The 113122-nt window shown below is 72.1% G+C and carries 97 protein-coding genes and 6 pseudogenes (1 of these 103 cut by a window edge); 56 read left to right on the top strand and 47 right to left on the bottom strand.

Going from position 1 to position 113122, the window contains the following annotated elements:
- The 6 genes and pseudogenes from murJ to ACIP8W_RS21835 form a co-directional block, all read left to right on the top strand.
- A protein-coding gene (gene murJ / locus ACIP8W_RS21860; RefSeq protein ID WP_402204233.1) for a murein biosynthesis integral membrane protein MurJ crosses the window boundary here: on the top strand, positions 1-913 show its 3' portion. It extends 764 nt beyond the left edge of the window; 913 of the gene's 1677 nt are visible here — the last part of the coding sequence; the start codon falls outside the window, past its left edge; it ends in the stop codon at positions 911-913.
- Positions 914-1498: 585 nt separating this feature from the next.
- Positions 1499-1900 carry a hypothetical protein gene (locus ACIP8W_RS21855; RefSeq protein ID WP_402204231.1) on the top strand — a complete coding sequence of 134 codons (402 nt, stop codon included), beginning with the start codon at positions 1499-1501 and terminating at the stop codon, positions 1898-1900.
- A 79-nt stretch (positions 1901-1979) separates the two neighbouring features.
- Positions 1980-2183 (top strand): antitoxin, encoded by a 204-nt coding sequence (locus ACIP8W_RS21850; protein WP_401957125.1) that lies wholly within the window; start codon positions 1980-1982, stop codon positions 2181-2183.
- 221 nt (positions 2184-2404) lie between these two features.
- Positions 2405-2950: a DoxX family membrane protein gene (locus ACIP8W_RS21845; protein WP_401957127.1), complete on the top strand. Its 546-nt coding sequence runs from the start codon at positions 2405-2407 to the stop codon at positions 2948-2950.
- Positions 2951-3050: 100 nt separating this feature from the next.
- The gene (panD, locus tag ACIP8W_RS21840) at positions 3051-3482 is read left to right on the top strand and encodes an aspartate 1-decarboxylase (protein WP_401957130.1); all 432 of its coding nucleotides are present in this window, start codon (positions 3051-3053) and stop codon (positions 3480-3482) included.
- A gap of 17 nt (positions 3483-3499) precedes the next feature.
- Positions 3500-3637, top strand: a pseudogene (locus ACIP8W_RS21835) (arylsulfatase); the annotation flags it as partial.
- A gap of 288 nt (positions 3638-3925) precedes the next feature.
- Here the strand turns inward: ACIP8W_RS21835 and gndA are convergent.
- Positions 3926-5365 (bottom strand): NADP-dependent phosphogluconate dehydrogenase, encoded by a 1440-nt coding sequence (gene gndA / locus ACIP8W_RS21830; RefSeq protein ID WP_401957133.1) that lies wholly within the window; start codon positions 5363-5365, stop codon positions 3926-3928.
- Positions 5366-6002: 637 nt separating this feature from the next.
- Here gndA and ACIP8W_RS21825 point away from each other — a divergent pair.
- Positions 6003-7181: a peptidoglycan DD-metalloendopeptidase family protein gene (locus ACIP8W_RS21825; RefSeq protein ID WP_401957135.1), complete on the top strand. Its 1179-nt coding sequence runs from the start codon at positions 6003-6005 to the stop codon at positions 7179-7181.
- Here the strand turns inward: ACIP8W_RS21825 and ACIP8W_RS21820 are convergent.
- A complete protein-coding gene (locus tag ACIP8W_RS21820) occupies positions 7062-8189 on the bottom strand; it encodes a DMT family transporter (RefSeq protein WP_401957136.1) in 1128 nt (375 codons plus the stop codon). The genes ACIP8W_RS21825 and ACIP8W_RS21820 overlap by 120 nt on opposite strands.
- A gap of 282 nt (positions 8190-8471) precedes the next feature.
- Between ACIP8W_RS21820 and ACIP8W_RS21815 the strand changes: the two genes are divergently transcribed.
- The 7 genes from ACIP8W_RS21815 (at position 8472) to ACIP8W_RS21785 (ending at position 17003) form a co-directional block, all read left to right on the top strand.
- Positions 8472-9392, top strand: coding sequence for an NADP-dependent oxidoreductase (locus ACIP8W_RS21815; RefSeq protein WP_401957138.1), 921 nt, complete (start codon positions 8472-8474; stop codon positions 9390-9392).
- A 191-nt stretch (positions 9393-9583) separates the two neighbouring features.
- Positions 9584-10276 carry a GNAT family N-acetyltransferase gene (locus ACIP8W_RS21810; RefSeq protein ID WP_401957168.1) on the top strand — a complete coding sequence of 231 codons (693 nt, stop codon included), beginning with the start codon at positions 9584-9586 and terminating at the stop codon, positions 10274-10276.
- A gap of 146 nt (positions 10277-10422) precedes the next feature.
- Positions 10423-11913: an SDR family NAD(P)-dependent oxidoreductase gene (locus tag ACIP8W_RS21805; protein ID WP_401957140.1), complete on the top strand. Its 1491-nt coding sequence runs from the start codon at positions 10423-10425 to the stop codon at positions 11911-11913.
- A 254-nt stretch (positions 11914-12167) separates the two neighbouring features.
- Positions 12168-12338, top strand: a complete 171-nt coding sequence (locus ACIP8W_RS21800) for a hypothetical protein (RefSeq protein ID WP_401957142.1) — start codon at positions 12168-12170, stop codon at positions 12336-12338.
- A 96-nt stretch (positions 12339-12434) separates the two neighbouring features.
- Positions 12435-13694 (top strand): EfeM/EfeO family lipoprotein, encoded by a 1260-nt coding sequence (locus ACIP8W_RS21795; protein ID WP_402204227.1) that lies wholly within the window; start codon positions 12435-12437, stop codon positions 13692-13694.
- Positions 13691-14956, top strand: a complete 1266-nt coding sequence (gene efeB / locus ACIP8W_RS21790; RefSeq protein ID WP_402204225.1) for an iron uptake transporter deferrochelatase/peroxidase subunit — start codon at positions 13691-13693, stop codon at positions 14954-14956. The genes ACIP8W_RS21795 and efeB overlap by 4 nt, the downstream gene beginning before the upstream one ends.
- A 178-nt stretch (positions 14957-15134) precedes the next feature.
- Positions 15135-17003: a phospholipase C gene (locus tag ACIP8W_RS21785; RefSeq protein ID WP_402204223.1), complete on the top strand. Its 1869-nt coding sequence runs from the start codon at positions 15135-15137 to the stop codon at positions 17001-17003.
- Between the two features lie 35 nt (positions 17004-17038).
- Here ACIP8W_RS21785 and ACIP8W_RS21780 read toward each other — a convergent pair whose 3' ends face one another.
- Together ACIP8W_RS21780 and ACIP8W_RS21775 are read right to left on the bottom strand one after the other, a co-directional pair.
- Positions 17039-17590 carry a DUF1990 family protein gene (locus tag ACIP8W_RS21780; RefSeq protein ID WP_401957149.1) on the bottom strand — a complete coding sequence of 184 codons (552 nt, stop codon included), beginning with the start codon at positions 17588-17590 and terminating at the stop codon, positions 17039-17041.
- Positions 17587-18432, bottom strand: coding sequence for a YndJ family protein (locus ACIP8W_RS21775; protein WP_401957150.1), 846 nt, complete (start codon positions 18430-18432; stop codon positions 17587-17589). The genes ACIP8W_RS21780 and ACIP8W_RS21775 overlap by 4 nt, the downstream gene beginning before the upstream one ends.
- 162 nt (positions 18433-18594) lie before the next feature.
- On the opposite strand from ACIP8W_RS21775, the gene ACIP8W_RS21770 reads away from it, so the two are divergent.
- Together ACIP8W_RS21770 and ACIP8W_RS21765 are read left to right on the top strand one after the other, a co-directional pair.
- A complete protein-coding gene (locus tag ACIP8W_RS21770) occupies positions 18595-19812 on the top strand; it encodes a DUF6777 domain-containing protein (protein ID WP_402204221.1) in 1218 nt (405 codons plus the stop codon).
- Positions 19813-19894: 82 nt separating this feature from the next.
- On the top strand, positions 19895-21967 hold the full coding sequence (locus ACIP8W_RS21765; RefSeq protein ID WP_401957152.1) for a SpoIIE family protein phosphatase: 2073 nt from the start codon (positions 19895-19897) through the stop codon (positions 21965-21967).
- 106 nt (positions 21968-22073) lie between these two features.
- On the opposite strand, the gene ACIP8W_RS21760 is transcribed toward ACIP8W_RS21765, so the two are convergent.
- A complete protein-coding gene (locus ACIP8W_RS21760) occupies positions 22074-22793 on the bottom strand; it encodes an alpha/beta fold hydrolase (RefSeq protein ID WP_401957154.1) in 720 nt (239 codons plus the stop codon).
- Positions 22794-22903: 110 nt separating this feature from the next.
- Here ACIP8W_RS21760 and ACIP8W_RS21755 point away from each other — a divergent pair, with 110 nt between their 5' ends.
- Complete coding sequence (locus ACIP8W_RS21755; RefSeq protein WP_401957157.1) at positions 22904-23779, top strand: Fpg/Nei family DNA glycosylase; 876 nt, start codon at positions 22904-22906, stop codon at positions 23777-23779.
- Between the two features lie 45 nt (positions 23780-23824).
- Here ACIP8W_RS21755 and ACIP8W_RS21750 read toward each other — a convergent pair whose 3' ends face one another.
- Positions 23825-24532 (bottom strand): zf-HC2 domain-containing protein, encoded by a 708-nt coding sequence (locus ACIP8W_RS21750; protein ID WP_401957158.1) that lies wholly within the window; start codon positions 24530-24532, stop codon positions 23825-23827.
- A 204-nt stretch (positions 24533-24736) separates the two neighbouring features.
- Here ACIP8W_RS21750 and ACIP8W_RS21745 point away from each other — a divergent pair, with 204 nt between their 5' ends.
- The 4 genes from ACIP8W_RS21745 to ACIP8W_RS21730 are packed head-to-tail and all read left to right on the top strand — an operon-like array spanning position 24737 to position 28550.
- The gene (locus ACIP8W_RS21745; RefSeq protein ID WP_401957161.1) at positions 24737-25480 is read left to right on the top strand and encodes a LytR/AlgR family response regulator transcription factor; all 744 of its coding nucleotides are present in this window, start codon (positions 24737-24739) and stop codon (positions 25478-25480) included.
- Positions 25481-25537: 57 nt separating this feature from the next.
- Positions 25538-25900: a hypothetical protein gene (locus ACIP8W_RS21740; RefSeq protein ID WP_401955781.1), complete on the top strand. Its 363-nt coding sequence runs from the start codon at positions 25538-25540 to the stop codon at positions 25898-25900.
- Entirely contained in the window at positions 25897-27363 is a 1467-nt protein-coding gene (locus ACIP8W_RS21735) for a cation acetate symporter (protein ID WP_402204217.1), read from the top strand. Before ACIP8W_RS21740 ends, ACIP8W_RS21735 begins: the two co-directional genes overlap by 4 nt.
- Entirely contained in the window at positions 27360-28550 is a 1191-nt protein-coding gene (locus tag ACIP8W_RS21730) for a sensor histidine kinase (protein WP_401955783.1), read from the top strand. Before ACIP8W_RS21735 ends, ACIP8W_RS21730 begins: the two co-directional genes overlap by 4 nt.
- A gap of 99 nt (positions 28551-28649) precedes the next feature.
- Here ACIP8W_RS21730 and ACIP8W_RS21725 read toward each other — a convergent pair whose 3' ends face one another.
- Entirely contained in the window at positions 28650-29168 is a 519-nt protein-coding gene (locus tag ACIP8W_RS21725) for a hypothetical protein (RefSeq protein WP_401955784.1), read from the bottom strand.
- Between the two features lie 138 nt (positions 29169-29306).
- Between ACIP8W_RS21725 and ACIP8W_RS21720 the strand changes: the two genes are divergently transcribed.
- Positions 29307-29507 carry a zf-HC2 domain-containing protein gene (locus tag ACIP8W_RS21720; RefSeq protein ID WP_402153039.1) on the top strand — a complete coding sequence of 67 codons (201 nt, stop codon included), beginning with the start codon at positions 29307-29309 and terminating at the stop codon, positions 29505-29507.
- On the opposite strand, the gene ACIP8W_RS21715 is transcribed toward ACIP8W_RS21720, so the two are convergent.
- Positions 29444-30040 (bottom strand): sigma-70 family RNA polymerase sigma factor, encoded by a 597-nt coding sequence (locus tag ACIP8W_RS21715; protein WP_401955786.1) that lies wholly within the window; start codon positions 30038-30040, stop codon positions 29444-29446. The two genes, ACIP8W_RS21720 and ACIP8W_RS21715, sit on opposite strands and share 64 nt — an antisense overlap.
- 279 nt (positions 30041-30319) lie before the next feature.
- Between ACIP8W_RS21715 and ACIP8W_RS21710 the strand changes: the two genes are divergently transcribed.
- On the top strand, positions 30320-31510 hold the full coding sequence (locus ACIP8W_RS21710; RefSeq protein ID WP_401955787.1) for a CapA family protein: 1191 nt from the start codon (positions 30320-30322) through the stop codon (positions 31508-31510).
- An 18-nt stretch (positions 31511-31528) separates the two neighbouring features.
- On the opposite strand, the gene ACIP8W_RS21705 is transcribed toward ACIP8W_RS21710, so the two are convergent.
- Complete coding sequence (locus ACIP8W_RS21705; RefSeq protein ID WP_402153035.1) at positions 31529-32068, bottom strand: universal stress protein; 540 nt, start codon at positions 32066-32068, stop codon at positions 31529-31531.
- 97 nt (positions 32069-32165) lie between these two features.
- On the opposite strand from ACIP8W_RS21705, the gene ACIP8W_RS21700 reads away from it, so the two are divergent.
- The gene (locus ACIP8W_RS21700; protein WP_401955789.1) at positions 32166-33044 is read left to right on the top strand and encodes a polysaccharide deacetylase family protein; all 879 of its coding nucleotides are present in this window, start codon (positions 32166-32168) and stop codon (positions 33042-33044) included.
- Positions 33045-33071: 27 nt separating this feature from the next.
- Here the strand turns inward: ACIP8W_RS21700 and ACIP8W_RS21695 are convergent, their stop codons facing one another.
- Complete coding sequence (locus ACIP8W_RS21695; protein ID WP_401955790.1) at positions 33072-33731, bottom strand: class F sortase; 660 nt, start codon at positions 33729-33731, stop codon at positions 33072-33074.
- Positions 33732-34042: 311 nt separating this feature from the next.
- Between ACIP8W_RS21695 and ACIP8W_RS21690 the strand changes: the two genes are divergently transcribed.
- Entirely contained in the window at positions 34043-34528 is a 486-nt protein-coding gene (locus ACIP8W_RS21690; RefSeq protein WP_401955791.1) for a hypothetical protein, read from the top strand.
- 135 nt (positions 34529-34663) lie between these two features.
- Here ACIP8W_RS21690 and ACIP8W_RS21685 read toward each other — a convergent pair whose 3' ends face one another.
- Together ACIP8W_RS21685 and ACIP8W_RS21680 are read right to left on the bottom strand one after the other, a co-directional pair.
- Complete coding sequence (locus ACIP8W_RS21685; protein WP_401955792.1) at positions 34664-35179, bottom strand: hypothetical protein; 516 nt, start codon at positions 35177-35179, stop codon at positions 34664-34666.
- Positions 35180-35354: 175 nt separating this feature from the next.
- Positions 35355-36119 (bottom strand): hypothetical protein, encoded by a 765-nt coding sequence (locus ACIP8W_RS21680; RefSeq protein WP_401955793.1) that lies wholly within the window; start codon positions 36117-36119, stop codon positions 35355-35357.
- Positions 36120-36275: 156 nt separating this feature from the next.
- Between ACIP8W_RS21680 and ACIP8W_RS21675 the strand changes: the two genes are divergently transcribed.
- From ACIP8W_RS21675 to ACIP8W_RS21630, 10 genes and pseudogenes are all read left to right on the top strand, one after another.
- Positions 36276-36713, top strand: a complete 438-nt coding sequence (locus ACIP8W_RS21675) for a hypothetical protein (RefSeq protein ID WP_402204213.1) — start codon at positions 36276-36278, stop codon at positions 36711-36713.
- 297 nt (positions 36714-37010) lie between these two features.
- Positions 37011-38000 carry an SCO0930 family lipoprotein gene (locus ACIP8W_RS21670; protein WP_401955796.1) on the top strand — a complete coding sequence of 330 codons (990 nt, stop codon included), beginning with the start codon at positions 37011-37013 and terminating at the stop codon, positions 37998-38000.
- 228 nt (positions 38001-38228) lie between these two features.
- On the top strand, positions 38229-39041 hold the full coding sequence (locus ACIP8W_RS21665) for an SAM-dependent methyltransferase (RefSeq protein ID WP_401955797.1): 813 nt from the start codon (positions 38229-38231) through the stop codon (positions 39039-39041).
- Entirely contained in the window at positions 39038-41206 is a 2169-nt protein-coding gene (locus ACIP8W_RS21660; protein WP_402204211.1) for a putative bifunctional diguanylate cyclase/phosphodiesterase, read from the top strand. Before ACIP8W_RS21665 ends, ACIP8W_RS21660 begins: the two co-directional genes overlap by 4 nt.
- Positions 41207-41555: 349 nt before the next feature.
- A complete protein-coding gene (locus ACIP8W_RS21655; protein WP_401955799.1) occupies positions 41556-43067 on the top strand; it encodes an ABC transporter substrate-binding protein in 1512 nt (503 codons plus the stop codon).
- 37 nt (positions 43068-43104) lie between these two features.
- Positions 43105-44046: an ABC transporter permease gene (locus tag ACIP8W_RS21650; protein ID WP_402150530.1), complete on the top strand. Its 942-nt coding sequence runs from the start codon at positions 43105-43107 to the stop codon at positions 44044-44046.
- A complete protein-coding gene (locus ACIP8W_RS21645; RefSeq protein WP_401955801.1) occupies positions 44043-45896 on the top strand; it encodes a dipeptide/oligopeptide/nickel ABC transporter permease/ATP-binding protein in 1854 nt (617 codons plus the stop codon). The genes ACIP8W_RS21650 and ACIP8W_RS21645 overlap by 4 nt, the downstream gene beginning before the upstream one ends.
- On the top strand, positions 45893-46747 hold the full coding sequence (locus ACIP8W_RS21640; protein ID WP_402204208.1) for an ATP-binding cassette domain-containing protein: 855 nt from the start codon (positions 45893-45895) through the stop codon (positions 46745-46747). Before ACIP8W_RS21645 ends, ACIP8W_RS21640 begins: the two co-directional genes overlap by 4 nt.
- A gap of 82 nt (positions 46748-46829) precedes the next feature.
- Positions 46830-47000 (top strand): 50S ribosomal protein L32, encoded by a 171-nt coding sequence (rpmF, locus tag ACIP8W_RS21635; RefSeq protein ID WP_401955803.1) that lies wholly within the window; start codon positions 46830-46832, stop codon positions 46998-47000.
- A 31-nt stretch (positions 47001-47031) separates the two neighbouring features.
- Positions 47032-47257: pseudogene (locus ACIP8W_RS21630) on the top strand (GTP-binding protein); the annotation flags it as partial.
- A gap of 241 nt (positions 47258-47498) precedes the next feature.
- Here the strand turns inward: ACIP8W_RS21630 and ACIP8W_RS21625 are convergent.
- The 5 genes from ACIP8W_RS21625 to egtA form a co-directional block, all read right to left on the bottom strand.
- Positions 47499-47717, bottom strand: coding sequence for a dodecin (locus ACIP8W_RS21625; RefSeq protein WP_401955804.1), 219 nt, complete (start codon positions 47715-47717; stop codon positions 47499-47501).
- A 195-nt stretch (positions 47718-47912) separates the two neighbouring features.
- On the bottom strand, positions 47913-48884 hold the full coding sequence (egtD, locus tag ACIP8W_RS21620; protein ID WP_401955805.1) for an L-histidine N(alpha)-methyltransferase: 972 nt from the start codon (positions 48882-48884) through the stop codon (positions 47913-47915).
- On the bottom strand, positions 48881-49645 hold the full coding sequence (egtC, locus tag ACIP8W_RS21615; protein ID WP_401955806.1) for an ergothioneine biosynthesis protein EgtC: 765 nt from the start codon (positions 49643-49645) through the stop codon (positions 48881-48883). The genes egtD and egtC overlap by 4 nt, the downstream gene beginning before the upstream one ends.
- The gene (gene egtB / locus ACIP8W_RS21610) at positions 49645-51006 is read right to left on the bottom strand and encodes an ergothioneine biosynthesis protein EgtB (RefSeq protein ID WP_401955807.1); all 1362 of its coding nucleotides are present in this window, start codon (positions 51004-51006) and stop codon (positions 49645-49647) included. The genes egtC and egtB overlap by 1 nt, the downstream gene beginning before the upstream one ends.
- The gene (egtA, locus tag ACIP8W_RS21605) at positions 51003-52337 is read right to left on the bottom strand and encodes an ergothioneine biosynthesis glutamate--cysteine ligase EgtA (protein ID WP_402150538.1); all 1335 of its coding nucleotides are present in this window, start codon (positions 52335-52337) and stop codon (positions 51003-51005) included. The genes egtB and egtA overlap by 4 nt, the downstream gene beginning before the upstream one ends.
- Before the next feature lie 175 nt (positions 52338-52512).
- Between egtA and ACIP8W_RS21600 the strand changes: the two genes are divergently transcribed.
- Positions 52513-53355, top strand: a complete 843-nt coding sequence (locus tag ACIP8W_RS21600) for a TIGR02452 family protein (RefSeq protein ID WP_402204205.1) — start codon at positions 52513-52515, stop codon at positions 53353-53355.
- 88 nt (positions 53356-53443) lie between these two features.
- On the opposite strand, the gene ACIP8W_RS21595 is transcribed toward ACIP8W_RS21600, so the two are convergent.
- A complete protein-coding gene (locus ACIP8W_RS21595) occupies positions 53444-53932 on the bottom strand; it encodes a type II toxin-antitoxin system PemK/MazF family toxin (RefSeq protein WP_402204203.1) in 489 nt (162 codons plus the stop codon).
- A 106-nt stretch (positions 53933-54038) separates the two neighbouring features.
- On the opposite strand from ACIP8W_RS21595, the gene ACIP8W_RS21590 reads away from it, so the two are divergent.
- The gene (locus ACIP8W_RS21590; protein WP_401955811.1) at positions 54039-54302 is read left to right on the top strand and encodes a hypothetical protein; all 264 of its coding nucleotides are present in this window, start codon (positions 54039-54041) and stop codon (positions 54300-54302) included.
- 18 nt (positions 54303-54320) lie between these two features.
- Here ACIP8W_RS21590 and trxA read toward each other — a convergent pair whose 3' ends face one another.
- Positions 54321-54698 (bottom strand): thioredoxin, encoded by a 378-nt coding sequence (trxA, locus tag ACIP8W_RS21585; protein ID WP_402204200.1) that lies wholly within the window; start codon positions 54696-54698, stop codon positions 54321-54323.
- A gap of 133 nt (positions 54699-54831) precedes the next feature.
- On the opposite strand from trxA, the gene ACIP8W_RS21580 reads away from it, so the two are divergent.
- Positions 54832-56286, top strand: a complete 1455-nt coding sequence (locus tag ACIP8W_RS21580; RefSeq protein WP_402150549.1) for a dihydrolipoyl dehydrogenase family protein — start codon at positions 54832-54834, stop codon at positions 56284-56286.
- Positions 56287-56483: 197 nt separating this feature from the next.
- Here ACIP8W_RS21580 and ACIP8W_RS21575 read toward each other — a convergent pair whose 3' ends face one another.
- On the bottom strand, positions 56484-56693 hold the full coding sequence (locus ACIP8W_RS21575) for an antitoxin (RefSeq protein ID WP_401955814.1): 210 nt from the start codon (positions 56691-56693) through the stop codon (positions 56484-56486).
- A gap of 43 nt (positions 56694-56736) precedes the next feature.
- A pseudogene (locus ACIP8W_RS21570) lies at positions 56737-57847 on the bottom strand (MFS transporter).
- Between ACIP8W_RS21570 and ACIP8W_RS21565 the strand changes: the two are divergent.
- The 3 genes and pseudogenes from ACIP8W_RS21565 to ACIP8W_RS21555 form a co-directional block, all read left to right on the top strand.
- Positions 57836-57955: pseudogene (locus ACIP8W_RS21565) on the top strand (transcriptional regulator); the annotation flags it as partial. The pseudogenes ACIP8W_RS21570 and ACIP8W_RS21565 sit on opposite strands and share 12 nt — an antisense overlap.
- A gap of 74 nt (positions 57956-58029) precedes the next feature.
- Positions 58030-70269, top strand: coding sequence for an amino acid adenylation domain-containing protein (locus ACIP8W_RS21560; RefSeq protein WP_402204198.1), 12240 nt, complete (start codon positions 58030-58032; stop codon positions 70267-70269).
- 102 nt (positions 70270-70371) lie between these two features.
- Complete coding sequence (locus ACIP8W_RS21555; protein WP_402204196.1) at positions 70372-72321, top strand: cellulase family glycosylhydrolase; 1950 nt, start codon at positions 70372-70374, stop codon at positions 72319-72321.
- Between the two features lie 76 nt (positions 72322-72397).
- Here the strand turns inward: ACIP8W_RS21555 and ACIP8W_RS21550 are convergent, their stop codons facing one another.
- Positions 72398-72772, bottom strand: coding sequence for a DUF488 domain-containing protein (locus tag ACIP8W_RS21550; protein WP_402204194.1), 375 nt, complete (start codon positions 72770-72772; stop codon positions 72398-72400).
- 236 nt (positions 72773-73008) lie between these two features.
- On the opposite strand from ACIP8W_RS21550, the gene ACIP8W_RS21545 reads away from it, so the two are divergent.
- The 5 genes from ACIP8W_RS21545 to ACIP8W_RS21525 all read left to right on the top strand — a co-directional run bounded on the left by ACIP8W_RS21545 (position 73009) and on the right by ACIP8W_RS21525 (position 78663).
- Positions 73009-73713, top strand: coding sequence for a FadR/GntR family transcriptional regulator (locus tag ACIP8W_RS21545; protein ID WP_401955819.1), 705 nt, complete (start codon positions 73009-73011; stop codon positions 73711-73713).
- Between the two features lie 169 nt (positions 73714-73882).
- Positions 73883-75310, top strand: coding sequence for a four-carbon acid sugar kinase family protein (locus ACIP8W_RS21540; protein ID WP_401955820.1), 1428 nt, complete (start codon positions 73883-73885; stop codon positions 75308-75310).
- Positions 75307-76158, top strand: a complete 852-nt coding sequence (locus tag ACIP8W_RS21535) for a class II fructose-bisphosphate aldolase (protein ID WP_402204192.1) — start codon at positions 75307-75309, stop codon at positions 76156-76158. The genes ACIP8W_RS21540 and ACIP8W_RS21535 overlap by 4 nt, the downstream gene beginning before the upstream one ends.
- Before the next feature lie 193 nt (positions 76159-76351).
- Complete coding sequence (locus ACIP8W_RS21530) at positions 76352-77275, top strand: NAD(P)-dependent oxidoreductase (RefSeq protein WP_402204190.1); 924 nt, start codon at positions 76352-76354, stop codon at positions 77273-77275.
- Positions 77272-78663: a GntP family transporter gene (locus ACIP8W_RS21525; RefSeq protein WP_401955823.1), complete on the top strand. Its 1392-nt coding sequence runs from the start codon at positions 77272-77274 to the stop codon at positions 78661-78663. The genes ACIP8W_RS21530 and ACIP8W_RS21525 overlap by 4 nt, the downstream gene beginning before the upstream one ends.
- Before the next feature lie 145 nt (positions 78664-78808).
- Here the strand turns inward: ACIP8W_RS21525 and ACIP8W_RS21520 are convergent, their stop codons facing one another.
- Positions 78809-79294, bottom strand: a complete 486-nt coding sequence (locus ACIP8W_RS21520) for a hypothetical protein (RefSeq protein WP_402204188.1) — start codon at positions 79292-79294, stop codon at positions 78809-78811.
- 232 nt (positions 79295-79526) lie between these two features.
- Between ACIP8W_RS21520 and ACIP8W_RS21515 the strand changes: the two genes are divergently transcribed.
- Positions 79527-80882: an LCP family protein gene (locus ACIP8W_RS21515; protein ID WP_401955825.1), complete on the top strand. Its 1356-nt coding sequence runs from the start codon at positions 79527-79529 to the stop codon at positions 80880-80882.
- A 4-nt stretch (positions 80883-80886) separates the two neighbouring features.
- Here ACIP8W_RS21515 and ACIP8W_RS21510 read toward each other — a convergent pair whose 3' ends face one another.
- From ACIP8W_RS21510 to ACIP8W_RS21460, 11 genes are all read right to left on the bottom strand, one after another.
- On the bottom strand, positions 80887-82005 hold the full coding sequence (locus ACIP8W_RS21510; RefSeq protein ID WP_402204186.1) for a serine hydrolase domain-containing protein: 1119 nt from the start codon (positions 82003-82005) through the stop codon (positions 80887-80889).
- Positions 82002-82928, bottom strand: a complete 927-nt coding sequence (locus ACIP8W_RS21505) for a DUF6895 family protein (protein ID WP_401955827.1) — start codon at positions 82926-82928, stop codon at positions 82002-82004. The genes ACIP8W_RS21510 and ACIP8W_RS21505 overlap by 4 nt, the downstream gene beginning before the upstream one ends.
- 60 nt (positions 82929-82988) lie before the next feature.
- Positions 82989-83633, bottom strand: coding sequence for a hypothetical protein (locus ACIP8W_RS21500; protein WP_402204184.1), 645 nt, complete (start codon positions 83631-83633; stop codon positions 82989-82991).
- Between the two features lie 92 nt (positions 83634-83725).
- Positions 83726-83914 (bottom strand): hypothetical protein, encoded by a 189-nt coding sequence (locus tag ACIP8W_RS21495; RefSeq protein ID WP_401955829.1) that lies wholly within the window; start codon positions 83912-83914, stop codon positions 83726-83728.
- Positions 83915-84074: 160 nt separating this feature from the next.
- Positions 84075-86012 carry an APC family permease gene (locus tag ACIP8W_RS21490; protein WP_402204272.1) on the bottom strand — a complete coding sequence of 646 codons (1938 nt, stop codon included), beginning with the start codon at positions 86010-86012 and terminating at the stop codon, positions 84075-84077.
- A 493-nt stretch (positions 86013-86505) separates the two neighbouring features.
- A complete protein-coding gene (locus ACIP8W_RS21485) occupies positions 86506-86676 on the bottom strand; it encodes a hypothetical protein (protein WP_401955830.1) in 171 nt (56 codons plus the stop codon).
- A gap of 177 nt (positions 86677-86853) precedes the next feature.
- The gene (locus tag ACIP8W_RS21480) at positions 86854-87846 is read right to left on the bottom strand and encodes an ABC transporter substrate-binding protein (RefSeq protein ID WP_401955831.1); all 993 of its coding nucleotides are present in this window, start codon (positions 87844-87846) and stop codon (positions 86854-86856) included.
- Between the two features lie 95 nt (positions 87847-87941).
- Positions 87942-88715 (bottom strand): amino acid ABC transporter ATP-binding protein, encoded by a 774-nt coding sequence (locus ACIP8W_RS21475; RefSeq protein WP_401955832.1) that lies wholly within the window; start codon positions 88713-88715, stop codon positions 87942-87944.
- Positions 88712-89872, bottom strand: a complete 1161-nt coding sequence (locus ACIP8W_RS21470) for an amino acid ABC transporter permease (RefSeq protein ID WP_402204181.1) — start codon at positions 89870-89872, stop codon at positions 88712-88714. Before ACIP8W_RS21470 ends, ACIP8W_RS21475 begins: the two co-directional genes overlap by 4 nt.
- 52 nt (positions 89873-89924) lie before the next feature.
- The gene (locus ACIP8W_RS21465) at positions 89925-90467 is read right to left on the bottom strand and encodes a GNAT family N-acetyltransferase (protein WP_402152616.1); all 543 of its coding nucleotides are present in this window, start codon (positions 90465-90467) and stop codon (positions 89925-89927) included.
- Positions 90464-91597, bottom strand: a complete 1134-nt coding sequence (locus tag ACIP8W_RS21460) for an LLM class flavin-dependent oxidoreductase (protein WP_401955835.1) — start codon at positions 91595-91597, stop codon at positions 90464-90466. Before ACIP8W_RS21460 ends, ACIP8W_RS21465 begins: the two co-directional genes overlap by 4 nt.
- 510 nt (positions 91598-92107) lie before the next feature.
- Here ACIP8W_RS21460 and ACIP8W_RS21455 point away from each other — a divergent pair.
- Positions 92108-92476: a hypothetical protein gene (locus ACIP8W_RS21455; protein ID WP_401955836.1), complete on the top strand. Its 369-nt coding sequence runs from the start codon at positions 92108-92110 to the stop codon at positions 92474-92476.
- 243 nt (positions 92477-92719) lie between these two features.
- Entirely contained in the window at positions 92720-93163 is a 444-nt protein-coding gene (locus ACIP8W_RS21450; protein ID WP_401955837.1) for an ATP-binding protein, read from the top strand.
- 106 nt (positions 93164-93269) lie between these two features.
- Here ACIP8W_RS21450 and ACIP8W_RS21445 read toward each other — a convergent pair whose 3' ends face one another.
- Both ACIP8W_RS21445 and ACIP8W_RS21440 read right to left on the bottom strand, forming a co-directional pair.
- Positions 93270-93719 carry a DUF5709 domain-containing protein gene (locus tag ACIP8W_RS21445; protein WP_402204270.1) on the bottom strand — a complete coding sequence of 150 codons (450 nt, stop codon included), beginning with the start codon at positions 93717-93719 and terminating at the stop codon, positions 93270-93272.
- Between the two features lie 179 nt (positions 93720-93898).
- Entirely contained in the window at positions 93899-94264 is a 366-nt protein-coding gene (locus ACIP8W_RS21440) for a tetratricopeptide repeat protein (protein ID WP_401955838.1), read from the bottom strand.
- Positions 94265-94379: 115 nt separating this feature from the next.
- Between ACIP8W_RS21440 and ACIP8W_RS21435 the strand changes: the two genes are divergently transcribed.
- Positions 94380-95345 (top strand): pirin family protein, encoded by a 966-nt coding sequence (locus ACIP8W_RS21435; protein ID WP_401955839.1) that lies wholly within the window; start codon positions 94380-94382, stop codon positions 95343-95345.
- Between the two features lie 276 nt (positions 95346-95621).
- Positions 95622-96413, top strand: a complete 792-nt coding sequence (locus ACIP8W_RS21430; protein ID WP_402154173.1) for an SAM-dependent methyltransferase — start codon at positions 95622-95624, stop codon at positions 96411-96413.
- Between the two features lie 73 nt (positions 96414-96486).
- On the opposite strand, the gene ACIP8W_RS21425 is transcribed toward ACIP8W_RS21430, so the two are convergent.
- From ACIP8W_RS21425 to ACIP8W_RS21410, 4 genes are all read right to left on the bottom strand, one after another.
- On the bottom strand, positions 96487-97443 hold the full coding sequence (locus ACIP8W_RS21425; RefSeq protein WP_401955841.1) for a carbohydrate ABC transporter permease: 957 nt from the start codon (positions 97441-97443) through the stop codon (positions 96487-96489).
- A gap of 9 nt (positions 97444-97452) precedes the next feature.
- Positions 97453-98370 (bottom strand): carbohydrate ABC transporter permease, encoded by a 918-nt coding sequence (locus ACIP8W_RS21420; protein WP_401955842.1) that lies wholly within the window; start codon positions 98368-98370, stop codon positions 97453-97455.
- A 10-nt stretch (positions 98371-98380) separates the two neighbouring features.
- Positions 98381-99745, bottom strand: coding sequence for an ABC transporter substrate-binding protein (locus ACIP8W_RS21415; protein WP_402204177.1), 1365 nt, complete (start codon positions 99743-99745; stop codon positions 98381-98383).
- 74 nt (positions 99746-99819) lie between these two features.
- Entirely contained in the window at positions 99820-100935 is a 1116-nt protein-coding gene (locus ACIP8W_RS21410; protein ID WP_401955844.1) for an enolase C-terminal domain-like protein, read from the bottom strand.
- A 119-nt stretch (positions 100936-101054) separates the two neighbouring features.
- Between ACIP8W_RS21410 and ACIP8W_RS21405 the strand changes: the two genes are divergently transcribed.
- The 3 genes from ACIP8W_RS21405 (at position 101055) to ACIP8W_RS21395 (ending at position 104862) form a co-directional block, all read left to right on the top strand.
- A complete protein-coding gene (locus ACIP8W_RS21405; RefSeq protein ID WP_401955845.1) occupies positions 101055-101822 on the top strand; it encodes a FadR/GntR family transcriptional regulator in 768 nt (255 codons plus the stop codon).
- Positions 101823-102040: 218 nt separating this feature from the next.
- Positions 102041-104011, top strand: coding sequence for a right-handed parallel beta-helix repeat-containing protein (locus tag ACIP8W_RS21400; protein WP_402204175.1), 1971 nt, complete (start codon positions 102041-102043; stop codon positions 104009-104011).
- Between the two features lie 206 nt (positions 104012-104217).
- Complete coding sequence (locus ACIP8W_RS21395; protein WP_401955847.1) at positions 104218-104862, top strand: hypothetical protein; 645 nt, start codon at positions 104218-104220, stop codon at positions 104860-104862.
- A gap of 19 nt (positions 104863-104881) precedes the next feature.
- On the opposite strand, the gene uppS is transcribed toward ACIP8W_RS21395, so the two are convergent.
- From uppS to paaA, 6 genes are all read right to left on the bottom strand, one after another.
- Positions 104882-106498 (bottom strand): polyprenyl diphosphate synthase, encoded by a 1617-nt coding sequence (uppS, locus tag ACIP8W_RS21390; RefSeq protein ID WP_402204173.1) that lies wholly within the window; start codon positions 106496-106498, stop codon positions 104882-104884.
- Positions 106499-106721: 223 nt separating this feature from the next.
- Positions 106722-107834 (bottom strand): 1,2-phenylacetyl-CoA epoxidase subunit PaaE, encoded by a 1113-nt coding sequence (gene paaE / locus ACIP8W_RS21385; protein ID WP_402204171.1) that lies wholly within the window; start codon positions 107832-107834, stop codon positions 106722-106724.
- A complete protein-coding gene (paaD, locus tag ACIP8W_RS21380; RefSeq protein ID WP_401955850.1) occupies positions 107834-108349 on the bottom strand; it encodes a 1,2-phenylacetyl-CoA epoxidase subunit PaaD in 516 nt (171 codons plus the stop codon). The genes paaE and paaD overlap by 1 nt, the downstream gene beginning before the upstream one ends.
- 2 nt (positions 108350-108351) lie before the next feature.
- On the bottom strand, positions 108352-109182 hold the full coding sequence (paaC, locus tag ACIP8W_RS21375; protein WP_402204169.1) for a 1,2-phenylacetyl-CoA epoxidase subunit PaaC: 831 nt from the start codon (positions 109180-109182) through the stop codon (positions 108352-108354).
- Positions 109183-109192: 10 nt separating this feature from the next.
- On the bottom strand, positions 109193-109495 hold the full coding sequence (gene paaB / locus ACIP8W_RS21370) for a 1,2-phenylacetyl-CoA epoxidase subunit PaaB (protein ID WP_402204167.1): 303 nt from the start codon (positions 109493-109495) through the stop codon (positions 109193-109195).
- Entirely contained in the window at positions 109492-110517 is a 1026-nt protein-coding gene (paaA, locus tag ACIP8W_RS21365) for a 1,2-phenylacetyl-CoA epoxidase subunit PaaA (protein ID WP_401955853.1), read from the bottom strand. Before paaA ends, paaB begins: the two co-directional genes overlap by 4 nt.
- Before the next feature lie 246 nt (positions 110518-110763).
- Here paaA and paaK point away from each other — a divergent pair, with 246 nt between their 5' ends.
- Positions 110764-112101, top strand: a complete 1338-nt coding sequence (gene paaK / locus ACIP8W_RS21360; protein WP_401955854.1) for a phenylacetate--CoA ligase PaaK — start codon at positions 110764-110766, stop codon at positions 112099-112101.
- Between the two features lie 88 nt (positions 112102-112189).
- Here paaK and ACIP8W_RS21355 read toward each other — a convergent pair.
- Positions 112190-112556 (bottom strand): annotated as a pseudogene (locus tag ACIP8W_RS21355) (family 43 glycosylhydrolase); the annotation flags it as partial.
- Between the two features lie 95 nt (positions 112557-112651).
- Between ACIP8W_RS21355 and ACIP8W_RS21350 the strand changes: the two are divergent.
- A pseudogene (locus ACIP8W_RS21350) lies at positions 112652-113002 on the top strand (beta-L-arabinofuranosidase domain-containing protein); the annotation flags it as partial.
- Between the last annotated feature and the right edge of the window lie 120 nt (positions 113003-113122).

The following is a 113122-nucleotide window of genomic DNA, read 5'->3' as shown; positions in this document are numbered from 1 at the left end:
CGGGCTGGGCAGGAGCGCGCACGCCGCGAAGTGGACCCTGCTGTTCGTCCTGGTCAACCAGGTGGCGCTGACCGTCGTCACGAACTACGCCAACGCCGTCGACGCCGAACTTCCGCACTCCGGCGCCGGATACACCGCGTACAGCTACGCGCAGACCATCTGGCTGCTGCCACAGTCCATCGTCACCGTCTCCCTGGTCACCGCGCTGCTGCCGCGCTTGAGCAGAGCCGCCGCCGAGGGCCGGATCCAGGATCTGCGCGCCGACCTCACCCGCGCGCTGCGGCTGACGGGCGTGGTCATCGTGCCTGCCGGATTCCTCTTCCTCGCCCTCGGACCGTGGATCGCGGAGCTGCTCTTCGCCCATGGCGCGGCCGACGCCGCCTCAGTCCGGCCGATGGGACACATGCTCCAGGCGTTCGGCCTCGGCCTGATCCCCTTCTCCGTCCAGTACGTACTGCTGCGCGCCTTCTACGCCTTCGAGGACACCCGCACCCCGTTCCTGATGGCCGCGTGGACCGCCGCCGTCAATATCGCCCTGGCCACCGGGTGCCATCTACTGCTGCCCGCGCGTTGGGCGGTCACCGGGATGGCCGCCGCGTACACCCTGTCGTACGTCGCCGGGCTCGCCCTGACCGTGTGGCGGCTGCGCCGGAGGCTCGGCGGGCCGATCGGTGAGGGCCGGGCCCTGGGCGCCGGTTATGCGAAGTTCTTCCTCGCCGCCGCCCCGGCCGCCGCCCTCGGCGTGGCCGCTGCCCGCGCCTGTGCCGACGTGCTGCCGGGGGCGGTGGGTACGGGCATCCGGACGACCGCACTGGCGGCGGCGGCGGGGACGGTCGTCCTGGCCGTGGTGTACCTCGTTCTCGCGCGGCTGTTGAAGACCGAGGAGGTACGCGCGCTGCCCGGCCTCCGGTAGGCGTTTTTCTCGGCGGATCGCCCGGAGTGGGGGCGAAGTGCGCGGGGACCGTGATCTTCATCGGTGATCATGTTTATCCACGGCACCGATCGGTCGCTCCGGCGGCGGCCCTCGCCCCCGTGGCCAGGGCCGACGAGGCCGTCTCCGCGACGGCCCGGGGCCTGCTGGGCGCGGGCTGGCGGCGGCACCCCGGGCGGCGGCGGTCCGGGCGACCCGGTCTACCCCGTGCTCGGCAACACCGGATACCGCGTCTCGGCGTACCTGCTGGACTTCACGTACCGCGCCGACACCCGGCTCGTCGACGCGTGCGTCACCCTCACCGCCCGCGCCGCCCAGAACCTCTCCCGCTTCTCCCTGGACCTGTTCGGCCCGGTCGTCCACGCGGTCACGGTGGGCGGTCGAACAGCTCGCGGAGAAACTGATCGTCACCCCGGCCTCGTGCGTCAGGAACGGCTCCCCGCTGACGGTACGGATCGACCACACCGCCGACCCGTGCAAGCTCCAGCCGCCGCGCAACGGCTGGGTGCCCACCCTCGACGGATTCGCCGTGGCCGGGCAGCCGGAGCTGGCGCGCACGGTGTTCCCGTGCAACGACCACCCCAGTGGCCAGTGGCGCGAGGACGGGGCCCGGTTGCCTCCCCGACCGCCGCTGATCTCTTCCACAGCCAGCGCTGCCTCGGAGGAGTGCTCACCCTGTACGCGCTGTGGAACCTGGTCGGCGAGGAGACCTTCGCCAGGATCGACCACACCTTCGTCGACCGGTACCGCAACGCCGACGCGTCCACCCAGGACTGCATCGCGGTCGCCTCCGAGGTCTCCGGACAGGATCTGTCCGGCTTCCTCGGCGACTGGCTGTACGGCACGAAGACCCCGAGGATGCCCGGCCACCCCGACGGGACCGTCACCCCGCCGAGGAGCACCATCGCCACCCCGCGCGAGGAGCTGACGGGCGCCCCGAAGGGCGGGGCCGGCGCCGCGCTGGGCTGAGGCCGGCGTCCAGCGGATGCGGGATCGACGGGCGACGACGATGGTGGACGTGAGTACGTTCCGAGCGAGGAGTCCGAACATGTCGATGCTCGACAAGCTGAAGAGCCTCATCAAGGGGCGTGAAGGCATGGTCCGCCAAGGTGTGGACAAGGCCGGTGACGCGTTCGACCGGAAGACCGGGAACAAGTACAAGAGCCAGGTCGACATGGCGCAGAAGAAGATCAACGAGCAGCTCGGCACGGAGGAGCCCCCGCCCTCCGGAGACCGCCCGCCGCAGAGCTGACCCCTCCCTCCCTGAGCCCACCCCGCCCGACGGAGGTCCCGGGCCCGAGCGTGCCCGGCGCGCTCGGGCCCGGGCACGCGCGGGGAGGTACGAGGCGGCTCCCGTCTCGTACGGACCCGGCCGCCGCCCCTCCCCGTACGGCCCAGCAAGAGTCACCCTCCACCGGCGGGCGGGCCGAGAGTGGAGCCGTACGGACCCACCCACGGACCCCGGAGCCCGCCATGACCTGTCACAGCCGCCGTGACCTCGGACTGCTCGCCCTGCGACTGGGCACCGGAGGGGTGCTCGCCGCGCACGGAGCGCAGAAACTCCTCGGCTGGTTCGGCGGCGGGGGGATCGACGGCACCGCCCAGTCGATGGAGGCCATGGGCTTCAGACCCGGCAGACGGAACGCGCTCGCCGCCGGGGCGGCCGAAGCGGGCGGCGGGCTGCTGCTGGCGCTCGGGCTGGCCACCCCGGCGGCCGGGGCCGCGGCGGCGGGCGGCATGGCGGGCGCGGTGGCGGTGCACTGGTCCGGCGGGTTCTTCGCCCAGTCGGGCGGCTTCGAGTACCCGGCCCTCCTCGGCTGGACCGCGGCCTCCATCGGCCTCATCGGCGCGGGCCGCTACTCCCTCGACCACGCCACCTGCCACGCCCTCGACCGGCACTGGATGGTCCCCGTCGCCTTCATGGTGAGCGCGGCGGCCGCGGCCACGGTCGTCCGCAAACGCGCCAGGGACCTGGCGGCGGACGCCGAGGCGGCCGGGCCGGTCGTCGCCGAGTTCTGACCGGGCCGATGGCGGGTGGGCCGGGCCGCGTACCCTTGCCGACGTCGGCGCGTACCCCACGACGGGGGCGCGACCCTATTGACCGGCAGGGAGTGACGCCGTGCTGCGCACCATGCTCAAATCCAAGATCCACCGGGCCACCGTGACCCACGCCGACCTGCACTACGTCGGCTCCGTCACCGTGGACGCCGCGCTGCTGGAGGCCGCCGATCTGCTGCCCGGTGAACTCGTGCACATCGTCGACATCGACAACGGCGCCCGGCTCGAAACGTATGCCATCGAGGGCGAACGCGGCTCCGGAGTCATCGGCATCAACGGCGCCGCCGCCCATCTGGTCCACCCCGGGGACCTGGTGATCCTCATCAGTTACGCCCAGCTCGACGACGCCGAGGCGCGGGCGCTCACCCCGAGGATCGTCCACGTCGGCCCGGACAACCGGGTGGTCGAGCTGGGTACGGACGCGTCGGCGCCCGTACCGGACAGCGGTACGGTACGCGGCCCGCACGCCGTCGCGCCGGGGACGCGTCCGTAGCGGCCGCCCCGCTCGCGCTGCTGCACACCTCCCCGGCCCATCTCCCGGTCTTCGACGCCCTGCGGGACGCGGACCACCCGGGGCTCGCGCTGCGCCATCTCGTCCACGAGGAGTTGCTGACCCGCGCCGGGGCCGGGCGGCCGGGCGCGCGGGCGGCCGTCGGGCGAACCCGTCCGGATGACGGCCGCGCGCGGTGGCAGGCGCTCCGGGAGACATTGGGAACGGACACTTCCGTCACCTCTGGAGGACAGGCATGACCAGCCCGCCCGTACCGCCGGCTCCCCCCGGTCCGCTGCCGGGGCCCGGTCCCGTACCGAGCCCCATCCCCATGCCGCCGCCCCCGGCGCCCATCCCCGGCCCCGACCCGGTACCGGGCCCGCCGGACCCCGGCCCCGTACCGGAGCCGGAGCCCAGGCCGTTCTAGGCCGTCGGGTGCGTCAGCGTCAGCTCGCGACCTCGGAGCGGTCGCCGCCCCACAGGGTGTGGAACGCGCCCTCGCGGTCCGTGCGCCGGTAGGTGTGCGCGCCGAAGAAGTCGCGCTGGCCCTGGGTCAGCGCGGCGGGCAGCCGCTCGGCGCGCAGCGCGTCGTAGTACGAGAGCGCCGCGGCGAAGCCCGGGGTCGGCACACCCTGCTGGACGGCGGCGGAGATGACCGCGCGCCAGTCGTCCTGCGCCGCGCCGATCTCCTCGGCGAAGCCCTTGTCGGAGAGCAGGCTCGGCAGGTCGCTCCGCGTGTCGTACGCCTCGCGGATCCGGTCGAGGAACGCCGCGCGGATGATGCAGCCCTCGCGCCAGATGGAGGCGACCGCGCCGAGGTCGATGTCCCAGCCGTACTCCTCGCTGCCCGCCTGGATCTGGTGGAAGCCCTGGGTGTACGACACGATCTTCGACGCGTACAGCGCCTGCTCGACCCGGTCGGCGAAGCGCGCCGCGTCGGCCTCGCCCAGCGGCGTCGCGGTCGGGCCCGGCAGCGTGCGGGACGCCTCGCGCAGCCCGGCGTGGCCGGACAGCGAGCGGGCGAAGACCGCCTCGGCGATACCGGAGACCGGGATACCGAGGTCGAGGGCGATCTGCACGGTCCAGCGGCCGGTGCCCTTCTGCTCGGCCTGGTCGACCACGACATCCACGAAGGGCTTGCCGGTGGCCGCGTCCGTGTGGGCGAGGACCTCGGCGGTGATCTCGATCAGATACGAGTCGAGCCGGCCGGTGTTCCACGCCTTGAAGGTCTCCGCGATCTTCGCGGGGGAGTACCCGGCGACGGACCGCAGCAGGTGGTACGCCTCGGCGATCAGCTGCATGTCGGCGTACTCGATGCCGTTGTGCACCATCTTCACGAAGTGACCGGCGCCGTCCGGGCCGATGTGCGTGGAGCAGGGCGTGCCGTCCTTCGCCTTGCCGGCGATCTTCTCCAGCAGCGGGCCGAGCGACGCGTACGACTCGACCGAGCCGCCGGGCATGATGCTCGGGCCGTGCAGCGCGCCCTCCTCGCCGCCGGAGATGCCCACGCCGACGAAGTGGATACCGCGCTCGCGCAGGTCCTTCTCACGGCGCCGGGTGTCGGCGAAGTGCGCGTTGCCGCCGTCGATGATGACGTCGCCCTCTTCGAGCAGCGGGGCGAACTCCTCGATGACGGCGTCCGTGGGCTCGCCCGCCTTCACCATGATGACCAGCCGGCGGGGCCGCTCCAGCGCCGCGACGAACTCCTCGGCCGACTCGGCCGGGATGAACGTGCCCTCGTCACCGAACTCGTCCGCCAGGGCCAGGGTCTTCGACGCGGTGCGGTTGTGCAGGGCGACGGTGAAGCCGTTGCGGGCGAAGTTCCTGGCGAGGTTGCGGCCCATCACCGCGAGCCCCGTGACGCCGATCTGGGCAGTACCACTCATGCGTGTGCTCCTGGATATCCGTCGGATGTGCCGTGCCCTGCGCGATCGGGCCCTTCGGAAGGGGAGGGACCCGACCGGAGAGGGATACGTAGCGACGAACACGGCTGTTCAACAATGATCAAGCGGCCCGGAACCTCAGGTATTTCCGGTCTGTCGCATCGTGCCGTGTTCACCGCGCGAACGCGAGAGGCGTCCAGCGGATGAACCCGGACGGGCGGTGGACCGGCCCGCCGTCCACCACATCGGGCGCCGGTCCGGGGGCTCCGCCGTGTCCAAGCGGGCGGTGACCCGCGCTACGGCGCTGACCAGGCCGGACGGCCCCGGCGTTACGGGCAGGGACGGGCACAGCAGGCGCGGTGAAGAGCCTGATCGCGACCGGTCGCTTGCTTGTACAAACGACCTATGAGCCCGAACGGGTGACCGCCCCTGCCCGCGCCCGCCCCGGTCCACAACCGGCCGGATCCGACCACCCCGCTGCCGGCCGGGCGGCGGTTTCCGCAGGGGCGGTGTCCCGGTCGCGGTACGGCGGTCTCGCCCAGGGGTGAGGTCTTGTCATCGTCCTTGCGCAGCCCTTACGTTGGCCGCCCGACGTGTCCTGCAACACAGGCGCCTACAGCCAGTGGGGGGAGCCAGAACCATGGCCGCAACCGGTCGGCACCGCCGATATCAGCCGAGCCGTATCAACCGCGCCTCACTGACCGTCACGGCGGGCGGCGCCGGGATGGCGCTGCCGCTCATCGCCGGGGGGACCGCCCACGGGGCGTCGGTGGACGTCTGGGAGAAGGTCGCCGCCTGCGAGTCGACCAACGACTGGAACATCAACACCAGGAACGGCTACTTCGGCGGACTCCAGTTCACCCAGTCCACCTGGGAGGCGTACGGCGGCCGGAACTACGCCGCACGGGCCGACCTCGCCACCAAGGACCAGCAGATCGCCGTCGCGGAGAAGGTGCTCAAGGGCCAGGGACCCGGAGCCTGGCCCGCCTGCTCGGTCCGCGCGGGGCTGACCCGGGGCGGCGGCGCGCCGGACATCACGCCGGACCCCACCCGCGACACGCTGAAGGCCCAGGCGTCCTCCCGTACCACGAAGAGCGCCAGGAAGGCCGCCTCGCCCACCTCCGTACCGACCCAGCGCGAGGGCTACACCGTGGCGCGCGGGGACTCGCTCACCGGGATCGCCGTCGAGGAGTCCGTCAAGGGCGGTTGGCGGCGGCTGTACGAGGAGAACCGCAAGGTCATCGGTGACGACCCGGACCTGATCTTTCCCGGGCAGAAGCTGGTGCTGCGGGTGCAGACACCGGCCAGGGAGAAGGCCAGGCAGAAGACCGGGGAGAAGGCCGCGCCCAAGGCCCCGGCCCCGGCCCCGGAGAAGAAACAGCAGGCCGAGGCGCCCGCGCAGGCCGTCTCGAAGACGGACGTGGTGTCCGCCCCGGTCGCCGGGGGCACCGGCACGCGCTACCGCCAGTCGGGCTCCTGGGCCAGCGGGTACCACACGGGTGTGGACTTCCCGGTCCCCACCGGCACCTCCGTGAAGGCCGTCGCCGCGGGCCGGGTGGTCTCGGCGGGCTGGGCGGGCGCGTACGGCTACCAGGTGGTGATCCGGCACGCGGACGGCAAGTACAGCCAGTACGCGCATCTGTCCGCGCTCACGGTCCGCGAGGGCCAGAACGTCGGCGGCGGCCAGCGGATCGCCCGGTCAGGATCCACCGGCAACAGCACGGGTCCGCACCTCCACTTCGAGATGCGTACGGGGCCCGGCTACGGAACCGACATCGACCCGCTCGCCTATCTGCGGGCGGGCGGCGTCCAGGTCTGAGTCCGCGCCGCGCGGTGGCACCCCGGCCGGTGCGGGCCGGACCTGTGACCGGGGACGGACGGCGTTCCGGTGCCGGGCGTCCACCCGGGTGGCCCCGGCCGCGCCGTTCCCGGTGTCGTACGCGACCGGCTCCGGGGCGTCCGCACGGGCGGGGCCCCGGGGCCGCTGCGCCTCCCGCGCCGCCGCGCCCAGCCGCTCCGTGGTGAGCAGCACCAGACCGCCCGCCGCGACCGCCCCGGCGACCAGTGCCAGCGCCGCGCCGAGCGTGCCGTACCGGAAGTCCTCGCCGAACAGCGTGAGCCCCACGGCGGCGGCCACCACCGGGTTGGCGACGGTGACCATGGCCAGCGGGGCGGCCAGCCCGGCGCCCCGGTAGGACGCCTGCGAGAGCAGCAGCCCGCAGACCGCGAACACCGCGATGGCCGACAGACTCGGCAACTGGAGGGCCGGCGTGCCGGAGGTCCACTCCACGGCCACGGTCTTGGTGAAGACCGAGGCGATCCCGAAGGACACCCCCGCCGCCGTGGCCAGCAGCAGACTCCGTACCACCGGCCGCCCGATGAGCTGCGCGACCAGGAAGAGCAGCCCCACCCCGCCGGCGGTGACCGCCGCCAGCGTCAGCCGCTCCCCGCCCGCCAGCGAGTGCGCGTCCGAACCGCTGGTCAGCGCCAGCAGCCCGGCCAGCCCCACGGACGTCATGAGCGCCCCGCGCCACGCGGTCCGCCCGGCCCGGCGCCCCACGAAGAGCGCCGCCAGCGGCAGCGCGAAGACGATGGTGAGCGCGCCGAGCGGCTGCACCAGGCTGAGTGGTCCGTACGCCAGCGCCACGACATGCAGCGCCGCACCCGCCCCGTTCAGGGCGACGGCGGCCCACCACACCCCGTGGTGCAGGGGCGCGTAGGGACGGTCGGGGGTGGCCGCCGCGACGTGCTCCTGGAGGATCGCCCCGGAGGCGTAGGCGACCGCGGAGACCAGCGACAGGAGGACGGACAGCGCGAGTGCACTCATGTCTTCCACGATCTCTCGTCCGGGAGGTTTCGGCGTCGTCCCCCAGAGGTCGATCATGCGTACTGCCGTCGTAGTACGCACCGCCCACGGATTCCTCCCCCGGGACGGTAGCCCTGGTCAGCGGGGGTGTCCCGGCCCGGCGGAGGCGCCCGGCTCCCGCGCGGGGACTGCTACGCGTTCTGAGCGACGGGCGGTACGAGGCGGACGGGCCGCCCGGGAATAGTGGGCCGGGTGATCGGCATTCCCTCTTCTGTTGTCCGGCAGAGCGAGGAGTCACCCGGCATGTCCACGGCGTATGTCTTCACCCGGCACGGCGGTCCCGAGACGCAGACCTTCATCGACCGGCCGCCGCCCCGCCCCGGCCCCGGCGCGCTGCTGATCGCCGTGCGCGCGGCGGGCGTCAACCCCGTCGACTGGAAGCTGCGCGGCGGCTACCGCAGGCCGGGCGAGCCGCCCGCCGAGCTGCCCGCCGTGCTCGGCAGCGAGGCCGCCGGGGTGGTCCGGGAGATCGGCGCCGGGGTCGAGGGCTTCGCCGTGGGCGACGAGGTCTTCGGCTCCACGCTGACCGGCGGTTACGCGGAGCACACCCTGCTGTCCGCCGCGGTCACCGCCCACCGCCCGGCCGCGCTGCCGGCCACGGACGCGGCCTGTCTGCCGGTCGCGGCGGCGACTGCCTACGACGCCGTGCGCCACGCGGCCCTGGCACCCGGCGCGACCCTGCTGATCCTCGGCGCGGGCGGCGGGGTGGGGGTGGCCGCCGCCCGGATCGCCCGGGGCGAGGGGCTGACGGTCATCGGCACGGCGAGCGCGGCCAAGAAGGAGTTCGTCGAGTCGCTGGGCGCGGTCCACGTTCCGCCGGGCCCCGGCCTCGCGGAGCGTGTCCGGGCCGTGGCGCCCGACGGCGTCGACGCGGTCCTCGACCTGGTGGGCGGCGCCGACCTCGAAGCCGCGGCCGTACTCCTCGACGACCGTACGAAGCTGCTGAGCGTGGCCGACAAGACGGCGGTGGTGGAGCTGGGCGGCGCGGTGGTCGTACGGCGGCGGACGGCTGCCGTCCTCGACGAGGTCGCGCGGTTGGTGGTGGCCGGCGCGCTGCGGCCGTATGTGACCCTGGCCTTCCCGCTGGAGCGGGCGGGCGAGGCGCTGAGCGCGGTGGAGAGCGGACATGCCAAGGGGAAGACAGTGATCGAGGTCGGCGCGTGAGCGGCATCCAGCGGCCCGTACCGGTGCGGCGGGACGTACCGGCCCAACAGCCCGTACCGGCCCAACAGCCCGTACCTGCCGAGCGGCCCGTACCTGCCGAGCGGCCCGTACCTGCCGAGCGGCCCGTACCTGCCGAGCGGCCCGTACCGGCCGAGCGGCCCGTACCGGCCGGGAGCCAGGGCCCCCACCCGCTGGACAGTCCCGCGCGCTCCTCCCTCACCGGGCCGCACGCGCACTTCGCCGAGCGGCGCGGCCGGCTGCTGCGCTACCCGCCCGAGGTCTCGCCCTGGCTGGCGCTGCCCGACGACCCCGACGCGGCGGACTGGGCGGACGCCGCCGTCTTCGCGGGTCCCGGCGGCTCCCTCTCGCTCGCCGGATACACCACCCCGCCGCCCGCCGACTGGGAGGTCACCTTCCGGGCGGACGGGGTGCAGCTCGTCGACGCCGGGCTCGCCACGGCGCCGTACGAGGAGGCGGTGCTCCTGGGCCCGGCCGACGTGCCGGAGATCCTCGCCCTGGTGGAGCGGACCCGGCCGGGGCCCTTCCTGTCGCGCACCATCGAGATGGGGACCTATCTGGGCGTCCGCCGCGAGGGCGCGCTCGTCGCGATGGCGGGGGAGCGGCTGCACCCCACCGGCTGGACCGAGATCAGTGCCGTCTGCACCGCCCCCGAGTTCCGTGGCCGGGGGCTCGCGGCCCAGCTCGTCCTGGCGGTCGCCGACGGGATCAGGGCCCGGGGCGAGGTCCCCTTCCTGCACGCGGCCGCCGACAACACGAACGCGATCAGGCTGTACGAGTCACTGGGCTTCGGACTGCGCCGGACCACCCGGTTCCTGGGCGTCCGCGTCCCGGCGGGTGAGCAGGAGAGGGCCGGCACGGGATAGAATGCCGGGATTTTGCTGGCACCCTTTCCGCGGGTACGCACCTGACCTGCGGGGACGGCCGCAATAGTCAATAAAAGCCCCAAACGGGGACTCCGGCGTACGGGTGACCCGGGTGACCCATGAGTGATCGAGGAACGGCAGCGGCGATGACGGTGACAGAGGACAGCCCCGCGTACGGCGAGAGCCCGGCGTACGGCGAGAGCCAGACCTACGGTCCCGGCATCGACCCCGACCGGATGGCCGTCTGTCTGGCCGTTCTCGACGAACTCGACAAGCTGGACGTCGACCACCCCGACGCCATCGCCGTCCGGCGGGCCACCGCCGGGATCTACCGGACCGTGAAGCAGCGTCGCCGTCAGGAGCGCAGGGCCGCCAAGACCGCCCACGACAAGGCCGTCACCGAGGCCACCGCGACCGGCTCCGCCGAGCGCATCGACGACGAGACCCAGGGGTTGCTGCCCTCCTCGTCGGCTGCCGGGGACATCGCGGGCATACTCCAGCGCCCCCGCTCCTGCTACATCTGCAAGACCCGCTACACCGAGGTCGACGCCTTCTACCACCAGCTCTGCCAGCCGTGCGCCGCCGAGAACCGCGCCCGCCGCGACGCCCGTACGGATCTGACGGGCCGCCGCGCGCTGCTCACCGGCGGCCGGGCCAAGATCGGTATGTACATCGCGCTGCGGCTGCTGCGCGACGGCGCCCACACCACCATCACCACCCGCTTCCCCGGTGACGCGATCCGCCGCTTCAAGGCGATGCCCGACAGCGAGGACTGGATCCACCGCCTCAAGATCGTCGGAATCGATCTGCGGGACCCCGCGCAGGTCGTCGCGCTGGCCGACGCCGTCGCGGCCGAGGGTCCGCTCGACATCCTGATCAACAACGCCGCGCAGACGGTACGCCGCTCCCCGGGCGCCTACCGCGAGCTGCTCGCCGCCGAGTCCGCGCCCCTGCCCGCCGGCGCGCTCCCCGCCTCGCAGGTCATCGGGGCCTTCGGCAGCGGCGCCCAGGCCGTGCTGCCCGCCGCCGGGGTGGAGGCCCTGAGCGCCTCCGACGTCACCGGCCTCGCCCTGCTCGGCGGCTCCGCCACCCTCGCCAGGATCGAGGCGGGCACCGCGATCGACGCGGGCGGTCTCGTACCGGATCTGCACGACTCCAACAGCTGGGTCCAGACGGTCTCCGAGGTCGACGCGGTCGAACTGCTCGAAGTGCAGCTGTGCAACTCCACCGCGCCGTTCATCCTCATCAGCCGGCTGCGCCCGGCGATGGCCGCGGCCGGGGCCGAGCGCGCCTACGTCGTGAACGTCTCCGCCATGGAGGGCGTCTTCAGCCGTGGCTACAAGGGCGCGGGCCACCCCCACACCAACATGGCCAAGGCCGCGCTGAACATGCTCACCCGTACCAGCGCCCAGGAGATGTTCGAGACCGACCGGATCCTGATGACCGCCGTCGACACCGGCTGGATCACCGACGAGCGCCCGCATCCGGACAAGATGCGCCTGGCCGACGAGGGCTTCCACGCCCCGCTGGACCTGATCGACGGCGCGGCGCGGGTGTACGACCCGATCGTGCGGGGCGAGAGCGGCGAAGACCTCTACGGCTGTTTCCTCAAGGACTACGCGCCCGCCAACTGGTAATCCGGCACCGTTCAACCAGGTCGACCGCTGGTCGGCCGGTTGGCCAAAACATCACTCGAAAGCGAGCCCTATAGAGCGCGCCGGCGCTCATCTGGTTACTCTGGTGCACGTGGACGGCCACACAGGGATACACCATCCCCACGGCCGCCCCTCAGGGACAGGCCCACTACCACGGCCGCGCTCCCGTCCGACAAACGACGCCACCGCGACGGAACGCCCTGTCCCAGAGTTGCGCGACACATGAGGAGTGCGCGGTGACACCAGATGTGACCCAGCGTGAACAGCGTCCGGCGGAGTCCGCCGAACGGACCCGCGGAGCCGAGAAGATCGGCAATCTGGAGGTCTGGGCGCGCTCCGCCCCCATCAGACTCGCCGGTTACGAGGACGACCTCGCGGAGCCGCACATCCTGCCCGGCGTCGATTAACGCGCGTTCGGGTGGCCCGCCGGTCACCCGAACTTCGGCGGAACTTCACCGAACGGTTCCCGGGGCCCCGGGAACCGGGAACTAGCATCCGGTTCCGTGAACCGTCGCCCCTTTCCTCCCGACTCCGCCCCCGACCCCACGGACCGGCCCCCCACGGCCCCCGGCCGGCGTCGCGTACGGCTGTTGCTCGCCGTGTGCGCGGCGCTGGCCGGTGCCGGGGGCATCCTGCTGGTGGCGGTCGCCGGGGACCATCCGCGACCCGTCGCCCGTACAGCGGCCACCACGGGCGCGGACGGGCTGCGCCACACCACCGTCGGCGTCTCCGCCGCCGCGGACGCCTGCGGCCGGGGCTGGCGCACCCCCCGCCCCGGGCTCCAGGTCTTCGACGTCCACAACGGCACCGCCTCGGCCGCCGAGGTCTATCTCACCGACAGCTCCGGCGCCCTGCTCGGCGAGGTCGACGGTCTGGCGCCGGGGACCACCCGGCCGATCCTGGTCGCCCTCGGCCGGGGCGGCTACGCCTTCCGCTGTCTGGTCGAGGACACCGACGCCGTCACCGGGCCCACCGTCCGGATCACCGGCGGCCGGACCGTGAGCAGCCCCGCCGTCCAGCCGGTCAACCAGCACGATCTGATCCCGCCGACGCTCGCCTACCAGACGTGGGTCACCGCCGGATTCGGAGGTGTGGTGGCGAAGACGGACGCGCTGCGCGACGCGGTGGACCGGGGCGATCTGGCCGGGGCGCGCGCCGCCTGGCTCCCCGCGCACCTCGCGTACACCCGGCTCGGTGGCGCCTACGGCGCGTTCGGCGACCTCGGCGACGCGGTCGACGGCACCGATGCCGGACTGCCGGACGGCCCGCGCGACAAGGGGTTCACCGGCTTCCACCGGGTCGAGTACGGACTGTGGCACCACCAGTCCGCCCAGGAGCTGCGCGGCCCCGCCGATCGGCTCGCCGCCGATGCGCGGCAGCTGCGGACCCAGTGGGCCGCCGCCCGGATGGACCCGCTCGACCTGGGGCTGCGGGCGCACGAGATCACCGAGGACTCCCTCCAGCTCGACCTGACCGGACGCTCCGACTTCGGCAGCGGAACCTCGCTCGCCACCGCACGGGCCGGCCTGGACGGCACGGCGGAACTCCTCGGCGTACTGCGCCCGTTGCTCGCGCCCCGCTATCCCGGACTGGCCGCCGCCGAGCGGCTGCTGCGCGCCACCGGACACGATCTCGACGCCGTCACCGGACCGCCGGACGCGCTGCCGAGAGCCCAACGGGAGCGGATCAACGCCGACCTCGGGGAGCTCGCGGAACAACTCGCCCCGGTGGCGGTCATTTTCGACGTACGGAGGACATCATGACCGGCGACACCACCCCCGGCAACAGCCTGCGACGGCGCGTCCTGCTGCGACGCGCCCTGGTGACGGGCGCCGCAGTGGGGGCGGCCGGGATCGGACCGCCCTCCGCCACGGCGGCGCCGGACCCCGGGCGGGCCACGGACGGCGCGGCGGACCGTACCGTCCCCTTCCACGGTCCCCACCAGGCCGGAATCCTCACCCCGGCCCAGCGGCACGCCGTCTTCACCTCCTTCGACCTCACCGCGCGCGACCGCGCCGGACTCGCCGCACTCCTGCGGACCCTCACCGAGCGGCTGCGGTTCCTGACCGGCGGCGGGGTCCCCGGGCCGCTGGGGATCTCCGCGCCGCCGTCCGACTCCGGGGTGCTCGGACCGGTCGTCCCCGCCGACGGGCTGACGGCCACGGTCGCCGTGGGCGCCTCGCTCTTCGACGACCGCTTCTCCCTCGCGCCGCTGCGTCCGCGCGGGCTGCGGTCGATGGACGTGTTCCCCGACGACGACCTCGAAGCCGCCTGGTGCCACGGCGATCTGCTGATCCAGCTGTGCGCCGACCACCCCGACACACTGGCGCACGCGCTCCGCGACCTCGCCCGGCACACCCGGGGAGCGATGCAGGTCCGCTGGCGTACCGAGGGCTTCGTCTCGCCACCGCGCCCCTCGGGGAACCCGCGCAATCTGATGGGTTTCAAGGACGGCACGGCCAACCCCGACACCACCGACGCCCGGCTGATGGACCGGCTGGTGTGGGTGGGGCGAGGCTCGGGCGAGCCGGGGTGGGCGGAGGGCGGCAGCTACCAGGTGGTGCGGCTGATCCGGATGATGGTGGAGTTCTGGGACCGGGTCTCCCTGCGCGAGCAGGAGCGCATGATGGGCCGGGCCCGCGACACCGGCGCGCCGCTGGACGGCCGCGCCGAGACCGACATACCGCGGTTCGACCAGGACCCGCAGGGCAGCGTGATCCCGCTCGACGCGCACATCAGGCTCGCCAACCCCCGCACCCCGGCCACCGAGAACGCCCGGCTGCTGCGGCGCGGCTACAACTACGACCGGGGCGTGCGGGACAACGGCGACCTCGATACCGGTCTGCTGTTCTGCTGCTTCCAGCAGGATCTGGACCGGCAGTTCGCCGCCGTCCAGAAGAAGCTGGCGGGGGAGCCGCTGGTGGACTACATCAAGCCGTACGGCGGCGGCTACTTCTTCGCGCTCCCCGGGGTCCGCGACCGGTCCGACTGGCTGGGGCGCGCACTGCTCGACGCGGCCGGGTGAAAGAGCGGGCGGGCCGGTCGACCGGGGCGACAGAGCGGGACAACCCGCCCTTGGGCGGCGCATGGGGATTTGCTGGCCGAGCATTCACCGAAGGGCCATGGCCGGGTCACGCGGCGGGCCGTGCGGCTGTCCGATGATGCCGACGGAACTTCACGGCGCAGGCATGGATGGGTGACAGATGTTCACTGCAAGAGATAGGGCACGGCCCGAGCGGCGTACGAAGGGACGGGCCGCCGCGCTCGCCGCCGCGGCCGCCCTGGTCGCGCTCGGCGGCTCGATGGCCCCCGCCGCCGCCTCCGTACTCCCCGGCCACCCGGCGGGGGACGACGGTACGCGGACCACCACCCCGATCAAGCACCTGGTCGTCCTCTTCGACGAGAACCAGTCCTTCGACCACTACTTCGGCACCTACCCGGAGGCCGCCAACACCGACGGCACCCCCTTCACCGCCGCGCCCCGGACCCCGAAGGTGAACAACCTGGTCAGCGCGGGGCTGTTGAAGAAGAACCCCAACCAGTACGCGCCGAAGCGGCTCACCCACGAGCAGGCGATGACCTGTTCGCAGAACCACAACTACGGCCCCGAGCAGCGCGCGTACAACAACGGCAAGGCCGACAAGTTCGTCGAGAACACCGAGACCGACCAGTGCTCCGGTGGTCTGTTCGGCGAGCCCGGACTCGTCATGGACTACTACGACGGCAACACCGTCACCGCGCTGTGGAACTACGCCCAGCACTACACGCTGAACGACAACTCCTTCAGCTCCGGCTACGGCCCCTCCACCCCCGGCGCGCTGAACCTGATCTCCGGCCAGACCCATGGCGCGATCTCGGTCGACCCCGCCTCCGGTACGGAGAACCCGAAGCCCACCGCCACCCCCGACGCGTCCGTCCTGGCCTCCCCCGACGCGCACGGCGTCGGCACGGTCATCAGCGACCCCGACCCGGCGTACGACGACTGCTCGGACAAGAACCACACCAGCACCGCCGCGCTCGCCGCCCTCAAGGGGAAGAACATCGGCGATCTCCTCAACGCGAAGGGCGCCAGCTGGGGCTGGTTCCAGGGCGGCTTCCGGCCGAGCACCGCGTGGGACGGAGCGCAGGGCGGTTACGCGAAGTGCGCGACCACCCACACCAACACGGGCGGCGCCGCCGTCGTGGACTACAGCCCGCACCACGCGCCGTTCCAGTACTACAAGTCGACGGCCAACCCGCACCACCTCGCACCGGCCTCGGTCGCCGAGATCGGGCACGCCGGGCGCGCCAACCACAACTACGACCTCACCGACTTCGACGCCGCGCTCGCCGCCCGCGAGCTGCCCGCCGTGAGCTTCCTGAAGGCGTCCGCCTACCAGGACGGCCACCCCGGCAACTCCGACCCGCTCGACGAGCAGCACTTCCTGGTCACGGAGATCAACAAGATCCAGCAGTCCCCGCAGTGGAAGGACACCGCGATCGTCGTCGCCTATGACGACTCTGACGGCTGGTACGACCATGTGGCCCCGCCCGTCCGCAACGGGTCCAAGGACGCCACGGTGGGCTCCAACGGGCTGGCCACCGACAGCCCCGCCTGCGTCCGGGGGCCGGCGCCCGTCTCCGGCTACCAGGACCGCTGCGGTCCCGGGCCGCGCCAGCCGCTGCTGGTGATCTCGCCGTACGCCAAGGTCGACCACGTGGACCACACGCGCACCGAGCAGACGTCCATCACCCGGTTCATCGAGAACAACTGGCGGACCGGCCGGATCGGTGACGGCTCGTTCGACACCCGCGGGGGCAGCCTGCTGCACGCCTTCGACTTCCAGCACCCGCACCGGAGCCCGCTGTTCCTCGACCAGAACGGCGCGGTGTCGAAGACCGTACCGAGCGCCGCGCCCCTCGTACGGCGGATCACCGGCCCGGCGGGCGGCGCGCCGTCGGCCCAGCTCATGGTGGAGTCCGGCGCTCCGTCCCTGGCGCTGCCCGCGGCGATCGGCGGCGCGCTGCTGCTGGCCGCGACGGCGGGAGGCGTACTGGCGCTCCGCCGCCGCAAGGGCCACCCGGCGCTCTGAGAGCGGGGGCGGGCGCTCCGGCCCCGCCCCTTGTCTCAGGGCGTGGCCGTGATCCGGCGCAGCGTCCGGCCGAGCCATCGGGCGTACGCGCGCTGGAGCACCGGCACCAGCGGCCCCGCCAGCCGGGTGTACCAGGACCCGGGCCTGCTGAACGCCATGACGGTGAACCACACGGTGCCGTCCTCGGCCAGCTCGACCATGAAGGACTCCTCGCCGCACTCCGGGTGCCCGGTCAGCGTCCCGTACGCGAATCCGGTGCGGTCCCTCTCGTACGCCGTCCAGACCACCCGGCACGGTGCCTTGATCCGCAGCGGGCCCGCGCCGAGGCCGACCTCGATGGTGACTTGGGCCTCGGCGCGCGGGGCGCGGGTCCGCATCAGCACCCCCGAGCGGCGGTGCAGGGCCCAGGTGGTGACGGCGGTGCCCGCCGCCTCGAAGACCGGGCGGCCTCGGCCGATCCTGGTGCGGTGGTGGAGGTGGTGGTAGCCGCGCGGGAGCGGGCCGTGCCGGGTGGCGCCGGACTCGGGGTAGGTGAGTGTGTCCGGGGCGGGCTTCGTACGCACGGGCTTTGTACGGACGGGCTTCATACGGTGGTCTCCTTGAGTCGTCGCCAGGACAGCACCGAGCAGAGTGCGAATCCGAGGGCGTTGCCGAGGCCGTGGGTCGCGGCCATCCAGGCGAGCGTGGGGTGGGGCAGTCCGGTGGCCTCGCCGAGGGCCCAGCAGAGGGCGAGCAGCATCGTCGCCACCAGCACGCCCGCCGAGACCCCGAGCAGGGCCCGGGTGGGCCGGTCGGGGCCGCGCGGCCGGATCTCCCGCCAGGTCAGCAGTGACACCGTCCACATACCGGCGGTGAGCACCACGGCCCCGGCCAGCTCGGTCCAGTCGTCGACGAAGTACCCGGCGAGTACGAGCAGGGTGCCGAGCGGCACGCTCAGCGCGGCGAACCGGCCCGCCGGTCCCGGCGCCGCACGGCAGACGAGCCCGGCGACCAGGGCGGCGGCGAACCCGGCGAAGTGGAAGTGCGCCACGGTCAGCGTCAGCACCGGCAGGTCGAAGCCGAGGAGCGGATGGCCCAGGCGCTCGGCCACCAGCGCCGTCGCGGCGATGGCGGGGGTCACCAGGGCGGTGAGCGCCGCGATCTCGGCCGGGGCCGCGGAGCGGGTCCGCGCCAGCCGCGCGGGGGCGTGCAGGGCCAGCGCCAGGGCGGCGAGGGCGTAGCAGCAGGCCAACGCGGCGGCGGCCGGTCCGCGCGGCAGCCACAGGGACACCGCTCCCAGCGCGGCGGGCACGGGCCACAGGCGGCGTAGCGCGCGCGGGCAGCCCGGGGCCCGTGCGGTGGTGCTCCCCGGCGTCTCCAGCAGGCGCAGCCCCAGGGGCACGATCACCAGCATGCCGAGCATCACGATCAGGCTGACCAGCACGGACATTCCACACCATCCCCCCGCTTGAACGCGTTCAATTCCTCAAGTGAGGGTAGAACGAGAGTTGAACGTGTTCAAGACCCGGGCGTGTCGAACCTTTTCCGGCTTGCGTCCGCCGGACGCGTCCGGCAGACATGGAACTCCCACACGAAGAAGCGGGAGACCCTGGTGCGCCCACCCCACCGACACCGGCACGCCACGCTTGCCGCGCTCTGCGCGGGCGTCCTGATCACCACGGGCTGCGGCCGGCCGGACGGCACCGCCCCGGCGCCGCCGAGCGGCAAGGAACTGCGCCTCCAGCCGGTCGCCGACCGGGGCGTCGACCCGTTCACCGCCTCGACCGCCGCCGCCCCGCCCCGGGGGGCCGTGCCCGGGCCGCCGCGCGAGAACGCGCGCGGCGGCCCGGCCCGGGCCGCCGCCCCCGTACGGACACCACGCGCCCTGCCGGGCGCCACGCCGGGGCTGTACGCGGGCTCCGCCTCCGCCAGCTGCGATGTGAAGCGCCAGATCGAGCTGCTCACCGCCGACCCGGCGATCTCCCGCGCCTTCGCCGGGGGCGCGGGCAGCGGGACGGTGTCCGTCCCCGGCTTCCTGCGCGCGCTGACCCCCGTGGTCCTGCGGGCCGACATCCGGGTGACCGATCACGGCTACCGCGACGGCGCCGCCGCCCCCTTCCAGTCCGTGCTCCAGGCGGGGACCGCCGTCATGGTCGACGACCGGGGGATGCCGAGGGTGCGCTGCGCCTCCGGGAGCCCGCTCGGCGCGCCGGTCGCGGCCAAGGGCTCCGTGACCTACCGGGGCGAGCGGTGGCCGGGCTACCGCTCCGAGCGGGTCGTCGTCGTCCACCGCGCGGAACTCCCCGTCGACAGCCTGGTCATCGTCGGCGTCCCCGACAACGCCTGGGTGGAGCGGCGGACCGGCACCGACGGAGGGGACGACGCGGTCCCCGCCGTACCGCCGCCGTACGCCCCGGACGCGGACATCACCGACCCCGAGGCCGTCAAGCAGCCGGACCCGGTCCTCGCGCCGCCGTCCCCGGCCGCCTCCACGGCCCCGCGCCCGAACGCGCCCGCCGCCGTGCCGGGGGGCGGGGACAGGCGCTCCGATCCGCTGCCGGACGCGGGCGGGCCCGTACCGCCCGCCGATGATCTCCTGTCCGGCGGTCTGCCCGCCGATCTCGCCGATCCGCTGGACGGCGGCGGCCTGTCGGGTGCCGATCCGCTCGGCGGTGATCTGCTGGACGGTGATCCGGTGGACGCGGATCTGTTCGACACCGATCTGCTCGACGCCGACCTCGGGGTGCTGTCCGGTGGGGATCCGCTCACCTCCGTGCCCGACGGGGAGCCCGGTGACGTGCTCATCGGCCCCGACTCGTTCCAGGGCTGACCCCGGCCGCCGGGCGGTCCCGGGCGGGGCCGGGCGCCCCGGATCGCTCGAATAATCCGACAAATAGTGACAGAGTGGCTCCATGGCTGAACGGGCAACGGGTCCCCTGTCGCTCCCCGACGACTGGCCCGTCCATCCGGACACCAGCCTGTCCCTCAACCGGATGGGCACCTTCGACTGGGACCTCGACCACGGGCTCCTGCATCTGGACGCCCCGGCCCTGGGCGTCTTCGACCTGCGCGCCGAGGAGTACGAGGGCCGCCCGGACGGGCTCGACCCCCGGATCCCCGAGGGCGAGCAGCACCGCATCGACGAGCTGGTGTCCCGGGCGATCGGGGACGGCAGCGCCAACTACGGCGCGTACTTCCGGGTCCGGCTGCGCAACGGCACCCTGCGCTGGACCCACACCCAGGGCTGTATCCGCCGCGACGCCGACGGCGTACCGCACCGGGTCATCGGAATCGTCCGCGACGCCTCCCAGGAGCTCGCCGACTCCGCCGCCCGCCTCGAACTGAACGTGGCCCGCCGGGTGCGTACGAGCGTCGTCGAGGGCACCGCCGCCGCGCTCGCCCACGCCAGGACCGTCCAGGACGTCATCGACGTGCTCAAGGAGCCCCACGGCCTGGCCCACCTCGGCGCCACCAGCCTGGTCATGGGGCTGATGGAGGCGGGCCGCATCCATCTGGTGGCGGAGGGCCCCGAGGGCTCGTACGTCCCGGGAACGCGCGTCACGCGCACCGACGAGGAGTACCCGATGAGCGAGGTGATCCGGACCCTCGCGCCCCGCTTCATCGAGTCCGCCGAGGAGTTCGCCGACTGCTACCCGCTGCTGTGGCCGCACATCAGCGAGCTGGGCATCAACGCCGCCGCCTATCTGCCGCTGATCGCCCAGGCCCGGCCCATCGGCGCACTCGGACTGCTCTACCGCGACAAGGACGCCTTCTCCGCCGACGACCGCAATCTGCTGGTCGCCCTCGGCAGCAGCATCGCGCAGAGCCTCCAGCGCGCCGTGCTCTTCGAGCAGGAGCACGACCTCGCGGAGGGGCTCCAGCAGGCCATGCTGCCGCGCCGGATCCCCGCCGTCGACGGGGCCGAGATCGCGGTCCGCTACCGCTCGGCCCGGCTCGGCAGGGACATCGGCGGCGACTGGTACGACATCATCCCGCTGCCCGGCGGGCGGGTCGGGGCGGTCATCGGCGACGTACAGGGACATGACACCCACGCCGCCGCCGTGATGGGGCAGCTGCGGATCGTGCTGCGGGCCTACGCCGCCGAGGGGCACGCGCCCGCCACCGTGATGGCGCGGGCCTCGGTCTTCCTGCGGGAACTCGACACCAACCGCTTCGCGACCTGCGTCTACGCGGAGGCCGAGCTGACCACCGGGGTCATCAGACTCGTCCGCGCCGGGCATGTCGATCCGCTGGTCAGGGACGCCGACGGCGGCTGCCGCAGACTGCCCGTGCCCGGCGGGATGCCGCTCGGCCTCTCGGCCTCCTTCGGCGCGCTCGACTACCCGGTGGAGACCATGGAGCTGGACCCTGGCCAGACGCTGCTGCTCTACACGGACGGACTGGTCGAGCAGCCGGGCGCCGACCTGGACGACGGGATGCGGCTGCTGGCCGCGCTGGTCGCGGACGGGCCGCACGATCTGCAACTGCTGGCCGACCGGCTCTGCGAGGTCGTGGACGCGCGGGGCGGCGAGGACGACGTCGCCGTCCTGCTGCTGCGCCGGGTGGGCGCGCGCCCACCCCGGACGGGCGGCCGGCTCCAGCGGGACGTCGGCCGGTCGGACCCACAGGCGCTGCGGACCGCCCGCCACCAGATCCGGGCGGCGGTGAGCGCCTGGGGGGCCGGGGAGCGCTCCGACGATATCGAGCTGGCCGCCGACGAGCTGATCACCAACGCCCTGATGCACACCGACAGCGCGGCGACCGTGGTCGTACGGGTGCTGGCGGGCGCGGAGCGCCGGATACGGGTCGAGGTGGAGGACGGGTCCAGCTCCCTGCCGCACCGCCGGGATGCGGGGGAGTCCGGGGTCTCGGGGCGCGGGCTGCTGCTGGTCGACCTGCTGGCGGACGAGTGGGGCGTGGAGTCGCGCGGCGGCGGCAAGTGCGTCTGGTGCGAGTTCGTGGTGACGGACCGGCCGGGCCGCTGAGCGGGGTCCGTCGTACGGAGAGGCCGGGCCGCTGGGCGGGCTCGTTCCGTACGGGGCACCGGCCACGGTTCGCCGGCCACACCCGGTTCACATCCGGTGCGGCCGGTCACGCCCGCTGGACCGGTTCCGTCCGGCCCCCGGCCGCCTCCCGGAACGCCCGCGCCACCACCTCCGGGAACGGGGCCGTCCCGAGCAGCGCCGTGACCGATCCGGTGGCCAGCGCGTGCCAGGTGGCCGCCCGGCGCACCATCCCGTGATCACTCCCGTGCAGCAGTACGGCGGCGGCCTCGGCGCCCGCCACCCTGGCGCGGGCGGCCAGCTCGACGCTGCCGCGCGGGTCCGTGATCCGGTCCCGGTCGCTGTGCAGCAGCACCACCCGGCGCTCGGCCAGTTGCGCCACCGGCTCGCCCGGTGGGCACCACGGGGCGAGCCCCACCACCCCGGTGACCAGGCTGTGCCCGGCGGCGGCCAGCGCGGCACGGCCCCCCATCGAGTGCCCCAGCAGCACCACGGGCACCCGCCCCACCAGCTGCTCCAGCTCGTCCAGCGCCCGGCGCGCGTCCCGGGCGGCGTCGGCGCGCCCGTCGTTCCAGCCCCGGTGGCGGTAGCGGACCCGGCCCACCACCACGTCGTACCCCTCGGTGGCCCGTAGCACCGCGCGGGTGAACGGGACCATCCGGGCCGCGGCCGCTCCCAGTCTGCCCGGCGGCCGGAGGCTCTCCACGCTGCCGCCGTGCAGCACCAGGACGGCGGCGCGGGGCCGGGCGGCGGTCCTGTCGAGGACCAGGGCGGGCCGTACGGGGGTGCGGTGGTCGCGTCCGGGCATGGAGGGCGGCCTTCCTTTCCTGCGGGCGCCTCCCGGGGAGGGTGCTGCCCGCTGTTCGCGGCCGCCCGGGGAACCGGGCACTCCCGCGGACTCTGCGGCACGCTGGAGGTATGCCGGAACTACCCGAGGTCGAAGCGTTGCGAGAGTTCCTCGACGGCCATCTGGTGGGCAAGGAAATCGTCCGTGTCCTGCCGCTTACGGTCAATGTCCTCAAGACCTATGATCCTCCGCTGTCCGCGCTGGAGGGCGCCACGGTCACCGGGACCGCCCGGCACGGCAAGTGGCTCGACATCGTCACCACGGCCACCGACGGTACGGAGCTGCGTCTCGCGGTCCATCTCGCCCGCGCGGGCTGGCTGCGCTGGAAGGACTCCTTTCCCGCCGAGCCGCCGGGACCGGGCAGGGGGCCGCTGGCCCTGCGGACCGTGCTGGCCGGGGGCGACGGGTTCGATCTGACCGAGGCGGGCACCACCAAACGCCTCGCCGTCCATCTCGTACGGGACCCCGGGGACGTCCCCGGTATCGCGCGGCTCGGCCCCGACCCGCTCGCGGCCTCCTTCGACCGTGCCGCGTTCGCCGGGCTGCTCACCGGCGAACGGCGGCAGCTCAAGGGGGCGCTGCGCGACCAGCGGCTGATCGCCGGCATCGGCAACGCCTACAGCGACGAGATCCTGCACGCCGCCCGGATGTCCCCGTTCAAACCGGTGGGCCACCTCTCCGAGGAGGAGATCACCACCCTGTACGAGGCGCTGCGCGCCACCCTGTCCGAGGCCGTCGAGCGCTCGCGCGGGGTGGCCGCCGGGCGGCTCAAGGCGGAGAAGAAGAGCGGGCTGCGGGTGCACGGCCGTACCGGCGAGCCGTGTCCGGTCTGCGGTGACACCATCCGCGAGGTGTCCTTCAGCGACTCCTCGCTCCAGTACTGCCCCACCTGTCAGACGGGCGGCCGGCCGCTCGCCGACCGCAGGATGTCCCGGCTCCTCAAGTGAGACGGGCCCGGCGCCCGACGGCGTCGGGCCGTCGAGCGCCCCGGGTCATCCGTTGATCGTGACCAGCACCCGTCCGTCGGCGGCCCGTATCTCGAAGTGGTCGATCTCCTCGGGGGCCAGCGCGGCCCCGCCCTTGGTGATCATCGTTTCGCTGTCCTCCGCGCGTGAGGCCCAGGTCATCACCGTCGTCTCGGAGCCGTCCACCCCCACCACCACCAGGGAGCACACCTCGGCGACACCCGGGCGGTCCAGCTCCAGGCCGATGTCCGTGCCCCAGTCCGTCCCCGCCGTCGTCACGACGGCGGACGTTCCGGTCGTCGAGTCCGACGCGGTCCACCGCGCGGCCACCTCGCCGCCCGGACTCACGCCCGGGACCGCTCCCGCGCCCACCGCCCCCGGACCCGTCACCCGGTCGGAGGCCGTGCCGAGGACGGCGAGCGGGCCGCCCAGCACGAGCATCGCCGCGACGGCCACCAGCGCCAGCCACCGCCTGCGGCTCCTGCGCTGTCCGGCGGCGGTCCGGTCGAGCAGTCCGGTCAGCAGCGCCGGGTCGGCGACGATGAAGGGGGCCACCTCGGCCGGGGTCTGCCGGGCGTAGTTGTCGAGTTGCGCCTTCACTCCACCGAAGTCGGCCAGCAGCAGGGTGCACTGCGGGCAGACCATCAGGTGGTCTTCGAAGCGGAAGGCGTCCGCGGCGTCCAGCACGCCCAATGCATAGGCGCCGACATCGCGATGAAGGTCCAGGGTCCGCATGTTGTCTGTTACGCACCGGGGTACGGAATCACTCAAAGGTTCTTGCCATTGGGCGGATCCTTCCTCACTACCAACGGGTAAGTTGCCTGCGATCGGGCCAAGTCGGTATATCCGGCCCGCCGGGAAGGACGGTTCGACCCGTCGTGCGGACATCACCACGCCGGGACCGGCGCCCCGGCGCCCGCCCGTCTAAACTCCGGCGTCATGCTGCGCGTACTGGCTGTGGACGACGAGGAACCGGCCCTTGAGGAGCTGCTCTACCTGCTCAGGTCCGACCCGAGGATCAGCAGCGCCGAGGGCGCCACCGGCGCGACCCAGGCGCTGCGCCGGATCGGGGCGGCGCTCGACGCGGGCCCCGACGATCCCGCCGCCGTCGATGTCGTCTTCCTCGACATCCACATGGCCGGGCTGACCGGACTCGACGTCGCCAGGCTCCTGGCGGGGTTCGCCCGGCCCCCGCTGATCGTCTTCGTCACCGCCCACGAGGACTTCGCGGTCCGGGCCTTCGACCTGAAGGCCGTCGACTACGTCCTCAAACCCGTCCGCAGGGAACGGCTCGCCGAGGCCGTCCGCCGGGTCACCGAACTGACCGGGGAGCGCGTGCCCGTACCGCCCCCCGCCGCCGACCAGATAGCGGTCGAGCTGGGCGGGGTGATCCGCCTCGTCGCCGTCGACGACATCGCCTACGTCGAGGCCCAGGGCGACTACGCCCGGCTGCACACCGGCACCGGCAGCCATCTCGTACGGATCCCCCTCAGCACCCTGGAGGAGCGCTGGCGTTCCCGGGGCTTCGTACGGATCCACCGCCGCCATCTCGTCGCGCTGGCCCGCATCGACGAACTCCGGCTGGACGCGGGCGCGATGAGCGTCCGCGTCGGCGCCGCGGAGCTGGCCGTCAGCCGCCGTCATGCCCGCGCGCTGCGGGACCTGCTGATGCGGCCCAACTAGGGTGTGCACCGGAACCGGACCGGACAAAGGCGCCGGATCACTGGGGGAGTGGAGAGGATGACGGGAGAGTCCGCGCCCCGGCGCGAGACCGTCACCGGTGAGCCCCGGCGCGTACGGCCGCTGCCGCGCTACCGGGCCCAGGCCGAGATCGAGGAGCAGACCGCGCTCGGCGACGCCTATGTCCGCTCCCTGATACGTGTCCAACTGCGCGCGGGTATCACCGCGTTCGTGGTCCTCGCCGTCGTCGCGGGCGCGCTGCCGCTCGCCTTCGCCGCGCTGCGCGACACCACCGCGGTCTGGGCCGTGCTCGGCTTCGCCGCCTATCCGCTGCTCGCCCTGCTCGCCCGGTGGTACGTACGGCGCGCCGAGCGCAACGAGCGCGACTTCGCCCGGCTCGTGAAGGGCCGGCCCGCGCCGTGAGCCAGAGCTATACGGTGACGGCCGTGGCCGCCGTCGTGGTCGCCACCGTCCTCGTCGGCGGCTTCGGGCTGCGGATATCCCGTACCACCTCCGACTTCTACGTCGCCTCCCGCACCGTCGGCCCCTCGCTCAACGCCGCCGCGATCAGCGGCGAGTACCTCTCCGCCGCCTCCTTCCTCGGCGTCGCCGGGCTGGTGCTCCTGCACGGCCCCGACATGCTCTGGTACCCGGTGGGCTACACCGCGGGCTATCTCGTCCTGCTGGTCTTCGTCGCCGCCCCGCTGCGCCGCTCCGGCGCGTACACCCTCCCCGACTTCGCCGAGGGGCGGCTCGAATCGCGGGCGGTCCGCAGGCTGGTGAGCGTGTTCGTGGTGGGCGCGGGCTGGCTCTATCTGGTGCCCCAGCTCCAGGGCGCCGGGCTGACGCTGAAGATCCTGACCGGTGTGCCCGGCTGGTTCGGTGGGGTGCTGGTCGCCCTGGTCGTGGTGGTGGCGGTCGCGGCGGGCGGGATGCGCAGCATCACCTTCGTCCAGGCGTTCCAGTACTGGCTCAAACTCACCGCCCTGCTGGTGCCCGCGGTCTTTCTGCTGCTGGCCTGGCAGGGCGACGGCCGCCCGGCCTTCGACGTGGTCCGCGCGGCCTCGGGCGTCGGGCGCGTGGACCATCCGCTGTACGCGACGTACGGACTGATCGTGGCGACCTTCCTGGGCACGATGGGGCTGCCTCATGTCGTCGTCCGCTTCTACACGAGCCCCAACGGCCGCGCCGCCCGCCGCACCACCGTGTTCGTCCTGGCGCTGATCGGCGTGTTCTATCTGCTGCCACCCGTCTACGGAGCGCTGGGCAGGCTGTACGTACCCGAGCTTTCGTACGGTACGGAGGCCGACGCCGCCGTCCTGCTGCTCCCGGAGCGGGCGATCGGCGGTCTCGCCGGGGATCTGCTCGGCGCGCTGGTCGCGGGCGGGGCCTTCGCCGCGTTCCTCTCCACGGCCTCCGGGCTGACCATGGCCGTCGCCGGGGTCCTCACCCAGGACGTGCTCCCCTCCCGGGGGGTACGCCACTTCCGGCTGGCCACCCCGCTCGCCATGGTAGTGCCGCTCGGCGGATCGATGCTGGTCAGCGGGGCGCCGCTGGCCGACTCCGTCGCGATGGCCTTCGCGGTCTCCGCCTCGTCGTTCTGCCCGCTGCTGGTGCTGGGCATCTGGTGGCGGGGGCTCACCGCGCCCGGGGCCGCCGCCGGGCTGCTGCTGGGCGGCGGGCTCTCGTTCGCCGCCACGGTGATCACGGTGAGCGGGGCCGTCACGGACGGCTGGCCGCGTGCGCTGCTCGCCTGGCCCGCCGTGTGGTCCGTACCGGTCGGCTTCCTCGCGATGATCCTGGTGTCGCTGGCCACCCGCGGCCGGATACCGCCGGGCACCAACGCCGCGATGGCCCGATTCCATCTGCCCGAGGGGCTGACATGAGCGGAACCACGCTGGCCACGCTGACCGCGCTCGGCCCGCTGCTGCTCGCGGGCGGCTTCCTGCTCGGCCGGCGCGCCGCGCGCCGCGAACGTACCAGCGAGGTCGGCACCCCCGTCGAACACGCCACCTTCGAGACCCTGCACACCGCCTCGCTCGCCGCGCCCCCGCTGCGGGCCGGGCTCACCGAGGAGAGCGCCCGCAAGGCGGCCCGCGGGCTGCGCTCCCTGCTGGGCACCGACGCGCTCTGCCTCACCGACGGGGAACGGGTCCTGGCCTGGGACGGCGTGGGGGAGCACCACGGCGAGCGGGTGATGGAACGGGTCGCCGGGCCGCTCGACAGCGGGCGCGGTACGGCCTTCGCCGCCGGCTGCGACGACCTCGACTGCCCGTTGAGCTGGGGCGTGGCGGCCCCCCTGACGGTCGACCACCGGGTGCTCGGCACCCTCGTCGCCTACGCGCCGCGCGAGTCGGCGGTGCTGGCCAGGGCGGTCGGCGAGGTCGCGAGCTGGGTCTCCGTACAGCTGGAACTCGCCGAGCTGGACCGCTCCCGCACCCGATTGATCGAGGCCGAGATCAAGGCGCTGCGCGCCCAGATATCGCCGCACTTCATCTTCAACTCCCTCGCCGCCATCGCCTCGTTCGTCCGGACCGATCCCGGCCGGGCGCGGGACCTGCTGCTGGAGTTCGCCGACTTCACCCGCTACTCGTTCCGCAGCCACGGCGACTTCACCACCCTCGCCGACGAACTGCACTCCATCGACCAGTATCTGGCGCTCGTCCGGGCCCGCTTCGGCGAGCGCCTCTCGGTCACGCTCCAGGTCGCCCCGGAGGTCCTGCCGGTCGCGATGCCCTTCCTCTGTCTCCAGCCGCTCGTGGAGAACGCCGTGAAACACGGCCTCGAAGGGGCCGTCACCCACAGCCGCATCACCATCAGCGCGCTCGACGCGGGCGCCGAGGCGGAGGTGGTGATCGAGGACGACGGGGTCGGCATGGAGCCGGACCGGCTGCGCCGGATCCTGCGCGGCGAGGGCGGCGCGTCGACCGGCATCGGCCTGCTGAACGTGGACGAGCGGCTGCGCCAGGTGTACGGGGACGAGTACGGCCTGGTCATCGAGACGGGGGTGGGAGCCGGTACGAAGATCACCGTACGCATCCCCAAGTACCGCGCGGGCGTCCACGGCAGCTGACCCGGGCGGCCTGCCCGCACGCCCGGTCTCCGCCGTCAGCTCTTCGCCGTCAGGTCCGGGGCCCGTCTGCCACGGCCCCGGGGCCGTCCACGGGGCCCGTCAGAACAGATGGATCGCCAGATGCCCCAGCGGCAGCCCCAGCTGCCAGGCGGGGGTCCACACCTGCGGCCCCTCCTCCTCACCGGCCAGGAACGGCACACCGCCCGGCGGCCCCACGGCGTCGAGGTCGGGCGCCAGCAGCTCCGTCTCCTCCAGCCACCGCCAGGCGACGCCCGCCAGCGCCAGATCCGGATCGCGGCCGGGGCCGCCGGACTCGAAGTCGGCCGCCTCCAACCGGTCGAGCCGCCCGCATACCCACTCCCGCCAGGAGGTCCCGTACGCGGTGAGCGAGCGCCACTCCTCCATCCGGGCCACCACGCGCGGGCCGCCGGCCGAACCGTCGCAGAGGAAGATCGTCAGGGCCAGCGCGTCCCGGCCCGCCCGGTACTCCAGCGTGGTCGGCGGCATCAGATCGCCGGTGCGCAGCAACTCGTCGGCGATGTATTCGGCATACATCCATGCCATGGGCACCCGCAGGCCACCGCCCGCCCCTTCCCCTTCAGTACATTCCGGACACATCGATTTTCCGCCTTCCTTCCCTTCCCCCGAAGCCTGCTTCACGGAGCATTGAACCGGCGGCGACCGCCCCGCGTGGCCAGAAGAGCAGGATCGGGCGGTGGAGAGGGGCGGATTGTGACGGGTGGGGCCGACGGTGAGATGTTCGCCGATGGAGCGGACGATTCCGGCCCACATGTGCGGTCCCTCCTCGGTGCCTATGTGCTGGAAGCACTCTCCCCCGAGGAGGACCGGCGGGTCGCGGCCCATCTGGCTGGGTGCGGTCCGTGCGGCGCGGACTATCTGGAGGTGGCCGACACGCCGTCGCTGCTCTCGCTGCTGGACGAGGACGACCTGCGGTAGCGGGCAGGCCCGCTGTAACCGGGCAGATCACGGGCGAGCGCCCGCAGGGCGTAGTACGAACGGGACTTGACCGTGCCCGGCGGGATCCCCAGCACCCGTGCCGTCTCGCCGACGCTCAGCCCCCGGAAGTAGATCTGCACCAGCACCGCGCGGTGCTCGGGGCTGAGCGCCTTCACCGCCTGCCGTACGTCGAGCGCGGCCACCGCGCTCTCGGCGCGGTCCTCCGGGTCGGGCGTGGTGGCGAGGATCCCGTCGCCGATCTCGGTGGGCCGCGCCAGCCGGGACCGGCGCGCGTCGATCGCCAGTCTGCGGCCGACGGTGAACAGCCAGGGCCGCATGGACTCGAAGGGCGCGTCGAACGCCTCGGGGTGGAGCCAGGCGCGGACCAGCGTCTCCTGGAGCAGATCCTCCGCGCGCTGCCGGTCCCCGTAGGTCAGCCCCAGCAGGAAGTGCAGCAGGGCGGGGCCGTGCCGGCGCTGAAGCTCCGTCAGCGCCCGCTCGTCGGTCCTCTCCGTGGCCGTGGCGGAGGTCATCGTGAACGCCCTTTCTCACCGGGTTCGCCGCGCGCGTGGCGCGCTGCCGCGTGGCGTATCCGAACCCATGGCGGGTGCCGGGGGACAGACGGCGAGCAGAGGTGTGCGGCGAGCGGTCGCTCACTGCGGCGAGTGGTGCGGTGAGCGGTCGGGCCGAGGCATTCGGTCTATTTCGAGTGGGATGTCAGCCAGGTGTATGAGCATCATTTATATGACCATATGGATTACTTGGGGCGGTATCTCCAGGGAAACGACCCTCAGGACAGGGGAGTCACAGCGATGACCCAGCGCATGCGACACGGCGCGGCGGCCGCGGCGGCACTGCTCCTCACCACCGCGGCGGCCTGCGCCGCGCCGGGCGGGCCCGGTACCGTACAACCGTCCGCGCGGCCGTCCGCGCCCGTCTCGGCGGCGGGTGGTCCGGCGCCCCGGCAGGGCTTCACGCTTGTCGCCTCCGGTGATGTCCTGCCGCACGGATCGGTGATCGACCGGGCCCACGCCGACGCCGGGGGAGTGGGCCACGACTTCGCGCCGATGCTCGCCGGGGTGAGGCCGGTCGTCTCCGGAGCGGATGTGGCCATCTGCCACATGGAGACCGTGTACGGGGAGGCGGACGGCCCGTTCAGCGGCTACCCCGCCTTCGTCTCCCCGCCCCAGATCGCCCGGGGGCTCGCGGACACCGGCTACGACTCCTGCTCCACCGCCTCGAACCACACGCTGGACGACGGGGCCGAGGGGGTACGCCGTACCCTCGACGCCCTCGACGAGGCGGGCGTCCGGCACGCCGGATCGGCGCGCTCGGCCGCCGAGGCGGCCCGCCCCGCCCGGCTGACGGCGGGCGGCGCGCGGATCTCCCAGCTCGCGTACACCTATGACACCAACGGCTATCCGCTCCCCGACGGACAGCCCTGGGCGGTCGGTCTCATCGACGAGCGCGCGATCGTCGCCGACGCGCGCGCCGCCAGGAAGGCGGGCGCCGACGTGGTCGTCGTCAGCCTCCACTGGGGCACCGAGTGGCAGACGGACCCCGACCGGGTCCAGCTGGACCTGGGCAGGAGACTCACCGCCTCCCGTACGGCGGGCCGGCCCGATATCGATCTGATCATCGGTACGCACGCGCATGTCCCGCAGCCGTACGAGAAGGTCAACGGGACCTGGATCGTGTACGGGATGGGCGACCAGATCGCGGGCCCCATGACCAACGACGAGGGCGAGTCGGACCCGCGCGGCAACCAGGGCTCGATCGGCCGCTTCACCTTCGCGCCGCCGGCCGCGAAGGGCGAGCGCTGGCCGGTGACGAAGGCGGAGTTCATCCCGCAGCTGTACGACACGGACGAGGGCCGCGTGGTCCCGCTGCGGCAGGCCGTCGACCACGACCCGGACCGGGACGACTACCGCGCGGCCCTGGAGGGGATCAGCGCCGCCGTCCTCGGCCGGGGCGCGGCCCGGGACGGGCTGACCCCGGGGTGAGGCGGGACGGCGGCGAGGTCATGGGACGACCGTCACCGGCCAGCGGCCCGACTTGACCAGCCGTACCGCCACCGAACCGATGATCCGGTGCCCCGCCGACTCCGAGGCGCCGACCACCACGGCGTCCGCCTTCAGCTCGTCGGCCGCGCCGACCAGGCCGTTGTACGGGTCCCCCTGAAAGGTGTGGAACTCCCAGCGGACGTCCCAGGCGCCCTTCGCCCGGTCCATGTACGTCCGGATCTCCGCCATCAGCTCCTCGACGATGTCCCCTGTCGTCGCACCGACCGAGGCGCCGAGGGCGGGGCCCGTCGTCAGCACGGGCTGTACGTAGACGATGGCGAGCAGCGCTCGCTGGCGCCGGGCGAGCCCACCGGCGTACGCGGCGGCGCGGAACGAGGACGGGGAGCCGTCCACGCCGACGACGATCACCTTCGGGCCGTCGGTTCCGCGTTCGAACTGAGGAGGCTGCTGAGGGTTCACGGCAGGCAGGGTATCTGTTCGAGAGGCGGGGGCCGGAGACGGTCCTTCCGGAGGTCCCGCGCCGTGCCGGGGCGCCATGAGACACTGCGCGTCCGGCTCACCCCATCGGGTGCTTTCCCCCGGCGGACCGGTGTGGATGAGCGGGCGGAGCCATCCACCGTGCGAGCCATGGGCCATGAAAAAGGATCAGATGATTCCGGGGCTCTCCGGCTCTCCCCGGATCCCCGGCCCGCCGGCCCGGCGCGCCGTTCTGCGGATCGCCGCCTGTACCGGCATCGCCCTCACCGCCCGGCTGTTCCTCGCGGACCGGGCCCAGACCCCCGGCCGCCCCGCGCCCCCGGCCGGCGCGGAACCCGCGGCGGGCCCCCCGGCGGGCGCGCTCCCGCGCACCCCCGGCCACCGGCTGAGCCCCATGACCGGGGGCGCCCAGCCCGAGTTCCGCAGAGCCGCGCCACCGGTACGCGACCGGCCCCTGCTGGAACTGCCCGAACTGGGCCACAGCATGGTGCTCACCTTCGACGACGGGCCCGACCCCGCGTACACCCCCGCCATCCTGCGGACCCTGCGCGAGCACGATGTCCGCGCGGTCTTCTTCGTCTGCGGCGAGATGGCCGACGACCACCGCGACCTGCTGCGGGAGATCGCCGACGACGGCCATGTCATCGGCAACCACTCCTGGTCGCATCCGCTGATGACCAAGCTCACCCGGTCCGCGATCCGCGCGGAGATGGGACGCACCAGCGAAGTGGTCGAACGGGCCGTCGGCGCCCCACCCCTCTGGTACCGGGCGCCGTACGGGGCCTGGAACCGGCACTCCTTCGAGGTCGGCGCCGAACTGGGCATGGAACCGCTCGCCTGGACCGTCGACTCCCTCGACTGGATGACCCCGGGCACCGGCCTGATCGTCCGCCGCGTACTGGACGGCGCCGGGCCGGGCGTCATCATCCTGTCGCACGACGCGGGCGGCGACCGCTCCCAGAGCGTGGCGGCGCTGCGCCGCTATCTGCCGGGGCTGCTCGACGCGGGGTACCGCATCGCCGTACCGCACCGCTGAAGCCCCGGAGCTCCTCCGCCCGGCCGGTCAGCCCGTGCTGACCAGCCGGGCGAAGACGACGACATTGCCGTCGTAGCCGGCCGCCCTGGAGTAGGCGCCGCCACAGGTGATCACCCGCAGCTCGGCATGGCCGGTGTCGCCGTACACCCGGGAACCGGGGAAGGAGTTCTTGGCGAAGACCTCGACCCCGTAGATCTCGAACTCGGCGGTTCTGCCGTCGAACCGGCTCACCTCGATGTGCTGGCCCTTCTTCAGCGAGCCGAGCCCGTAGAAGACGGCGGGTCCCGCGTGGTTGTCGACATGGCCGACGACCACGGCGGTGCCGCGCTGGCCCGGCGCCACCCCGTTCTGGTACCAGCCCGCCAGATTCGCGTCCTGCGGCGGCGGCGCGGCGATCCAGCCGTCCGGGTCGAGACCCACGTCCACCACCGGCGCGTCGACCTTGAGCGCGGGGATCCGCAGCCGCGACATCGGCGCGTACGGAAGCGGTTTCACCAGCGGTCGCGAGGTGGTCGCGACCGCTGCGGGGTCGGGCCGGCTGTCGGCCGCCGCCGCTGCGGCCGGCTGCGGAGGCCCCAGCGGTACGTCCACCCCGTTCCGCATCAGCGCGATACCGGTGAGCATGACGAGAGCCAGAACGCCCCAGGGCGAGCGCTTCCTCGACTCCGGGGCGTGGTGGTCCTGCATGGTTCTCCCTTCGTGGGCGCCTGCTGGCACGCTAAGCGCGCGACGGGAAGGTGGCGATCACTGGCGGGCGAACGGGTGGTGCGGCCGGACGGGGTAACCCATTGGGGCGGCCTGTTCATATGACGTACTGACACTCTGTGACCTGCGACTCCGTCAGGCCGGGCCGCTGTACGGCGGCGTGTCGGCTCACCGGGGTGGACCATCGCCGAAATGCGTTCTCCCGGTAGTCCGGTGATGGTTCGTCATGGAGGGCGTACTCGTCGAATTTCCCGGAGCACCGCTTCGGGGCGTCTTCCGCTGGAGGTTCAACGATGCGTGCTTCACGCGCTCTCGCGGTGACCGCGTCCGCTTGCGCGGCCGTGGCGCTCTGCGCCCCGCTGGCCGGCGCCACCAACGGTCCGACCAATGTCACCGTCAACCCGTTCGAGGTCCACCAGGGCAGCACGATCCATATCCGTGCCGAGGGCTGCGGCCACGGAGGCGATGTCACGTCCAACGCCTTCGACCGGGTCGAACTGTCGGTGAACTCGTCGGGCCACTCCTCGGCCAGGGCCCGGATCCGGGACCGCACCACGCCCGGCCGCTACAACCTGGCCGTCCGGTGCAGCGACAGCAGCAACGTCGCCACACATCAGTTCCGGGTGCTGGACGGCCGTGGCGCGCTGGGCGGGCTCGGCGGCTCGGTCGGCCCCAGCTCCGCGGAGATGGCGATCGGCGGTGGGCTCGCCGCGGTCGCGGCCGTCGGCGGTTCGCTGCTCCTCGCCCGCCGCCGGCGTCCGAGCGGCGCCGGGGTCTGACCGGCCGGGATCCGGTCGCCGCGATCCGACCGTACGAATCCGACCGTACGCCGAAACGCCCGTCGCCCCGAGTCCTCTGCCAGGACTCGGGGCGACAAGCATTACGTACTCCCGTGCTCTCCGCTTCGGCGCGGATCAGCGCGGACGGTGCTCCGCGCGGCGGCGCGCGGCGTAGACGCTGCCGGTGGCGGCGGCCACGACCAGTGCCGTACCGGCGGCCAGTTCGCCGGTGGTGACACCGCCGACGCTGCCGCCCAGACCGCCCCGGACCCCGCCGGGCGCGATCGGGGAGGTGACGGGTGGGGTCACGGAGGTGCCCGCGATGGTGAGCGGGGTTCTGCCCGTCGTCGTACCGCAGGTGAAGGTGACGGTGTAGAGCGCTCCCGCCCTGGCGTCCCAGTCGACCGTGGCGACGGCCGATCCGTTGGAGGGGATCGAGACGGTGTCGAAGACCCCCGAGGAGGCGGTGGCGGTGGTCGCGCAGTTGGTGACGGCCAGGGTCACCCGGCCGCCCGGCGCGGCGGTGGTGGGGGTGACGGTGAATCCGAATGACTGTGCGCCGCCGTCGACCGCGGCTGCGGCGGTGGGGGATATGAGTGCGAGCGCGGCCACTGAGAGCAGAGTGGTGGCCGTGGCACGTATCGCGCGCATGGTGAGCCTCCGGATCCCCGAGGAGCAGCTGCGGAACTTTTCCACATGAGCCGGTCAAAGCGCCTCGATGCGGGAAACGCTAGGAGCGCGCTATCACACCCGCGATTGCTGACGTGCGAATGGGGCACGGGTGTCCCCCGGGTGGCGGACCTCCCGTACCCCATGAGCGTGCCGCTCAGGACCTCAGATGGGGGAACAGGTCGAGGAAGGGGGCGGCTGTCGCGCCGATGCCCCGGCCGTAGGGGGAGTCGAAGTCCCAGATGAGGAAGAGCAGGAAGGAGATCAGCACGCTGAACAGCCCCGCGAGCAGCAGCTCCCGGAAGGAGCGGCGGATCTGGAGGACGAAGATCAGCCCCACCGTGACGACGGCGCCGATGATGAGGCCGAACCAGACGACCCCGGGCATGGTGGCGCCCGCGTTCTCGCCGCGGGCGCCCCGGGCGTCGTCCGCGGCGGCCACCAGGTCGAGCAGCGGCTGATACGTCTGGCCCTCCAGATCGGTCCGCGGGGCGTACTGCGTGACCTCGGTACGGATCCGGTCGAAGAGCTGGGTGCCCCGGGCGTTGAGGGCCTCGTGCTCGGCCATGTGCGGCCATTCCGTACGGACGACATAGGCGACGTAGGCGTCGACATCGGCGCGGATCCGGTCGCGTACGTCGGGGGGATAGACCTGGACACGCTCGCTGATCTCGTGCAGCACCTGGGCCTCCTGGCGCACGGAGTCCTGGGCGGCGCTGCGGCCCTCCCAGACCCCGGCGATGGCCAGGCCCAGCACGATCGCGTAGATCACGCCGATCATCATCGTCATGTAGTCCATGACATCGGGGGTTTCGGTGGGGTCGTCGTCCTCGTCGACGTGACGGTTGTTGAGGACGACGATGGTCAGGACGACCGCGCAGACGGCGGCCATCGCGATGCTCAGAACGAGCCATTCCGACATGGGATCTCCGTGGATCAGCGGGAGCGGGGGCGCAGTACGGCGACGGCGAACACGGCCGGGGCCGTGATCACGAGCATCATCAGGACCGGTGAGGTCCGGCTCCGTGGCTGGTCGCGGGTTGCTTTGCGGTAGACGGGCACCGCCACCGACGACGACGTGGCGGACGGTGCGGGCGCGGGCGGCGCCGGGCGCGGCGGGGGCGCCTCGGGGGCGGGCGGTTTCACCACGCGTACCGGCACGGGCGCGGGAGGCGGTGCGGGCGCCGGAGGAGGTGGCGCCGGAGGCGCGGGTACGGGCGGCGCGGGTACGGGCCGGGGCGGCCGGGGGGTCGGTCGGGCGGCCGGCGGCGGTGGCGGCTTCGGTACGACGGGGGGCGTCGGCGTCGGTGTCGGCCGGGGCGGCGGGGAGGGCGGGGAGGGCGAGGGCGAGGGCGAGGGCGTCGGCGGATGGGTCGGAGGGTGCGGGGGCACGGTGGGTCTGGGCGGGGCCGGGGGTTTCGTCGGGGTCGGCGGAGGTTCGGGCGGCGGGGGAGGCGTCGGCGGCCGGCAGTGGCCGCTGCCCGCCACCGCCCACGCCGATCCTCCCGAGGCGTAGGCGCAGCTGTCCGCGGCGGCGGGCGCGGGGACGGCCGAGAACGATATGAGTGCGGCGGCCGCGAGCAGCCGTCCGACGAGCGATCCATACACGGGCAAGAGCTTGTTCCCCATATGGGCACGGCACGCCGAAAGTTGACTGTATTCACCCGTATGAGGGGTATTTGGCGGCTGCCCGTATCTCCTTCACAAGTTTTTTCCGGCCGCGTTGAACGCGGGACCGTGCCCCCTCCGTACTTAGGGCCATGAAGCAGCGCACATCGGCGCCGCAATTGGCCAACTGACTACAGGAGTTACCATGAACACCTGGCGGAACGCCTCGCTCGCGGTGACCGCGGCGGCCGTACTGGCCCTGACGACGGCGTGCGGTCAGGACCAAGCCACCAACACCACCGGGCAGTCCGTCGGGGCGGCCGGGGTCGCTCAGCCCGCGGACGCCGGTTACGGCGCGGGCGCGGCGGCGGGCACCGACGCCGGTACCGCCGCGACGGCGGCCAAGCCGGCCGGCCAGCTCGCGGTCAAGACCGACGTGAAGCTCGGCAAGATCCTCACGGACGGTGAGGGCTTCACCCTCTACCGCTTCGACAGCGACACGGCCAGCCCGCCGAAGTCCAACTGCGACGGCGACTGCGCCGCCGCCTGGCCCGTCGTGAGCCCCACGGACGTCAAGGCCGCCGCCGGCACCGACGCCGCGCTGCTCGGCGAGGTCACCCGGACCGATGGTTCCAAGCAGCTCACGGTCGACGGCTGGCCGATGTACCGCTACGCCAAGGACACGGCCGCGGGCCAGACCAACGGCCAGGGCGTGGGCGGCAAGTGGTTCGCGGCCTCCCCCGAGGGCGGCAAGGCATCCACGGCCGCCGCGGGCGGTACGGGAGCGGACACGGGCGCGGCCGACACGGGCGCGGCGGTCCCGGCGGACCTCAAGGGTCTGTCGGTTCGCAAGGACCCCAAGCTCGGTGATGTCATCGTGGACTCCCGGGGCATGACGGTCTACCGGTTCACCAACGACACCGCGTGGCCCATGAAGACCGCCTGCGTCGGTGCCTGCCTCGACAAGTGGCCGGTTGTGGCCCCCGTCGAGAAGGGCGAGATCGACAGCACGATCCAGCAGAAGGGCAATGTCACCTTCGACCGGCCCGACGGAATCAAGCAGCAGACCCTCAACTGCTCGCCGCTCTACACCTTCGCCGATGACAAGAAGCCGGGTGACATCAACGGCCAGGGCGTCGGCGGCACCTGGTTCGCGGTCTCCCCGAACAACGAACTGATCAAGATCCCCAAGTAGTCCCCGCACCGCCCCGGAGTACCTCCCCCGGGACACCGGCCGAGCCTCCGACCGCCGCCGTACGAACTCCGTACGGCGGCGTGGCAGTTGCGGATGCGACCGGCGTGTGACCAAGAACGGATCGTTAATTTCCGTTTGGGCTCGCTCTCTTGGCGGACGATCAGTAGCCTCGGCTCGAACAAACGGCCATGTGCATGGCCGCACCGTGGCGACTTGTGGGAGAGATCGATGGAGCGTCCCGCCTGGGCCCCGCAGGGTATCGACATATCGGTGCCCAGCGTGTCCCGCATTTACGACTACTATCTGGGCGGTTCGCACAACTTCGAGGTGGACCGGGAGGCGGCCCGCAGGGCGATGGGTTTCATGCCCGGCCTTCCCAAGATCATGAAGGCGAATCGCGCGTTCATGCGCCGCGCCGTGGAATTCGCCCTGACCCAAGGCATTACGCAGTTCCTGGACATCGGTTCCGGCATTCCCACCTTCGGTAATGTCCATGAAGTCGCCCAGGCGGGAAGCCCCGGCGCCAAGGTGCTCTATGTCGACCACGACCCGGTCGCCGTCGCTCACAGCCGGTCCGTTCTCGAAGGCAATCGCAACGCTGCCGTACTCAACGGCGATCTCCGCAAGCCCCGTACGATCCTGGACAGCCCCGAGACGCTCGAACTGCTCGACCTGGAGCGGCCCGTGGCGCTGCTGCTGGTCTTCGTCCTGCACTTCCTGGAGGACGCGGACGAGCCGTATCGCGCGGTGGCGGAGCTGCGCGACGCGCTCGCTCCGGGCAGTCTGCTCATCCTCACGCACGCCTCGTACGACGGTGTCCCGCTCCCGAAGGAGCGGACGGGCGCCGCGGTCGCGGTCTACGAGGACATCCGCAATCCGCTGGTGATGCGCACCCGCGAGGAGACCGCCCGGTTCTTCGAGGGCTTCACGATGGTCGAACCGGGGCTGGTGTCCATGCCGCTGTGGCGGCCGGACTGCCCCGCCGAGGAGGAGGACCCTTATGCCTTCTCGGGCTTCGCCGGAGTGGGACGAACGGCGTGACGATCCCGGTGTGGGAGACGGAAGCGGCGGACCCGGACGGCCTGGAGGACAGACTCAGGCGCTTCGCGACGATCTGGAGCCGGGCGGTCTTCCCCGCGACGGCCACGTCGCTGACGCGCCACGAATTCGAAGCATGCCTGCTGCCGCTGGCCCGGGAGTTGCGGGCGGCGCTGCACGCGTACCCCTTCGACACCTCGCCCGCCGCGCACGTCGGCACCGCCCTGGTGGCGGTGAACTGCACCGACCCCGAGGCTCTCGGCCGTACCCTCGGCGTGGTCGACTCCTATCTGGTTCTGTACTGCGGTACGGCGGAACTGGCCGCCGAGGACGGCCGGGCCCGTTGCGCCCGGCTCCAGCACTCGCTCGCCGTCGGCTTCGCCCACGCGCTGCGCGAGCGGACCCTCGGCGAGCAGGAGGCCATCGCCCGCTCCGCGCTCGCCGCGCGCAACGAGGCCGAGGACGCCCTGCACGCCACCCGGGCACGCTTCCAGGCGGTGTTCGAGGGAGCCGCCGTCGGCATCGGCATCGCGGACCTCGACGGCAATGTGCTGGAGGTCAACGACACACTCACCCAGATGTTCGGCGGCCTCGAACACCATGTGCGCAGCCGGAATGTGAGCGAGTGGGTCCACCCGGAGGACACGCCCCAGGTCTGGCGCATGTACGAAGAGCTGATCCGCGGTGAGCGCGAGCACTTCCGGATCGAGAAGCCGTTCTTCCGCAACGACGGCACGGTCCTCTGGACCAATCTGACCCTCTCGCTCCTGCGCGACGCCGAGGGCGTGCCCCAGTACCAGCTGGCGCTGATGGAGGACACCACCGAGCGGCGGCTGCTCCATCTGCGGCTGCGGTACGAGGCCACCCATGACGCCCTGACCGGGCTGCCCAACCGGACCCTGTTCTCCGAGCGGCTGGAGAAGGCCCTCGCGGCGGGCGACGACGCCCGCTTCGGCCTCTGCTACCTCGACCTGGACGGCTTCAAGGCCATCAACGACAGCCTCGGCCACGCGTCCGGGGACCGGCTGCTGGTCGAGGTCGCCGACCGGCTCCAGAGCTGCGCGACCGCGCCCGGCGAGATGGTCGCCCGGCTCGGCGGCGACGAGTTCGTGGCGCTGACCACCCGGCCGGGGACCCGCAGCGGCGTGACCGATCTCGCCTCCCGGATCCTCGGCGTGCTGACGGCTCCGGTACGGCTGGAGGGCCGGGAGTTCACGGTCCGCGGCAGCATCGGTATCGTGGAGGGCCCCGCCGCCGGACGCGCCCCCGCCGAGGTGCTGCGCAGCGCGGACATCACCATGTACCGGGCCAAGGCGGCGGGCGGCAACCGCTACGAGCTGGCCGACGCGGAGGCCGACGCCCGCGCCATCACCCGGCACGGACTGACCACCGCGCTGCCCGCCGCCCTGGAGCGCGGCGAGTTCTTCATCGAGTACCAGCCACTGGTCCGGCTCGACGACGGCACGGTGTACGGCGCGGAGGCGCTGGTGCGCTGGGCACATCCGCAGCACGGGGTGCTCGGCCCCGACCGGTTCATCCCGCTCGCCGAACACACCGGACTGATCGTGCCGCTCGGCCGCTGGGTGCTGGAGCAGTCCGTACAGCAGGCCAGGGCCTGGCAGCAGGAGATGCCGGCGACGGCCCCGGGCGGCCCGCCGCGGATCAATGTGAACCTCTCGCCCGCCCAACTGCACCACCCCGGCCTCGTCGCCGACACGGTGGAGGTCCTCGACCGGATCGGGCTGCCGCCCGGCGGGCTCTGCCTGGAGGTCACCGAGTCGGCGCTGATCGGCGCGGACGAGGATCTGCTCAAGCCGCTGCGCCAGTTGGCCGAGATGGGTGTGGGCATCGCGCTCGACGACTTCGGGACCGGCTACTCCAATCTGGCCAATCTGCGCAGGCTGCCGGTGAGCGTACTCAAACTGGACCGTTCCTTCACCCAGGGCATGCAGCAGCACCCGGCCGACCAGGTCGACCTGAAGATCGTCGAGGGGATCGTCTCGCTCGCCCACAGTCTGGAGCTGGCCGTCACGGTCGAGGGCGTGGAGACCGGGGCCCAGGCGGACCATCTGCGCCGGCTCGGCTGCGACACCGCGCAGGGTTGGTACTACGCCCGACCGGGGCCGCCCGAGCAGCTGCACAGGCTCCTGCTGGCGGACGCGGTCTGAGCGGGGCCGTCCGGGCGGCCGGCGGCATCCGCCGGAGCTCCCGGGCGGCACGCCGTACGGAGCGGAGATCGGGGGGTCTCGGCGGTCATGGGAAGCGTTCGCCACTTCGTGACGAATTTCCATTCATCTGGTGATTTCCCCGTCGGTCCGGTGTGCCACGCCCACACCAGGGGTGCCACGACGCCCCTATTGACACGCCCCACGCGCCCGGCTTACGTTCCCGGCCATTCGGGAAACAACGTTAACTGAATTTAATATTCAGAAATGCTCGGAGGTGCTGGTGTCATCTCGTGCAGGAGTTGGGCCGCGTGCGACAGGCGGATGGAGAGCGGGCCCGCGCGGAGCTCTCATGGCGGCGGGCGTTGTCGGAGTCCTGATCGGTGTGAACGCCTGTGCCGGTGGTACGCACGGGGGCTCCGGCGGAGGCGACAGCGGGACGCTCACCCTCGCCCCGGTCACCCCCGCCCAGCCCTGGGACCTCAAGGACGCGGGACTCGGCAACAACACGCAGTACTACCAGCCCGTCTACGACTCGTTACTGCGCCTCGACCCGCAGGCCGAGCCGACCCCCAACATCGCCACCAGGTGGGGATACGACCCCACCCACACCGTCCTCACCCTCACCCTGCGCACCGGGGCCGCCTTCACCGACGGCGCCCCGGTCGACGCCGCGGCCGTCAAGGCCAACCTGGAACACACCGCGACCGGCACCCGGGAAGCGGCCGGGCAGCTCAAGGACATCAAGAGTGTCGAGGCGGTCGACGCCACCACCGTCAAGGTGACCCTGAGCGCCCCCGACCCCTCCTTCGTCGCCAACCTCGGCTCCGTGGCCGGCATGCTCGCCAGCCCCCGGGCCATCGCCGCGGGCACCCTCAGGGACAACCCGGTCGGCTCGGGGCCCTATGTCCTGGACAAGGGCGCCACGACCAAGGGCAGTGTGTACACCTTCGTCCGCAACAAGAACTACTGGAACACCAAGGCGTTCCCCTTCGAGAGAATCGTCTTCAAACCGCTCAGCGACCCCACCGCGATCCTCAACGCCCTGCGTTCCGGCCAGGTCAATGGCGCGCTCCTCACCAGCACGAAGAATGTCGACGCGGCGAAGTCCGGCGGCCTGAACGTCCTCACCTACCAGCCGGGCGATGTCGCGGGCCTCTACATCTGGGACCGCGAGGGCAAGATCTCGCCCCCGCTCGCCAAGCTCAAGGTGCGCCAGGCCATCAACCACGCCTTCGACCGGACCGCGATCGTCAAGTCGGCCTACCGCGGCCTGGGTTTGCCCACCACGCAGATCTTCAACCCGGCGGGCGCGGCCTACGGCAAGGCCCTCGACACGGTGTACGCGTACGACCCCGCCAAGGCCAAGTCCCTGTTGCGCGAGGCCGGTTACCCCAACGGCTTCAGCGTCGACATCCCCGACCTCGGCACCGTCTTCCCCGAGCAGCAGGCCGCGATGGTCCAGCAGCTCGCCGACATCGGCATCAGGACGAAGGCCGTCGCCGTCCCGCCGGGCCAGGCCGTCAACCAGCTGCTGACGGGGAAGTTCGCCCTCTCGTACTTCTCCCTCGCCTCCTTCCGCTCCTGGGACACCATCCGGCTCCAAGTGATGAAGGACTCGCTGTGGAACCTCTTCCGGTACGAGGACCCCAAGGTCACCGCACTGGTGAAGAAGGCGCAGTTCGCCACCGGCGCCGAACAGGACGCCGTCTTCAAGGAGATCGGCGCCTACCTCGTCGACCAGGCGTGGAACGCGCCCTTCGCGGTCGTGGAGAGCGCCTACGCCACCACCAAGGGCGTCAAGGTCGTCCCCCAGACCTTCACCTCCGTGCCCGGCATCTACAACTTCACCCCGGCCGGCTGACCGGTCCGGCGCGGGAGAGCGGGAGGGAGAGACGGCCATGGTGTCGTTCTTGGCGCGGCGGTTGCTGTCGGGGCTGGTCCTGGTGTTCGTGATCTCGACCATGACCTTCGTCCTCGTACGGATGACCGGCGCGGACATCGCGCGCACGATCGCGGGCCAGACCGCGACCACCCGGCAGGTCGCGCAGAAGACCACCGAACTCGGCCTGGACAAGCCACTGTTGATCCAGTACGGGGAGTGGCTCGGCGCCGCCGTACGCGGAGAGCTCGGCAGCTCCTGGTTCACCGGGGACTCCGTGACGGCCTCCCTCGGGGACAGGCTCCCGGTCACCCTGTCCATCGTTCTCGGCGGACTGCTGCTCTCCGCCGTCCTCAGTGTCCTGTTCGGTGTGGCAGCGGCGCTCCGGGGTGGCCTGCTCGACCGCGCCGTACAGCTGACGGCCGTCGTCGGCTTCGCGGTTCCCAGCTTTCTGGTGGCGCTGGTCCTCGCGCTCTTCGCCGGGGTGAAGTGGGGGCTGCTGCCCGCCACCGGCTACACGAGTTTCGCCGAATCCCCCTCCGGCTGGCTCGCGTCCGTCATCCTGCCGTCGGTCTCCCTGGCGGTGGGCGCCGTCGCGGCCACCGCACAACAGGTACGCGGCGCCCTGCTCGATGTCCTGCGCATGGACTACGTCCGCACCCTGCGCAGCCGTGGACTGTCCCGGCGCAGCCTGCTGCTCAAACACGCGCTGCGCAACGCGGCCCCCTCGGCGCTCACCGTGCTCTCGCTCCAGTTCATCGGACTCGTCGGCGGCGCGGTGGTGGTTGAGAAGGTCTTCGGTCTCGCCGGGATCGGCAGTGTGGCCAACACAGCGGCCTCGGACGGCGATTCACCGCTCCTCATGGGGGTCGTCGTGGTGATGGTCGGCATCGTCGTCGCCGTCAATCTGCTGATGGACATCGCCCTTGGATGGCTCAACCCGAAGGTGCGTGTCGGATGACCCCGCCCACAACGGATCCGGGGGCCGGCCCGGCCGGTGAGCCGGCCCCCGGGGCGGTTCCCCACCGCGACCGGGTGGTGCGACGGCTGCTCAGGGACCCCACCGCGGTGACCTGTCTGCTCGTCCTCCTGCTCATCGTGCTCGCCGGTCTCTGCGCCCCGCTCCTCACCTCCCGGGACCCCGCCGAGTCCAGCCTCACCGCCGCGCTCGCGCCCATGAGCGCCGAACATCCGCTCGGCGGCGACGGAGTCGGCCGCGATGTCCTGGCCAGGCTGGTGTACGGCGCCCGGACCAGCCTGCTCGGTACGGCGCTGGCCACCTTCGTCGCGGTCGCGATCGGAGTCCCGCTCGGTCTGGTCGCGGGCTACTTCCGCGGCTGGTTCGACAGGGTGGCGAGCTGGAGCGCCGACCTGGTCATGTCCCTCCCCGCGATCATCCTGCTGCTGGTCGTCCTGGGCTCGTTCGGCCAGAGCACCTATCTGGCGATGGCGGTCTTCGGCCTGCTCATGGCGCCCGGTGTGTTCCGGCTGGTGCGCGGCTCCGTCGCCGCCGTACGCGAGGAGCTGTACGTCGACGCGGCCCGGGTCTCCGGGCTCGCGGACCGGCGCATCATCCGCCGCCATGTCCTGCCCGTCGTGCAGGCCCCGACCATCATCCAGGCCGCGAACCTGCTCGGTATCGGCATCCTCATCCAGTCGGGGCTGGAGTTCCTCGGGCTCGGCTCCGCCAGTGAGCCGAGCTGGGGGGCGATGCTCAACGACGCCTTCGGCAACATCTACACCGAGCCGCTGCTGCTCCTGTGGCCCGGTCTCGCCATCGCCGTCACCGTGGCCGCCTCGGGGCTGCTGGGCAACGCGCTGACCGATGTCCTGATCGGCGCGGGCGCGAAGGCCCGCGGGCGCGAACCCCGGCGCCCCGCCCCCGACCGCCCGGCCGCCGGGGGCCCGGCCGGTGCCACCGGCCCCGGGCCCGCCCCCGCCGCGCGGGACGCGCTCCGCGGCGACGAACTCCTGGTGGTCGAGGACCTCAGGGTGAGCTATCCGGTACGCGACGGGGAGTCCGTGGTGGTGGACGGCGTCTCCCTCGCCGTACGCAAGGGGGAGGTCCTCGGCCTCGTCGGCGAATCCGGGTCGGGCAAGAGCCAGACCGCGTTCGCCGTTCTCGGACTGCTCCCGCCGGAGGCCCGCGTCGGTGTCGGCTCGCTGGTCTTCGACGGTACGGACCTGACGGCCGGGGGCGGCCCGTCCGGCAAGGGGATCCGGGGGTGGCGCATCGCGTACGTACCGCAGGAGCCGATGTCCAACCTCGACCCGTCCTTCCGGATCGGCTCGCAGCTCGTCGAGCCCATGCGCCGCCATCTGGGGCTCTCCCGGGCCAGGGCGAGGGAGAAGGCGCTGGCGCTCCTGGACCGGGTGGGCATCGACGATCCGGCGCGGGTGTACGCGTCCTATCCGCACCAGGTGTCGGGCGGTATGGCCCAGCGCGTGCTGATCGCCGCCGCCGTCTCCTGCGACCCCGATCTGCTGATCGCGGACGAGCCGACCACCGCGCTCGATGTCACCGTGCAGGCCGAGGTGCTCGACCTGATGCGCTCGCTCCAGAAGGAGCGTGCCATGGGGATGATCCTGGTGACCCACGACTTCGGTGTCGTCGCCGACATCTGCGACCGGGTGGCCGTCATGCGGACCGGCCGGATCGTCGAGTCCGCCCCGGCGGACGAGCTGTTCGCCGACCCGCGCCACCCGTACACCCGCATGCTGCTGGACGCCACGCTGGAGGACGGCGAGCCGCGCCGGCCGCCGGGTTCCGGGGCCGGGGACGGCGCGACCAGGAAGGGGACCGGCGCATGAGTACGGAACCGGATCGGCTGCTCGCCGTCGAGGGCCTCGTCGTCGACTATCCCGCCAAGGGCCGGGGCCGTCCGCCCTTCCGGGCGCTGAAGGGCGTGAGCCTGTCCATCGGCGCGGGCGAGACGCTCGGCCTGGTGGGGGAGTCGGGCTCGGGCAAGACCACCCTGGGCCGGGCCATCCTGGGCCTCGCCCCGGTGACCGGCGGCACGGTCACCTACCAGGACCGGGTGATCTCCGGTATCGGCAAGAAGGAGCGCCGCGCCCTCGGCGACGACATCCAGGTGGTGTTCCAGGACCCGTACAGCTCGCTCAACCCGGCGCTCACGGTCCATGACATCCTCGCCGAACCCCTGCTGGTCGCGGGGGTCTGCCGGACGGACGCCCACCGCAGGGTGCGGGATCTGCTGGAGCAGGTACGGCTGCCCGCCGACGCGGGGGAGCGGCTGCCGCGCGAGTTCTCGGGCGGGCAGCGCCAGCGGGTGGCCATCGCCCGCGCGCTGACCCGCTCCCCGCGCGTCATCGTCTGCGACGAGCCGGTCAGCGCGCTCGATCTGTCCAACCGGTCGCGGGTGCTGGACCTGTTCGTCGAGATCCAGGAACGGACGGGCGTCGCCTATCTCTTCATCACCCACGACCTGTCGGTGGTGCGCCACATCAGCCACCGGGTGGCGGTGATGTACCACGGAGAGATCGTCGAGACCGGCCCCGCGGAGGTGGTGACCAGGACCCCCGTACATCCGTACACCCAGCGGCTGCTGCTGGCCGCCCCGGTCCCCGACCCGGCCCGCCAGGCGCGACGGCGCGCGGCCCGGCACCGGTTGGCGGCCGGGGGGCCGGGACGGAACCCTTAATGGAAATGGGATCCATTTCCATGCTAGGTTTCGGTCCGGCCGCGCGCTTCCGGTACGGCCACACCACCCAGGAGGACCACCCATGGCCGTACCCAAGCGGAAGATGTCCCGCAGCAACACCCGGCACCGCCGCGCCCAGTGGAAGGCCGTCACGCCGCGGCTGGTGCCCATCACCGTCGACGGCGCGGTGTACCGGGTGCCGCAGCGGCTGGCCAAGGCGTACGAGCGCGGGCTGCTGCGCCCCGAGAGCTGAGCCCGGCATGACGCGCGACAGCGTCCCCGGCCGACTCCCCGCCACCGTACTGTCCGGATTCCTCGGCGCGGGCAGGACCACGCTCAACCATGTCCTCACCAACCGCGCGGGCCTGCGCGTCGCCGTCATCGTCAATGACGCGGGCGAGGTCAACATCGACGCGGCGCTCGTGCGCGGCAGCGCTGTCGCGCGCCGAGGAGCGGTTGGCCGAGATGGCCGACGGCTGTATCTGCTGCACCCTGCGCGACGATCCGCTGGTGCTCCGAGGCCCGGAAACGGTGATAGCCCGGCGCCTCGATGCGCTGGGCGAAGCGCACCGTGTCGCGCAGCGCCCGCGGGCCGTCCTGCCCCTGGCGGACACGGGAGCGGTCGAGTACGGAGAACCGGGTCGTCGCCGTGATGCTCACACCGGGTGCAACAACGGTACGCCGCCGGGATTCCCGCCGCCGCCCCGAGCCCCGGTGCTCCCGAGCCCTGCCACCCGGAGTCCGCCGGTGGTCAGAGGCCGTCGTCCTCCAGGCGGAACCCCACCTTCAGCCCGACCTGGTAGTGCTCGATGTCTCCGTCGACGATATGGCCGCGTACCTCGGTCACCTGGAACCAGTCCAGCCCCCGCAGCGTCCGGGCGGCCCGGCCGACGCCGTTGCGGATGGCGTCGTCGACACCCTCGTGGGAGGTGCCGACGATCTCGGTGACCCGGTAGGTGTGATGGGACATGGGCGCTCTCCTCTGCACATCTGCACGCGTCATGAGTGTCGCGGTGTCCCTCCACCGTGCCCCAGGGCACGGCGGTCCGCGAGACGACGACCCCCGGCACTTCCGGACAAGGTGCCGGGGCCGAACGTGTGAGCGGCGGCCCCCGGCGGCCCGCTCCCCCCGCGGCGCGGGGGCCGGTGTGTGCCGGGGGCCGGATCAGACCGCCGTGGCGAGGGAGAGCGCGAACCTGCCCTCGCCGTCGGTCCACCAGTGGGCCAACTCCATTCCGGCCACGGCCAGTTCGTCCCGTACCCGGTCCTGACGGAACTTCGCCGACACCTCCGTACGTACCTCCTCGCCCGCCTCGAAGTGCACCACCAGATCCAGTTCGGGGATCTTCACGGCGAGCGCCCGGCGCGCCCGTAGCCGCATCTCGATCCACTCCTCCTCCCGGTCCCAGCGCGCCACATGCTCGAAGTCGTCGGGGTCGAAGTCCGCGCCCAGCTCCCGGTTGATGACGCCGAGCACGTTCTTGTTGAACTCGGCCGTCACACCGGCCGTGTCGTCGTACGCCCTGACCAGCACGGATTCGTCCTTCACCAGATCCGTGCCGAGCAGCAGCGAGTCACCGGGGGCCAGCAGCGCCCGGACGGAGGCCAGGAACTCCGCGCGTTCCGGGGGCAGCAGATTGCCGATCGTCCCGCCGAGGAACGCGACCAGCCGGGGCCCCGGAGTGCTGGGCAGCACCAGGCTCGCCGTGAAGTCGGCGATGAGCGCGTGCACGTGGAGTCCGGGCCGCTCGGCCAGCAGCGATTCGGCGGCCCCGGTCAGCGCGCTCTCGCTCACATCGACCGGTACGTAATGGGCCAGTCCGGTCACCTCCATCAACTCGTCCAGCAGATGGCGGGTCTTGTCGGACGACCCGGACCCCAGCTCGATCAGGGCGCGGGCCCCGGTCACCGCCGCGATCCGGGGCGCGCGGGTGAGCAGGATCTCCCGCTCGGCGCGGGTCGGGTAGTACTCGGGGAGTCTGGTGATCTCCTCGAACAGCTCACTGCCCCGGGCGTCGTAGAACCACTTCGGGGGCAGCACCTTGGGGGTGCGGGTCAGTCCCTGGAGCACATCGGCGCGCAGCGCCGCTCCGGTGGCGTCCTCGGGCAGGGTGCGGGTCAGCTGGAACGGGCTCACGCGGAGGGCTCCTTGAGAGGGGTCAGCAGGACATCACCGCTGGTCGCCATGAGGAGTGTGCGGTCGGGAACCTCGCGCCAGCGTGGATCGTCGTCGTACGGCTCCGACGCCACCACCGTGGATCCGGCGGCGGGCGTCCCTCCGGTGAGGTACCACAGGGAGTCGCCCCAGGCGGTCGCCGCGATCCGCGCGCCGTCGACGGCCAGCAGATTGAGCCGGGAGGCGGGCGAGGCCACGGCGATGTCGAACACCGTCTCGGCCAGCGCGGAACCCAGCTCGGTCCCGCTCCGCAGCCGGTGCAGCAGCAGCGCCCACACCAGCGCGGAATCGCTGCGGGCGGGCAGCGCGAGCAGTTCCTCGGCGGGCAGGGACGCGGCGAGCGGGGCGAGCGTGCCCGGCCAGCCGCCGACCGAACCGTTGTGGCTGAACAGCCACGGCCCGGCGGCGAACGGCAGCGCCGCCGCCTCCCCGTCCGCCCCCGGGAGCGTGGCGTCCCGCACGGCCGCCAGCAGCGCGCGGGTACGCACCACCCGGGCCAGATCGGTCAGCCCGAGGTCGGCCCAGATGGGCGCCTGGCGTCGGTAGCGCGCGGGCACCGGATCGTCCTCGGCGTACCAACCAACGCCAAAACCATCGGCGTTGACTGTTCCGTACCGCTGTCGGCGGGGTGCCCAGGACTGCCGGTACAGCCCGTGCTCCGGGGCGAGGATCAGCTCGCTGATCGTCACCGGCGGTCCCAGATAGGCGAGATGGCGGCACATTAGATCACTTCGTGGGCAAGGGCGCTGCGCGCGGTGCGGAAACCGGAGAAGATCTGCCGGCGCACCGGCAGGTCCCAGTTGCGGAACGTGCCCCGGCAGGCCACCGCGTCGACCGCGAACGAACCACCGCGCAGCACCTTGTGCGCACCGCCGAAGAACACTTCCGAGTACTCGCGGTACGGGAAGGCCCGGAACCCCGGATAGGGCAGGAAGTCGCTGGACGTCCACTCCCAGACGTCCCCGATCAACTGCCGTACCCCCAGCGGCGAAGCGCCGTCCGGATAGCTGCCCGCGGGGGCGGGCCGCAGATGGCGCTGGCCGAGGTTGGCCCGCTCCGCCGTCGCCTCGCCGTCGCCCCACGGATGGCGCAGCGACCGGCCCGAGACGGGGTCGTGGCGGGCGGCCTTCTCCCACTCCTCCTCGCTCGGCAGCCGCCGCCCGGCCCATCGGGCATAGGCATCGGCCTCGTACCAGCTGACATGGAGCACCGGCTCGTCCACCGGGACCGGCTCCGGTGTGCCGAACCGGCGGCGCAGCCACTGGCCGCCGTCGCGCCGCCAGAACAGCGGTGCGCCGATGGAGTGTTCCCGGATCTGCGCCCAGCCCTCGGGCGCCCACCAGCGCTCGTCCGTATAGCCGCCGTCCTCGATGAAGTGCTGGTAGGCGCCGTTGGTCACCGGCACCGTGTCGATGTGGAACGCGGGCACGAGCCGCTGGTGCGCGGGGCGTTCGTTGTCCAGCGCCCAGGGCTCGGTGGAGGTGCCCATGGTGAACGGCCCCGCCGGGACGAGGACTTCGGCGGGCAGCCCGGTGGTGTCCCCGGCGGGCGGCGGGGGAGCGGTCAGCGCGGCGGGGCCCCGGCGCAGCTGGTGGGTGATGAGCATCGTCTCGTCGTGCTGCTGCTCGTGCTGGGCGATCATCCCGAAGGCGAAGCCCGCGTCCAGCAGCGGTCCGCCGCGCAGTGGGGTGCGTTCGATGACATCGAGGACCCGGCCGCGTACCTCGGAGGCGTAGGCCCGCGCCTCGGCGGGCGGCAGCAGGGGCAGTGTGGGCCGCGCCGACCGGGGATGCTCGAAGGCGTCGTACACGGAGTCGATCTCGGGCCGCATCGCCTCCCGGCCCGCGACGGTCCGCAGGAGCCACTGCTCCTCCTGGTTGCCGATATGGGCCAGGTCCCACACCAGCGGGGACATCAGCGGCGAGTGCTGTGCGGTCAGGTCGTGGTCGTCGACGCAGGAGGTCAGCAGGGCGGTGCGGGCCCGCGCCCTGGTCAGCGCGTCGATCGCGCGCCCGCGGAGCTGTTCGGCGGACGCGTCGGCGGAGCTGTCGACCGTCCCGGCGGTCGAGGCGGGGTCGGTCATGCGCGCAGATCCTTCCCAAAGGTGTTTCCGGTGGCGCTCCCGCTGCTCCCGGCGGTGTTTCCAGCGGTGTTTTCGGGGTCGCGTAAGCACAGATCGTCGGCCGGACAGCGCCCCGGCACGACATAACGCTCGGTGTACGCGGCGACCGCTTCCCGTACGGCGCTGCTTGCCCCGATCCGTACCAACGCCTCCTGAGCGGTGGCGAAGCAGACGAGCGCGGCGGCGTGCAGCTCGGGGTCGGCCAGGCCGTACCGCGCCGCGTTGGTCCACAGCGGGTTGTGCGGGGCGGCCACCGGCCCCGCGGTCTCGGTGAGTGCCTTGAGCGCGCGGTAGACGGTCTCCGACGCCTCCGGGTCGTCGAACAGCGCGGTGGTGACCGCGAGCGGCACCATCCAGCCGTCCTCGCCCGGCTGCGCGTCGATCATCCGCAGTTCGAGATGGCCGCGCGGGCGCACGGGCGGGAAGAGCGTCGTCAGGTGGTAGTCGAGATCGGCGCGGACCGGCGGACGCGGCGCGCCCGTGCGGATCCACTCCCGGAAGGTCAGACCGTCCCCCGGGACGGTCCAGGGCCCCTCGGACGCCCGGACACACATCACCGGGGTGTCCAGGGCGTGCGCGGCCCAGGCCGCGCGCGGCTCGCGCAGCGCGGGTGGCGCGGCGGTGCGCGGCGGGTCCAGCTCGGCCCACAACGCCTGCCGGGTGGAGCGCCAGCCGGTCTGACCACCCTCCCGCATGGGGGAGTTGGCGAACGCGGCGACCAGCACCGCGCCCAGCAGATGCGCGAGATGCCAGCGTCGGCTGTAACCGAGCGGCCCCGGCTCCTCGTGGCCCGCGTCCAGACAGACCTGGATGGAGGCGGTGGACCGCATCATGGCGCGGCCCGAGGGGCCGATCCGGTCGAGATAGGTCTCCATGGCGTCGTAGCGGGGCTCCCGCAGCATGCGCTGCGGGCAGCTCCAGGGGTCCTGCCCGAACCCCGCGAGCGCGAGTCCCGCCTCGCCCAGGACCGGGCGTACGGCGGCCAGGTCGGCGGCGGTGGAGTCGATACACTCCATCAGCGACCCGGCGGGGGCCGAGCTGAGTTCGAGCTGACCGCCGGGCTCGAACGTGAGCGCCGACCGGAGGCGCAGCCGCCGCAGCCGCTCGAAGGCCGCTTCGCGGCGGTCGGCCGGGACCGCTGTCCCGGGTGCGCGCAGATCGTGGACGAGCCATTCCAGTTCTACGCCCACGGTGCGGGGCGGGCCGGTTTTGAAACAGATACCGCGCAGCAGATCCTCGGCGTCGTGCTCGCCGAGAGGCGCTCCCTCATCGGTGAAACCGTCGGACGGCATGGCTGGATCCTCCTGTCGAAGACCATGACCGGGCTCCGTCCCGTCAGTTACGGGGCGGAGGTCTTTGTCCAACCTAAAGCCCTGTACGAGGCTTCGCACAAGGGTGCGCCAGGAGGCCGCCCCCTGTTCGGATAACCGGTTGTTCCCGGAACCGCCGTTCACGCAGGATTCATGTATGAGCGCACGGCTGCGGGGAATCGCGAAGGAAACAGAGGCGATCGTCCGAACGGGCGGCTACCGCGCGCGCACCGGCCGTGACGTGCTCATCCGCGCCGCCGTGGACGCCGCCGTCGCGGGCACCACGCTGTACGGACCCGATCCGCTCCCCGGTGTTCCCGCCGCGCCCGGGAGGGCGGCCCCGACCCGGATCGAGGTCACCGGAGAGTCCGGCCTCGGCGCCGCGAGGCGGCTGACGGCGGCGGCCCCCGGCCCGGTGGCCGTCCTCTGCTTCGCCTCCGCGCGCAACCCCGGCGGCGGCTATCTCAACGGCGCACAGGCCCAGGAAGAAGCGCTCTGCCGGTCCTCGGCGCTCTACACCACGTTGCTCAGCGTGCCCGAGTTCTACGCCCACCACCGCGCCGACCGCAGCCCGTTCTACACCGACCGCGTGGTGTGTTCCCCCGCTGTGCCGGTCTTCCGGGACGACCGGGGGCGGCTGCTCGACACGCCGTACAGTGTCGGGTTTCTCACCTCGCCCGCGCCCAACGCGGGCGTGATCGCGCGCACCGCCCCCGACCTGGCCCCTCTGATCCCCGCCGCGCTCGCCTCCCGGGCCCAGCGGGTGCTGGAGACGGCCGTGGTCCGCGGTTACCGCCGGCTGGTGCTGGGCGCCTGGGGCTGCGGGGTCTTCATGAACGACCCGGCGGCCGTCGCGGAGGTCTTCCGCGCCCAGCTCACCGGGGGCGGCCGGTTCGCGGGCCACTTCGACGAGACGGTGTTCGCGGTGCTGGACCGCACGGCGGGCGCGACCACCCGGGGCGCGTTCCACCGGGTGCTCGCGGGAGAGCCGGTGCGCTGACGACCGGTGCGCCGACGGCCGGTGCGCGCCGACGGCCGGTGCGCCGCTGGGGAGGGGCCCGGTCGTCGGCGTACCCCTCCCGTACGGGCTACTTCCAGCCGTACAGCTCCTTGAGCCGGTTCACGACCAGGTTGAACCGCCCCCGGTCCAGGGCGCACGCCTCGCGGCGCATGCCCTGCTCGTGCAGGCGCAGGACGCGATCCACGTCCACCCAGGACTCGCGGCCCTCCCGGTCCCACGGGCCCACCCCGATCGCCACCCACTCGCGGTCCCCGTCGTGCCGCTTGCTGGACAGCTGTACGGCGAGCAGTGTGCCGCCCTCCTCACGGGCCACCACCAGCACCGGACGGTCCTTGCCGCGCCCGTCGTTCTCCTCGAACGGCACCCAGGTCCAGACGATCTCACCGGGGTCGGGGTCGCCGTCGTGCTCCGGGGCGTACGAGGTGCGGACCCGGCCCACGGCGCGGGGATCGGCCTCGGTCGTGGCGCTCGGGCCGCCACGGCCGGGAAAGTCGGAATCGGCGCCGCTGTCGCGACCACTGTCGTTGCCGCCGCCGGCACGGGAAAGGGACGTCATCCGCACGAGGGTAGAGCGTCCCGATCATGACCCGCCGCCCGGGTCCACCCGCCGGGACAGGACGGCGCGACATGCGCCACTCCGACCCTATGACTAGCGTCGGAGTATGACTAACGTGCCGCAGCGCTTCGAGATACTGCTGGTCGCCGCGTTCACCGAGGGAGACGAATCACCGCCCACCTCGGAGCACGCGCTGCGCTCGGCCGTCGTCGAGGCCACGGGCGAGACCGGGGAGTCCGGCTATCCGCGCTATGTGGGCGACGGGATGGAGGCGGACATCGACCCCCGGACCCGCACCGTGGAAGCGCTGCTGATCGACGGCTTCGAACTCGACTACGGCCTGTCCGTACGGGTGGTCACCGCGGACTGAGACCGCCGCGCCCACGGGTCACTTCTTCTCCTGGGCCTTCGCGGCCTCCGCGACCGACGCCCGGACCTCGTCCATGTCCAGCGCGCGGGCCTGCCCGATCACATCCTCCAGCGCCGCCTCGGGCAGCGCGCCGGGCTGAGCGAACACCGCCACATTCTCCCGGACGATCATCAGCGTCGGGATGGAACGGATCTCGAACGCGGCGGCCAGCTCCTGCTGCGCCTCCGTGTCGACCTTCGCGAAGACCAGGTCCGGGTGACGCTCCGCGGCCTTCTCGTACACCGGGGCGAACTGGCGGCACGGACCGCACCAGGAGGCCCAGAAATCGATCAGGACGAAGTCGTTCTCCGACACCGTCCGGTCGAAGTTCTCCTTGGTGAGTTCCACAGTGGCCATGTCCTGGTACCTCTTCTTCCTGCGCTCCGGGTGGCGGACGCCTGCGACAACGGTCCGCGCCGACGCCGTATTCCTGTCCCCCTGCCACCCGGTCCGTGTGGCCGTGCGGACCCCGCCGCACCAGACTGTTCGCATGACGGACGCCATGGACGCGAGCGAGTACGACGTAGTGGTGCTGGGCGCGGGACCGGTCGGGGAGAACGTCGCGGACCGGGCCAGGGCCGCCGGACTGACCACGGCGGTCGTGGAGAGCGAACTGGTCGGCGGCGAGTGCTCGTACTGGGCGTGCATGCCCAGCAAGGCCCTGCTGCGCCCGGTGATCGCCCGCGCCGAGGCACGCGGGGTGCCGGGGCTGAGCACCGCCGCGCGCGGCCCGCTGGACACCGCCGCCGTGCTCGCCCACCGTGACTCCTTCACCTCGCACTGGAAGGACGACGGCCAGGTCCGGTGGCTCGACTCCATCGGAGCCCGCCTGTACCGGGGACACGGCAGGCTGGACGGTACGAAGCGGGTCACCGTCACCGGCCCCGGCGGTGACCGGCGGCTGCTGACCGCCCGGCACGCGGTCGCGGTGTGTACGGGAAGCCGCGCCGTCCTGCCCGAGCTGCCGGGGCTCGCCGACGCGGGCGTCTGGACCAGCCGCGAGGCGACCAGCGCCCCGAGCGCCCCCGGCCGGCTCGTGGTCGTCGGCGGGGGTGTGGTCGGCGTGGAGATGGCCACGGCCTGGCGCGCGCTCGGCTCCGAGGTGACCCTGCTGGTACGCGGCGGGGGACTGCTCCCCCGGATGGAGCCGTTCGCCGGTGAGCTGGTGGCCCGGACCCTGACGGAGGCCGGAGCCACGGTCCGTACCGGCGTATCGGTCGCGGAGGTACGGCGCGCGGGCGCCGGCGGACCGGTGACCGTCGTCCTGGCGGACGGTGGGCGAGTCGAGGCGGACGAGGTGCTCTTCGCCACCGGCCGGGCGCCCCGTACGGACGATCTCGGGCTCGGCTCCGTCGGCCTGGAGCCGGGCTCCTGGCTCACCGTCGACGACGGCTGCCGGGTCGAGGGCAGCGACTGGCTCTACGCGGTCGGGGACGTCAACCACCGCGCCCTCCTGACCCATCAGGGCAAGTACCAGGCCCGTATCGCCGGAGCCGCCATCACGGCCAGGGCGCGGGGAGAGCGGACGACGGACAGCGCGTGGAGCGCGCACACCGCCACGGCCGACCACGCGGCCGTCCCCCAGGTCGTCTTCACCGACCCGGAGGTCGCCTCGGTCGGACTCACCCTCGCCGAGGCCGAGTCGGCGGGCCACCGCGTCCGCGCGGTCGACTACGACCTGTCGGGCGTCGCGGGCGCCTCCCTCTACCGGGACGGCTACCGGGGCCACGCCCGGATGGTCGTCGACCTGGACGAGGAGATCCTGCGCGGGGTCACCTTCGCGGGGCCCGCCGTCGGCGAGATGCTGCACTCCGCGACGGTCGCGGTGGTCGCGCGGGTGCCGGTCGACCGGCTGTGGCACGCCGTTCCGGCCTATCCCACGATCAGCGAGGTGTGGCTGCGGCTGCTGGAGACCTACCGGGACACCCGGTCCGGTACGGAGTGAACACGGCGGGGCCGGTGGGCGCGCACGGCGCTCCACCGGCCCCGGGGCGGTGTGTCCCCCGTGGGCCCCGGCCGTGGGGCCAACCGGCCTTGTTCGGGCGCCCGTTCGGTGTCCGGGCGCTGCGTTCGGCGCTGGGGGTGCTGTTCGGTATGGGGTGCCGTTCGGCGTTGAGCGACTGTTCCGTGTGGGGCGGTTGTTCAGTCGTCCTTCTTGGCGTCGCTGTCACCGAGACCTTCGAGGAAGTCCTTGGCCTTCTCGACACCGGTATCGATCTTGTCGCTGTACTTGCCGTCCGTCTTGTCGTCGATCACATCGGCGACCTTCTCCAGCCCCTGGCCGATCGCCTCGCCGTGCTCCTCGGCGAGGTCCAGCGCCTTGTCCTTGAGTTCCTTGAGCCTGTCCAGCATGGTCTCTCCCGTATCCGCGAACCCGCCCCCGTTCAGCACGGAATCATACCGAGACGGCCCGGGATCCGGTCTTCCGCGGCTCCACGGCCAGAGCCAGGGTGACCGCCACGGAGAGCACCGCGCTCACGGCCATCGCCGTCGCGGGCGACGACAGTTCGGCGACCGCGCCCGCGAACGCGGCGCCCAGCCCCTGGCAGGTGAGCATCCCGGAGGAGTGCAGCCCGAGAGCGTGACCGCTCAACTCGTCCGGCGTCAGGGACATCAGCCGCTCCTGGAGCAGCAGGGACGCCGAGTAGCCGACCGAGGCGAGCGCGACGGCCGCCAGCGCGAGCGGCAGCGCGGGACGCAGCGCGAGCAGCAGATACGGGACGGCCAGCAGCAGCCGCAGCGGGACATCGAGCCGCGCTCTGAACCGCCGCGGGAGGAACCGTCCGGTCAGGGTGTCCCCGGCCAGCATGCCGAGGGCGGCGCACGCGAACAGGATCCCCGAGTGCTCCGGGTCGTAGGGGACGAACAGCGACTCGCAGCCGACGATCAGGCCGTTGGGCACCCACAGGGCGAGATAGACCCGGCGCCGGGGCCCGCTGGACCACAGCAGCGCGTTGGTGCGCCAGGTGACGGACACCGAGGGACGCCCGGTGGCGCGCGGCGGCCGAGGGCCAAGACCCCACCGCGCGACGGCCGCGGCGATGACGTAGAGGGCGGCGGCCACCAGCAGGGTGCCGCGCGGCGACAGTACGGTCACCAGCGCGCCGCCGACCCGCGAACCCGCAGATCTGGGTGGTGCCCACGGCCATCCCGATGGTGGAGCGGCCCAGCAGGAACCCCTCCCGGGGGAGGATCTCGCTCAGCAGGCCGTACCGCACCCCGCCACCCAGCGCGGCGACCGCCCCGAGCCCCAGCAGGAGGGCGAAGGCGGCCCACACCGGTAGTCCCGGGAGCGCCTGGGCGGCGGTGCCGAGGGCGAAGAGCAGCGCCAGCCCGGTCGTCGCCGCGCGTGGCGGGACCCGGTCCGCCGCCGACAGCAGGGTGGCCGCGCCGATCACCTGGGCGAGCGCCGTGCCGAACATGGCGAGGGCGGAGAGCAGCGGGGACCCGGTCGACCGGTAGACCAGTGTGCCCAGGGCCAGACCGCTCACGGTCTGGGCCGCCACATTCTGCTCGACGCGCGGCTGATACGACGACGGCGGGCCGGACGTTCCGTGCTCTACTACCGGACGTCCACCGGGGAGGCGCTGGTACGGGCCCAACAGGAGAGCTGAGAGGGCAAAAGCCGCGCCCTGGTGGAACTTTGGGCATAGAGATCGTGTGGGACCAGCTCTGATATAACGTGACAATGAGCGAATTCATCGATGGTGACACACTGCTGAGTGTGCTGCTGGACGCGGCCGACGAGGTGCCCGAGCAGATCATCGTGCACGTCCGGGACGACGGCGCCGAACGCGTGGTCACCCTGCGTGAGTTGCGCGACGAGTCGCTGCGGGTGGCCGGTGGATTCCTCGCGGCCGGGGTGGCGCCCGGCACCCCCGTACCCCTGCTCGCGGACCGTGGCGACGGCTTCCAGCCGCTGTTCTGGGGGGCGCTCGCGGCCGGTCTCGTACCGGTACCCCTGGCGGGGCGCGCGCGGCTGGTCCTGCCGGTGTGGGAGCTGCTCGGCCGCCCGCCCGTCGCCACTGACGCGGGGGCCGCGTCCGTTCTCGACGAACTACCTTCAGAAGTACGTCACTTGAGACTGGCGGAGCTACGGGAGAGCGGTATCCCGGACACACTCCCCGAGCGGGTGGCACACGACATCGCGTTCCTCCAGTTCTCCTCCGGAAGTACCGGCTCCCCCAAGGGGGTTGAGCTGACCCACGCCGGAGTGCTCGCCAATCTGCGGCAGATACGGACCGCCGCGGCCCTCACCCCGGACGATGTGGTGGCGAGCTGGATGCCGTACTTCCACGACATGGGGCTCATCGGCACCCACCTCGCCCCGCTCTCGGCGCGCGCCAAACAGGTCAGAATCGAACCACTGGCCTTCGCCAAACGGCCGCTGACGTGGTTCGACACGGCGTCGCGGCACCGGGCCACCCTGCTCTCCGCCGCGAACTTCGCTCTGGCCCTCGCCGTCCGGCGGGTCCCGGACGAGGCGCTCGCCCGGCTCGATCTCTCCTCCGTACGGATGCTCCTGGTGGGCGCCGAGCCGATCGCGCCCACGGTCTGGCGCGACTTCGCCCGCAAGACCCGGCCCGCCGGACTGGCCGCCGGCGCCCCGCAGCCTGTCTACGGCCTCGCCGAAGCCACCCTCGCGGTCGCCTTCCCGCCGCCCGGGGAGATCGCCGTCCCTCTCGTCCTCGACCGGGCGGCGCTCGCGCGCGGCCGGGCCGTGGACGCCGCGCCGGGCACGACGGCGGTCGAGCTGATGGACGTCGGCCGGCCGGTGCCCGGCTGTACGGTACGGATCGTCGACGCCCGCCGGAAACCGCTGGGCGATCGCCGGGTCGGGCATATCGAGGTCGCGGGACCCCAGGTGGCGCGCGGCTACCACGGGCTGCCCGCCGAGACCGCCGACGCGTTCGCGGACGGCTGGCTGCGCACCGGTGATCTGGGGTTCCTGCGCGACGGGCGGCTCTGTGTGACGGGCCGTCACAAGGACGTCCTCTTCCTCAACGGCCGCACCTTCCATGCCCCGGACCTCGAAGCGGTCGCGGCGGCCACCCCCGGACTGCCGCCGGGCACCACGGCGGTCATCGGCTCCACCGATCCGCTGACCGGGACCGAGCGTGTGGTGGTCTTCGCGCAGTGGGCACGGCCGCCGCGCGCCACGGTGGACGGTGTGCTGGACGAGGTGGCCGCCCGGGTGCGCGAGGTCCTCGCCCACGACGAGGTACGGGTGCTGCCGCTCGCACCGGGCGCGTTCCCCCGGACGACGAGCGGCAAGATCCGGCGGCAGCTGCTGCGGACGCGCTTCGAGGCGGGCGCCTACGGCGAGGGCGTACGGCGGGCGGTGCGCAGCGACGGGGACACGGGGCGGGCTCCGTCACCGTCGTCGATCCTGGCGCCGTTTTCCGTTCCCGTACCAGGGCCGCCGCGCTCGCGCCGGGATGCCGAGGAGACCGTACGGCGGGTCTGGGCGCGGGCGTTGGAGCTGTCGGGGAGCGCGATCGGCGCACATGACCGGTTCCTCGCCCTGGGCGGTTCGTCGCTCAGGGCGATGCGGGTGCTGGGCGAGTTGGAGGACGCCTTCGGGACCGCCCTGCCGCCCGCCGTCCTGCGCGACCACGACACGGTCGCCGCGCTCGCGGACCACCTCCTCGGCCGGGCCGCTGCCGGGGGTTCCGTCCGCGCCTCCGCCTCGGACGCCGTACCGGACCAGGGTGTACGGGAGCGCCGGGGCGCCCTCGCGATCACCGCCGTGGCCTGCCGATTCCCCGGCGCCGACACCCCGGAGGCGTTCTGGGACCTCCTGGCCGGGGGCCGTGACGCCGTCACCCCGGTGCCCCCGGACCGATGGGCGGTGCCCGGCGACACGGCCGTGCGGTGGGGCGCCTTCCTCGACGACCCGACGGGCTTCGACGCGGACCTCTTCGGCATCGACGCCCGGGAGGCCGGGGCGATCGACCCCCAGGCGAGGATCTTCCTCGAACTCGCCCACGAGGCCCTGGAGCGCGCGGGATACGCGGGCCCCCGCCGGGCCGGACGCCGGATCGGTGTGTTCGCGGCGGTCGGCGACAGTGGATACCGGGAACTGCTGGAGGAACAGAGAGGGCGGGTACTGGGGACGGGCGAGGCGGGCGGGGACGTACCGGAACTGGAACGCCAGCGGGGCCAGGGCGTACTGCCGGGAACGGGTGGGCCGGGTCGGGGTGTGCCGGGGACGGGCGAGGCGGGCGGGTACGTACCGGAACTGGAACGCCAGCGGGGCCAGGGCGTACTGCCGGGAACGGGTGGGCCGGGTCGGGGTGTGCCGGGGACGGGCGAGGCGGGTCGGGGTGTGCCGGGTCCGGCCGCTTTCGCGCTCACCGGCAATCTGCCCGGACTCGTCGCCGCCCGGGTCTCGCACGCCCTGGACCTGGACGGCCCGGCACTCGCTGTCGACACGGCCTGCTCCTCGGCCCTGGTCGCCCTGCATCTGGCGCGCCGCTCGATCGAGGACGGCGAGTGTGACCTCGCTGTCGTGGGCGGGGTCAACCTCCATCTCACCCCGGCCGGTCACCGCCATCTGGAGGCCGTCGGGGCACTGTCACCGACCGGGCGCTCCCGTGCTTTCAGCGCGACGGCGGACGGCTTCGTCCCCGGTGAGGGCGGCGCCGCTCTCGTCCTGACCGCACTCGACGACGCGCGCCGGGCGGGCGACCCCGTGCTCGCCCTGTTGCGCGGTACGGCGGTCAACAACGACGGCCGGTCGCTGAGCCTGACGGCACCGAACCCACTGCGCCAGCGCGAGGTGATCGCGCGGGCCTACCGGGAGGCGGGGGTCGACCCCGGCGTTGTGTCCTATGTGGAGGCCCATGGGACCGGTACGGCGATCGGTGACCCGATCGAGCTGAAGTCGCTCGCCCACGCCTTCCCGCCGCGCGCGGACGGCCGGCCGCGGCTGCTCGGCTCGGTCAAGACCAACCTGGGCCATCTGCTCAACGCGGCCGGAATGCCCGGCCTGCTGAAGGTAGTACTGGCCCTGGGGAAAAGGCAGTTGCCCGCCTCCCTGCATCACGTGCCACTCTCGCCCGGACCCGCTGCGGCGGGCTTCGCGGTGGTCGCCGAGCACCGCGACTGGGACGCCCCGGACGCTTCGGACGGCCCGCTGGTCGCCGGGGTCAACGCGTTCGGCTTCGGCGGCACCAACGCGCACGCCATCCTCGAAGAGGCCCCGGAGCCCCCGCCCTCCCCGTCGCCCCCGCGCCCCGGCCCGCATCTGCTCACGCTCTCGGCACACACCGCTCCCGCGCTGCGCGCCGCCGCGTCCGGACTCGCCGCCCGGCTGAGCACACACCCCGCACTCGACGAGGGCGATGTCTGCGCCACCGCCAACACCGCAAGGGACGACGCCCCCTACCGGCTCGCCGTTGTGGCGGACGGCGATCTGGCCGTACGGCTCGAAGCGTCAACGGAGGCTGACTTCAAGCACGTTGGGGCCGCTGCCAGGACCGTTTTCCTCCTGCCCGGCCAGGGTGCGCCCGGCCCGGGACAGAGCCGTGCCCTGTACGGGACGGCCCCGGTGTTCCGGGACACACTCGACGAGGCGTCCGCGCGGGTGGGCCCCGTGTGCGGGCGCGCCCTCACTGACTGGGCGCTGGACCCGGACGCGGCGGCCGAGGCGCTTTCCCGTACGGAGGTGGCGCAGCCCCTGCTCGTGGCGTTCGGTGTCGGGCTCGCCCGCCAACTGGGCGCCTGGGGGGTGCGGCCGGACGCGGTCGCGGGACACAGCGTCGGCGAGATCGCGGCGGCGTGTGTCGCCGGTGTGCTGGACCTCGGCGACGCCGTAGGGTTCGCCGCCGAGCGCGGCCGGCTCATGGCCGGACTCACCGCGCCGGGCGCGATGGCCGCCGTACGCGGTGGGGAGGAGGCCGTCGCCGGTGTGCTGGCCGCGTCGGACGGCGCGCTGTCGGTGGCCGCGCTGAACGGCCCGGACCAGGTGGTGATCGCGGGCGGGCCGGAAGCGGTCGCCGTGGCCGTCGCGAAGCTGGCCGCCGAGGGTGTCACCGCCCGCGTGCTCCCCGTGGCGTACGCGTTCCACTCGCCCCTGATGCGCCCGGTGCTCGCCCCGCTCGCCGTCGCGGCCCGCGCTCTGGTCCTCCGTGCCCCCGCGATACCGCTGATGAGCACGGTCACGGCCGAGTGGCAGCCGGCGCCGGACGCGGAGTATCTGCGGGAGCACGCGGTGCGGCCGGTACGGTTCGGCGCCGCCGTGGAGCGGATGCTCGACGCGGGATACGGCGCCTTTCTCGAACTCGGCGGCGGAGCAACGCTGTTGGGGCCAGTGCGCGCCGTCGCGGCGGCGACCGGCCGGGCGGCCCCGGTATCGCTCTCCGCCGCGCTGCCCCGGGACGCGGAGGGCTCCACCGGAGCGCGGGCGCTGCTGGAGACGGTGGGTCGGCTGTGGACCCACGGTGTGCCCGTGGACCGTACGGGGACAGTGGGGACCGGCGCCGCCAGCGGTGCGGTACGGGCACGGGTCGCCCTGCCCGTCTACCCGCTCCAGCACCGGAGTTACCGGCCAGGGGAGCCGGACCGGCGACCGCTGCTGCACCGTCTGCTCTGGCGGGGGGAGGCTCCGGCCGCGGCGACCGGCGAAGGCCCGCGCGGGATCCGGCTGCTGGGCCCGGACACACCGCTCCTGCGCGCACTCGCCGGACGGCTCACCGCGCGGGGCGTCCCGGTGCTACGGGACGGCGCCCCGGCGGCACCCGGCGATCCCGCGCCGGACACGGCGGTGCCCGGTGACATCGACACGGTGGTACTGATCGCCGGACCGGCCGCCGGGCTCGACTCGGTGGCCGCGCTGGACACGGCACAGCACACCGCGCTGGCACACTTCCACCGGATCGGACAGCTGACGGCCGAGATCCGTCCCGCCCGGCTGCTCGTGGTCACCGAGGATGTCCACGCCACCGGCGCCGACCGCGAACGGCTCTGCCCCGCACAGGCGTTGCTCACCGGGCTCGCTCTCGCCCTGCCGGAGGAGCACCCCGGACTCGCGGCGGCGAGCGTCGACCTCTCCTCGCTGGACACCGTGGCCGACCGCCTCGATGCCCTGGACCATGAGCTGAACACACCGGCGGTCCCCGGTCCCACGGTCACGCTCGCCTGGCGCGCGGGGCGCCGGCTCATCCGTACCCCGGTGGCGGTGGCGTCCGGCGAAGCCGAGTACGCGACGGCTTCGCCGGACGCCGACGGCGCGTATCTGATCACCGGCGGCCGCGGTGGGATCGGCACCGCGCTCGCCCGCGATCTGGCGGGGCGGGGCAGGCCCACGCTCATCCTCGCGGGAAGGTCCCCCGAGCCGCCCGCAGGGCTGCTCGCCGAACTCGGCGCGCTCGGCGCCTCGGTGCGCTACCGCGCGGCCGATGTGTCCTGCGAGGCGGACCTCGACGCGCTCCTGGCGGACCTGCCGCCCCTCGACGCGGTGTTCCACGCGGCGGGTGTGGTGCGCCCCGGCACCCTGCGTACGAAGACACCGCAGGAGATGGCCGGGGTCCTCGCCGCCAAGACCCGGGGCACCCTTCTGCTCTCCCTGGCCCTGCGACGCCACGGCCACCGCCCCGCCGTGTGCGTGGCGTTCTCCTCGATCGCCTCGGCCCTGCCCGGTCTGGCCGGGGGGCTCGGCGACTACGCGGCGGGCAACGCCTTCCTCGACGCCTTCGCCGCCGCCGAACGGGCGGCGGGCAGGCCGTGGCAGTCCCTGAACTTCGCCGCGCTCACCGGGACGGGACTGACCGAGGGGGCAACGGTACGGCAGGCCGTCGCCGCCCGGGGGATCGCGCCGCTCACCACCGGGGACGCGCTGACGGCCCTGCGCACGGCACACGGCATTGACGCGGCCCAACTGCTGGTCGCCGAACTGCTGCCGGTGTCCGCCCCCTCCCCGGCGGTGCCTCCGCGAAGTCCGGTGGGTGTCTCGCCGAGCCCGGTGGAGCCTCCGCGAACTTTCCCCACTCCAGGGCAGGTTGTGTCCGGAGTCGCGGAGGTGGTGCGCCGGCTGCTGGCGGTGGCGCTGGATCGTACCCCCGGCTCCGTCCCCGACGACGAGCCGTTCCTCGCCATGGGGCTCGACTCGCTGGCCGCCGTCGACCTCGTCAAGCAGCTCGAACGACAGCTCGAACTGCCGCTCCCGGCAACGCTCTTCTTCGAGTACCGGACCATCCGCGAGCTGGCCGCCCATATCGAGGGCGCCATCGCGAACGGACCGGACCCGGTGGCCATCACCGGCCCGGTGGCGGCGGACCCGGCGACGCCGTTCCCGCTCACCCCCGTGCAACTCGCCTTCCACGCCAACGGCAGACTGCACCCGGACGTCGGCTCCTACGGGTATGTACGGCAGACGGTCACCGGCCCCCTCGACGCCGAACTGCTCGGGGAGGCCCTGGCCCTCCTCGCGGAACGCCATCCGATGCTCCGTATACGTATCCGTCCCGCGCCGGACGGCGACGGCCCCCGGCAGTCCGTCGTACCGGCCGGGCCCGTCTCCGACTGGTACGAAGTGCGCGACCTCGGTACGGAGGGCGGCGGGCCCGAGGAGCGGCTGTGCGCGCTCGAAGAGGCCCTGTGCAACCGGCCGTTCGACCTCGCGGCCGAGCCACCGGTCCGCGCGGTGCTCGTCCGGGAGAGCGGCGGCCCCGCCCATCTCGTCCTGGTGATCCACCACGCGGCCGGTGACGGATACAGCCTCAATGTCCTCGGCGAGGAGCTGTGGCAGGTCTACACCGCGCTCGCCCGGGGCCGTACACCGGAACTGCCCCCGATTCAAACGGACTTCGCCGCGTACGCGGAGGCGTCCCGGGCCGAACGGTCCGCGCCCGCTTTTACGGCGGACCTGCGCTACTGGCGCGAAGCCCTGGCCGCACGGGACGCGGAGGCCCGGCTGCCCTACGACGGAGACCCGGACACACCGCCCGCGCCGCCGCTCGTCTCCCACCAGACGGCCATCGACGCCGCGCTCACCGCCGCGCTCCGGAAACACGCCGCCGCGCACGGTGTGTCACTGTTCCATCTGATGCTCGCCGCGTACGCACACTCGCTGGTCCGCTGGAGCGGACAGCGCACTCTCACCGTCAATGTCGCCCGCGCCCGCCGCGAGACACGGCTGACCGGTGTCGAACGGCTCGTCGGCCCGCTCGCCGACACCCTGCCGCTGTTCATCGAGGCCGGCCCCGGCGAACCGGTGCGGGCGCTGGCCGAGCGGCTGCGACCGCTCTGGCTGGAGAGCGAGCGACACGCGACCCCCGGCAGCCTCGATCTGGCCCGGCTCCTGCCCACCGACCGGCGCGGACCGCGCACGGCGGGCCAGGTGGGCTTCAGCTTCGCCCACTTCCCCACCACGGACACCGCCGACCGCCCGGTGACGGTACGGTCCACCGCGGCCGGTACCGCCTCCGCCGCGACGCGGCTGTCGCTGCTGTGCTGGGAGGACGGGGCGACACTGCGCTTCTCCTGGAACTTCCCCGCCACCCTCTTCGACCGGGGGGCCGTGGCCCGACTGGCCGGTGAACACCTTGCGGAACTAGCCGAGTTGGGCACACAGGAACCCCGTCCCGTACGGGCGCGCGGTATCGCGGAGCGGCTGGGCGACCGGTTCCGCGCGACCCCCGACGCGGTCGCGGTCGACACTGGCGGTGGCTCTGGCACCGGTATCGGTGCCGGCGGGGGCACGGGCGCCACCCTGACCTACGCCGCGCTCGACCGGGCCTCCGCCGCGCTCGCCGCCCGGCTCCGCTCCCGGGGGGTGAGCGCCGGGGACCTCGTCGGGCTGCTCACCGAACAGGGCGCCGACACCGTCGTCGGTGTCGTCGGGATCCTGCGTGCCGGCGCGGGCTGGGTGCCCATGGACGCGGGCCATCCCCCCGCCCGGCTGGCCGACCAGCTCCGACGCACCGGAGCCCGTACCGTCGTCTGCCACCCGGCGACGCGCACCACGGCCGAGGCGGTCACCGGTGCCGTACCATTGGCTCTCGACGACCCCACCCTCGACCAACTGACTTACAGTGAAGAAGAGTTGGGCCCGGTAGGTGCGCCGGACCCCGATGCGGTCGCCTATGTCATCTTCACCTCGGGCTCCACCGGCCGCCCCAAGGCGGTGCCCATCACCCACCGGTCCCTGGAGAACTATCTCGACTGGGCGCTGGACACCTTCGGCTACCGCGCGGGCGACCGCCTCGCACAGACCGCGGCGGTGTGTTTCGACGCCTCGGTACGCCAACTGCTCGCCCCGCTGCTCGTCGGCGCCACGGTGGTGACCGTACCCCGTGACCTGGTACGCGACCCCGAACTCCTGCTGGACCATGTCGAGCGGGCCGGGATCACCGTGTGGAGTTCGGTGCCGACTCTGTGGGAGCGGCTGCTCGCCGCCGCCGAGGCGCGGGTACGCGAAGGTCTGGCGCGCCCCGATCTGTCGGCGCTGCGCTGGATCCATGTCGGCGGGGAGGCGCTGCCGGCCGGTCATGTCCGGCGCTGGTTCGACCTGTTCGGCGCCGGACAGCGGATCGCCAATCTGTACGGGCCGACCGAGGCCACCATCAACGCGACCTGTCACCTCATCGACGCCCGCCCCGGCGACGACGTACTCCGACTGCCGATCGGCCGCCCGCTCACCGGCACCCGGGTGGTGGTAGTGGACGAGCGCGGACGAGCCTGCGCCCCGGGCGAGCCCGGCGAACTGTTCATCGCGGGAACGGGGTTGACCCCAGGCTATCTCGGGGAGCCGGCGCTCACGGCCGCCGCCTTCACGGAGCGGGACGGTGCGCGCTGGTACCGCAGTGGGGACCGGGTCCGGCACACCGCCGACGGCACACTGGAGTTCCTCGGCCGCCTCGACGACCAGCTGAAGATCCGTGGCCACCGGGTGGAACCCGGCGAGATCGAGGCGGTTCTCCAGACCCACCCCGGTGTCGCGCGCGCGGTGGTCGTCCACCGGGACAACCGGCTGACGGCCTATGTCGAGCCCCGGCACCACACCCCCGCCCCCGATCCGGCCGCGCTGCGCGCCCATCTCTCCGCCGTCCTGCCGGACTACATGCTCCCCGCCCGCATCGAGTCGCTGGACCTTCTGCCACTCACCGGCACCGGCAAGGTCGACCGCCGCCAACTCGCCCCCACCACTGGCACTGACGCAGGGAGTGCACGGTCCGGTAGGGGGACGGCACCGGCGACCCCGACCGAATCGCTGCTGGCCCGGATCTGGGGCGCTCTGCTGGACGTTCCCGACGTGTGCGGGGAGGACGATTTCTTCGCCCTCGGCGGCGATTCCCTCCTGGTCCTGGAGGTGTTCGCGCGGCTGGAGAAGGAGATCACGGTCCTGCCCCGGCCCACCGTCATCTACACGCACGGCACACTCGCCGCGCTCGCGGCGGCGATCGACGGAGCCGGTCCCCCGGACGTCCGGGACCCGGCACCGTACCCGAACACGGACGCGTCCGAGGGCGGTTGGCCCTCGCCGTACCCACTCACCCCCACCCAACGAGGCTTCCTGCTCGCGGACGCCCTCGCACCCGAGGGCGACACCGGCTGGCTGGCCCGGCTGCGGCTGCGGGGAACACTGCGGCCCGGCGACTTCCAGGGCGCGGTCGACGCACTGGTCGCACACCACCCCATGCTGCGCACCGTCTTCCCCGCCGGTGCCCGGCCACCGGTCCAGCAGGAACTGCCGCCCTCGATGCGGCTCCCGGTCGACTTCGAGACGCTCAGCACACCCGCTCTGCTGGACGAGCGGGTCGCCGAGGAGCGGCGGCGGCGCTTCGAGTCGTGGACCTGGCCGCTGCTGCGGCTGCGCGTCCTGACCGTCGCACCGGACGAGCATGTGCTCGTCGTCCACGCACACCACCTCATCGGGGACGGCTACAGCGCGGCGCTGTTCGGACGCGAACTGCTGGCGGCGTACGACCGTTTGGGCCGTGGCGAGCCCGCCGCGCCGCCGCCGTCGCGCACCACGTTCCGCGACTACGCCGCCCTGCTCGAACGCCCGCTGTCCGCAAGGGCCGTGGACCCGGCCGCCGACGCCCGGCAGGCCCGCCTCGACGCTCCGTACCGGCCACCGGTGCTGCGTACGGACGAGGGCACCCCCGGCCACAACGGCGGTTTCACCCTGGACGTACGGCGGACCGCCGGGCTGCGCCGGTCGGCGGCCGTAGCCGGGGCGACGCTGTACGCGCCGGTGCTCACCGCGTACTACCGGGCGTTGACCGGACTCACCGGACGGCAGGATCTGGTGCTGGGGCTCGCGGTCACCGGGCGGGAGGTGCCGCTGCCGGACGTGAACCGGCTGTTCGGCCCGTTGGCCACGGCCGTGGCGCTGCGCCCGGCTGCCCCCGGCACGGACGAAGCGCCGGGGAAGCGAAGGGACTTCGACGCCGACTGCCGCCGCATCATCGCCGAGGTCGCCGCCGCCAGGACCCAGGAGAGCGCCGGACCGCGGCTGCCCAGCGGTCTGCCGCTGTCCGCGCAGTTCTTCTTCACGTTCCTGGACTTCTCCGCGCTGGACGCGGTCCGCCCGGAGCCGGACGGACCGTCCGCCGGCACACTGACGCTGTCCTGGGACGACGGGGACACCGAACTCGCACCGCCTCCGCTCGGCACCGATGTGTTCCTCGCGGCCCGCCCCACCACCGACGGCGGTCTGCGGATCACCCTGCGGACGGCGGCGGGAACCCTCACCCCGGAGGCGTTCGCCGCTCTCCTGGACACACTGAGACACCAGCTCGACCCGGTGGCGGGCACCGGCCCGGACCGGAAGAAGAACCAGGCCCTGGACGCCGCGCTTGTCGGCTATCTGCCGTCCCCGGACCAACTGGCCCGGCTCGCCGGGCTTCCGGCGGGGGCGCTGCCGCGTGAGGAGTTGCGTTCCGCGCTCTTCCCGGACGCGGAACCCCGGCTGCTGGAGGAGATGACCACTTCGCTGGGCCGGTCCGGGTTCGTCTGCCTTCCGCTGTTCGCCGACGAACTCCTGGCGGGGGAGGCCCTCGCCGGTCACACCGCGCGGGCGGTGGCACACGCCGCGTCGCTCGGCGCGCGGTGTGTGTCCCTGGCGGGCATGATCCCCGCGCTGACCGGCTACGGCTTCGGTGTGCTGCGGGCGGCGGGACCGGGGACGGCGGTCACCACCGGGCACGCGGCGACCGCCGTGTCCGTCGTCAGGACCGTCCACGCCGCGCTGGACGCCACCGGCCGCCGACTGGGCGAGCTGGCCGTGGCCGTGGTGGGTCTCGGGTCCATCGGCAGCTCGTCCCTGGAGCTGCTGCTGTCGCTGGCCCCCGCGCCGCCGTACCGGCTGCTGCTCTGCGATGTCGCGGGCAGTGGGCCACGACTGAAGGCGCTGGCCGAGGAGTTGCGCGCCCGGGGGCTGGCGGGCGCGGTGGAGACGCGGGAGTCCGATCCGGGTCTGCCCGCCGCCGTGTACGGGGCGGATCTCGTCATCACGGCGGTCAGTGGGGGAGGGGCGCTCCTCGACATCGACGGGCTGCGGCCCGGCACAATTGTCGTCGACGACTCGTTCCCGCACTGTTTCGACACGGCGCGCGCGATCGACCGGATGCGGAGTCGGCGCGATGTCCTCGTGGTGGGCGGCGGCCTGTTCGCCCTCGATGACACCGAGCGGCAGGTGGCCGACGGGCTTCCCGCACAGGCCGCCGCCGGATACGAGGCGCGGTCGTGGCTGCCCGGCACGATCGCCTCCTGTCGGGTGGAGTCCCTGCTGCGCGCCACCGATGCCCAACTACCCCTGGTCCATGGGCTGGTAGACGGGACGGTAGCGCACACGTACTGGCACGCGCTGGAGGCCGCGGGGGTACGGGCGGCGCCGCTGCATCTGCTCGATCACGTCGTCGGCCCCGAAGAGATGAAGGATTTCGGAACAGGCTCCTCCCTTGACCCGCACGACTCTTGACTACTCGTCAGTAGGCGACGCTATGTTGTGCCCATGGCGACCAGTGGCGCGGCTGCGGTACAGGTACAGGTACAGGCACGGACGCGGGCACACAACGGGCGAATGGCGGGGCGGCGGGGCACGCTGCTCGGCGCCGCTCTCGTCCTGCTGTCGACGGTCGCGTTCGGCGGCCCGTCGGCGCAGGCGGCGACCACGTCGTCGGCCGCCGCCCCGCTGTGGTTCGACGGGGCCGCGGCGGCCGAGGTGTCGGTGAACGGCACCCGGTTCACCGACGGTTACGGGCGGGAGGTCGTCCTGCGCGGATTCAATGTCTCCGGCGAGACCAAGCTGGAGGAGAACGGCGGCCTGCCCTTCGCGAGCGTGGCCGACGCCCGCGCCTCCGCCACCGCCCTGCGCTCGCTGACCGGCGGCAACGCCGTGCGCTTCCTGCTGTCCTGGGCCCACGCGGAACCCGAACCGGGCAAGGTCGACACCGCCTACCTCAACGCGGCCACCGAGCAGATGAAGGCATTCCTCGACGCCGGGCTACGGGTGTTCCCCGACTTCCACCAGGACCTCTTCTCCCGCCACCTGTTCCACAAGGACAGCTGGTACACCGGCGACGGCGCGCCCCGATGGGCCGTCCAGGCGGGCGGATACCCCGTAGAGTCCTGCGGCATCTGTTTTCTGTGGGGCCAGAACATCACCCAGAACCAGGCGGTCAAGAGTGCCACCCGAGACTTCTGGCACAACCGCGTCCTGAACGTCGGTACGCCCACGGGAACCGTCTCCGTACCCGTACAGGACGCGTTCCTCGACACCGCGCAGAAGACGATGACACACCTCGCGCGCAGTCTCACCGCCGAGCAGTTCGCCGGGGTCGTCGGTTTCAACCCGTACAACGAGCCCTTCGCGGGCGAGTACACCCAGGGGCAGAACAGCCGTACCTGGGAACGGGATCTGCTCTGGCCGTTCTACGAGAAGTTCCGGGCCAGGATGGACGCGGCGGGCTGGCGCGACAAGCCGCTCTACGCGGAACCCAACATGTTCTGGAACGCCAATCTGGACCTCGCCAAACAGCCGGGCGGCTTCCTCGACGCCGGGACCTTCGGGCCGCGTTACGTCTTCAACACCCACTTCTACGACCAGAAGGCCATCTCCAACATCTTCATGTGGGGCAAGGCGGCGGACGGGCAGTACGCCACCGACTTCGGTACGGTACGCGACCGGTCGTCGGCGCTGTCCACCGCCGCGATCGTCAGCGAGTTCGGCCACCCGATGAACGGCCTCACCGCCGACAAGGCGCCCACCGTCGTCAAGGCGATGTACCAGGCACTTGACTCACGTCTGCCCGGGGCGAGTTGGTGGACCAGTGCCGCGCGCTCCGGGCCCGTGCTCTCCTCCACGCAGTGGCAGTGGGACATCTACAGCGGCCGGCACCGCGAGGCGATGAACGGCAACCCGGACAAGATGCTCACCGAGGGCGACGCCTGGAACGACGAGGACCTGTCCGCCGTCGCGCTCGACGCCTCGGGCAAGGCCGTCCTGCGCCAGGACGCCCGGCTGATCGACCGCCTCTACCCGGGGGCCGTGGCGGGCCGTACCCTCGCGTTCGGCTACGAGGACCGCTCCCGCGACGGGAGTTCGGTGCTGAGCTGGAACAGGATCCCCGGCTCCATGCCCAACACCGCCCGGCTGGTGGGCAGTGGCCGGTACGGTGTGCTGGTGTGGCGCTCCGAGGGTGCCACGGCCGCTCCGACACAGCTCCACCTGCCGAACGGCTTCACCGCCTCGTCGACCACGGTCGTCTCCGACCTCGGCACTGTTACCGGACCGCCCGAGTACACCGCGCAGGGTCGCACCGCCGACCATCCCATCGCGTCGGCCGCCGAACCCGGTGCCACCGACGCGCGGCGCCTTCTGCTGTCCGCCCCGGCCGGGGCGGACAGCGCCGGAACACTCCACTACGCGCTGGTCGCGGACGGCACCGCGGCCCCGACCGCCGAGCTGAGGGCGGCGGCCCAGCGCGAGCTGACGGCCTGGGCGGCGGGCGCGGGCTTCCCCGTGTCCTGAGCCACCTGCCAGGGAACGGCGGAGAGCGTTGCAGGAACGGCGAAGAACGGTGGAGAACGGCGGTCGGCACCGGTGGTTACGTCCGGCCGCCGTCGAGGTGTCGGAGCAGCGTCGGAAGGTGGCTGTGCTCCACATCCCTGACCGCGGTGACCAGCGTGACCGGCCGCTCCCGCACGAGGTCCAGGAGGCCGTCGACGGCGGGCCGGTGCGCCGCGTCGTCCAGTTCCCGTCCGTAGCGGGACGCGAACTCCGCGTACCGGGAAGTGTCCTGGTGGTACCAGGAGCGCAGCTCCGCCGAGGGGGCGATGTCCTTGAGCCAGACGTCGAGGCCGGCCCGCTCCTTGGACACACCGCGGGGCCACAGCCGGTCCACCAGCACCCGGGCCGCGTCGGCCGGTGCCCGGGGGCCGGGGGTGTCGTCGTACACCCTCTGTACGGTGAAGGTGCTCATGGCCCACTCCTTCCGAAAGCGCGCGGGGCCGCACCGAGACTCCCGGTCCTTCCAGAGTACGGAGTGTTTCGGAGTGCGGAGTGTTTCGAGGTACGCGCGGGTGTGAGCGGATACGTCCGGCGGCCAGGTTTTTCGGCCCGAGGTCTTGACGTCCGTGAAAACTCCCGCTTAGTTTTCACCCCGAAGACATCAGACGTCTGATGTCCAAGTGTTCCACCGCAAGGAGGTCGACAGCAATGCCGCTGTCCGACGAGATCGCCGAACGCGTGCTGTCCTCGATCATCGAGGGTCAGTATCCGCCGGGAACCGCGCTCCCCGCGGAAGGGGTGCTGGCCGAGGAACACGCGGTCAGCCGGCTCACGGTCCGCGAGGCGGTCAAGGTCCTGCGGTCGCAGAACGTCGTCCGCATCCAGCGCGGACGCGGTACGTACGTCAACGCCCCCGACCAGTGGACCGCGCTCGAACCGATGATCCGCGCCGCCGCCGGGCTGCCCGTGGGCGGTGCGATCCCGGAGAAGCTGATCGAGGCGCGGCAGATGATCGAGATCGGCGCGGCCCGGCTCGCCGCCACCCGGCGCACCGAGGGCGACCTCGCCGACCTCGCCGAGACGCTCGACGAGATGCGGGCAGCCGCCGAGGCGGGCGACACCGAGCAGTTCGTGCAGGCCGACATGGCCTTCCACGACGTGGTGATGCGCGCCTCCGGCAACGCCTTCGTACCGCTGCTCTTCGAGCCCTTCGGACGGCTGCTGATCGAGGCCCGCCGCCAGACCTCCGCGGTGCCCCAGATCCGTACCAACGCCATCCGTCAGCACGAGAACGTGCTGACGGCGCTGCGTTCCGGCGATCCGGAGAAGGCCAGGCTGGCCATGGACGAACACATGGCGCAGACGGCGGACGACCTGCGCACCCATGTCATCGACCGGTCCCCGGACGCCTGACCGGCGCTGACCGGCCTCCGTCCCGTACGGCACACACTCCACACCGGCCCGTACGGCACACACTCGTACACACCGCGCATGCCACACTCCGCCGCATCACAGCACGTCACAGCAGACCGCACCCACCGCCGCCCCCACGCATGTCCCGCACACGAAAGCAGAGCCTCCCATGCTCCACACTCCGCACTTCCCCGAGGCCGCCGACCTGCCGCCGGTCCGCCAGGTCGACCCCGCCGAGGTGGGCGCGGCCATTGCCGGGGGCCGCCGGCTGGTGGTCCTCGACGACGACCCGACCGGTACGCAGACGGTCGCCGACGTCCCCGTTCTGACCACGTGGACGGTCGACGACCTGCGGTGGGCACTGCGCCAGGACAGCACGGCGTTCTTCGTGCTCACCAACACCCGCAGCCTGGCGCCGGACGCCGCCGCCGCCCGTAACCGCGAGATCGTCCGGGCGCTCGCGCTCGCCTCCGCCGCCGAGTCCATCGGATTTGTGCTGGCCAGCCGGGGTGACTCCACACTGCGCGGGCACTTCCCGCTGGAGACGGACGTGCTGGCCGAGGAGGTGCCGGTGGACGGTGTCGTCCTCGTCCCCGCGTACATCGAGGCCGGGCGGCTCACCGTCGGTTCGGTGCACTGGATGCGGACGGCGGACGGGATGCTGCCGGTCGCCGAGAGCGAGTTCGCCAAGGACGCCACCTTCGGATACGCCAACTCCGGCCTCCCGGAGTGGATCGAGGAGAAGACCAGCGGCCGGACACCCGCCAAGGACGTCCTGCGCATCACACTGGACGACCTGCGGGTGGGCGGTCCCGAGCATGTCGCCGGGCTGCTGACCTCGCTGCGCGACGGCCGCACCGCCGTGGCCGACGCGCTCTGCGACGACGATCTGCGGGTGCTGGCGCTCGCCTCGGCCGCCGCAGAGGAGTCCGGCGCCCGGCTGCTGTACCGCGTCGGCCCCTCCTTCGTACGGGCACGGGCCGGCCAGGGCGCCCGCGCCCCGCTCACCGCGGCCGAACTGCGCGCCTTCGGCGGGGAGAGCGCCGAGGAGGCTCCGACGGCCCATGGTCTGATAGCCGTCGGATCCCATGTCGGCCTCACCACACGGCAGTTGGACCGGCTGCGCGAGCGCGGCGGGCTGGCCGAGTTCGAACTCGACGTACCCGCGCTCCTCGACGGGGACCGGCACCGCGCCGCGCATATCGCCGATGTGGCGCGTCAGTGTGCCGAGGCGCTCGCCGCCGGCGATGTGATCCTGCGGACGACCCGCGCGTTGGTCACCGGGGACGGCGCCGACGACTCGCTCGCCATCGCCCGTTCCGTGTCGGCCGCGATGGTCGAGGCCGTCCGCGCGATCACCGCCGCACGGCGGCCCGCCTTCGTCGTCGCCAAGGGCGGCATCACATCGAGCGATGTGGCGACCGAGGGGCTCGACATCCGCCGCGCCTGGGCCCGCGGCACACTGCTGCCGGGGATCGTCTCGCTCTGGGAGCCCGTGTCGGGCCCGAGCGTCGGCATCCCGTACATCGTGTTCGCCGGGAACGTCGGTGGCGAGGACGCGCTCGCCGACGCCGTCGCGCTGCTCAGGAGCCGATGATGTTGCTGTACGGCACCGACGTGCTGACCGCGGCTGCCCGCGAGGGCACCGCGCTGCCGGGCTTCGTCGCCTACAACCTCGAAACGGTGCAGGCCATCGTGGCCGCCGCCGAGACCTCCGGCCGTCCCGTGCTGCTCCAGGCGGGGTCGAGCGCGTTCCGGCACGCGGGCCGCGAGGCGCTGATGGCGCTCGCGCTGGACGCCGCCCGCCGGTCGACGGCCCGGATCGGCGTACACCTCGACCACAGCAGGGACCTGGCCGAGATCACCGCCTGTATCGAGGCGGGCTACACCTCGGTCATGGTCGACGGCTCGCACCTGCCCTTCGCCGAGAACGTGGCGCTCACCCGCGCCGCCGTGCGGCGCGCGCACGACGCGGGCGTCTGGGTCGAGGCGGAGCTGGGCGCCCTCGCCGGCGACGAGGACGTGTCGACCGGCGCGACGGCGGCGGGCGGATCGATGACCGACCCCGGACAGGCCGCCGAGTTCGTCGCCGCCACCGGGGCGGACGCGCTCGCCGTCGCGGTCGGCAACGTCCACGGCTTCACGGCCGAGCCGGTACGCCTCGACCTCGACCGGCTGGAGCGCATCGGGGCGCTGGTCCCCGTACCGCTCGTCCTGCACGGCGCGAGCGGCCTGCCCGAGGCGGAACTCCTCGGGGCGCTGCGGCGCGGGGTCGCGAAGGTCAACGTCAACGCGGAGCTGCGCCGCTCCTATCTGGCCGCCGTCGTCTCCGTACTGCCCGAGGCCCTCCCCGGCTCGGATACCGTCGCCACCTGGTCGGCGGCGCGCGACGCGGTGACGGCGACGGCGCTGCGCGTCACCGAGCTGCTCGCGTCGCGCGGCTGAGATCCCTGCGGATCCGACCACCCGAACCACTCGCATCCCCGCCCCCGCCGTATCGCGCGAGCCACAAGAACCACCCGAGCCACAAGAACCACCCGCCGCAAGAACCACCCGAACCGCAAGAACCACCCGAGCCACAAGAACCATCCGGATCCCCCCCGGCACCTCCCGCCCCTCGCACCCCCAAGGAACCCGCATGTCCTCAACCACTCCCACCGCCTCCCCGCGCGTCGCCGTCATCGGCCTCGGCGCGATGGGCCTGCCGATGGCCCGGCACCTGGCCGGCGCCCTGCCCGTGACCGCCTTCGACATCTCGGAGGAACGGCGCGCGCTGGCCGTCGCCGGGGGCGCCGCCGAGGCCGCCACCCCCGCCGAGGCCGCGCGGGACGCCGATGTCGTGCTGCTCGCGGTACGGGACCGGGCCCAGGTCGACAGCGCGCTGTTCGGCGAGGAGGGCGTGGTGACGACGGTCCGCTCCGGCGCGGTCGTCGTGCTGACCAGCACAGTCGGCCCCGAGGCGGCCGTCGCCACGGCCGCCTCGCTCGCGGAGTACGGTGTCCTGCTCGTGGACGCCCCGGTCAGCGGCGGCCCGACCCGCGCCGGCAACGGCGATCTGCTGATCGTCGTCGGCGCCGAGCCCACCGCCCTCGAAGCGGCCGGCCCCGTCCTGGACCGGCTCGCCTCGACGCTCACCGTCATCGGCTCCCGGCCCGGCGACGGCCAGGCGCTCAAGGCCATCAACCAGCTGCTCGCCGGTGTGCACATCGCCGCGGCCGCCGAGGCCGTCGCCCTGGCACGCGGTGTCGGACTGGACCCGGCGACCGTGATCGACAGCCTCAGCCAGGGCGCGGCGGGCTCGTTCATGTTCGCCGACCGGGGCCCGCGTATGGCGCAGGCGTACGGGGACGACGCCGATTCCGTCGAGGTCCGCTCCCGGCTCGACATCTTCGTCAAGGACATGGGGATCGTGACCGGGATCGCGAAGAACGCGCATGTGCCGGTGCCGCTCGCCGCCGCCGCCGAGCAGCTCTTCCTGCTGGGTGAGCGGGCCGGGCTGGCGGGCCGTGACGACTCGTCCGTCGTGACCGTGCTGTCACCGGTGGACGGTGGGGAACGATGAGTCACAACTCCCTTCTGCTGATAGCCGCGGCGGGCGTCGCCCTGCTGCTCCTGCTGATCATCAAGGCCAAGGTCCAGCCCTTCGTGGCGCTCATGGTCGTCAGCATCGGTGTGGCACTCGCCGCGGGTGTGCCCGCCGCGGAGCTGGTGTCGACCATCGAAGAGGGCATGGGCTCGACGCTCGGCCATATCGCCACCATCATCGCGCTCGGCGCGATGATCGGCCGGATCATCGAACTCTCCGGTGGTGCCGCCGCGTTGGCGCACTCCCTCATTGCCCGCTTCGGCGAGAGACGCACTCCGCTGGCGCTCACCGTCGCCGGATTCCTGCTGGGCATCCCGGTCTTCTTCGAGGTCGGCCTGATCATCCTGATGCCGATCGCGTACGGCGTCGCCCGCGCCTCGCGCAAACCACTGCTCGTCTACGCGCTGCCGATGAGCGCCGCGATGCTCACCGTTCACGCCTTCCTGCCCCCGCACCCGGGCGCGGTCGCCGCCGCCTCGACGATCGGAGCGGACCAGGGCTGGGTACTGCTCTTCGGTATTCCGCTGACCGCCGTGGTGGTCCTCCTCGGCTATCTGCTCTCCCTGCGCATGACCCGCCGTGAATACACACTGGCGGCCGATGTACGGGAGAAGGTGTACGGGGACGGTGGCGCGGACGGCGAGTCCGCGCACGAGGGGCCGGACGGCCTGCCCGCGGCCACCGCCGCGAACCCGCCCTCCTTCGCCATGATCGTCAGCCTGATCGTCACCCCGATCGCCCTGATCCTGCTGGGCACCATCGGTACGAACACACTGGCCGAGGGATCGGTCCTGCGCGCCGTCCTGACCGTGCTGGGCGCGCCGATGGTCGCCCTGCTGATCGCGGCGGCGCTGGCCGCGTACTTCCTGGGCGTACGGCGTGGCTGGACGCGCGGTCAGATCTCCACGGTGATGGGTTCGGCGCTGCCCGGTGTGGCGATGGTGATCCTGGTGGCGGGCGCGGGCGGTGTGTTCGGCAAGGTCCTGGTGAAGACGGGGATCGGTGACGCGGTCGCCGATATGCTGGACCGCACCGGACTGCCGCTCCTGGCACTCGCCTTCGTGATGACCCTGCTGCTCCGCGCGGTCCAGGGCTCGGCGACCGTCGCACTGGTGGCGACCGCCGGTCTCATCACCCCCCTCCTGCACCGCACCGATCTGTCGGCGCAGCAACTGGCCCTGGTCTGCCTGGCGATGGGCGCGGGCGCCCTGGCCATGTCGCACATCAACGACGCCGGGTACTGGATGTTCACCAAGCTGGTGGGGCTGGACGTCGGGGACGGTCTGCGTACCTGGACCGTACTGACGACGGCGATGGGTGTGGCCGGGTTCGCGCTGACGGGCCTGCTCTGGCTGGTCGTCTAGGACCGGGAGCCGGCACACCGCTCCCAACCCGCACCACCCCCACGCACACGGCTCCGCCGACCGTTCCGTCCCGCCGGGAAACCGGCGGGACAGGACCCGGCGGAGCCGTTCCGTCCCACCCGCCCGGCCCCGCCGCCACCGTCTCTCACCGGGGCAGTCGCAGCCGTCTGCCCCGGGCCGCGTGGGCGCCCCGGCGGCGCCGGGTGTGGGTGGCCAGCAGATAGATGGTGGCGAGGACGGCGACGGCCTCGGCGATGACCGCGAGCCGCTTGTCGGTGAACCAGACGGGCTCGTACATGTTGGGGAACGGCCCCAGCGTCCCGACGTCGACATAGCGGTACACCAGCAGCAGCGCCAGCCCTCCCGTGGCGACGGACCACGCGAAGAGGTCGCCCGGCAGTCTGCGCCAGACCAGCACCAGCAGCGCGGCGAGCGCGGCCAGCCCCGCCTCGATCCGGAAGAGATCGCCCTGGCTGACGCTCTCGGAGACGGCGTCGTACCGGTCGGCGAGGTGCGCGTGGAGATAGGCGTCCCAGGCGAGGGCGGCGGCCGCCAGCAGCCGGGCCGCCACTCGCAGCGGACGGAAGTTCCGCCAGGAGCGGGTGGGTACGCCGGTGATGACCGAGGACATCGCTGCTCCCAGGGGTGAGTGGCCGGTGGCGGCCGCACCGTCCACTAGACGGCATGCCGGGGGGCCGGGCCACCGGGCAGAGCCGTCCGGCGTAGCCGAAGTCAGCACCCCGATCGTGCGGGCGCCCGTGCCCCGTGGGCGGGACCGGCTGTTCACCGGGTGGAGTTGGACCCGTACGAAGGAGCTTGACGCCGTGTACGCAACAGAACGGAACCGAAGGTTCCGGCCGCCCGTGTCACCGCGCGGCGGGCAGCGCCGCCGGACGCCGCAGCGCGGGACCGCCGGCCGGATCGGCCGCTGGACCGCGCTGGCGGCGGCTTTCCTGGTGCTGGGCACGGCCGCGTCGGGCGGCTGGTTCTACAACCGGCTCGGCGGCAACATCAAGGCGGTGGACGGCGCGCTCGGCGACAACCGGCCGGGAGGCGGCGGCGAGAACATCCTGGTCATCGGGTCGGACAGCAGACAGGGGCTGGGCGACCGGTACGGCAGGGGCCTGACCTCCATGCAGTCCGACACCCTGATGCTGCTGCACCTCGGCGGCAGTGGAAAATGGGCCACGGTGGTGTCGTTCCCCCGTGACTCGTGGGTACGGATCCCGGCCTGCGGCCAGGGCGCCGGGGCCGTCTCCGTACCGCAGGAGTCCAAGATCAACGCGGCGTTCGCGATCGGCGGCTCCGGTGGCGACACCGCGTCCGCCGCCGCCTGCGCGATCAGGACCGTCGAGCTGAACACCGGGGTCGGCATCGACCACTTCATGATCGTGGACTTCCGCGGCTTCGCCGGGATGGTCGACGCGCTCGGCGGCGTCGAGGTCTGTTCCGAGCGCCCCATCCACGACACCCGGGCGGGTCTCGACCTCCCGGCGGGCTGCCGGACGGTGGGCAGCGAGCAGGCCCTCGGCTATGTACGGGCCCGCTACAGCCTCGGGGACGGATCCGACATCGGCCGGATCGGCCGCCAGCAGGACTTCATGCGGGCGCTGGCCACCAAGGCGAAGGACCGGCTCCACGAACCCCGGGCGCTGTACGGATTCCTCGACGCGGCCACCGCCTCGCTGACCACCGACCGGGCGCTGGCCGGAGTGGCGCCCCTCTACCGGCTGGCCTCCGACATCAAGGGCGTGGCGACCGACCGCATCTCGTTCCTGACGGTCCCGCACTACCCCCGGCAGCGGGAGGTCCCCGGGGACACCGCGAACGTCCTGTGGGACGGGCCCGCCGCGCGACGGCTGTTCACCGCGCTCGCCCAGGACCGCGAGACGACCGGGGAGAAGCCGCGGAAGACGCCCGACCGGCTGCCGCCGTCCGCCGGCAGCGTCCCGGTCACGGTGCTCAACGGCACCTCGGTCCCCGGCCGGGCCCGGGACACCGCCGCCCGGCTGGGCGCGCTCGGGTTCCGTATCACCGCCACCGGCAACGCGCCCGCGCTCGCCGAGCGGTCCGCCCTCACCTACCCCGAGGGCCTCGCAGCCGAGGCGCGGGTCCTGGCCGCGCACCTTCCCGGGCTGGTGCCGGTCCTCTCGGGTACGGCGGCGCCCGGTACGGTCACCCTCACCATCGGCCCCGATCTGCCCGCGCCCACCGGGTGAGCGGTCAGCGCGACGGCGCCAGCGACAGCAGCGCCTCGTACGCCCCCTGGAGGAACCGCTGAGCGCTTCCCGGGCCCGTGTTCACCAGCGCGACCAGGGCGGTGCGGTGGTCCGGACAGAACCCGGCGAAGGAGCTGAAGCCACGGGTGCCGCCGGAGTGGTGGTAGACATCGCCGCCCGGCCTGACCCGGATGTTCCAGACGAGCGCCAGCCGCCGGGTGCCGCCGCGCAGGGCGAGCCGCGGCCGTACGACATCCGTCAGCGCGGCCCGCAGCGACGGCGGCGGGCCGGGGCGGCCCGGCGGATCCCCGGGCCCACCGTCCGTCAGCGCGTCGAGCAGGGCCAGCAGATCGCGGGCGCTGGAGCGGACGGCGCCCGCTCCGGCGAGGCCGGGGATCCGCCAGGGCGGCCTGGCGCGCTCATGCCAATAGCCGGTCGCCTGCGTGGCCCGCCCGGCCTCGGGCGAGCCGGTGGTGTGGCGCAGCCCGAGCGGCTCCAGCACCCGGGCCGCGAGGAGGTCCCCGTACCCCCGGTGACCGGGCGCGGCCACCGTGAGGAGATGACCGAGCAGCCCCACCCCGAAGTTGGAGTACCGCACCCGCTCGCCGGGCCGGGCACGCGGGCGGGTCGCGGCGAGCGAGCGCAGCAGATCATCGGTGGAGAAACGCGCGTACGGATTGGTGAACCACTCCCGGACGGCCGTCGCCGGCAGACCGGGCGGCTGCCGGGGCAGCCCCGAGGTATGGGTGACCAGATGGAGCGGGGTGATGGGCCCGCCGCGGGCGCGGGGCAGCGCCTCGGGCGGCAGGAACCGGGCCAGCGGGTCGCCGTACCCGATCTCGCCCCGGGCGACCTGCTCGGCCAGGAGCAGCGCGGTGAAACACTTGGTGAGCGAACCGGTCTCGAACAGCGTGTCGGCCGTGACCGGCACCCCGCCGTCGCGCTCGGTGGCGCCGAAGGTGACGACGGCCCGCCGGTCGTCCCGGCGCAGCGCGACGGCGACCGCGCTCCCGGCGGGGGCCAGGGCCCGCAGCGCGGCGGCGGGCCCGGCCGCCCAGTCGGGGGCCCTGGCCTCGCCGGGCGCCTTGATCTCGTACAACGCCCCGGCCGTCCGTACGGTCATGCCGCCCGCGCCCCGAGCGCGCGCGAGACGGCGAGCGTGCCGGCGACCGCCGCGACCACGGTGGGATGGTGGTGCGTGTGGAAGCGGTGGGCGGCGTCGCCCTCGACGGGATCGCTGCTGCGCGGCACGAGCCCGTCCTTGTGCTGGATCCGGTCCAGCTGTTCCCAGGCCGAAGGGGCGGCGGGCGGTACGGGCAGACAGTCGCCGACGATCAGCAGCTCGCCCATCAGGTCCCACTCGCCGATCTCGGTCCAGACGTCCAGCCAGACCGGCAGCCAGTGGTCCAGATATCCGGCGATGTCCTCCGGCAGCCCCGAGGGGAGACGGCCCCAGTCGGTGAGGTGGAAGACGGTGTGCGTCATGTTGTAGCCGCCCATCCAGTCGATGAGCCACGGTTCGGGGACCGCGCCGAGCCAGGTGGCGCGCGTCAGCCCGGTCCAGTCGACGGGGTAGCTGTCGTGCTCGAAGCCGCCGACCCGGATCGCGTTGGCCACGGCGAGACGCCGGTTGGGCATCGCCTCCGAGGAACGGGCGGAACGGAGCGAGGTGGTGTGCGCGAGCAGCCGGTCCAGGGCCTCGTGGCGGATCCCGCAGCGGGCGAAGTGGACGTAGGTCTCCAGCGGGTCGCTCATCAGCGGATAGCGCAGCAGCCGCTCGTGCAGCAGATCGCCGCCGCGCAGCTGCTTCCAGCAGAAGTCCAGCAGCTCGCGGGCGAGCCGCAGTTCGGTGGCGCCCGCCACCCCCTCGCGCAGGACGAGCGAGGCGGCCAGCGCGGTCTCGCCCAGCGGCTTGTAGGCGTTGTCGGGATCGGAGAGTTCGGCGGTGCTGTCGGGCGGGAGCATGCCGTACTCGCGGTTCGTGTGCAGCCAGGCCAGGGCCTGGGAGGTGATCCGGTGGGCGTTCTGCGTGAGCGACATGGCCATGGCGGAGGTCGGTCCGATCTCGTACGGGGTGGGTCGGGGTCTCGTACGGGTGGGGCGGGCTCAGCCGACGATCAGCCGACGGGAGATGGCGGTGTCCAGCGCCACGCGGTCACCGCCGGACGTCAGCCCGATGTGCTCCACCAGCGGCGCCGGGTCGAGCGGCAGCGCCACACCGTCCGCGCGCAGCCACGCCAGCCAGCGCACGATCCGCGCGGCGGTCGGATAATCCCTGCGCAGTACGGCCCGGGTGGCCCCGCGTGACAGGGCCAGCGGGGCGGCGCGGGCCGCGTCGTGCACGGGCCCGTCGAGACCCGGCAGGGCCAGGGTGGACAGTTGCCCCATCCGGACCGACCAGGCGGGCCAGTCGGCGATCTCCCCGGAGGCGGGGTCGGTGACCGAGGGCGGGGCGGGTCGCGGCGCTGCCACCCGTTCGGCCGCACTGCTCGCGAGGGCGGTCAGCAGGGTGACGGTGGCCCAGTCGCGCCAGGCCATGACCCAGGGTTCCTCGGGGCCGGTGGGCGGCGAGGGCGTCACCTCCTGCGAGGGCGGCAGCGCGGTGAAGGACAGGGCCACGGCCTCCGCGTCCTGCGGATGCAGGGCGACCCCCGCCAGCAGGGCGGGGGCGAAGGTGTCGGCGCCGATGATCCGGATGGCGGCCAGCGCCGCGCCGGGATCCTGCGCGTTCTGCACGTGCTCGGCGACCATGGCCGTGCTCCCGGCGCCCCGAAGGGCACCGAGAGCACGTCGTGCCAGGCCGGCCGCTGATGCGTGATAGGCCACCGTCGGCCGGTCGGGACTCACCGGCTCTTCGGCTCCTTGGGCTCGCTCGGGGAGAGTGCGAGCAGCAGGCCGAGCAGCAGCAGGCCCGCGCCTTCCGGCGCGTATCCCGGCGCGTCGCTGACCGGGGTCTCCGGCTCGGCCATGGCCGATGCCAAAGAGGTCGTGTCGAGGGTGATTTCTCCAGGCCTGATGTACGTGGAAAGCATCGTGGGCTCCTGAGGTAGATGCCATAGCCCCTACGGGCAATGCCATAATCAACTCTAGGGCTAATCGGACAAATCGGCTAATGGGGAAGAAAGTTGATCCTTCAACTCGCGATCGTTCAACGCGCGACTTCTCTTCGGAACCCCGTGACCTGCGTGTCCCTCAATCGACGACATGGAAGGGGACGGTCGTCACCACGATCTTCGGCAGATGCCGCAGCGCCCGTTTCAGCCGTCCCGCCAGCGGGCTGTGGAGCAGACGATGCCACCAGTGACGTACGACGATCTCCGGAATGATGACCGTGATGGTCAGATCCGGGCGCTGATGGTGCAGCGACTCGATATAACTGATCAGAGGCGCCACCACCGCGCGATAGGGCGAGACGACGATCCGCAGCGGCAGATGGTCGCCCCACAGCAGCCAGGCGGCCCGGAAGCGCTCGGCGTCCTCGTCGCTCAGGGCGACATGCAGGGCGAGGACGGGCTGTTGGAGGGAGGCGGCGTAGGCCAGCGCGCGCATGCTCGCCAACTGCAACGCGTCGACCGGTACGACGGACAGATGGCGGATCTCCTCAGGGGTCTCCTCGGCCTCGGTCCCGACTCCGTTCCCGGCTCCCGTCTCGGCTCCCGTCTCGGCTCCGATTCCGCCCTCGATCCCGCCCTCAACTCCGTTCCCGGCTCCGGCCTTCGCCCCTGACGGAGCCTCAAGCGGGCGCCCCGGCGGTGTGCTGGGCGCGCACGGCGGCGCCAGCGTACCGCCGGGAATCTCGATCAGCCGGGGATGCAGCCGCAGAGCCGCCGCCACCCGGTCGTAATGGCGTCGGATCCGGGTCGTCACCAGCAGGAACACGGCGACGGTGAGGATCGCCACCCAGGCCCCCTCCTGGAACTTGGTGATGCCCGCCGTGATGAACACGATCGCCGAGAGCAGGGCGCCCGTCGCGTTGAAGCACAGGCTCTTGCGCCAGTGCCGGTCGCGCCGGCGCCACCAGTGCACCACCATGCCGCTCTGCGACAGCGTGAACGCGAGGAACACCCCGACGGCGTACAGCGGGATCAGCGCCGCAGTCCTGCCCTCGAACGCGACATAGACCAGCGCCGCCGCCACCGACAGCAGGATGATCCCGTTGCTGAACGCCAGCCGGTCGCCCAGCCGCGTGAAGATCTTCGGCGCGTGCCGGTCGCGCGCCAGCAGGAACAGGACGCGCGGGAAGTCGTTGTACGCGGTGTTCGCGGCCAGCAGCAGCACCAGCGCCGTCGCCGCCTGGACGAAGACGTACATGAAGCCGGATCCAAAACTCAGCCGGGCCAGTTGCGACAGCACGGTCTCCTCCGACCTCGGGACGACGCCCTGGAGGTGCACCAGCGCGACCGTACCGGCGAACAGCGCGATCAGCAGCCCGATCATCCAGGACAGCGTCGTGCGCGCGTTGCGCCAGGCGACGGGCTGGAACGCGGGCACGGCGTTGGAGATCGCCTCGATCCCCGTCATCGCCGTCGAACCGGACGCGAAGGCCCGCATCACCAGCAGCAGTCCGACCCCCTCGGCGAGGTGTGTGGGCGGCGGCGGTACGGGCTCGAAGTCACGGCCCGCCGCGTCGTACAGCCCCGCCGCCACCAGGGCCGCGATGGCGATGACGAAGGCGTAGGTCGGTGCCGAGAACAGCGCGCCCGCCTGCCGGACACCCCGCAGATTCCCCGCCAGCAGCAGGGCGATGACCAGAACACCGATCGACACGGCCTCGTCCGCCAGCCCGGGGAGCGCCGAGGTGACCGCGGCCATCCCGGACGAGACGGAGACCGCGACGGTCAGGATGTAGTCCGTCATCAGCCCGGCCGCCGCCACCAGCCCCGGCAACCGCCCCAGATTGTCGGTGGCGACGATGTACGAACCCCCGCCGTGCGGATAGGCGCGGATCGTCTGACGGTACGACAGGCCGACGGCCAGCATCAGCAGGACGATCGCCAGGGCCACCGGCACCGAGTACGCCAGCCCCGCGGCGCCGCCGAGGACCAGGACCGCGAGCATCGCCTCGGGGCCGTACGCCACCGACGACAGCGCGTCGGCGGAGAGCACCGGCAGCGCCACCAGCTTGCGCATCCGCTCCCGGACGATCGCGGTGCTGCGCAGCGGTGCCCCCAGCAGCGCGCGCCGGACCCGCGTGCCGAACCGGCCGGGCAGGGCCGTACTCGATCCGTCGCCCGTTCCCGGGGGACGTACGGCGGACGGCGGGGGCGCGACGAGCGGCGGGACACGGACGAACCGGCCGAAGCGCGGCGGCACGACCTGCGCGCGCTCCGGATAGTCGCCCGCGTCGGGGTCCACGGGCAGCGCGCGGCGCCAGGCGCCGGGGGAGGCCGAGACCCGCCCCCACTCCCGGCCCACCAGCCGCAGCAGTGTCGACCGCTCCGCGTCGGGCTCCGGCGGGACCGGCCCGCCGGCGTCCTCCCGCGCTCTCTGGGTATCCGTCACATCCGTGAGTCTCTGCGGCGGACCGGGTCATCGGCGCCACCGGCGGGGGACGACACACGGGCGGAATCCCCGACAACCCGTTCGGTGGTACGGACCCGGCGGCGGCCGGGTGGCCGTACCGCTACCGCTGTGCGGGGAAGGAGGTCGGGAAGGAGGACCCGCCGTACATGTTCATCGTGCGCTCCAGCTCCCGCAGGACTTGTTCGGCGGTCCTGCTCACATCGGCGGGCACGTCACCGCGTTCTCTTATGAGCAGGGCGTAGATCGGCGCGTCGGTATCAACGAAGCTCACGGCGAAACGCTTCCTTCCAGGCAGGTGACGCTTCCCGGTCGGTTCGGGAGCGCTGGCGAGTGTACGGGGCCGGACCGGCCCCGCGCACGGTACTACGGTCGGAAAGGCCCCGGGACAGGCGTCCGCCACCGTCCCGGAACCTGCTTCCGGAACGGTGGCCGACCGCTGCCACGAGGGTTACTGATTGGTCTTCGGCAGCCCCGGCGGGTTCAGCTCGGAGGACGTGACGGCTTCGTTGTCCAGCCCCCAGCGGTCGAGGACCTTCTTGTACGAGCCGTCCTCGATGACGGTGTCGAGGGCGCCCTGAAGGGCCTTGACCAGACCGTTGTCCTTCTTGGTGGTGGCCGCGATCTCCCCCTGGACGTCCGCCCCGCCGCCCGAGTACGTACCGACGATCTCCGTCTGCCCGGCGGAGGCGACATGGTAGGCGGCGCTCGGGTTCGGGCCGAGATAGGCGTCCAGGCGCCCGGAGCCGAGGGCGAGGTAGTAATCCGTCGCATTCTGGTAGTACTTGATATTGGTGGCCTTGAGGCCCTTTTTCGCGTTCTGCTCGCTCCAGGTGACCAGCAGCTTCTCCTGGTTGGTGCCGGATCCGACACCGATGGTCTTCCCCGCGACGTCCTCGGGCTTCCTCACCGTCCAGCCGGAGCCCTTCCTGGCCTCGAACGCGAGGTTGTCCAGCCGGTAGGTGGCGAAGTCGTACTTCTCCTTGCGCTCCTCGGTGACGGTGATATTGCTGAAACCGGCGTCGTACTTGCCGCTGTCGAGACCGACGAAGATGTTCGCCCAGTCGACCGAGTTGTAGTGGAGTTTGAGCCCGAGCACATCCGCGACGAGTGACGCGATGTCGGGCTCCACCCCGATCACGGTCTTGTCGTCGGTGGCGTAGAAGCTCAGCGGCGGAGTGGAACCGGTCGAACCGACGACCTCCAGCGTGCCCCGCTCGCGGACCGCCGCCGGGACCAGGGCCGCGAGGGAGTCCACCTTGGCCGCGGTGACCCGGTTCTGGTCGGGGCTCGGATTGATCGAGGAATCACCGGAGCCCGAGCCCTTCGCGGCGATCTTCTCGGTGGCCTCCTGGGCCGAGTTGCCGCAGGCGGTGAGGGAGAACGCGGTGACCAGACCGAGGAAGGAGGCGGTGGTACGGACGAGGGCGCGGCTGGACGTCATGGAGGGCTCCTTGCTGAGAAGACGGATGGCACGGGGACGGCGCGGGTGGTACCGCGGGACGAGGGGGGGCGAGCGGTGACAGGTGACCGGGAGGGTCACAGAACCTTGGAGAGGAACGCCTTGGTGCGCTCGTGCCGGGGACGGTCGAGAACCTCCGCGGGCGGGCCCTGCTCGACGATCACTCCCTCGTCCATGAAGACGACGGTGTCGGCGACCTCGCGGGCGAAGCCGATCTCATGGGTGACCACGATCATCGTGGTGCCGCTGAGCGCCAGGTCCTTGATGACATCGAGGACCTCACCCACCAGCTCCGGGTCGAGCGCCGAGGTCGGCTCGTCGAAGAGCAGCACCTTGGGCTCCAGCGCGAGCGCGCGGGCGATGGCCACCCGCTGTTGCTGGCCACCGGAGAGCTGACGGGGGTACGCCCCCGCTCTGTCCGCGAGCCCGACGCGCTCCAGCAGCGCCGCGGCCTGCTCGACGGCTTCCTTACGAGGTCGCCGCAGCGCCGAGACAGGCGCCTCGATGATGTTCTCGATGACGGTGAGATGCGGGAAGAGATGGAAGTTCTGGAAGACGAAGCCGATATGGAGACGCTGCTTGAGCACCTCCCGCTCCTTCAGCTCATGGAGCACCTGGCCGGACCGGCGGTAGCCGATCAGCTCGCCGTCGATGCCGATGTGGCCCCGGTCGAGCTTTTCGAGGTGGTTGATGGAGCGCAGCAGGGTGGATTTTCCCGACCCCGAGGGGCCGACCACCACGGTCACCTCGCCCGTACGGACCTGGAGATCGACCCCGCGCAGCACGTCGAGTGTGCCGAAACTCTTGTGGACGCCGCGCACATCGACCATCAGAGCGCTGTCGGTGCTCATTTCCCGATCCCTCCGGTGGTGGCCGTAGCCCGCATCCTGTGGGTGAAGGCCCTGGCCCGCTGGAGCGGGGTGGGCGGGGGAGTGCGTTCGGCGCCGCGCGCGAAGTGCCGCTCCACGTAGTACTGGGCGATGGACAGCAGGGTGGTGAGGAGGATGTACCAGACCGTGGCGACCATCAGCAGCGGGACGACCCGGCCGTTGCGGCCGTAGATCACCTGTACTTGGTAGAACAACTCGCCGATGGCCATCACGGAGACGATCGAGGTGCCCTTGAACAGGGAGATGACCTCATTGGCCGCGTTGGGCAGGATGGAACGCATCGCCTGTGGCAGCAGGATACGGCGGAGCTGACGCAGCCGGGGGATCCCCAACGCGGCGGCGGCCTCCAGCTGCCCGCTGTCGACGGAGATGATCCCACCCCGGATGATCTCCGCCGCGTACGCCGCCTGATGCAGCGCGAGTCCGAGGACGGCGGCCGACAGGGCGCCGACCAGATTCATCGTGTCGAAGCTCCACAGGACCGGGCCGAAGGGGATCCCGATGCCCAACTCCTTGTAGAGATAGGCGAGATTGAACCAGAACAGCAGCTGCACGATCAGCGGGATGGAACGGAAGGCCCAGATGTACGTCCAGGCGACCGTCTGGAGGATGGCGCTGTGCGACAGCCGCATCACCGCGAGGACCACGCCGAGGGCGAAGCCGAGCACCGTGCCGTAGACGGTGAGCTGGAGCGTCACCCCGACGGCCTTCAACACGGTGTCGGTGGTGAGATAGAGGAAGAAGACCTCCCACTCCCAGCCCGGGTTGGTGACCAGACCGTGGGCGAACTGGGCGAGGACGACCAGTACGGCCACCCCCGCCACCCACCGCCAGTAGTGGCGTGCGGGAACGACCTTCAGCGCGGCGGGATCCCCGTCGCCGGGATCGGTGCCGAGGCCGTCGGATCCGGCAGGGCCGTCGGACGGGTTCCGTGGCGAGGGCACCACCGGCGGAGCGGCGGATTCGGTCGGCGCTGCGGGTGTGGCCGGTGGTCCGGCGGAGACGATGGCCGGTGGTCCGGGGGAAAGCGCGTCCGGGTTTTCGACGGGAAGTGTGTCCGGTGGTTCGGCGGATACGGACGCTGACGCGTTCGTCGCGGCGCCGGTTGCGGTGTTCATCAGGGCTCCTGCCGCTCGGTCTCGGGCTGTCGCGTGGGTACGGGCGGACCGGTCAGGGATTCCCCGGTGGCCGGTGTCCCTGCGGGCCGGCGTCCTTGCCCGCACTGTCGACAAGGTATTTCTCGAAGGGCAGCGGGCCGATGGTCTCCGGATCGGCGCCCGTGTCGAACAACGCCGTGTATCCGGCCGCCAGATACAGCCCACGGGCCTCCGGCTGGCGCGGCCCGGTGGTGAGATAGACCCGGCGGTATCCGCGCTCGGCGGCGATGCGCTCCAGCTCGGTGACCACCTGCCGGGCGAGCCCGCGCCGCCGGTGGGCGGAGTGGGTCCAGATCCGCTTCAGCTCGGCGGTACCACCGTCGTACCGGCGGAACGCCCCTCCCGCGACCGGTTCGCCCTTTTCCAGCAGCAACAGCAGTACACCGTAGGGTGGTTCGAACTCCTCGGCCGGATAGCGCGCCAGCTCGCCGTGCGCGTCCTTGCCGTACCGGGTGGAGTACTCGTGCCCCAGCTCGCGCAGCATCGGCGCGACCAGCGGATCGGTGACGGACGTCCGCAGCCAGGTGGGTGCGCCGGGTTCGGCGACGGAGGTCATCGGCCGGCCTCGACGAGCCGGGTCCCACCGGCGGCGCGCTCGGCGTCACGCCGGGCGACCCCTTCGCGTACCAGCGGGATGACATGGCGGCCGAAGTCGATCGCGTCGCCCAACAGGTCGTAACCGCGGGCGGAGATGATGTCCACACCGATGTCGTAGTAGTCCAGCAGCGCCTGTGCGACCGTCTCCGGTGTGCCGACCAGCGCATTGGAGTTTCCCGCGCCCCCGGTGGCGGCGGCGGTCGGGGTCCAGAGCGCCCGGTCGTAGCGCTCGCCCTCCCGGGCGATCGAGAGCAGCCGCTGCGACCCGGAGTTCTCCGGCTCGCCCCGGCGGTGGTGCCGTACCACGGTTGAATCACCCTTCGCCGTACGGGCCTTGATGACGTCCACCGTCCGGTACGCCTTCTCCCAGGCCAGTTCCTCGGTGGGGGCGATGATCGGCCGGAACGCCACCTGGACGCGCGGCGGTGTCGTACGTCCCGCCGCGAGCGCCGCCGCCCGTACCGCCGCGATCTGCTCCGCGGTCTTCTCCAGCGGCTCGCCCCACAGGGCGTAGATGTCCGCCTCCGCGCCGCCCGCCGCGTATGCCGCGGGTGAGGATCCTCCGAACGAGACGTCGGGGCGCGGCTGTTGGACCGGGAAGACATCGCTGACGAAGTCATGGAACTGGTAGTGCTCGCCCTCGTGGTCGAAGGGCTCGTGCGTGGTCCAGATCCGCTTCACGATCTCGATGTACTCGCGTGTGCGGGTGTAGCGCTGGTCCTTGGTGAGGGTGTCCCCCTCGCGCCCCTGTTCGTGATCGTTTCCGCCGGTGATGAAGTGCACCGTGAGCCTGCCGTCGCTGATCCGGTCCAGCGTCGCGAAAGTCTTCGCGGCGAACGTCGGGTACGAGACATTCGGCCGGTGTGCCAGCAGGATCTGGAGCTTGTCGAGCCGGGAGGCGATGTACGCGGCAGCCGGAGCGGGGTCGGGCGAGCCGGAACCGTACGCGAACAGCACCCGGTCCCAGCCGTGGTCCTCATGGGCACGGGCGAGCTTGAGCGTGTATTCCTTGTCGAACGAGGCACCCGAGCGGGGGTTCGTCTCCGAACCGTCGTGGGTGGCGGCGATACCGAGGAACTCCACAGGCATGACGGACCTTTCGCGCAGAATAGAAGAAGTGCCCTAGCCAGAGCGGTACTTGACCGGGCCTCATATACCGGTGGCAGACAGATGGCATGCGGACATGACGAACCGTTGGTGGTACGGGGCGGGGCTGGGGCCGCGCGTGACGGCACGGCGCGTCAGGGGTACGGCGGCAGCACATGCCCGGTGGGAGCGGGGAAACTCGGTTCGCTACAGGGTCACCGGGGGAGGGGAGGGGAGGGGCCGGTCGGGCGGCCCGCTGCCGGGTCAGGCGTAACAGGAGGCGGACCACACTCGACCGAAGTCGATGTGTCCGCGGGTGACCAACGGCAGCTGCTTCTGCATGGAGCCAATTCAGCACGGGAATTCGGCTTAAGTCAACACGTGCTCACAGGATGGTCGTACGGGGACGCCCCGTCACCGGCGCACGGTCCCGCGCGCTCCGGTCGCGGCCGACGGGCTCGGGGGAGAGCCTGGAAGCGGTCAGCAGTCCGGCAGCGAGAGGAACGATCCCAGGTGAACAGTGTGGACCGGCCCACGGACGAGGTCGTGGTGGCGATCGGAGACGGGGCCAAGGAGGACGCGCACGCGGTGTTCGGAGCGCTCCGGACCGCGTTCGGCTGCGACCGCGCGGCCGAGGACGTCCCGATGGAGGTGCCGGGGAAGCGGCCTACGGTATGGATCGCGACCTTCGACGCGTCGGACGTACGGGACGAACCCACCCCCGCGCGGCTGACGGCACCGGTCGTGGTGACCCTTCAGGGCGGCTACGCGGCGGTGGAGAGCATGCGCAGAAGCCTGACGTCCGCGTTTGCCGTGCGGGTCGTCGGCACGGCGTCCGGGGACCAGGAGGAGGAGATCCAGCTGCGGCTGGAGAGCCGGTAGACCCCTGGGCCGCGCCGAGGTGCCGTGTCGGGCACCGATGTACGCGTCCGTTCGTGTGCGCGCCGTTCGTGTGCGCGCCGTTCGTGTTGCGGAGTGTGTCCGGCGGGGTGACGCTGTGGATGACTCGGAAGTGACTGTCGCTCACGCTTCGTGCTCACGCGTCCGTGTCCGGGGTCCGTTGGTCCGGGTCCGCCGGCGCGACGCCGGTGCGGCCCGTGGGCCCTCCGTGAGGAGCACTCGACCATGACCGTTCCCCTCGCACGCCACTATGTGCTGGCATCGCACGCCGCACCGGAGCGGGTGCCGCAACTGCGCCGCATCGTCGCCGCGCACCTGCGGTTCTGGCGGCTCGATCCGCACATCGGACCCGTCTGCGCGGGCCTCGGCGAACTGCTGACCAACGTCCACCGCCATGTCGGCGACGACAACACCTGTGTGATCGAGCTCCGCTGGACGGGGCGCCATCTCACCGCCTCGGTCGAGGACGACGGCCCGCGCATGCCACGGCTGCTCACGGCGGGCGGCGGCGGGCTGGCCCGGGTCGCCGCGCTGAGCGACAGCTGGGGCACCTGCGCCACGGCGGGCGGCAAGGTCATCTGGTTCACCAGGAGTGTGCGCACACCGCAGGGCGTTCCGCGCAGACCACTGGCCCCGCTGACCCCCATCGACACGGCGGCCCATGTCTGACCCGTCCGACCCGGATGGCTGTTCCGACCCGGATGGCTGTACGGCGGGGTCCGGCGCCTCACTTCCCCTCGGAACCGGCCGGCCTCACACTCGGAACCGGCCGGCCTCACTCCCACTCGGAACCGGCGTCGGGAACGAGCCGTACCGCGGCCTCCTCCGCCGAGGCGCCGCCGCCACTGCCGGCCTCGCTGGCGATCATGTCCTTCTCGGCGTCCTCGTGGGCGCCCTCGTCGGGGGCCACCAACTGGCCGGCCCGGTCGTCGCCGACCTCGTCGTCCAGCAGTTCGCCCTCCCCGTACGGCAGATCCCCGATACCGTCCCCGGCGAACGGGGGCTGCTCGGGGACCTCCTCGGAGAGCCGCTCGTCCAGTGATTCCCCGGCCTGCCGCTCGGCGGCCGTCGTCCCGGTGTGTTCGACGCCCCAGGGGCGGTCGGGCGGGGACCAGCCCTCGTCGAAGGGGTCCGAGCCCTGGTCGAGGAGTGTGTCCTCGGAGTCGAGGATGCCCTGGTCGTCGCCGACCTCGGAGCCGTCCGGCTGGTAGACCTCGTCGCCCATCTCCTCGCTCCTGTCGCCGCTCACGTCGTTCTCCTAGCCTCTGTGCTCCCTCGGCCCCGGTGGGATGCGGCTTGCCCCGTTGGATCCACCCTCCCACCTCTGGCGGCCGTGTCAAACGGCGGCGGAAACAACGGTGAGGGGCGGCTCGCACCGCCCCTCACCAGCTCTCGCGTACGGCGTTACCGCGCCGCGCCCTTGCTGAACCCACCGAACTCCCCGGCCAGTGCGGCGGCCAGCCGCAGCTGGGCCGCGGCCTCCGCCGCCCTGCCCTGTCGCTCCAGTGTGCGGCCCAGCATCAGCCGCGCGTACCGCTCCACCGGGTCGCGCTCCAGCACCGACCGCAGCTCGGTCTCCGCCTTCGCCAGCCGCGCCGAGTGGTAGTAGGCGCGGGCGAGCAGCAGCCTCGGGGCGACCTGCTCCGGTACCTCGTCGACCAGCCCGCCGAGGATGCGGGCGGCCGTGACGTACTCCTTCGTATCGAAGAACAGCTGGGCGCGGTCCCAGCGCTCGGCGGCCGTTCCGTACTCGTAGTACGTGCTTTCCACGTGCCCTCCTCCATCGTCCTCCGCAGCCGTCAACAGCCCCTGGTAGTTGAATATTCCACGACTGGTGGGGCGCGGATGCTGACGGTTCGGGCGCTACGGGAATATCTTGGGCGCCATGAGCAATCTTGATCGTCAGGCAGCCCTCTCCGTCTGCGGCGGCCGGGGCTTCGTCGTGGCCGAGCCGGTACGCGAACTGCTGAGCCCCCGCCGGGTCCAACTGGGCGAATCCACCGAGGTCCGCAGACTGCTGCCGAATCTGGGCCGCCGCATGGTCGGGGCATGGGCCTTCGTCGATCACTACGGGCCCGACGACATCGCCGACGAGCCGGGCATGCAGGTGCCGCCCCACCCGCACATGGGGCTCCAGACGGTCAGCTGGCTGCACGAGGGGGAGGTGCTGCACCGTGACAGCCTGGGCAGCCTCCAGACCGTACGCCCGCGCGAACTGGGGCTGATGACCGCGGGCCGGGCGATCTCCCACTCCGAGGAGAGCCCGCGCCCCCACGCCCGCCTTCTCCACGGCGCACAGCTCTGGGTCGCCCTCCCGGACGCCCACCGCGATATCGCACCACACTTCCAGCACCACACCGAACTCCCCGTCGTCACCGCCCCCGGTCTGACCGCCACCGTCATCCTGGGCACACTCGACACCGCCACCTCGCCCGGCACGGCCTACACCCCCCTGGTCGGCGCCGACCTCACCCTCGCCGCGGGCAGCGAGAGCCGTCTGCCGCTCGACCCCGACTTCGAGTACGCCGTCCTGTCCATGTCCGGCGAGGCCGAGGTCGACGGCGTGCCCGTACTCCCCGGCTCCATGCTCTACCTCGGCTGCGGCCGTTCCGAACTCCCCCTGCGCGCCGTGTCCGACGCGGGTCTGATGCTCCTCGGCGGCGAGCCCTTCGAGGAGGAGATCGTCATGTGGTGGAATTTCGTGGGCCGTTCGCACGAGGAGATCGAGATGGCGCGAAAGGACTGGATGGAGAGTGCCCGCTTCGGAGAGGTGACGGGCTACGACGGCGACCGGCTGCCCGCTCCCGAACTCCCGCCGGTGGCGCTGAAACCGCGCGGACGGGTGCGCTGACCTGGCGATGCGGCGTGGGCGGCGGCCTGTCCGAAATCACTGCCGCGCCGCTCCTGGGCGCTTCGCGACCCTACAATGTGTCCGGCCCCTCGAGGTTGGCTCCGCCTGCCGAAAAGGGTTGCTGGTCCACCGAGTTGCTTGGTACGAGAAGGGGGACCGCGCCCCGGCCCGACACCGCCGGACAGCTGCCGTCTCCACGCCGACGGCACCCCCTGGCAGCCCAAGCCTCTTGCCCGAACAGCCGCTCTACTCCATTGAATTGAAAGGACATCGCTCATGTCGAACGACCTGGCACGCGACGTGGACCTCCAGACGGACAGGCCCCACTCCGCGCGGTTCTGGAACTATCTCCTGGGCGGGAAGGACAACTACCTGCCCGACCAGGAACTCGGCGAGCTGGTCAAGCGTGAACACCCGGTCCTGGTGGCGGCCGCCCGCGCCTCCCGCGCGTTCCTCGGCCGCTCGATCCGGCATCTCGCCACCGACGCGGGCATCCGGCAGTTCCTCGACCTCGGAACCGGTCTGCCCACCGCCGACAACACCCACGAGGTGGCCCAGCGGGCGGCCCCGGCGTCCCGGATCGTCTACGTCGACCACGACCCGATCGTCCTCGCCCACGCGCGGGCCCTGCTCACCAGCAACGCCGAGGGCGCCACCGACTACGTCGACGCCGACCTCACCGACCCCGAGACCGTACTCGCCAAGGCCGAGCGGACCCTCGACCTCACACAGCCCGTCGGACTGATCATCCTCTCCACGATAGGCCACGTCGAGGACGCCACCGAGGCGGCCGAACTGGTGCAGAACTACATGTCGCGCCTGGTGTCGGGCAGTTACCTGGCGCTGTGTACCTCGATCGACTCCCCGGCGATGTGCGCCGCCGCCGATGCCTACTCCGGTTCCGGCGCACCGCCCTACCGGGTCCGTACCGCGGCGGAGATCGAGGCGTGCGCCGCCGGTCTCGTCGTTCCGGCGCCGGGGCTCGCCCCCATCAACCGCTGGTTCCCCGAGACGGGTGCCGACCAGCCCGACGTCGACCAGTGGGGATACATCGCCCGCAAAGCGTGAAAACACACCCCGGCAACCAGCGCTGTGCGCCCTGGTTGCCGGGGTTGCGTGTCGTAGAGCGGGCAGTAGCCCGTCACTCCTTTGTCGCGCCGGCGAGCATGCCGGAGACCAGCGCGCGCTGGGAGAAGAGGAAGACGAGCAGGACGGGCACGATGGTGATCAGCGCGGCGAGGGCGAGCTCCGGCCGCATGATCTGATTGCCGACCCCCGCCGAGGTGTTGAAGACCGACGACGAGGTGAGCAGATTGCTCAGCCCCACCTGTGCCGGGTACTGGGAACTGTCGGGCAGCATCACGAACGGCAGGAAGAAGTTGTTCCAGTTGCCGACGAAGTTGAAGAAGCCGACCAGCGCGACGACCGGCTTGGCCAACGGCATGGCGATGAGCCGGAACACCTGCCACTCCGAGCAGCCGTCGATCCGCGCGGCGGCCAGCAGGTCGGCCGGCAGGTTGGACGAGAAGTAGATGTAGGTGAGGTAGACACCGAACGGGAAGAACGAGAAAGGCAGGATGACCGACCAGATCGTGCCGTCCAGATGGACGGCGTTGATCTCCAGGTACAACGGCAGGACCAGCGCGGCCGAGGGCATCAGCATCACCAGCAGTGTGATGGTCAGCAGCAGCCGGCGGCCGATGAACCGGGTGAGCGCCAGACCGTATCCGGCGGGGATACCGGTGACGAGGGTGATGGCCAGCGCGCCGAAGGTGTACAGGGCGGAGTTCTTCAGCCAGTCGAGGATGACCCCGTCCTGGAAGCCGTACAGGTTGTGCCAGGTGTCGGCGAGCCGCCCCAGGGATCCGAAGGTGAACGGGGCGTCTCGCAGGAGCTGCCCGTCGCTCTTGGTCGGGGCGAGCAGCAGCCAGACCACCGGCAGTACGAAGAACAGCAGGAAGAAGCCCAGGACGATGATCCACGCGGTGCGGGCGGCCAGGCTCTTCGGACGGACCCGCCGCGGTTTAGTGGGGCGGCCGGACGTGGGGGGTCCGGCGGCCGTGCGCCGGTCCCGGCCGGCGGAGGAGATGAGCGTCATGACGGCCTCTCAGTCCCGGTCGAACAGTCCGGCGCGGAAGACGACGAGTGCCGCGCAGCCGAGCCCGAGGAGGAGCAGGTCGATCGAGAGCGCCGCGGCGCCGTTGAAGTCGCCTGCCTGGAAGGCGTATTGGTAGGAGAGCTGGTTGGGCGACCAGCTGTCGGGGATCATGCCCCAGCTGGCGGTGGAGACCAGTTGCGGTTCGACGAACAGCTGGGTGCCCGCCGCGAAGGCGAGGATCAGCATGTAGGCGATCCACTTGGTGAGCATCGGTATCTGGATGCGCAGCGCGATCTGGAGGGTGCTCGCGCCGTCGATCCGGGCCGCCTCCAGGATCTCGTCGGGGATGTTGTTGAGCGCCCCGTACATGATCACGATCCAGCCCCCGGCCCCGGTCCAGAAGGCGATGACGGTGAAGAGAACCGGCAGATGGCCGGGGGAGATGACCTGGGCGAGGGTGTGCCAGCCGAGGGCGTCCAGCAGCCATCCGACCGGGCTGGAGGCCGGGTCGAGCAGGATGAGCCACAGCAGCACACTGGCCACCCCGGCGAGCGCCCCGGGCAGATAGAAGAGGAACCGCAGGGCGGAGGAGGTCCGGCGCATCCTGCCGTGCAGCATCAAGGAGAGCAGCACGACCAGGACCATCAGCGTGACCAGCCAGACCAGCAGGTACAGCCCGATGTGGACGAAGGCCGGGCCGAAGCGGTAGTCGGCGAAGGTACGGGTGAAGTTTCCCAGACCGACGTACTGGCCACGGGAGTTGGACAGGGCCAGCCAGATGGCGTAGCCGGTGGGCAGGACACCGAAGGCGAGGAGCAGGAGGACATAGCCGGAGACGAAGAAGTATCCGGCGCGGCCGACCGGGTTGCGGGCGCTGCGGTCGCCCCGCTTCGGCCGGACGGCGGAGTCGGCGGAGACGGCGGTCATGGGGGGCACCTCACCGCTCGACGGTGTAGCCGAGGGACCTGGCCTTGTCGGTGATGGCGCGCTGCCAGACACCGAGCGTATCGGTCAGCGGTTTGCCCGAGTTGAGGGCGGGGACCACGGTGGAGGCGTAGATCGCCTCCTGGCTGTACTGGGTGGCGGACCAGCCCGGCCACACCCGCTCGGCGGCCTGTTGGAGGGTGCCACCGACATCACCGGCGAAGTAACCGGTCCCGGCCTGGTTGGCGAGCCAGGCGGTGGCGGCCTTCTTGTACGCGGGATAGGTTCCGGCCGTGGCCTGGTAGTCGTTGGAGGTGGTCATCCAGGTCACCAGGTCGGAAGCCGCGTCGAGATTCTCACTGTGGGAGGAGATGAACCACAGACCACCGCCGACATTGCCGGTGTAGTTGGTGGTGTCGCCCTCGAACTTCAGGGGAGCGGCCGCCGCTATCCGGCCCTCGGGGGTCTTGAAGGTCGAGTGGAACAGCACCTGGCCGTACCAGGACGGGCCGGGGAGCATCAGGACCTTGTCGGCCCTGTTCTTGATGAAGCCGGTGCTGAAGACGGTGTCCTTGGAGACCGACCCCTTGGCGATCAGGGTGTCGAGCAGCTCGGCCATCCGGGTGCACTTGGGGTCTTCGAGGTTCACGGTGACCTTCTTGCCGCCGGTGACCGTGCTCGCGGGACACTGGCTCGCCCAGAAATACACTTCCGGGGTGTAGGAGTCACCGGCGGTGCCGACGAGATAGCCCGGGTGCTCCTTGGCGACCTTTTCCCCGAGGGCCTGGTACTCCTCCCAGGTGGTCGGGACGGTGTACCCGAAGTCGTCCATCAGTTTCTTGTCGTACCAAAGGACGTTCTGCGCAAGGTCGTTGCGGACACAGTAGGTGTCACCGTTGAAGACGCACGGGTCCAGGGCGCCTTCCGCGAAGCCGCTGAGGGTGGCCTTCGGGATGATGTCCCGGTTGACGGGGGCCGCGTAGGGTGTCCTGCCCTGCGAGGCCCAGGTGCCGTCGTTGACGTTCGCGCTGAAGGCGACATCGGGCCAGCCACTGCCGGTCCGGTCGAAGAGCTGCACCTTGGTCTGGAGGTCGTTGGCTCCGTTGGCGTCACCACTGTATGTGACGACCTTCAACTTCACCTCCGGATGGGCTTTCTGATAGGCCATCACTCCCGGCACCCGGGTGGCGTCCGCCCATACCGTGATCGTGCTCCCCGCCTTCTGGGGCACGGGGGAGAACGCCGCGGCGGGCCGGTCCGCCGGGGGAGTGGGATCCGCACTGGCGCAACCGGCCAGCGAGAGCAGACACATGACACCGACAGCCGCGAGGGCGCCTGTGACACGTGGACGAGAGGAGTACCGAACACCGTTGTTCATTGGTGACCTCGTTTTTCCGCTGGGACGCGGGACGATCGTGAGGGACGAAGGATGCGGGCGGGGAGGCCCGAGGGTCATGCCTTGGGCGGGGTGGCCGTCTTGGCGTCGACGTACGGCTGGAGCACGGCCGGGTAATCGAGCCCGGCGGGCAGCGCGACGCCGGGACCGGTGGGGGCGTGGACGGTGCCATCGGCGTCGATGCCGCTCTCACGGCTGATGGGGTTGCCCATCACCAGGGACTCGTAGTATGTGGTGTTGGAGATGGCCATGCACAGATGCCGGTTGGGGATCTCGGGTCCGTGCACCTCGGCGCGCAGCCGGAAGGCGTCGGCGAGATGGGCGGTGCGCATGGCGCCGGTGAAGCCGCCCCGCAGCTGGGTGGAGGCACGGACACCGAAGGTGGCGGCGCCCGCCTGGATGAAGTCGGCGGAGTTCATATGCGCCCCGTCGGAGGTCTCCGCGACGAGCAGGGGCACCCGTACCGCGTCCGCCAGACGCCGGTACGCGGTCACACTGAACTCGCGCATCGGTTCCTCGTACCAGAGATAGCCGGCATCGGACAGGGCGTGGCCGACATGGACGGCATCGGGCAGATCGAAGCCCGCGGAGCCGTCGAACATCAGCGGGATGTCGTCACCGACATGCTCGCGCAGCGCCACGGACAGCTTGGCGTCGCGTCGCGCGTCGCCCCAGGCGTGCAGCTTGATGGCCGGGTAGCCCAGCTCCAACGCCTGGTCGGCGATGTCCAGATACTCCGCGATGGAGGAGTACGTGACCGTGGAGGCGTACGCGGGGATGGAGGTGCGGTAGCCGCCCAGTACCTCCCAGGTGGGCCGGTCCGCGAGCCGCCCCGCCAGGTCCCACAGCGCCGTGTCGACGAGACCGAGGAGATACAGCGGCAGCTCCTCGATGCGGTCCAGCTCCCACATCCGGTGCCAGAGCCATTCGCGCCGCAGCGGATCCTGACCCACCAGCTCCTCGCGCAGGACCCGGTCCAGAAGGTCCGCCAGCATGAGGGCGGAGCCGCGCCGGGGGCACATGGCCACACCGTCGACCCCGTGGTCGGTGCGGATGTGGAGCACGGCGGCCTCGCCCTCCGGCGGGCTGCCCCGGAGACCGTCGCGCCAGACGAACGGCGGATCGGCGGCGGGCACCCGGATCGGGTAGCTCGCGACATCGGTGATGCGCACGGTGTCCCACCTCACAGAGAAGCCTGAAATGCCTCGGTAACATAAGTCGTCATACGAATACCGTCAACCCATTGGTGGTTAGGATGCGGGCACGCAACGGGAGCGGGAGGGTGGTCGCCATGGCGGAGACGGACGCGGACAACGGCGATGCTCCGCCGCCGTTGCGCCCCTGGCTCAGGCGGCCCGCACGGCTGGCGTACGCCGTGGTGGAAGCGCTCGCCGACCGGATCGTGTCCGGCTACTTCCCTCCCGGTTCCGCGCTGCCCATCGAGCCCGAGCTGTGTGAAGCCTTCGCGGTCAGCCGTACCACCGTCCGTGAGGCGGTCAAGGCCCTGGAGGCCAAAGGGCTGGTCCGCGCCAGACAGGGTTCCGGCACCACGGTCACACCGCAGGAGGAGTGGAACCTGCTGGACCCCGTTGTGCTGACCGCGACGTTCCAGCACGACGACCAACTCGTGGTTCTCGACCAACTCGTCGGTGTGAGATCGGCGTTGGAGTCCCAGATGGCAGCGCAGGCGGCGACCCTGGCGACGGACGACGATCTCCGTACCATCGAAGAGCTGCTCGTGCGGCTGGACACGGAGACCACGGCCCCGTACCGCTTCATCGAGACGGATCTCGTCTTCCACGGCCGGATCATGGAGGCGTCGCGCAACCGGCTCGCGAGCTCCATCGTCCGCAGCGTCCACAGTCAGGCCCGGTCCACCTCGCTGTACAGCGGCGCCCCCGACGCCCGCGCCTGCGAACTGGCCAACGCGGAACACCGGCGGCTGATGGAGTGTCTGCTCGCCCGGGACCCCAAGGGGGCCGCGCAGGCCATGACCTCGCACATCGAGGACGCCTGGCAGCGCCGCCGTTCACCGGCCGGCCGACGGCCGACGGAGTAGCGGAGCGCGGCGCTTCCCGCGCTTCCGGACGGCACCGGGACGCAACAAATTACTGCCGGGTATCTGTTGCCGCTATTCATATGACGACTAATGTAACCGCGCTTGGCTTCCGCCACTGCTCCGCAGCCACTCAGCCGGACCACGAGAACTCCGGCTCCACACCTTCGGGAAGGTGCCACGTGCGGTTCACACGTTCATTTCCCTCACCGCAGCACCGGGTGAGCAGAACCTGCCTGACAGCGGTCGCCGCCCTCGCCACGGTGACCGCGACGGCGCTGGGCCAGGCGACACCCGCCTTCGCGGCGCGAGCGGTGACGATCCACGCCGCACCGGACGGCCGCGGCGCCGACTGCTCGGCGGCCCACCCCTGTTCGATCGGGCAGGCCAAGACGAAAGTGCGGGCCCTCAACTCGCGTATGAGGACCGATATCGTCGTCCAGCTCGCAGGCGGCACCTACCGGCTCGCCGCGCCGCTGACCTTTACCCGGGCCGACTCCGGTACCAACGGACACACCGTCAACTGGAAGGCCGCGCCGGGTGCCCGCCCCGTCATATCGGGGGCGCGGAAGGCCACCGGCTGGACACAACAGGACCCCGCGAAGAACATCTGGAAGGCCAGGGTCGGCACCGGGTTCGATCCCCGGCAGCTGTACGTCGACGGCGTCCAGGCCACCCGCGCCCGTACCCAGCTGAACCGCGCCGACCTGACCGCCGACGCCAACGGCTACACCTTCACCAGCGGCGCCCTGAAGTACCTCAACAGCCTGGCCGATCCCGGCCGTACCGAGATCGACGCCCTGGGTTCGTTCACCAACCGCTACTCGCCGGTGGCGGGCATCAGCGACGGTGTCATCACCATGGAACAGCCGGCCTGGAACAACAACACCTTCGGGTACGACACGATCACCAACCCGTTCCGCAAGGGGCCGTTGTACATCGAGAACGCGTACGAGTTCCTCGACACGGCGGGCGAGTGGTATCTGAACACCCGCACCGGGACCCTGTACTACAAGCCCCTCCCCGGCCAGGACATGGCCACCGCAGATGTGGAGATCCCGAGGCTGGAGTCGCTCCTCGCCATCGGCGGCACCTACCGCGCCCCGGCGACCCGTCTCGCCTTCTCCGGGCTCCAGTTCTCGCACACCAGCTGGTTGCGGCCGTCCACCGGCCAGGGGTACGCCGACCAGCAGACCGGCGCGTTCGTCGACGGCTCCTGGGACCGCCCGTCCGACGCGCTGGACTCCTGCCAGTTCGGCTGCCAGCTCTTCGAGGCGACCCGTCCCCACTGGCGCCAGATGCCGGCCGCCGTCCAGGTCTCGGCCGCCTCCCGTATCAGCTTCACCGGCAACCGGTTCTCCCAGCTCGGTCAGGTGGGCCTCGGTATCGGCAACGACGCCAACGCCCATGTCACAGGGGTCGGGCTCGGTGCCGAGAATGTCAGTGTGACCGGCAACGTCTTCACCCAGGGCGCGGGCGGCGGTGTGGTGGTCGGCGGGGTCCAGGCCGACGCCCACCACCCCGGCGACAGCCGTATGGTCAACCGGTCCATCACCATCAGCGACAACGTGATGCGCGATCTCGCGCTGGACTACCGGGACATGACGGCCGTGCTGGTCACCTACGCCACCGATGTCACCGTCTCGCACAATGAGATCTCCCACCTGCCCTACACCGGCATCGCGATCGGCTACGGCTGGGGCACCAACGACCCCGGTGGCAGCCAGGACTACGTCAACCGCGGGCTGTATGACTTCCAGCCCCGCTACACCACCCCCACCACCTTGAAGAACCTCAAGGTCACCGGCAACCACCTGCACGACGTCATGGGCCAGATGGACGACGGAGCCTGTGTCTACACCCTCTCCGACGCGCCGGGCACCCGCATCGACCGGAACTACTGCGCCGACAACAACGGTCACTACGGCATTTACCACGACGAAGGATCACGCGGCTATACCGACAGCAACAACGTCTTCCGCAACACCGGTCACTGGGCCCACGAGAACCACAACGCCACCAACAACACCGGCGCGCTCACGGTGACGGACAACTGGACGAGCGACGGCGCCATCAGCCTCTACGACGGGGAGCGCGGCAACGTGGTGACCGGCACCGTCGTCGTCGGCGACGGTAACTGGCCCACCGGCGCCCGGCGGGTCATGGAGGACGCGGGCGTCCGCCGCGAGTAACTCGGACGCGTGTGCGGGGCCGCCCCTGACATCCGGGGCCGCCCCGCGCGGTGAATCCGAGGCCCGTATACCCGTCCTTACCCGTTGAAACGGCATGTCCTTCTTTCGGGCGGCTACCGGCCCGTTCGGCGGATCGCGTGGCTCCCGCGGCTGGATGATCCCCTCGGGCCGCTCCCCGCGACCCGAGGAAGGATGGTACGTACGAGATGAGCGCGACACGACGCAACGTTCTGGGCGCCGCCCTGGCGGCGCCCCTGCTGGCCCAGTTCACCGGGACGGCCTCCGCCGCCGAGGCCGAGAAGTACGGCACGGTCTCCGACGGCTGGATCGAGGTCCGGTGGACCCGGGAGGTCCAGGCGGAACTGGACCGGCTCGGGGCCGAGGTGGAGGCCGTGGCCCCCGCCCGGCTGGTGCGGGACTCCCGTGGTACGGCGGTGCGGTTCCCCGTACGTACCGGCAACGGCGAACCCTCGCTGACGAACCTGCCGAAGGCCGAGGGCGGCGGCGCCCTCGACGGCGGGGTCGCGGTACGCACACCGCTCGGCACCGCCCGCTTCCTCGACCTGCGCAGCGTCCTGGAGGACGGTCTGGCGTCCGGGAGGTGTGTGGTCAACGGCGTCGAGGTCGGGCACCCCTCGGCGCTCCGGTGCGGCCTGGCCGAGGCGCTGCTGACCACCGACACCGTACCGCTGGGCAAGCCGCTGAAGGTCCGGATCAACGAGGTTCCGCTGCGCCCCACGCCCGAGGCGCTGGAGATGTACACCGCCACCTTCGGCGCGGTCCCGTTCACCGCGGACACGGTTCTGGGGTACGCGACCGCGGAGGGTGTGTACACCCCGCCGAAGCCATGAGGCGCGAGCCGGCCCGGGATCAGACACCCCGGGCCGGCTCCACCGGCCGGGCCTGGCCGGGAAGAAGACCACCGCCGAAGCGGCGTCGGCGGCCGGCGTACACCGCGATCGCGTTCCGCAGCTGCTCCAGGCCGAAGTCGGGCCAGGGCGTCGGGTCGAAGACCAGCTCGGCGTAGGCGAGTTGCCAGGGCAGGAAGTTACTGATCCGCTGCTCGCCGGAGGTACGGATCAGCAGATCGACATCGGGCAGGCCGGGTACGTACAGGTTCCGCGCCAGGTCGTCGGGGCCGATGTCCTCCGGCCGGAGCGTCCCCGCGGCGACCTCGGTGGCCAACGCGCGCGCGGCCTGGACCAGTTCGTCCCGTCCTCCGTAGTCGACGCAGACAGTCAGGGACAGCGCGTCGTTGTTCGACGTCATGCTCTCCAGCAGTGTCAGAGCGGAGGCGAACGACGGATCGATACGGTCGCGCCGCCCGCACCAGCGGATCCGTACACCGAGTTCGTGCAGCCACTCCACACCCTGGTCGACTCCGCCGGCCATGGTGTCGAACAGGGAGGCCAGCTCCTCCTGGGGGCGGTCCCAGTTCTCGGTGGAGAACGCGTAGATGCTCAAGTGCCGCACCCCCAGCCGCAGAGCGGAGTTGACCAGGCGCAGAGCGGCCCACTCGCCCGCCTCATGGCCCTGGGAGACCGGCTGGCCCTGCCGCGCGGCCCACCGCCGGTTTCCGTCCATGATGACCGCGATGTGGTCCGGCACCGCACCGGCGTACGGCCAGGCCGGGCGGCGGGGTGTCCGGCCCGCCGACGCCAGGGGTTCGAGCCCTTCGGCGAAGACCCGGGACCGCAGGAGCGCGACCTCGTCGAACTGCAACTGCGCCCCCAGGAGCAGGGTGCGCAGGAAGGGTTGGTACGCCCGGTCCACGACCCCGACCACCGGCGCCGCCTGCTCCAACATCCCTCGCCATCGTTCGAGTTGGACGCCCACCAGCTCGTCCAGTGCCTCCCGGCGGTCACCGCTCACGAGGTCGCCCACCGTCAGTCCCCGCTCCCGCAGATCGGCGCGCGGCAGATAGCAGCGGCCGGCGGCGAGGTCGGCCGGCAGATCCTCGAAGATATCCACCAGCTGGCCCACTTCGCCCAGCAGGGAGGTCAGCGCCCGCACCTTTGGCCCGGCCGCCGCCAGCAGCGGAGTCCACATCTCCGAGACCGTCCCCGAGATGCCCCGCAGATAGCGCCGCTGGTCCTCGAACGTCTCGTAGCAGGGCGGGGCGGCGCAATCGATCCGCATGGTGTCGAGGAACTCCTCGATCACCGCGTGGTCGAGGTCCCACCGTCGTGCTGTGTCCACGAACGCCCGCAGCAACGGGTGTTCGCTGTGTCCCGTCCGCAGCTCCCGCAGGGTTTCGGTACGCCAGCGGGCGAAGCGCGTCTCGCGCTCCTCCTGTGTCCCGCCCTCGTCGGCGGTACGGTCGGAGTGCAGCAGGAAGCCGTGCACGGCGTGGAAGTGGGGGCGGACGTCGGCGGGCAGCAACTCGATCGCCTGCCACATCCCGGCCAGGAACTGCTTGACCTCCGCCTCGCACACCTCGTAGGACGCCCGCAGTTCGGGTGAATCATCGAACAAGACTTCGTTCACCGGCCTTTCCGCTCTCTCCGACAGCCGCGCCGTCGTCAGGCCCGGAGCCGGGCCGGACGGTGGAGACCCGGAGCCGTGCCTCCACCGTCCTAACGACCCTCCGGCCGGACAGTGCCGGTCGCGCGGCGCTCGTCACCGGTTCGACGCCAAGGACACGAGTTCGGCGAACAGCCCTTCCGCGCAGACCCGTTCGGTGGCTCTGCCCGACGGAGCGGGCGCCGTCTCAGCTGTCGTAGTCGACGCTCAGCGACGCGGAGACCGGGAACGACTGGCAGGTCAGGACATAGCCCGCGGCGACCTCGGCGGGTTCGAGCGCGTAGTTGCGGCGCATATCGGCCTCGCCGTCGGTGACCAGGGCGCGGCAGGTGCCGCACACCCCGCCCTTGCAGGCGAAGGGCAGATCGGGGCGGGTCCGCTGGGCGCCGTCGAGGACGGTCCGGCGCCGGGACAGGGCGGAGGTGGTGGAACGGCCGTCGAGTGTGACGGTGACCTGGCTGACCGGCCCCTCGGTGGCGGCGTCCGCGTGGTGGAGTTCCCGTACGGGCTCGTCGTCGGCGTAGAACAGCTCCTGGTGGACACGGTCGCCGGGGACACCGAGACCGGCCAGGACCCGCTGGGCGTCGCGGACCATGCCGTGCGGCCCGCACAGCCACCAGTGGTCCGCGCCCGCCACCTCGACCAGGGAGCCTATGAGGGAGGACAGCCGGTCCGCGTCGAGGCGGCCGGAGAGCAGCTCGGCCTCGCGGGGCTCGCGGGAGAGCACATGGGCGAGCTCGAACCGGGTGGGATACAGGTCCTTCAGATCGGCGAGCTCGTCCGCGAACATCACCGTGGCGGCGCGCCGGTTGCCGTAGAAGAGCGTGACCCGCGAACGGGGGTCGGCGGCCAGCACGGACTCGGCGATGGACAGCATGGGCGTGATCCCGGAGCCCGCCGCGATCAGCAGATGATGGCCGGGGACACCGAGGTCGGGGGTGAAGGCGCCGGTGGGGGCCATCACCTCGACGGTGTCGCCGGGGCGTACGTCACGCACCAGCCAGGAGGAGAACAGCCCACCGGGCACCATCCGCACACCGATGCGCGGCATCGATCCGGCGGGCGAGCAGATGGAGTACGAACGGCGCTCGTCGTGGCCGTCGATCTCACGGCGCAGGGTCAGCGACTGGCCGGGCGCGAAGGCGAACTCCCCGGCCAGCTCCTCCGGGATCTCGAAGCCGACCGCGGCCGCGTCCTCGCACAGCGGCTGGACGGCGGCGACCCGCAGGGTGTGGAAGGCCGGACGGCGGCGGACCCTCGGCCGCGGCGCCGGGGTGGCGGGACCCAACAGGTCTTCCATCAGATCTCCTTGACGTACTCGAACGGTTCCAGGCAGGCCCGGCAGCGCCAGAGCGCCTTGCAGGACGTGGCGGCGAAGCGGGAGGTCTCCTCCGTCTCCGCCGAGCCGCATCTCGGGCAGCCCACCACGCGCCGGACGGGGCTCAGCACCAGCGGCACCGGCCCGGTCGCCCGGCGCGGCGCCGCGCCGGGCGGGGCGATCCCGTACGCGGTGAGCTTGGCGCGGCCCTCCGCCGTGATCCAGTCACTGGACCACGGCGGGTCCAGGACCGTACGGATCCGCACACGCGCGAACCCCGCCGCCGTCAGCCGCGCCGCCACGTCCGCGCGCATCTCGGCCATCGCCGGGCACCCGGAGTACGTCGGTGTCAGGCTCGCCACCACGGTCCCGTCCCCGGTCACCTCGACCTCGCGCAGGACGCCGAGGTCGGCCAGGGTCAGCATCGGCAGCTCGGGGTCCGGCACCCGCTCGGCGATCCGCCGGGCGCGGCGGGCCTCTGTCGGCGCGGTCGTCATGGTCACCACGCGGCTTCCGGATGCGCGCGGGCCACACTCTGCAACTCGGCCAGCAGCGGCGCGAGATGCGCGGTGTGCTCCCCGTCGCGGCCCGCCCCGGGCAGCGGCCGCCACGGGGGCAGGGACAACCCACCCGCCTCGGTGACCTGGCGCAGAACGGCGACGACCTCGTCCCGTGCGTCGTGCGCGGCGAACAGCTCGTCGAGGTACGGGGCGACCTGGTCGAGCGCCGTACGCGTCCGTCGGTGCGACTCCTCCGTACCGTCACCGAGCCGCACCGCCCACTCGGCCGCGTACTGCCGGTGGTACGTCAGCTCGTTGACCCCTTTCGCGGCGATGGCCGCCAGGACGGGGTCGGCGTGCGACGCGAGCCGCTGGAAGTGCGCGAGGCGCCAGCTGGACAGCGCCAGGAGCCGCACGATCGAGAACGCGAAGTCGCCGTTGGGCAGTTCGGCCAGGCGTACGTTGCGGAAGTCGCCGGCGTCACGGAAGTAGGCGTACGCGTCCTCGTTGCGCCCCGTGCCGTCGACCCGGCCCACGCGCGCGTACAGCAGCCGGGCCTGGCCGAGCAGGTCGAGGCCGATGTTGGCGAGCGCCACCTCCTCCTCCAGCTCCGGGGCACGGGTGCACCACTCGGCGAGCCGCTGGGCGCAGACCAGCGCGTCGTCGGCGAGCGCGAGACAGCACGCGGCCAGCGCTCCGGCGTCGATCCCCTCGGGCACCGCGGTGTCCACGCCGTGCAGCGGGTCCTCGAAGCCGGTGCCGAACGCCCAGCGCGCGTCGCCGTCGTCATGCCCCTCGGCGAGGGTCAGATAGACGTGGTCGTCGCTCATGCCCTGCTCCTCAGATGTGCGGGACATCGGCGGGGATGTCGTAGAAGGTCGGGTGGCGGTAGACCTTGTCGGCGCTGGGGGCGAAGAAGGGGTCCTTCTCGTCGCGCGTGGACGCGGCGATGTGCTCCGAGCGCACCACCCAGATGCTGACGCCCTCGTTGCGCCGGGTGTACAGGTCGCGTGCGTGGGTGAGCGCCATGGCGTCGTCCGCCGCGTGCAGCGAGCCGACGTGCACATGGTTGAGCCCGCGCTTGCCGCGCACGAACACCTCGTACAACGGCCAGCCGTCCTTCACACCGTCGGTGTCGCTCATGCCGCCGTGTCCTTTCCGGCTCGCCCGTTCTGTTTGGCCGCGTGGGCCGTGGCCGCCTCGCGCACCCAGGCGCCGTCCTCGTGGGCGGCCCTGCGCCGGGCGATCCGCTCCGTGTTGCACGGTCCGTCGCCCTGGATGACACGGGTCAGCTCGTCCCAGTCCGGGGTGGAGAAGTCATGGCGGCCGCGCTCCTCGTTCCACCGCAGCCCGGGGTCGGGCAGGGTGACCCCCAGCTTCGCGGCCTGCGGGACGGTCATGTCGACGAACCGCCGGCGCAGCTCGTCGTTGCTGTGCCGCTTGATCTTCCAGGCCATGGACCGGGCCGAGTTGGGCGAGTCGCCGTCGGGCGGGCCGAACATCATCAGGGACGGCCACCACCAGCGGTCCACCGCGTCCTGGACCATCGCGCGCTGGGCGTCGGTGCCGCGCATCATGGTCAGCAGCAGCTCGTACCCCTGCCGCTGGTGGAAGGACTCCTCCTTGCACACCCGCACCATCGCGCGCGCGTACGGCCCGTACGAACTCCGGCACAGCGGGACCTGGTTGCAGATCGCCGCTCCGTCGACGAACCAGCCGATCACCCCGACATCGGCGAAGGTGGGCGTCGGGTAGTTGAAGATCGATGAGTACTTCTGCCGGCCCTCGATCAGCCGCTCGGTCAGGTCGGCCCGGTCGACGCCCAGGGTCTCGGCCGCCGCGTACAGATACAGTCCGTGCCCGGCCTCGTCCTGGACCTTCGCGAACAGGATGGCCTTGCGGCGCAGGGACGGCGCGCGGGTGATCCACTCGCCCTCCGGCTGCATGCCGATGATCTCCGAGTGCGCGTGCTGCGCGATCTGCCGGATCAGCGTCCCGCGATAGCCCTCCGGCATCCAGTCGCGCGGCTCGATCCGCTGGTCCCGCGCGATCGTCGCCTCGAAGTGCTCCTGGAGCGGATCGGGCCGCCCGGGCGGCGACGTGGGCATCCCGGGGGGCGGCTCGGCGCCGGTCCCGCCTGCCGCGGCGGAATGTGTCACGGTCATGGATAACCAGCTCCCCTACCGACCATTCGTTCGGTACCAGTGTGACCTGTTTCCGTCGGCCGGGCAAGAGCCGGTCCGGCTCCGGGGATGCCTCTTGACAGGCCCCGGCCCGGCTGGATTACATGGCCGTGCCGCACGCTAACCGAATGTTCGGTCGGTTCACAAGGGTCGGCGAGAGGTCGCAAGAGCCCACAGAACGGGTAGTCCACAGAACGGGTCACGACTCACGACGACGAAGGAGCCGCGATGAGCAGCGCACCGCGCGCCGAGCCGGGCCGGCTGGGGGAGCCGCTCCCTCCCGAGTTGCTGGACGACGCCGAGCGGCTGACCGCGGAGCGGCTGAGGGGGCTCCAGCTCGACCGTCTGCGGGCGACGCTGCGGCACGCGTACGACCACGTGGAGCTGTACCGGAAGAAGTTCGACGCGGCGGGGGTCACGCCCGATGACTGCCGGACGCTGGAGGACCTGTCGCGGTTCCCCTTCACCACGAAGGCCGATCTGCGGGACACCTACCCCTTCGGCATGTTCGCCGTCCCGATGGCGGATGTACGGCGCATCCACGCCTCCAGCGGCACCACCGGCCGTCCCACCGTCGTCGGATACACCGAGAACGACCTCTCCATGTGGGCGGACGTGACCGCCCGCTCGATCCGCGCCGCCGGCGGCCGTCCGGGACACAAGGTCCACATCGGCTACGGATACGGCCTGTTCACCGGCGGCCTCGGCGCGCACTACGGCGCCGAACGGGCCGGATGTACGGTGATCCCCGCCTCGGGCGGCATGACGGCGCGCCAGGTGCGGCTCATCCAGGACTTCCAGCCCGAGATCATCATGGTCACCCCGTCCTACATGCTGGCCCTGCTCGACGAATTCGAGAAGCAGGGCATCGACCCGCGGACCAGCTCCCTCGAAGTGGGCATCTTCGGCGCCGAGCCGTGGACGGAGGAGATGCGCCGGGAGATCGAGGAGCGCGCGGGCCTGCACGCCGTCGACATATACGGCCTGTCCGAGGTGATCGGTCCCGGTGTCGCACAGGAGTGCGTGGAGACCAAGGACGGGCCGCACGTGTGGGAGGACCACTTCTACCCCGAGGTGGTCGACCCGCACACGGACGAGGTCCTGGCCGGGGGCGAGGAGGGCGAGGTGGTCTTCACCTCCCTCACCAAGGAGGCCCTGCCCGTCATCCGCTACCGCACTCGCGACCTCACCCGGCTGCTCCCCGGCACCGCCCGCCCCGCCTTCCGCCGTATCCAGAAGATCACCGGCCGCTGCGACGACATGATCATCCTGCGCGGGGTGAACGTGTTCCCCACCCAGATCGAGGAGGTCGTGCTGCGCGTCCCCGGCGTTGCCCCGCACTTCCAGCTGCTGCTGACCCGGCGCGGCCGGATGGACCACATGACCGTCCGCGCCGAGGCGCGCCCCGACGCGGGACCCGAGCGGCGCCGGGCCGCGGCCGGGGAGATCGTCCAGGGTGTCAAGGACGGCGTGGGCGTCACCGTCGACGCGGAGATCGTCGACCCGGACACCCTGGAGCGCTCGCTCGGCAAGCTCCGGCGTGTCAAGGATCTGCGCGCGCGGTGACCCCACCGGCCCGCGTGCGGACCGGGAGCCGCGGCGGGCCTCGACGGGTTGCGCCGCGGCTGCCTTCCGTTCCTGTTCGCCTACTCGCCTACTCGCCCGAGGGCGCGGGCAGTGTGGTGCCGAGCGCCACCGGGACGCCGAAGTTTCGGTGTGCCGTCCGCGTTCCAGGTGAACTTCTGTGCCCGGGTGGAGCGGTTCATGTCGCAGCCACCACTGGCGGAGCTGTTGGCGTGGTACACGATCCAGTCCTCGGTCCCGTCGGGCGAGGCGAAGAAGCCGTTGTGACCGGGGCCGAACACACCGTTGGCGTTGGACCGCTGGAAGACCGGGTTCGGTGACTTGACCCAGGAGGAGGAGCTGAGCGGGTCGCCGCCGTTGTAGGTGAGCATCCCCAGCTTGTAGTCGGGTGCGGAGCAGTGGCTGGCGGAGAAGACGATGAACGTCCTGCCGTTCCGCCCCTGCCTCCTCCTCTTCCTGCTGCTGCGACGGCACTACGTACGGGGCTTCATGTCCGGCGCGCTCAAGGGCTGACACAACGGACCCATACCGAGTGGCGGTGGAGACCGGGGACGACACGCTGCTCGGCGCGGTCGTACGGCAGTGGGAGGCGACGGTCGCCCGGCGGACCTGTCTGACCGGTGGCAGGGGTTCGCACCACCGGGACGAGTCCTTCGGCGACGACTTCGTGCTGCCGCCGGACCGCGCCTACTCGGAGACCTGCGCGGGCGTCGCCTCTGTGATGCTCGGCCGGCGTCTGCTGCTCGCCACGGGCGAGCCGCGCTTCGCCGACCTGGCGGAGCGGACCCTGTTCAATGTGGTCGTGGCGGCCCCGTCCGAGGACGGCCGGGCCTTCTTCTACGCCAACACACTGCACCGCCGCCACCGGGGCACCGTGCCCCGTTATGTTTTTCGCGGTCCTGCAAGAGGGCCGCTGGCCTCCGGGCCCGGTATGACTTTTGCCCCCTGTCGAAGGCATGACCTGGGGGGTGGTGTCGCCGGGCCCGGGAGGTGCCGTCGGAGA

The organism is Streptomyces sp. NPDC088554 (assembly GCF_044752945.1).
GTDB lineage: Bacteria > Actinomycetota > Actinomycetes > Streptomycetales > Streptomycetaceae > Streptomyces.
Note: the sequence above shows the minus strand (reverse complement) of the source record. Positions and strands in the feature narration are given on the sequence as shown.

Excerpts from the sequence above, each read along its gene's own strand:
- ACIP8W_RS21850 (WP_401957125.1), top strand. The coding sequence starts at position 1,980 with ATGTCGATGCTCGACAAGCTGAAGAGCCTCATCAAGGGGCGTGAAGGC.
- ACIP8W_RS21845 (WP_401957127.1), top strand. The coding sequence starts at position 2,405 with ATGACCTGTCACAGCCGCCGTGACCTCGGACTGCTCGCCCTGCGACTG.
- gndA (WP_401957133.1), bottom strand. The coding sequence starts at position 5,365 with ATGAGTGGTACTGCCCAGATCGGCGTCACGGGGCTCGCGGTGATGGGC.
- ACIP8W_RS21825 (WP_401957135.1), top strand. The coding sequence starts at position 6,003 with ATGGCCGCAACCGGTCGGCACCGCCGATATCAGCCGAGCCGTATCAAC.
- ACIP8W_RS21820 (WP_401957136.1), bottom strand. The coding sequence starts at position 8,189 with ATGAGTGCACTCGCGCTGTCCGTCCTCCTGTCGCTGGTCTCCGCGGTC.
- ACIP8W_RS21815 (WP_401957138.1), top strand. The coding sequence starts at position 8,472 with ATGTCCACGGCGTATGTCTTCACCCGGCACGGCGGTCCCGAGACGCAG.
- ACIP8W_RS21805 (WP_401957140.1), top strand. The coding sequence starts at position 10,423 with ATGACGGTGACAGAGGACAGCCCCGCGTACGGCGAGAGCCCGGCGTAC.
- efeB (WP_402204225.1), top strand. The coding sequence starts at position 13,691 with ATGACCGGCGACACCACCCCCGGCAACAGCCTGCGACGGCGCGTCCTG.
- ACIP8W_RS21785 (WP_402204223.1), top strand. The coding sequence starts at position 15,135 with ATGTTCACTGCAAGAGATAGGGCACGGCCCGAGCGGCGTACGAAGGGA.
- ACIP8W_RS21780 (WP_401957149.1), bottom strand. The coding sequence starts at position 17,590 with ATGAAGCCCGTCCGTACAAAGCCCGTGCGTACGAAGCCCGCCCCGGAC.
- ACIP8W_RS21775 (WP_401957150.1), bottom strand. The coding sequence starts at position 18,432 with ATGTCCGTGCTGGTCAGCCTGATCGTGATGCTCGGCATGCTGGTGATC.
- ACIP8W_RS21765 (WP_401957152.1), top strand. The coding sequence starts at position 19,895 with ATGGCTGAACGGGCAACGGGTCCCCTGTCGCTCCCCGACGACTGGCCC.
- ACIP8W_RS21760 (WP_401957154.1), bottom strand. The coding sequence starts at position 22,793 with ATGCCCGGACGCGACCACCGCACCCCCGTACGGCCCGCCCTGGTCCTC.
- ACIP8W_RS21755 (WP_401957157.1), top strand. The coding sequence starts at position 22,904 with ATGCCGGAACTACCCGAGGTCGAAGCGTTGCGAGAGTTCCTCGACGGC.
- ACIP8W_RS21750 (WP_401957158.1), bottom strand. The coding sequence starts at position 24,532 with ATGCGGACCCTGGACCTTCATCGCGATGTCGGCGCCTATGCATTGGGC.
- ACIP8W_RS21745 (WP_401957161.1), top strand. The coding sequence starts at position 24,737 with ATGCTGCGCGTACTGGCTGTGGACGACGAGGAACCGGCCCTTGAGGAG.
- ACIP8W_RS21740 (WP_401955781.1), top strand. The coding sequence starts at position 25,538 with ATGACGGGAGAGTCCGCGCCCCGGCGCGAGACCGTCACCGGTGAGCCC.
- ACIP8W_RS21730 (WP_401955783.1), top strand. The coding sequence starts at position 27,360 with ATGAGCGGAACCACGCTGGCCACGCTGACCGCGCTCGGCCCGCTGCTG.
- ACIP8W_RS21725 (WP_401955784.1), bottom strand. The coding sequence starts at position 29,168 with ATGTGTCCGGAATGTACTGAAGGGGAAGGGGCGGGCGGTGGCCTGCGG.
- ACIP8W_RS21720 (WP_402153039.1), top strand. The coding sequence starts at position 29,307 with ATGTTCGCCGATGGAGCGGACGATTCCGGCCCACATGTGCGGTCCCTC.
- ACIP8W_RS21715 (WP_401955786.1), bottom strand. The coding sequence starts at position 30,040 with ATGACCTCCGCCACGGCCACGGAGAGGACCGACGAGCGGGCGCTGACG.
- ACIP8W_RS21710 (WP_401955787.1), top strand. The coding sequence starts at position 30,320 with ATGACCCAGCGCATGCGACACGGCGCGGCGGCCGCGGCGGCACTGCTC.
- ACIP8W_RS21705 (WP_402153035.1), bottom strand. The coding sequence starts at position 32,068 with ATGGCGCCCCGGCACGGCGCGGGACCTCCGGAAGGACCGTCTCCGGCC.
- ACIP8W_RS21700 (WP_401955789.1), top strand. The coding sequence starts at position 32,166 with ATGAAAAAGGATCAGATGATTCCGGGGCTCTCCGGCTCTCCCCGGATC.
- ACIP8W_RS21695 (WP_401955790.1), bottom strand. The coding sequence starts at position 33,731 with ATGCAGGACCACCACGCCCCGGAGTCGAGGAAGCGCTCGCCCTGGGGC.
- ACIP8W_RS21690 (WP_401955791.1), top strand. The coding sequence starts at position 34,043 with ATGCGTGCTTCACGCGCTCTCGCGGTGACCGCGTCCGCTTGCGCGGCC.
- ACIP8W_RS21685 (WP_401955792.1), bottom strand. The coding sequence starts at position 35,179 with ATGCGCGCGATACGTGCCACGGCCACCACTCTGCTCTCAGTGGCCGCG.
- ACIP8W_RS21680 (WP_401955793.1), bottom strand. The coding sequence starts at position 36,119 with ATGTCGGAATGGCTCGTTCTGAGCATCGCGATGGCCGCCGTCTGCGCG.
- ACIP8W_RS21670 (WP_401955796.1), top strand. The coding sequence starts at position 37,011 with ATGAACACCTGGCGGAACGCCTCGCTCGCGGTGACCGCGGCGGCCGTA.
- ACIP8W_RS21665 (WP_401955797.1), top strand. The coding sequence starts at position 38,229 with ATGGAGCGTCCCGCCTGGGCCCCGCAGGGTATCGACATATCGGTGCCC.
- ACIP8W_RS21655 (WP_401955799.1), top strand. The coding sequence starts at position 41,556 with ATGGCGGCGGGCGTTGTCGGAGTCCTGATCGGTGTGAACGCCTGTGCC.
- ACIP8W_RS21650 (WP_402150530.1), top strand. The coding sequence starts at position 43,105 with ATGGTGTCGTTCTTGGCGCGGCGGTTGCTGTCGGGGCTGGTCCTGGTG.
- ACIP8W_RS21645 (WP_401955801.1), top strand. The coding sequence starts at position 44,043 with ATGACCCCGCCCACAACGGATCCGGGGGCCGGCCCGGCCGGTGAGCCG.
- ACIP8W_RS21640 (WP_402204208.1), top strand. The coding sequence starts at position 45,893 with ATGAGTACGGAACCGGATCGGCTGCTCGCCGTCGAGGGCCTCGTCGTC.
- rpmF (WP_401955803.1), top strand. The coding sequence starts at position 46,830 with ATGGCCGTACCCAAGCGGAAGATGTCCCGCAGCAACACCCGGCACCGC.
- ACIP8W_RS21625 (WP_401955804.1), bottom strand. The coding sequence starts at position 47,717 with ATGTCCCATCACACCTACCGGGTCACCGAGATCGTCGGCACCTCCCAC.
- egtC (WP_401955806.1), bottom strand. The coding sequence starts at position 49,645 with ATGTGCCGCCATCTCGCCTATCTGGGACCGCCGGTGACGATCAGCGAG.
- egtB (WP_401955807.1), bottom strand. The coding sequence starts at position 51,006 with ATGACCGACCCCGCCTCGACCGCCGGGACGGTCGACAGCTCCGCCGAC.
- egtA (WP_402150538.1), bottom strand. The coding sequence starts at position 52,337 with ATGCCGTCCGACGGTTTCACCGATGAGGGAGCGCCTCTCGGCGAGCAC.
- ACIP8W_RS21600 (WP_402204205.1), top strand. The coding sequence starts at position 52,513 with ATGAGCGCACGGCTGCGGGGAATCGCGAAGGAAACAGAGGCGATCGTC.
- ACIP8W_RS21595 (WP_402204203.1), bottom strand. The coding sequence starts at position 53,932 with ATGACGTCCCTTTCCCGTGCCGGCGGCGGCAACGACAGTGGTCGCGAC.
- ACIP8W_RS21590 (WP_401955811.1), top strand. The coding sequence starts at position 54,039 with ATGACTAACGTGCCGCAGCGCTTCGAGATACTGCTGGTCGCCGCGTTC.
- trxA (WP_402204200.1), bottom strand. The coding sequence starts at position 54,698 with ATGGCCACTGTGGAACTCACCAAGGAGAACTTCGACCGGACGGTGTCG.
- ACIP8W_RS21580 (WP_402150549.1), top strand. The coding sequence starts at position 54,832 with ATGACGGACGCCATGGACGCGAGCGAGTACGACGTAGTGGTGCTGGGC.
- ACIP8W_RS21575 (WP_401955814.1), bottom strand. The coding sequence starts at position 56,693 with ATGCTGGACAGGCTCAAGGAACTCAAGGACAAGGCGCTGGACCTCGCC.
- ACIP8W_RS21560 (WP_402204198.1), top strand. The coding sequence starts at position 58,030 with ATGAGCGAATTCATCGATGGTGACACACTGCTGAGTGTGCTGCTGGAC.
- ACIP8W_RS21555 (WP_402204196.1), top strand. The coding sequence starts at position 70,372 with ATGGCGGGGCGGCGGGGCACGCTGCTCGGCGCCGCTCTCGTCCTGCTG.
- ACIP8W_RS21550 (WP_402204194.1), bottom strand. The coding sequence starts at position 72,772 with ATGAGCACCTTCACCGTACAGAGGGTGTACGACGACACCCCCGGCCCC.
- ACIP8W_RS21545 (WP_401955819.1), top strand. The coding sequence starts at position 73,009 with ATGCCGCTGTCCGACGAGATCGCCGAACGCGTGCTGTCCTCGATCATC.
- ACIP8W_RS21540 (WP_401955820.1), top strand. The coding sequence starts at position 73,883 with ATGCTCCACACTCCGCACTTCCCCGAGGCCGCCGACCTGCCGCCGGTC.
- ACIP8W_RS21535 (WP_402204192.1), top strand. The coding sequence starts at position 75,307 with ATGATGTTGCTGTACGGCACCGACGTGCTGACCGCGGCTGCCCGCGAG.
- ACIP8W_RS21530 (WP_402204190.1), top strand. The coding sequence starts at position 76,352 with ATGTCCTCAACCACTCCCACCGCCTCCCCGCGCGTCGCCGTCATCGGC.
- ACIP8W_RS21525 (WP_401955823.1), top strand. The coding sequence starts at position 77,272 with ATGAGTCACAACTCCCTTCTGCTGATAGCCGCGGCGGGCGTCGCCCTG.
- ACIP8W_RS21520 (WP_402204188.1), bottom strand. The coding sequence starts at position 79,294 with ATGTCCTCGGTCATCACCGGCGTACCCACCCGCTCCTGGCGGAACTTC.
- ACIP8W_RS21510 (WP_402204186.1), bottom strand. The coding sequence starts at position 82,005 with ATGACCGTACGGACGGCCGGGGCGTTGTACGAGATCAAGGCGCCCGGC.
- ACIP8W_RS21505 (WP_401955827.1), bottom strand. The coding sequence starts at position 82,928 with ATGGCCATGTCGCTCACGCAGAACGCCCACCGGATCACCTCCCAGGCC.
- ACIP8W_RS21500 (WP_402204184.1), bottom strand. The coding sequence starts at position 83,633 with ATGGTCGCCGAGCACGTGCAGAACGCGCAGGATCCCGGCGCGGCGCTG.
- ACIP8W_RS21495 (WP_401955829.1), bottom strand. The coding sequence starts at position 83,914 with ATGCTTTCCACGTACATCAGGCCTGGAGAAATCACCCTCGACACGACC.
- ACIP8W_RS21490 (WP_402204272.1), bottom strand. The coding sequence starts at position 86,012 with ATGCGCAAGCTGGTGGCGCTGCCGGTGCTCTCCGCCGACGCGCTGTCG.
- ACIP8W_RS21480 (WP_401955831.1), bottom strand. The coding sequence starts at position 87,846 with ATGACGTCCAGCCGCGCCCTCGTCCGTACCACCGCCTCCTTCCTCGGT.
- ACIP8W_RS21475 (WP_401955832.1), bottom strand. The coding sequence starts at position 88,715 with ATGAGCACCGACAGCGCTCTGATGGTCGATGTGCGCGGCGTCCACAAG.
- ACIP8W_RS21470 (WP_402204181.1), bottom strand. The coding sequence starts at position 89,872 with ATGAACACCGCAACCGGCGCCGCGACGAACGCGTCAGCGTCCGTATCC.
- ACIP8W_RS21465 (WP_402152616.1), bottom strand. The coding sequence starts at position 90,467 with ATGACCTCCGTCGCCGAACCCGGCGCACCCACCTGGCTGCGGACGTCC.
- ACIP8W_RS21460 (WP_401955835.1), bottom strand. The coding sequence starts at position 91,597 with ATGCCTGTGGAGTTCCTCGGTATCGCCGCCACCCACGACGGTTCGGAG.
- ACIP8W_RS21450 (WP_401955837.1), top strand. The coding sequence starts at position 92,720 with ATGACCGTTCCCCTCGCACGCCACTATGTGCTGGCATCGCACGCCGCA.
- ACIP8W_RS21445 (WP_402204270.1), bottom strand. The coding sequence starts at position 93,719 with ATGGGCGACGAGGTCTACCAGCCGGACGGCTCCGAGGTCGGCGACGAC.
- ACIP8W_RS21435 (WP_401955839.1), top strand. The coding sequence starts at position 94,380 with ATGAGCAATCTTGATCGTCAGGCAGCCCTCTCCGTCTGCGGCGGCCGG.
- ACIP8W_RS21430 (WP_402154173.1), top strand. The coding sequence starts at position 95,622 with ATGTCGAACGACCTGGCACGCGACGTGGACCTCCAGACGGACAGGCCC.
- ACIP8W_RS21425 (WP_401955841.1), bottom strand. The coding sequence starts at position 97,443 with ATGACGCTCATCTCCTCCGCCGGCCGGGACCGGCGCACGGCCGCCGGA.
- ACIP8W_RS21420 (WP_401955842.1), bottom strand. The coding sequence starts at position 98,370 with ATGACCGCCGTCTCCGCCGACTCCGCCGTCCGGCCGAAGCGGGGCGAC.
- ACIP8W_RS21415 (WP_402204177.1), bottom strand. The coding sequence starts at position 99,745 with ATGAACAACGGTGTTCGGTACTCCTCTCGTCCACGTGTCACAGGCGCC.
- ACIP8W_RS21405 (WP_401955845.1), top strand. The coding sequence starts at position 101,055 with ATGGCGGAGACGGACGCGGACAACGGCGATGCTCCGCCGCCGTTGCGC.
- ACIP8W_RS21395 (WP_401955847.1), top strand. The coding sequence starts at position 104,218 with ATGAGCGCGACACGACGCAACGTTCTGGGCGCCGCCCTGGCGGCGCCC.
- paaE (WP_402204171.1), bottom strand. The coding sequence starts at position 107,834 with ATGGAAGACCTGTTGGGTCCCGCCACCCCGGCGCCGCGGCCGAGGGTC.
- paaD (WP_401955850.1), bottom strand. The coding sequence starts at position 108,349 with ATGACGACCGCGCCGACAGAGGCCCGCCGCGCCCGGCGGATCGCCGAG.
- paaC (WP_402204169.1), bottom strand. The coding sequence starts at position 109,182 with ATGAGCGACGACCACGTCTATCTGACCCTCGCCGAGGGGCATGACGAC.
- paaB (WP_402204167.1), bottom strand. The coding sequence starts at position 109,495 with ATGAGCGACACCGACGGTGTGAAGGACGGCTGGCCGTTGTACGAGGTG.
- paaA (WP_401955853.1), bottom strand. The coding sequence starts at position 110,517 with ATGACCGTGACACATTCCGCCGCGGCAGGCGGGACCGGCGCCGAGCCG.
- paaK (WP_401955854.1), top strand. The coding sequence starts at position 110,764 with ATGAGCAGCGCACCGCGCGCCGAGCCGGGCCGGCTGGGGGAGCCGCTC.